We start from the raw sequence: 109997 nt of genomic DNA, 5'->3' as shown, positions 1-109997 counted from the left end.
TCGATGGCAATCTCACTCTCCAAGGGCGGCAACGTCAGCCTGTCGAAGGAATCGCCCGGGCTCGACGAAATCATTGTCGGTCTCGGCTGGGACGTCCGCGCGACCGACGGACAGGATTTCGACCTCGACGCGTCGGCCTTCCTGCTGAAGGGTGACGGCAAGGTGCGTTCGGACGGCGACTTCTGTTTCTATAACAACAAGGATGTCGGCGGCGCCGTGATCCATCAGGGCGACAACCGCACCGGCGAGGGCGACGGCGACGACGAGCAGATCAAGATCGTGCTGTCGAAGACCCCGGCCGAGGTCGAAAAGGTCGCCGTCGCGGTGACCATCCATGATGGCGAGTCGCGCGGGCAGAGCTTTGGCCAGGTGTCGAACGCCTTCATCCGCATCGTCGACGCCAAGACCGGCACCGAAATCGTCCGTTACGACCTGTCCGAAGACGCATCGGTCGAAACCGCGATGATCCTCGGCGAAGTCTATCGCAACGCCGGCGAGTGGAAATTCCGCGCGGTGGGTCAGGGCTTCAAGGGCGGGCTCGGTCCGCTCGCGACTCACTTTGGTGTCAATATCGGTTGATTTGAAAGATAGCAGCTTCGGCCCGGCATCGTCGCCGGAGCCGAAGCCGCAGCATTTGGAAAGGGAGCGGACATGGCAGTGTCATTGAGCAAGGGCGGCAATGTTTCGCTGAGCAAGGAAGCACCCGGCCTGTCGTCGGTGACGGTGGGGCTGGGCTGGGACGTGCGCCAGACCGACGGTGCGGCGTTCGACCTCGACGCGTCGGCGTTCGTCGTCGGCAGCAATGACAAGGTGCTGAGCGACGCGCACTTCATCTTTTACAACAACAAGGCATCGCCCGACGGATCGGTCGTCTATGGCGGCGACAACCGTACCGGCGAGGGCGGCGGCGACGACGAGACGATCAAGGTCGATTTCGGCCGGCTCGGCGCCGATGTGAAGAAGGTCGTCGTCGCGGTCACGATCCACGAGGGGCAGGAACGCCGCCAGAATTTCGGATCGGTTTCGAATGCCTATGCGCGCGTGCTCAATGACGCCGACGGCAAGGAACTGGCGCGCTTCGACCTGTCGGAAGACGGCAGCACCAACACCTCGCTGATCTTCGTCGAACTTTATCGCGGGCCGCAGGGCGACATCAAGGTCAAGGCGATCGGCGAAGGCTGGGCGAGCGGCCTGTCGGGCCTCGCGGGCAGCCTCGGCGTCAACCTCGGTTGATGGCGCGCCGGCTGTCATGATCGTTCGGCGGTGACGCAGCCGGTGCGCATCTGGTTCAATCGCGGATTCTCGCTCGCCCCGATCGCGGGGCTGATGCGCGGCGCCGATCCGTCGCTCGAAGTCTATGTCAGCGTTTCGCCGATGAGCGCGCATTATCCGGGGCCGACCGCGACATGGATCGACGGCGGCGCGGATGATGCGGCGGGCGATCCCGATGCCTATCTGGACTGGGTGCGCGAGACGATCGACCGCCATGCGATCGACATCTTCATCCCCACCCGGCGGCGCAAGCTGATCGCCGCCGCCGACCTGCCGTGCCGCGTTCACCTGCCCGCGGACGTTCCGACGCTCGAACTGCTCGACGACAAATATGCCTTTGCGGCGGCGCTCGCGGGCGAGGATTATCATCTTCCGACCTATCGGGTGGCGACGGGCGACGCGCTTGCGGCGCTGCTCGCCGACTGGCCCGACGCCGATGGCGGTGAAGACGCCGGGCCGTGCGTCAAGCCGCGGCAGGGCGTCAACGGACTCGGCTTCTGGCGCCTGATGGACGTGTCGCCGATGGCGCATCTCCAGGATTCCGAGCGGCGCCGGATTCGCCCCGATCACTATCTGGCGGCGCTGCGCGCGCAGGAACAGAATGGACCGATCGACGAGATTGTCGCGATGGCCTATCTCCCCGGTCCCGAAATCTCGTTCGACATATTGGCCGACGAAGGCCGGTTGTTGAAATATGCCGCGCGGACCAAGCTCGGGACGAGCCGCCAGCATATCGTCACGCGCCACGCGCTCGAACCCGTCGTCGCGGCGATCGTCGAACGCTTCGCGCTGCACGGCCTTGTCAATGCGCAGTTCCGCCGCGCGGTCGACGGGAGTTGGAAGCTGCTCGAAATCAACGCGCGCCCAGCGGGCGGCGTGGTCTACGCCGATCAGGTCGGGTGCCGGCTGGTCGCCGACTGGGCGGGGCTGCTTACCGGACGGCTGTCGGCGGACACCGTCGACCGGTCGGTCATCGATACCGAAGTGGCATTTTCGACCGTTGTCCAGCCGGTCGCGGCATGACGGCGGAGGGGGGATGACGATGAAGAGCACGCAGCCGGGCGAACGTCTTTCCATCGGCAACGACGATGCCTGCACGATACGGATCGGCGGGCGCAACGCCGATCGCATCACCGTCGTCGCGGTCTCGCGCGAAGGGCAGTTCCAGCCGCTCGAACGCGGCAGCGCCGCCGGCGAATGGCGCCTTTCGACGATGGCAGATCTCGGCGAACAGGCCGAGATATTGCTCTATATCTCCGACGACCGGACCGGCGGGTTCGTCAACGATTGCTATCCGGTCACCGTCGATTTCGGCGGCACCAGCTATGAATTCCCCAAGCCGTTCGACCTGCTCGCGGCGGTGATCATCGCCGAAGCCTATATGCGCGACGGCGGACGGCGGGTGAAGGTTGCCAACGAAGGCTATACCTTCGGCATCGAGGCTTTCGCGCGCGCGCGCAATTTCCGCGTCGACGCGATTCCGGGGCGCAGCCAGGCCGACGGCGGCCGCGAACGCTGGGAAGGCGGCGAACGCGGCGAGCGCCGGAGCGCGCCGCCCGGAACCTCGCTCGGTTCGGGCAGCGGCGTCCTCGTCGCGCCCGGCATCGTCGTCACCAACGCCCATGTCATCGAGGGCGGCAACGATTTCCGGATCGGGCGCGGCAAGCAGGCGCTGACGATGCTCGCGGTCGATCCGCTGCACGACCTCGCGATCCTGCAGGGCGAGGTGCAGGGTACCCCGCTGCCGCTGCGCAACAGCGCGGCGATCTGGCTGGGCGAAGCCGTGCTTGCCGCGGGCTATCCGCTGATGGACCTGCTCGGCGCCGACCTCAAGGTGTCGACGGGCAATGTGTCGGGGCTGAAGGGCTGGGAGGGCGATGTCGCCCGCTTCCAGTTCACCGCGCCGATCGGGTCGGGCTCGTCGGGCGGCGCGATCCTCGACGAATATGGCAACCTTGTCGGGATCACCTCCTCGTCGCTCGCGCACGGCAATCTGCGTGACCGTGGGGCGATCAGCGAGAATGTCAATTTCGGCATCAAGGTCAGCCTCGTTCACGAGATGCTGGCGGCGTCGGGAGTCGAAGGAACACCGGTGCCGATGTCGACCGACAACAACCGGCGCAACGTCGTGCAGCGGTTGCGTGATTCGGTTGTCAGCATAATCGTCAGCGCCTAAAAGCGCGCTCGCACACATCGACGTCGCCGCGCAGCGTCCCGCCGTTCGCTGTCCGTCGATCCTCCCTTGGACATGAGTTAGTTTATGCACGTTACGCACGCGGCGCCGGCCATGACGGTGGAACTGTCGACCGGCACGCTGGACCTGTTCGTGGACGGCGACGTCGATATCGACGCCTTTTGCGACGTCGCGGCGCGCGCCAACCCGCGCCGCGGTTTCCTGATCGTGTCGCGCGTGCTCGGCCGCCATTTGCCCGCGCGGCCCGCGGATATGCGCGCTACGATGGACGGGCTCGCTGCGCGGGTGGGGAGCGATTTGCCCGGGCCGATCGTGTTCCTCGGCATGGCCGAAACCGCGACGGCGCTGGGGCAGGGCTGTTTCGCCGCATGGCAGGCACGAAACCCGCACGCCGACGCCGTCTACCTGCAATCGTCGCGGCAGCGCGTGGCGGGCGCGGAGGTCGTCGCGCGCTTCGAGGAAGGGCACAGCCACGCGACCTCGCACCTCGTCCAGATCGCCGATCCGGCGATCCGCGCAAAGGTTGCCGATGCGCGGTCGCTGGTGATCGTCGACGACGAATGTTCGACCGGCGCGACCTTCGTCGCCGCGGCAAGCGCGCTGCTCGATGCGATGCCGCTTCTCGAACGGATCGAGACCTGCTGCATCACCGACTGGAGCGATGGCAGCTATCTGGACGCGATGCCGCGTCCGGCGGCCGCGCGCGCGATCGTCGGCGGCCGGATGCGCTGGTCGGCGGCGGCGTCGGCCCCGCCCGCCGAACTGGCGGCGGGCAGCAACGCGCCGGGCGCCGCGCCCGATGCGGGGATGAGCAGCCGTACCGGCCTGCTGCGTCCTGAAAGCGCGCAGCGTGCAGCGGTCACCGCCACTCCGGACGAACGCATACTCGTACTCGGCGAAGGCGAGCATAGCTATGAGGCCCTGCTCGTCGCCGAGGAAATCGAACGTCACGGTGGCATCGCCGCGGTCCAGTGCATCACGCGCAGCCCGGCAATGCTGGGCGGCGCGATGGCGAGCAAGTCGACCTTCCACGACAGCTATGGCAGCGGCGCGCCCTGTTTCCTCTACAATATGCTCGGCCATGCGCCCGACCGCGTGGTCATCGTCACCGAAGTGCCGGCAGACCAGCAGGCGGAGGCACGGGCCGCGCTGGCGGCGCTCGGATCGTCGGTGCCCGTCGATGTCGTCGCGTGCCGCTATGCGGCGGAGGAAAGCCGGTGAATCCCGTCATCCTCACCGACCTCGACGACACGCTGTTCCAGACCTTGCCCAAATGCCCGCCGGGTCAGCAGGGCCTGCGGCAGATGAGCAGCCTGCTCGACGGCAGCCCCAGCGGCTTTGCGACGCCGATGCAGCAGCATTTCCTGCGCTGGCTCGAAACGGGGACGGTGATCCCGGTGACCGCGCGCGGCCGCGACGTGCTCGCGCGCGTGACGATCGGGCAGGCGCCCGCGATCTGTTCGAACGGCGGCTGCATCCTCGATGCGGACGGTGCGGTCGATCGCGAATGGCACGACTGCCTCGAAGCCGAATCGCGCCGCGCCGCGCCGGTCGGCGAGGTTTATCGCGCGCTGACCGATGCGCTTTGCACCGAACGCTTTCGCCACTGGGCGGTCGAGGAAAACGGCCTGACGCTCTATATCGTCGTCAAGAGCAACGCGCATGACGCGGACGAACTCGCGGTGCTCGAACAGGAACTCGCGCGGCAGGTGCCCACCGGCTGGCGCTGCCATCGCAACGGCAACAACCTCGCCTATCTGCCCCCTTGGCTCAGCAAGCGCCACGCTGTGCGCTACATGATCGACAGCATTCGTGCCGCGCGGCCCGACCAGCCGGTCATCGGGATCGGCGACAGCGTGTCCGACGTCGGTTTCATGGATCTGTGCGATTTCGCCGCGGTGCCCACGCGCACGCAGCTCTGGTCGCATATCGTCCTTGGCAACGGCTGGATCGACTGATGGCGACGGCGGCGCACATGCAAGGTCCATGGCGGGACGGTGACGGCAACTGGACTTTCTCGGGTTCCTACGACCCCGACGATGTCATCTTCCTGCTCAATCCGGCGCGGATCGAACCGACCGACATCGCCGCAAAGGAACGGCTGATCCAGTCGGGTGCGCGCCATTATTCGGAGATGCTGTCGGCGGAGCCGCTGCCCGACGCGCGCTATCTGCGCCTATACGAAACAGCGCTCGCAGCGAATGCGGCGCGCGTCCGCCACGATGTCGAACGGCTGGCGCTTGCGATCGCCGAGCGGCCGCAAACAGCTTCAAGCTGCGTCATCGTCTCGCTCGCGCGCGCCGGGACGCCGATCGGCATCCTGCTCAAGCGTGCGCTGCGCCGGATCGGGATCGAGGCCTGGCATTATTCGGTCAGCATCATCCGCGGCCGCGGTATCGACCAGAATGCGCTCGCCTATATCGCGCGCCGCCACGGTACCGCGAATGCGCTGTTCGTCGACGGCTGGACCGGCAAAGGCGCGATCCGCGGCGAACTCGACCGGGCGCTCGCGTCGGCGACGAGCGGCTTCGCGCCGTTCCTCGCGGTCGTTGCGGACCCCGCCGGATGCGCCGACCTCGCCGCGACATTCGACGATTATGTCATTCCCGGCGGGCTCCTCAACGGCATCGTTTCGGGGCTCGTCAGCCGCTCGGTGCTGAGCGACGCCCTTGTCGGCCCCGACGATTTCCATGCGTGCCTTGCCATGACCGAGCATGCGCCAAGCGACCTCAGCCGCGCCTATATCGACACAATCGACGGCGCGGGCGACTGGCAGCCGACGACGGCGCCATGGTCCGCGGCAAGCGCGGCCGAAATCCGCGTCGCCGCGCAGGAAACGATCGCCGGGATTGCGGCCGAATGCGGAGTAAGCGATCGCAATCGCATCAAGCCGGGGATCGCCGAGGCGACGCGCGCGATCCTGCGCCGCGTTCCCGACCGCGTCTATGTCCAGCGGCGCGGCGATCCCGACATCGCGCATATCGAGTTGCTGGCGAGCGAAGCGGGGGTGCCGGTCGTGGAAAGAAACTTGCGGAGCTATCGGGCGATGACCATTATCAAGGATCTGGGAGGAGACCAGCAATGAACGCAGTCGAGCTGGGCGCCACCCTCTATGTGCCGGCAACAAACCCCGCGGCGCGGACCATGGCCTATGGGGCGATCGACGATCTGCGTTCGATGGTCGTGTGCCTCGAGGATTCGGTCCGCGACGATCAGGTCGACGCCGCGCTCGACGATCTGGCGGCGCTGCTCAAGGCGCTGGTCGCCAAGGCGCCGACGCTGTCGGTCTATGTCCGGCCGCGCGATTTCCGGATGCTGCCGCAGCTCCTGAAGATGAAGGGAATCGATCGCATCGACGGCTTCGTGCTGCCCAAGGTGACGACGCAGTCGCTGCCGGTGTGGCTCACCGCGCTGATGCACGAGGATCACCGGATCATGCCGACGATCGAGGGCGAGGATGCGTTCGACCGGATGGCGCTCGCGCGCCTCTGCGACCAGCTCAAACCCTATGCCGAACGCGTGTCGGCGGTGCGTATCGGCGGCAACGACATTCTCGGGCTGCTCGGCATCCGCCGGTCGCGATACCGCACCGCCTATGACGGGCCGCTCGGCAGCGTCATTCGCGACATCGCCGGCACCTTCATCCCGAACGGCTTTTCGGTCGCGGCGCCGGTCTTCGAGCATTTCAACTCGCCCGACGTGCTGCGCCGCGAGGTCGAGCAGGACATCGAGCATGGCCTGCTGACAAAGACGGCGATCCACCCCGACCAGATCGCGATCATCCATTCGGTCTATCGCCCCGACGTCCAAGAAATGGCCGAGGCGCGCGCGATATTGAGCCATGAGGCGCCCGCGGTGTTCGGACGCAACGGCAGCATGTGCGAACCCGCGACGCACGCCCCCTGGGCGGGGATGGTCGTCAAGCGCGCGCAGACGCACGGCGTCGCCGGGCCCGACCAGCAATCGGGCATCAAGGTCGCATGATCGCAGGGCCGCTTCGATGAACGGGCTGGAACTCGAGCCGCCGGCATCGGGCGGCCCGGCACCGGCAACGGACGAGTTCGCGCTCAGCGAGGCGACTGCCGCGCGGATCAAGGCGGTCGCGCGCGAATATGCGGGCGCCTTCGTCGCGATCGACACGCAAAGCCCCGAATTCGACCGGATGGCGGGCCGGATTTCGACGATCGGCGCCGACGAGGTGCGGGCGCTGTCCGATCAGGCGCGGCTGGCGATGGCGCGCGGCGGCAGCCGCGAAGGTGCGGTGTCGGCGGTCCATGCGCAGCTCGCGCGCCTCCGCGCGGTGCTCGAACGGCTTAACCCCGGCGCGGGCGATGAACTGCTGAAACCGCGCAAATTCCTCGGGCTGTTCGCGCGCGGCGATGCGCTGGCGAGCTATTTCGACCGCTATCGCGACGCCGAGGGCGAAATCGAAACCGCGCTTTCGACGATGGCGACGAGCCGCGACACGCTGCTTCGGGACAATATTGCGGTCACCGCCTATCGCAAGGCGGTCTGGCCGATGCTGGCGAGCCTTGCCGAGGCGATCGGCATGTGCGCGAGCCTCGACGAGCGTTTCGAGCGGCTCGCGGGACAACTCGACGCGAGCGACCCGGCGAAGGCGCGGCGCCTCCGCGAGACCGCGCTGTTCGAGGTGCGCCAGCGGCACGGCGACCTGCTCACCCAGATGGCGGTGTCGCAGCAGAGCTATGCGATGCTCGGCATCGTCCTCGCCAACAATCTCGAGCTGGTGAAGGGCATCGACCGGGCTTCGGCGACCACGATCGCCGCGCTCCAGACCGCCATCGTCGCCGCGCAGACGCTCGCCAACCAGCGCATCGTGCTCGACCGCATCGGCGGGGTAACGACCGCGGCGGCGGCGCTCGGCGAGAGCGCGAGCGGCGCATCGGCGCGCGGCAATGCACGCATCGCGCTCGACAGCGCCGAGGCGTCGCAGCAGGTCGCGGCGCTGCGGTCGGCGATCGCCGACGTCACAGCGTCGGTCGATGCGCTCGACAGCCAGCAACAGTCGGCGCTCGGTTCGCTTTAGGTCCGGCCGTCCTTGGAAAGCCCGCGGTGCAAGGCTATGGAAGGAACGGCGATCATGGAAGAGGTGGGAACAGGAACGGTATGAGCATGCTTCGACGGCTCGGCCGCCTTTTCGGCGGGGAGGGGGCAGCGCAGGAGAATGAGCGCGCCGCGCCGCCGCCGGCCGCGCCGCCGCCACCGAAGGTCTTCGATTATAAGGACGACCGGATTCCCGACAGTGCGCAGGCCAAGATCGCCCATATCCTCGAATCGATCGAGGCGGTCGAAAAGGCGATGGAGCGCGAGCAGGTGCCGAGCTTCAGCCGGGTCGACACCGGCCAGATGCGCGACGTCCACCTGCCGCAGCTCGTCCAGAGCTATATTGACGTCCCCGCCAGCCACCGCGGCGAGATTTTTCGCAAGACGGGGAAATCGGCGAGCTTCCTGCTCGGCGCGAGCCTCGACCGGCTCCAGGAGCGCGTCGACGCGATGCTGCGCGACCTTGCCCAGCACGACATCAACGCCTTCACCAACAATATGCAATTCATCAACGAACGCTATTCGGACGACGATAATCCGTTCAGGTGACAGGCCGTTCAGCTAACAGGACAGGGGTTTTTTGGATGAGCGAGTTTCGCAGGCTGGAAGAAAGCGTCGAGGCGGTCGGGGTGCGAATCGAAAAATACCGCTTCGTCGAAAAGCGGCTGGTCACCCGCGGCATCCCGACCGCCGAAGGCGGTTTCCACTATATCGCCGAAGCCACCGACATCTTCCAGCTCTGCATCACGCTGACCGGCGGCGCGATCCTGCTCGAACCCGGCGCACTCCAATATATGCACGGCAAGATCGAATCGACCGTCCAGCAGCATGAGGATCGCGGATTCCTGAGCCGCGCGCTCGCGTCGGCGGGCACGGGCGAATCGGCCTTTGCGACGAAATTTTCGGGGCATGGGACGATCTGGACCGAGCCCGGACGGCGCAACTTCATCATCGGTGCGATCGACGGCGACGCGCTGCTGCTCGACGACAAGGCCTTTTACGCCTGTTCGTCGGGGATCGCGCTGACCACGCACCGCCACAACACGGTGGCCGGGGTGCTCGGCGGCAACGGCCTTGTGCAGCCGAAGATGGCGGGCGCGGGCGTTTTTGCGGTCGAGGCGCCGGTCCCGGTCGAGGAGATCGATATTGTCGAGCTCGACGGCAGCAAGGAACTGACCGTCGACGGCGATTATATGCTGATGTTCTCGGCCGAACTGAACGTGTCGATCGGCCCGCTGGTGAAGGGGCTGCGCAATGCGCTGCGCAGCGGCGAAGGTTTTGTGTATAAGCTGAACGGCAGAGGGTCGGCATGGCTCATGCCGACCGCAAAGGTCAGCTAGCCGAAGCACGATGGCGAACACCAAACCCCGGTACCGGACCTACAACAGCCCCGCGGGCGGCTGGGGGGCGGCCGCCGCGACCGCGAAGGTGCTGCTCGAACAGAGCGTCGTCACCAAGGGTTCGCGCGCGCTCCTGTCGATGAACCAGCCGGGCGGCTTCAAATGCCCGAGCTGCGCCTTTCCCGACGCGACCTGTACCAAGAAGCTCGAATTCTGTGAAAATGGGGCGAAGGCGCTCGCGCACGAGGCGACGAAGTTCCGCGTCACGCGCGAATTTTTTGCGCAGCATAGCGTCACCGACCTGATGGCGCAGTCGGACTACTGGCTCGAAATGCAGGGGCGGCTGACCGAGCCGATGCGTTACGACGCCGCGACCGACCATTATGTGCCGGTGAGCTGGGACGACGCTTTCGCGCTGATCGGCACGCACCTGCGTGCGCTCGAAAGCCCGGACCAGGCCGAATTCTACACCTCGGGCCGCACGGCGAACGAGACGGCGTTCCTCTATTCGATCTTCGTGCGCGAATATGGCACGAACAATTTTCCCGATTGTTCGAACATGTGCCACGAGCCGACGAGCCGCGGGCTGCCGCCGTCGATCGGGGTCGGCAAGGGCACGGTGATCCTCGACGATTTCGAACATGCCGAGGCGATCTTCCTGATCGGGCACAATGCCGGGACCAACGCGCCGCGGATGATGACCCCGCTCGTCGAGGCGCGAAAGCGCGGGGTGCCGATCGTCGCGGTCAACCCGATGCCCGAACGCGCACTGATCCAGTTCACCGAACCGCAGGACATCGTCCAGATGGCGACCTTCGGCTCGACCGATATCACCAGCGAGTTCGTGCATATCAAGGTCGGCGGTGACCTCGCGTTGCTCAAGGGCATGATGAAGGTACTGTTCGAGCGCGAAGCGGCGGGTGAGCTGCTACTCGACCATGCGTTCATCGCCGAACATACGTCGGGTTTCGACGCGCTGAAGGCCGATATCGAGGCACAGAACTGGGCCGACCTCGTCGCCGCGGCGGGGATCAACGAGGCGCAGATCCGCCGCTGCGCCGAAATCTACATCCGCTCGAACGCGACGATCATCTGCTACGGCATGGGCGTCACCCAGCATCAGCAGGGATCGCAGCTCGTCCAGCAGATCGCGAACCTGCTGCTTCTCAAGGGCAATTACGGCAAGCCGGGCGCGGGCATCTCGCCGATCCGCGGCCATTCGAACGTGCAGGGCGACCGCACCGTCGGCATCGACGAGAAGCCGACACAGGCCTATCTCGACCGGGTGCGCGACGTTTTCGGTTTCGAACCGCCGCGCGGCCACGGGCATCATGCGGTTGAATCGGTCGAGGCGATGCTGGCGGGTACCGCGAAAGTCTTCATTGGCCTCGGCGGCAATTTCGTCCGCGCGGTGCCCGACACCGATCGCTCCTACGCCGCGATGCGAAAGCTCGACCTGACCGTCGGCATCGCGACCAAGCTCAATCGCGGCCATCTCGTCCACGGCAAGGATGCGCTGATCCTGCCGGTCGTCGCGCGTTCCGAACGCATCGAAACCGCGAAGGGCGAACAGTTCGTAACGATCGAGGATTCGATGTCGAACGTCACCGCCTCGCGCGGCGTGCTCGACCCCGCGAGCCCGCACCTGCTGCCCGAGACCGAGATCGTCTGCCGCATGGCGATGGCGACACTGCCCGAAAGCAAGGTCGACTGGGCGCGCTACATCGACGATTACGGTCTGATCCGCGACAAGATCGCCGAGGTCTATCCCGCGCTCTACGAAGGCTTTGCCGAGCGCATCAAGGCGCCGCTCGGCTTCCACCTCGACATCCCGCCGCGCCGCCGCGCCTGGGCGACCCCGAACGGCAAGGCCAATTTCCTCGTCCTCCCCGGGCTCGCGGTCAACGCGCCGGTCGACGATCCCGACATGCTGCGCCTCGCCACGGTGCGCTCGCACGACCAGTTCAACACGACGATCTACAGCTACAACGACCGCTATCGCGGCGTGTATAACGACCGCATGATCCTGTTCATGAACGCCGACGACATTGCGGCGCGCGGGCTGGAGGCGGGGGCGAAGGTCGCGCTCGAAACGATCGGCGCCGACGGCATTGCGCGGCGCGTCGACGGGCTCACGATCCTCGACTATCCGATGTCACGCGGTTCGGTCGCGGGCTATTATCCCGAACTCAATCCGCTGCTGCCGCTCGCTTTCTACGACAAGACGAGCGGCTGTCCGGCGGCGAAGTCGATCCCGGTGCGTGTCGTCGGGGCCGCGGTTTGACGCCGCCGATGGCCGTCGGCAGGCATATCGCGCCCGTGCGTTTCCTGATCTTTCCGCTCGTTCTGGTCGCGGCGGCGGGAGCGATGCTGGCATCGGGAATCGATCCGCGCACGGCGTTTCTTTCCGGTTTCGACGTCGCCGCCTTCGTCTTTCTCTGCTCGCTCGCGCCGCTCCTGCGTGCCGACGCCGTGCAGATGCGCCGCCGCGCCGCGGACAATGACGCGAACCGTCTCGGCCTGCTCGCGATTTCGGTATTGCTGTCGCTGGTGATCCTATTTGCGGTGGGGACGCTGATCGCCAGTCCGGCCAAGCTGGATCGCTGCGACGTCATATTGATCATCGCGACGCTCGCGTTCGCCTGGCTGTTCGCGAACATGGTGTTCACGCTCCACTATGCGCATCTCTATTATTTGCAGAAGGACGGGCGCGACCGGCGCGGGATCGAGGTGCCGGGGGTGCACGAGCCCGGTTACTGGGACTTTCTCTATTTCGCCTTCACGCTCGGCATGACCTTCCAGACGTCGGACGTCACCATATCGGGCGCGCATATGCGCCGCGTCGTGCTCGGCCATTGCATGGCGGCGTTTATCTTCAACATGGGCATTTTGGCGTTCACCGTGAACGCCATCGGCGGGTCATAGCCGCGTCAGCCGGTCGAGGTCTGCGGCGCTGTTGACGTTCGGCGGCACGAAGTCGCTCGCCACAGCGCGGGCTCCGATCCGGCGGGCATAGGCCCGGACAGCGAGGTCGCTTCCGTCCTCCAATATGGCCCGCAGGTCGCTGATCGATCCAACCGGCCACAGCCCGATCACCGGCTGCGTTTCCAGAAACGCCGGCGCGGGTTCGAGCAGCGCCCGCAAATCATCGGGCAGGCGCACGCAATCGACCGGTGCGGTCAGCAACCGATCATATCCTCGCTCCGCCGCATGGATCAGCGCCCCCGCAATCCCGCCGAGCGGCCCCATGCCGGGCCGCGGCCAGTCGGCAATCTCGCCCCGCCCGACCACGATCACCGCATCGCAATGCGGGCCGAGCGCTGTCGTCGCATGATCGAGCAGCGTCCGTCCATCGAGCATCGCGAGCGCCTTGTCCGACCCGAAGCGGCTCGACCGCCCGCCCGCGAGCACCGCGCCGAGCGTCTTCATGCGATCATCCCGTGCGGGTCGCTGATCACCAGCGCCGAGTCCGTCCGCGCCAGCGCGACAAGCGTCAGCCCCGCCGCCGCAGCGCGCTCCGCCGCAAGGCTCGTGGGCGCCGAGATGGTGACGAGCATCGGACAGCCCGCACGCACGGTCTTTTCGACCAGTTCGTAACTGCACCGCGCCGACAGCAGGACAAAGCCGGTCGTAGGGTCGATCCCCGCACGCGCCAGCGCGCCGATCAATTTGTCGAGCGCATTGTGCCGCCCGACATCCTCGCGCACCAGCCGGATTTCGCCGCCGGGCGAACAGAAGGCCGCGGCATGCACCGCGCCGGTTGCGCGCCCGAGCGGCTGATGCGCGCCGAGCGCCGCCAGTGCCGCCGCGATAGCATCCCGATCGGTGGCGATACGCGCGGTGACCGCGGGCAGGGGACGCAGCACCTCCTCGATATTCTCGATCCCGCAGAGGCCGCAGCTGCTCTCGCTCACCCGCTTGCGCGCGCGTTCGAGCGCGATCGCATTGCGTTCGGGCGGTAACCAGATGCGCAGCGCCCAGCCGCCCTCGATCGCCTGCACATCGACGCGCCCGATCTGGCCCGTCGTCTCGACCAGCCCCTCGCCCAACGCAAAGCCGAAGGCATAATCCTCCAGGTCGGTGGGGGTCGCCATCATTACCGCATAAGCGATGCCGCCGACTTCGACCGACACCGGCGCCTCGATCGGCACGCTGCGGATTCCCATGCCGTCGCCCGTTTCGCCAAGGCCCAGTCGCCGGACCGGAAGGTCGATCATTTCCCTAGTCATGGCCGCACCCTAAACCATCGGTGCCCGGCTGTCTCACCCCCCACGCCCCAACCGCTCGACAAGGAAATCGACGAACACCCGCACCCGCGCAGGGGTGTTCGCGCCGCCCGCGAATACCGCGTGGATCGCCTCGATGTCGCCCGGGTTATAATCCTCCAGGATCGGCACCAACGCTCCGGAATCTATCTGGTCGGCGATGCTGAAGGCGCCGACGCGCGCAATGCCGACCCCCGCCGCGGCAAGCTGTCCCAGCGTCTCGCCATTGTTCGCCTCGATGTTGCCCTGCACCGACAGCGCATAGTCGCGCGTCCCGTCGCGGAACGGCCACACCGGCTCGGCGCGGCGGAAGTTGAAGTTGAGGCAGTTATGATCGTGCAGATCCTCAGGGGTGCGCGGCGTTCCGTGCGCCGTCAGATAGGCAGGGGAGGCGACGATGACGCGGCGGCTTTCGCCGAGCTTGCGCGCGGTCAGCGGGCTGTCGGCAAGCGGGCCGAACCGGATCGCGACGTCGGCCTGCCCCGCCGCGATATCGACGAGCCGGTCGGCAAGGCTGATGTCGACGAGGATATGCGGATAGAGCGCGACGAACTCGCCGATTAGCGGCACGATCGTCAGCCGCCCGTGCGCCTGCGCTGCGCTGACGCGCAGCCGCCCTCGCGGCGCGCCCTGATCGGCGATCGCCTGTTCGGCATCGCCCAGATCGGCGAGGATGCGCCGCGCCGCGCGCAGATAGGCCTCGCCCTCGGGGGTGAGCGTCAGAGCGCGGGTTGAACGCAGGAGTAGCCGCACGCCCAGCCGCGCCTCGATCCGGTCGATCGTGCGGCTGACCGCCGACGGGGTCAGTCCGAGGCAGCGCCCGGCCGCCGAAAAGCTGCCTTCCGCGACCGTCGCCGCGAACACTTCCATCGATCGCGCGCGATCGCCGCCGCCATCCATCTTTGCGTTCATTTCAAAAATCCTTCGCCTGTGCTGGCGCTACTCCGGCTGGGGCACGGAGTCCATCTATGCTTCCAACGCAACCGAAAGGGTGGATCATGGACTATCGTCAATTGGGATCGTCGGGGCTCCGTGTCCCGGCTTTGAGCTTCGGAACCGGCACCTTCGGCGGGCAGGGGCCTTTGTTCAGCGCCTGGGGCACGAGCGACGCGGCGGAAGCGCGGCGTCTCATCGACATCAGCCTCGACGCCGGGGTGACGCTATTCGACAGCGCCGACGTCTATTCGAACGGCGCGTCGGAGGCGATTTTGGGCGAGGCGATCAAGGGCCGCCGCGATGCGGTGCTGATTTCGACCAAGACCGGGCTGCCGATGGGCGACGGGCCGCAGGATTGGGGCGCCTCGCGCAGCCGGCTGATCGGCGCGGTCGAGGCTTCGCTGCGGCGGCTCGGCACCGACCATATCGACCTGCTCCAGCTCCACGCCTTCGACGCCTCGACCCCGGTCGACGAATTGATGGACACGCTCGCCACGCTGATCGCGGCGGGCAAGCTGCGTTATGCCGGCGTCTCCAACTATCCCGGCTGGCAGCTCATGAAGGCACAGGCGGCCGCCGACCGTCGCGGCACGCCGCGCTTCGTCGCGCATCAGGTCTATTATTCGCTCATCGGGCGTGCCTATGAAGCCGACCTGATGCCGCTCGCCGCCGATCAGGGGATCGGCGCGCTCGTCTGGAGCCCGCTCGGCTGGGGGCGTCTCACCGGCAAGATCGGCCGCGACCGCCCGGTTCCGGCGGGCAGCCGCCTGCACGAGACCGAACAGTTCGCGCCGCCGGTGACCGAGGACCTGCTCTACCGCGTGATCGATGCGCTGGAGGCCGTCGCTGCCGAAACCGGCAAGACGGTGCCGCAGGTCGCGATCAACTGGCTGCTCCGGCGCCCCACCGTGTCGTCGGTAATCATCGGCGCGCGCAACGAGGAGCAGCTCCGGCAGAATCTCGGCGCGGTCGGCTGGGAACTGACCGCCGAACAGGTCGCGGCGCTCGACGCCGCGAGCGACGTCCTACCGCCCTATCCGCATACACCCTACCGGCAACAGGCGGGCTTCGCGCGCCTCAATCCGCCGCTCGTCTGATCGGAAGAACCGACATGAAAATCAACTTTCCCCTCCTTGCGCTCGCGACGGGTGCCTTCGGTATCGGCATCACCGAATTTGCCCCGATGGGGCTGCTCCCCGACATGGCCGAGGGGCTGGGGGTTTCGATCCCCGCCGCCGGGCTGCTCGTGTCGGCCTATGCGCTCGGCGTCATGCTCGGTGCGCCGCTGATGACGCTCACCACCGCGCGGATGAATCGCCGCACTTTGCTGATCGGCCTGATGGCGATCTTCACGCTCGGCAATTTCCTCTCCGCCATCGCGGGCGATTACACGACGCTGATGGTCGCGCGCGTGATCACCTCGCTGAACCACGGCGCCTTTTTCGGTGTCGGCTCGGTCGTCGCGGCGAGCCTCGTTCCGCCCGAAAAGCGTGCGAGCGCGGTCGCGGCGATGTTCATGGGGCTGACGCTCGCCAATGTCATCGGGGTACCGCTCGCGCCCTGGGTCGGCGAAACCTTCGGCTGGCGTACCGCCTTCGGCGCGATCGCCGTCTGGGGCCTGATCACCATGGCGGCGCTGCGTTTCGCGCTGCCCGATATCGGTCGCGATACGGGCGGCAACATGCTCGCCGAACTCGGCGTGCTGAAACGCCGCGAGGTGCTGATCGCGCTCGCTTTGACCGCGATTGGCTCGTCGGCGATGTTCACGGTCTTCACTTACATCGCGCCGATCCTGACCGAGGCGACGCACGCAGGGACGCTGTTCGTGACCGCGATGCTGGTGATCTACGGGCTCGGCCTCACTGCCGGCAACTGGCTCGGCGGCGTCTTTGCCGACAAGTCGATCGACCGCACATTGATCGTCTCGCTCGCCGGGCTCGCCGCGACGCTCGTCATCTTCGCGGGCGCGATGTTTCAGCCGCTCGCGGCGGCGGTCACCATCTTCGTGTGGGGCGTCGCGACCTTTGCCATCGTCCCGCCGCTCCAGATGCGCGTGATGGAGGCGGCGTCCGATGCGCCCAATCTGGCCTCGGCGGTCAATATCGGAGCCTTCAATCTCGGCAACGCCGTCGGCGCTGCGGTCGGGGGCGGGGTGATCGGCCTCGGGCTCGGCTATCCGGCGGTCTCGTTCGCGGGGGCGGCAATGGCGCTTGGCGGTTTGGCGATCGTGCTCGCGACACGCGGACAAAAGTCTCCGGTGCTAGCCGAAGCCTGAAGATTGCCATTTGCGCGGCCGGGCCTATGCAATCGGCGGCATGAAGACCTCGATTCTCGCTGTCCTGACGGGCAAGGCGCGCCCCTTTCGCGGCGATGAGCCGAGCGCGATCGGCAAATTGCCGGTCGCCGATGCGGTCACGGTCGATGCGATGGGGCTCGTCGGCGACGAACAGGCCGACCGCAGCGTTCACGGCGGCATCGACAAGGCGATCCACCATTATCCCGCCGACCATTATGACTGGTGGCGCGGCCAGCTCGGCGCCGCGCCGCTGCTCGATGCGGCGGGCGCGTTCGGGGAGAATATCTCGACCATCGGCCTCGACGAAAACAGCGTCTTCCTCGGCGACCGCTTCCGCCTCGGCAGTGCGCTGGTCGAAGTGACGCAGGCGCGCCAGCCGTGCTGGAAGCTCGACCATCGGTTCGAAACCAAGGGCGTGATGGCGGGGGTGGTGAAGACGCGGCGCTCGGGCTGGTATTACCGCGTCCTCGAACCCGGCACCGTGCGCGCGGGCGACGATCTGGAGCTGGTCGACCGGCCGTATCCCGAATGGCCGCTCGCCTCGCTCTTCGGCCTGCTCATCGGCGGCGAGGCGAAGGATCGCGTCGCCGACCTCCGCGCGCTCCGCGACGTGCCCGTGCTCGCCGAAACATGGAAGGTCCGCCGCGCCAAGCTCGCCGACCAGTTCGGCGCGGATTAGGCGGTCATCGCAAAGCGCTTCGGCGGCAGGCCGACGTGGCGGGTGAAGGCGGTGCTGAACGCGCTCGCCGATCCATAGCCGACGCGCGCCGCAATCTCGTCGAGCTTGCCCGCGCGGCGGCGCAGCAGATCCTTGGCGATACTCATCCGCCAGCCCTGCAGATATTCCATCGGCGGCACGCCAACGGTGCGCGCGAACCGCTCGAAGAAAGCCGAGCGCGACAATGCCGCTTCCTTCGCGAGCGCCGCGACCGTCCATGGCCGCGCGGGCGCCCCGTGGATCTGCCGGATTGCCGCCGCCAGCCGCGGATCGCTTAAGCCGCGCAGTAGTCCCGGCGGTGCATCGTCGCCCTCGACCGATCGCAGCGCCTCGACGATCAGCACCTCGACCAGCCGCGACAGGATCAGGTCGCATCCGGGCCGCTCTTCGCCCGCCTCCTCGCGCACCAGCCGCACCAGCGTCGCCAGCCGCTCGGCACCGCGGAGGTGAATGAGCGCGGGAAGCTGCGACACCAGCAGCGCGGCGTCGGGCGATTCAAAGACGAAATAGCCGCCGAGCATCGTCACATCGGGCGCGCCCTCCTGCCGGCCGTGACGCACTTCGCCGGTCAGGTCCGCCGCCGCGTGCGGATCGATCTCGACCGGCTCGGCGGGCTCGAACCCGCCCATGGTGAAGCCCGGCGTCGCGGGCAGGAAGATGAAATCGCCCGCCTCGATCGTCACCGGATCGGCGCCGCCCACTGACAGGCGGCAGGTTCCCTCGATCACCGTGCAGAACCCCGGATGCCCGAAATCGCCATAGCGCACCGCCCAGCCTCCGGCGCCGCTGATCGCTTTCGCAAACACCGTCCGCGGGCGCAGCAGAGCGATCAGGTCGGACAAGGGATCGGTCATATGGACTATCTCGAATGAAATATGGATTTCAGATTATAGATAGTCCGGAAGGCGTCGTCTAGCGTCCTTTCATCACCCCGAGAAAGGAACATATATGAAAACCATCCTCATCACCGGCTGCTCGTCGGGTTATGGCCTTGAAACCGCGCGTCACTTCCATGCGCTTGGCTGGAATGTCATCGCCACGATGCGCAATCCCGCCGCGGCACCTTTGACCCCTGCCGACCGCCTCCACCTCCTCTCGCTCGACGTCACCGACCCCGACAGCATCGCGCTCGCGCTCGAACGCGCCGGACCGGTCGATGTCCTCGTGAACAACGCCGGTATCGGCCTGTTCGGCGCGCTCGAACATTCGCCGATGCAGAAGATCCGCGACGTTTATGCCACCAATACGCTCGGCACGATCGCCATGACGCAGGCGGTAATCCCGCAGATGCGCCGGCGCGGTTCGGGGACGATCGTCAACGTCACTTCGTCGGCAACGCTGGCCTCCTTCCCGTTGGCCGCCGCCTATACGGGCAGCAAGACCGCGATCCAGGGCTTCACCGGCAGCCTCGCGCACGAACTCGCGCCGCTCGGCATCGCGGTGAAGCTCGTCGAACCCGGCTATGGTCCGACGACCGCCTTTGCGAGCAACACCGACATCCGCCTCGAAGATGTGCTGCCCGAACCCTATGCGGCTTATGCCGCCCCGATTCTCGCCGGCATGGCCGAACCCGCGCTGTTCACCACCGAGGCCGACGTCGCGGCCGCGGTTTGGCAGGCGGTGCACGACCGGAGCGGCCGGTCCCATTTCCCTGCCGGGGCCGATGCGCTGGCGCTCGCTGCCTGACCTGGTCAGGCGCGGGTGAAGTGCATCACCCAATTGACCTCCCACGTCGCACCGCCGTCGGTCGAAAAGGCTTGTTCCCATTTCGCCGACCGCGGCGTGATATCCGACCAGCGGAAGCGCACGGTCACCGGCGTCCCCTTCCAGCTGTCTTCGGCAAGGAAGGCGCCGACGCCGCTCTCGAACGTCCCGCGCACCGGCACGTCGAGCCGGTCGGTCGCGCGCGAATCGAGCCACCAGATCGCCCATTGCCTTGTCGCGGGATCATAGGCGCGGAGGCCAACGCCGCGATAGGTCTCGTCCGGCGTGTGGAAGATATTGTCGTCGACATTCGCCGCGCCGCCGAGGATCGGCCAGTTTTCGCAGCTACCGTCGAACTCCATCCAGTCGTTGCTGCCGACGAGCCGCTCGCGAAGCTTGCGGTGTCGGACGTGCCAGCGGCCGACGAGGAATTGCCAGTCGCCGCCGGCGGCCGGCGGGCCTGCCGCGTTCGCCGCCGATCCCGCCAGTGCGGCGGCGCCGCCGGCGAGGGCGATCTCCAGCGCGCTGCGGCGCGTCATATTCATGTCGATCATCATTAGTCTCCTTTGCGTAGGAGACCGGTCTAACGGGGCCTACCTGACAATCTTTGTCAGTTATTTATCCGGCCTTCGAAAAATTCCGGATCGGCCAGCCGCGCTTCGGCAACCAGCCGCTCGATGTGTTCGGCGAGGCGGGCAGCCTCGTCGGGGGTGAAATGGAGCCCCAGCTTGCTTCGCCGCCAGAGGATGTCGTCGGGTTGGCGCGCCCATTCGTGCGTCACCATCCAGCGCAGTTCGGCGACGCTCAGCCCGTGCGCGATTTCGCCGCCGAGCGCGTCCCATCCGGTCGCGTCGCCCAGCCAGCGCCGCGCATCGGTGCCATAGGCCTGGACGATACGGTCGACCGTCGCGGCGGTCAGGAAAGGGTGGGCGAGCTTATATTCGGCCTTGAGCGCAGCGGCGCCGGTGACCGGGAAATCGCCGCCGGGCAGCGGCGCCTTCGCCGTCCAGTGCTTGCCCGAAAGCGCGGGGATATGGTCCGCCAGCTCGTCGACCGCGGCCTCGGCGACATGGCGGTAGCTGGTGATCTTGCCGCCATAGATGGTGAGCAGGGGCGCCCCTTCTTCCATGTCGAGGTCGATGCGATATCCGCGCGTCGCGGCCTCGGGTTTTCCCGACCCGTCCTCGATCAGCGGCCGGACGCCCGAATAGGTCCACACGACATCGGCGGGGGTGACGGGGGTGCTGAAATAGAGGCTCGCGCCTTCGCACAGATAGGCGATCTCTTCGTCGCTCGCCTTCGCCTCGCTCGCCGGCCCGTCATGATCCTGGTCGGTCGTCCCGATCAGCGTGAAATCGCGTTCGTAGGGGATGGCGAAGAAGATGCGGCCGTCGGGAAGCTGGAAGAAATAGGCATAGTCGTGCTCGAAAAGCCTGCGCACGACGATATGCGATCCGCGCACCAGCCGCATCCGGTGATCGGGTTCGGCATCGGCGCGCTTCAACAGGTCGAGCACCGCCGGTCCCGCCGCATTCACGACGCTGCGCCCGGTGAAACGATAATGCTGGCCCTGATCGTCGCGTGCATCGACGGTCCACAGCCCGTCCTCGCAGCGCAGCATTTCGGCGTGCGTGCGCGTGCGGACCCGCGCGCCGCGATCCGCGGCGTCGCGTGCGTTGAGCGCGACGAGCCGCGCGTCGTCGACCCAGCCGTCCGAATATTCGAAGCTGCGGACATATTGCGGTTGCAGCGGCGCGCCCGCGCTGTGGCGCCTCAGGTCGATCGAGCGCGTCGCGGGCAGCTTCTTGCGCCCGCCGATATGGTCATAGAGGAAGAGGCCGAGCCGCAGCAGCCAGCGCGGGCGCAGCCCGTCGCGATAGGGCAGGACGAAGCGCAGCGGGCGGATGATGTGCGGCGCGATGCCCCACAATATTTCGCGTTCCTTCAGCGCCTCGCGCACGAGGCCGAATTCATAATGTTCGAGGTAACGCAGCCCGCCGTGGATCAGCTTGGTCGACTTCGACGAAGTGCCTTGCGCCAGATCGCCCGCCTCGAGCAGCAGCACCCGCGCGCCGCGTCCGGCGGCGTCGCGTGCGACCCCTGCGCCGTTGACGCCGCCGCCGACGACGATGACATCATAGGGCGGCGGGGCGTCGTTCATCGTGCGGTTTCCTAAGCCAAGTTGGCCACGCTTGCCAATGGCAAGACATCGTATGCGGCTTACGTATGCGCGTTGCATTCGCGCGGCGCATCCTCCACTTCTGACCGCGGATATCCAAGGGGACGAGCGTGAGCGTGAAAGTCGAAACACTGGTGCTGTTCGGCGCAACGGGCGACCTTGCGCAGCGCATGCTCTTTCCCTCGCTTTACAATCTCCATCTCGACGGGCTGCTCGCCGACGCGCTGACGATCATCGGGTCGGGGCGGTCGACGATGGACCGCGCGGCGTTCCAGTCGCAGGTGCGCGCGGCGCTGGCCGAGCATCTGCCCGCCGACCGCATCGACGACGCGGGGGTCGCGGCGTTCCTCGACCGCATCGATTATTGCGCCATCGATGCCGGAGCCGGCGCGGGTTACGACGATCTCGCGGCGTTGCTCGGCGAACGAATGCGGCGCCCGATCGGCGTCTATCTCTCGACCCCGCCGTCGATGTTCGGCCCGATCGCGCAAGGGTTGAAAGCCGCCGGGATCGCATGCGCCGAATGCCGCATCGCGATGGAAAAACCGATCGGCCACGACCTTGCCTCGTCGCGGGACGTCAACGCGCAGGTCGGCGATGCCTTTGCCGAGGACCGCGTTTTCCGCATCGACCATTATCTCGGCAAGGAAACGGTGCAGAACCTGCTCGCGCTGCGCTTTGCCAACATGCTCTTCGAGCCGCTGTGGAATGCGCAGGCGATCGACCATGTCCAGATCACCGTCGCCGAAACTGTGGGGCTCGAGGGACGCGTCTCCTATTATGACGGCGTCGGCGCGCTGAAGGATATGGTGCAGAACCATATGCTGCAATTGCTCGCGATCATCGCGATGGAGCCGCCGTCGAGCGTCTCGTCGACCGCGGTGCGCGACGAAAAGGTAAAGCTGCTGCGCTCGCTGCGCCGCATGACTGCCGAGGATGTGAAGGCGCACAGCGTCAAGGGCCAGTATACCAGCGGCGCGGTGAACGGCGGCGCGGTGGCAGGTTACGCCGACGAGCTCGGCAATCCGTCGAACACCGAAACCTTTGTCGCATTGAAGGCCTATATCGACAATTGGCGGTGGAAGGGCGTGCCCTTCTACCTCCGCACCGGCAAACGGATGCCCGAGCGCAAGTCCGAAGTGCTGATCCAGTTCAAGCCGGTGCCGCACAACATCTTCGCGCGCGTCGGCGCGGGCAAGCTCGATGCGAACAGCATGATCATCAACCTGCAGCCGGAGGAGAATATCCGGGTCAAGGTGATGGCGAAGCAGCCTGGGCTCGACCGCGACGGGGTGAAGCTCAAAGAGGTGACGATGGACGTCTCGCTCTCGCACAGCTTCGCCGGCGAGCGGCGGCGCATCGCTTACGAACGGCTGCTGCTCGATTTCATCGAGGGCGACCAGACGCTGTTCGTGCGCCGCGATGAGGTCGAGGCGCAGTGGCAGTGGATCGATTCGATCCGCGACGCGTGGGCCGAGGTCGACATGGCGCCGCAGAATTACACGGCGGGAAGCTGGGGCCCGTCGAGCGCCATCGCGCTGATCGAGCGCGACGGAGCGAGCTGGCATGACTGATGAAGAAACACGTCGCCCCGCCTTCGCGGAGGTGACGAGGAAGCAATATGACTGATCTGAACCCCACCATCGCAGCCGTCACCGGCCGTATCATCGAACGCAGCGCCCCGCGCCGCGCCGCCTATCTGGGCCTGATGGAGCGCCAGCGCGATGCCGGCACCAACCGCGGCAACCTGTCGTGCGGCAATCTCGCGCACGGCTTTGCGGCGGCAGGCGACGACAAGGCGGTGATCCGCACCGGTGCCGCGATGAACATCGGCATCGTTACCGCGTACAACGATATGCTCTCGGCGCATCAGCCCTATGGCCGCTATCCCGAGCAGATCAAACTCTTCGCGCGCGAAGTCGGCGCGACCGCGCAGGTCGCGGGCGGCGTCCCCGCGATGTGCGACGGGGTGACGCAGGGGCAGGCGGGCATGGACCTGTCATTGTTCAGCCGCGACAATATCGCGCAGGGCACGGCGATCGCGCTCAGCCACGCGATGTTCGAGGGCGCACTGCACCTCGGCATTTGCGACAAGATCGTACCCGGCCTCTTGATCGGCGCGCTGCGCTTCGGCCACCTGCCGCAAATTCTCGTCCCCGCGGGGCCGATGCCTTCGGGCCTCGCGAACAAGGAAAAGCAGCGCGTCCGCCAGCTTTATGCCGAAGGCAAGGCGACCCGCGACGAACTGCTCGAGGCCGAAGCCGCCTCCTATCATGGCGCGGGTACCTGCACCTTCTATGGCACCGCGAACAGCAACCAGATGATGATGGAACTGATGGGGCTGCACGTCCCCGGCAGCGCCTTTGCCAACCCCGGCACGAAGCTGCGGCAGGAACTCACGCGAGCGGCCGCGCACCGCGTCGCCGCGATCGGCTGGGACGGCGACGATTATCGTCCGCTGTCGCGCTGCATCGACGAGAAGGCGATCGTCAACGCCGCGATCGGGCTGCTCGCCACCGGCGGATCGACGAACCATGCGATCCACTTGCCGGCCATTGCACGGGCGGCGGGGATCATCATCGACTGGCAGGATTTCGACGAGCTGAGCCACGCGGTGCCTTTGCTTGCGCGCGTCTATCCGAACGGCGCGGGCGACGTGAACAATTTCCATGCCGCGGGCGGCATCGGTTATGTCGTGCGCGAACTTCTGGGTGCCGGGCTGCTCCACGGCGACGTGCTGACGGTCGGCGGGACGATGGCCGATTATGCGTCGGAACCGGTGCTCGTCGACGACGAGCTCCACTGGCAGGCGGCGCCCGAAACGAGCCGCGACGACGCGATGCTGCGCCCCGTCGCCGCGCCTTTCTCTCCCGACGGCGGGATGCGTTTGCTCGCGGGCAACCTCGGCCGCGCGATCATCAAGACGAGCGCGGTCGCCGAGGATCGCTGGACGATCGAGGCACCGTGCCGGATCTTCGACACGCAGGATGCGGTGCTCGCGGCGTTCAAGGCGGGCGAACTCGAACGCGACGTCATCGTCGTCGTGCGCTTTCAGGGGCCGCGCGCCAACGGCATGCCCGAACTCCACAAGCTGACGCCCGCATTGGGTGTGCTCCAGGATCGCGGCTTCCGCGTCGCGCTACTCACCGACGGCCGCATGTCGGGCGCGAGCGGCAAGGTGCCCGCAGTGATCCACCTGTCGCCCGAGGCCTTGCCCGGCACCGACGGCGTCAGTGGTCCGCTCGCCTTCCTCGTCGATGGCGACATCGTCCGCGTCTGCGCGCGCAAGGGCGAAGTGCTCGCGCTCGTCGACCCCGCGATCTGGGCCGCGCGCACCGCTGCGGTTCCGCCGCCACCCGCGGTCGGCGTCGGCCGCGAACTCTTCGCGCTGTTCCGCCACCATGCCGACGAAGCCGAAAAGGGCGGGTCGGCGGTCCTCGCTGCGATGGAAACAGTTATCTGAACCCGACCCGCTTGCCCCGCGGGCAGGCGACCCAAATTTCGAATGGAGTAGAGAATGTCCGACAGCGGTATCGAGCAGATCATGCGCCTCGCGCCGGTCATCCCGGTGATCGTCATCGACCGTGTCGAGGATGCGGTACCGATGGCCGAGGCGCTCGTCGCCGGCGGGCTCAAGGTGCTCGAAGTGACGATGCGCACCCCCGCCGCGCTCGACGCGATCCGGGCGATGAAAAGCGTGCCCGGCGCGGTCGTCGGCGCAGGCACCGTGCTCAATCCCCGGATGCTCAAGGATGCGCTCGATGCAGGCTCCGAGTTCATCGTCTCGCCCGGTCTGACCGACAGCCTTGGGCAGGCCGCGGTGACGAGCGGCATTCCCTTCCTGCCCGGCGTCGCCAACGCGACGAATATCATGGCGGGTCTCGATATCGGGCTCGACAGCTTCAAATTCTTCCCCGCCGCGACGAGCGGCGGCATCCCCGCGCTGAAGGCGCTCGCGGGGCCGTTCGGCGGGATCAACTTCTGCCCGACCGGCGGGATCAGCGCCGCCACCGCGCGCGAATGGCTCGCGCTCGATCCGGTGCTGTGCGTGGGGGGCAGCTGGGTCGTGCCCTCGGGGCCGCTCGATCCGGCGCGGATCGAAGCGCTGGCGCGCGAGGCGGCCGCGCTCGCGCCCTGACCGGCACGGCGAATTGGGCGCATTGATAAACGTCATCTTTACTGCCATCGTGCAGGGAAAGGCGGCAATATAGCCGCTTGGTGGGGAGATGTGCGTGCCGAGACCGCAGCCGCATTTGGAAGAAGTCCTGGCGTCCGAACCCGGACCGCATATCGCCGCGCTCTTCGATTTCGATGGAACGATCATCTCGGGCTATTCGGCGACCGCGATGCTGCGCGAGAAGTTCCAGCGCCGCGAAATGTCGGTCGAGGAGATCGCCGAGACCGCACAGGTCATCGCGCAGCATAGCCTTGGCACCATCGGTTTTTCGGGGCTGATGTCGGGCGCCGCCAAATTCATGAAGGGCGTCGACGAGGACAGCTTCATCGAATTCGGCGAGGAACTCTACAAGAAGCACATCGCGCGCAAGATTTACCCGGAGGCGCGCGCGATCATCGAGGCGCATCAGGCGAAGGGTCACCGCGTCGCGATCATCTCGTCGGCGACGATCTACCAGATCGAACCGACCGCGCGCGACCTTGGCATCACCGACATCAAATGCTCGGCCTACGAGATCGAGGATGGCGTCTTCACCGGCGAAATCATCCGGCCGCTCTGCTTTGGCGAGGGCAAGGTGCTCGCGGCCGAGGAACTCGCCGAGGAATATGGCCTCGATCTCGACCAGAGCTTTTTCTATTCGGACAGCGACGACGACATCGAACTGCTCGAGCGCGTCGGCAAGCCGCGACCGCTCAACCCGAACCTGAAACTGAAAGCGATCGCCGAGGAAAATGGCTGGCCTGTCCAGCGCTTCGGCAGCCGGGGCACGCCGTCGTGGGTCGATTACACGCGCACCATCTACGCGACCGGTTCGCTCGTTGGCGCCTTCGCCGCAGGCCTGCCGATCTGGGCGTTGACGCGTTCACAGCGCGAGGCGGCGAATTTCTCGATCGGGCTGTTCGGCGACTTCGCGACCGCGATCACCGGCGTCGAGCTGGAGGTCGAGGACGAGAAGAATCTCTGGTCCTCGCGCCCCTGCGTCTTCATCTTCAATCACCAGAGCAAGGCGGATGTGATGATCCTCGCCAAGCTCATCCGCCGCGACATGGGCGGGGTGGGCAAGAAAGAAATCAAGGACATCCCCATCCTCGGCAAGCTGATGGAATGGGGCGGCACCGTCTTCGTCGACCGCGCCGACGGCAAGAGCGCGATCAAGGCGATGGAGCCGCTGGTCGACGCGATCAAGGTCGAAGGCAAGTCGATCTGTATCTCGCCCGAAGGCACGCGCAGCCTGACGCCGAAGCTCGAACCGTTCAAGAAGGGCGCGTTCCACCTCGCGATGCAGGCCGGGGTGCCGATCGTGCCGATCGTGATCCACAATGCGACCGATGTCGCGCCGAAGAACGAGTTTGTGATGCGCCCCGCGACGGTGCGCGTCACCGTCCTGCCGCCGGTCGACACGTCGAAATGGAGCCCGCGGACAATCAATGCGCACGTCCGCGATGTCCGCAACATGTTCCTGCGGACGCTGGGGCAGCCCGAGGAAAGCGTGGCGGAATCGGTAGCGAAAGAGCCAACGCCCGAAGCCGCACCGCCCGCGACCAAGGCCGAAAAGGCCAAGCCGAAAAAGGCGGCCGCGAAGAAACCCGCCGCGAAGAAAAAGGGCCCCGCCAAAAAACCCGCGGCGGCCAAGGGAAAGACTGGCTAGGCGGTGGCCGACGGAACGCCCCGCACCCCGATCGTGGCGGAGGACGCGGCCGACCGGCTCTATATCATCGACGCGCGCAACGGGGTCGAGCGGCGGTTGCTGCTCGACTGGATACATTCGACGAGTGGCGATAACGAGCCGCAATGGGCGAGCCTCGCGATCGAGGACGACGATCATGCGCTGCCGCTCGACATGCTGCGCGCGCGGCTCGACGGATCGCCGTCGCGGCAGGTCGTGCCGCTGCGCGTCGCGTGGCGCATCCCGGGTTTCGAGCGCGACCGCGCGCTCAAATTCCGCCACATCCTTTTCGGCGATCCACGCCATCCCGGGCCGCTCCGCTCGCGGCTGATCCTGCTCCGCGACCGGCGCCGCGCCCAGATACTGGTCGGCGAAGCCGCCACGCTCGACGCGCTGCGCGACCGCTTCTGCCGCCAGACCGGCGGCGGCGATGGCGAGGGGACCGACAGTCCCGAATTCGCGGGCTTTGTTGCGCGGCAGGCGGGGCTCGCGCTCGACGTCGCCGAACGCGGCATCCGGGGAACAAGATACAAGGTGCCGCGCTTCGTCGCCGATGGCTTGCGCACCAGCCCCAAATTCCGCGCTGCGCTCGCCGACCTGTCCGAAACGACCGGCCGGCCTGTCGCCGAGCTTTTTCGTGAAGCCCGGCCGTTGATGAAGGAGGTCATCGCGCGACCGTCGGCGCTCTTCCTCGACCTGCGCGCGCGGCTCGACCGGATGATGTTCGGTGGCTACGCGCCCGAGATGGAGGTCGATGCCGCCGAGCTTGCGAGGCTACGCAACATATTGCGTGAACATCCGACCGCGATCCTGTTCACGCACAAGACCTATATCGACGGCGCGACGCCCAGCCGCCTCACTTACGAAAACGACATGCCGATGCTGCACAGCTTCGGCGGCGCGAACCTCGATTTTGCGGTGATGGGCGAATTCTTCCGCCGCTCGGGGATGATCTTCATCCGGCGCAGCTTCCAGGACCAGCCGGTCTACAAGCTCGTGCTGCGCCACTATATCGCGTGGCTGCTCGCGAAGCGTTTCCCCTTGAGCTGGGCGTTCGAGGGGACCCGCTCGCGGCTCGGCAAGCTGATGCCGCCCAAATATGGGCTGATGAAATATGTCCTCGACGCCGCCCATGCGACGGGGACGAAGGATGTGCATTTCGTCCCCTTCGTCACCAGTTTCGACCTGATCCGCGACGTCGAGGAATATGCCGCCGAACAGACCGGCCGGAACAAAAAGCCCGAAAGCCTTTCGTGGTTTCTCGGTTATATGAAGAGCCTGAAGGCGCCGTCGGGACGCATCCGGCTCGATATCGGCAACCCCGTCGTGATCGGGGAGGCACCCGGTCCCGACGACAAGCGCGCGCTCGAAACGATTGCCTTCGCGGTCGCGGTCGAGGCGAACCGCGTCACCCCGCTGACCGTCACCTCGGTGATGTGCCTGATCCTGCTCGGCATGGCGCCGCGCGGCGCGACCTCGGCCGAGTTGCTCGGCGCGATCGGCGCGGTGACCGATTGGGCCCGGGCGCGCGATATCCGCCTCAGCAGCGAGCTCGAAAGCGGTGACGATATGGCGCTATCGGCGACCGTCGACACGCTCGTCGAAAGCGGGCTGCTGACGCGCTATGAAGCGGGCAGCGAGAATGTCTATTCGATCGACCCCGCCAAGCATCCGATGGCGAGCTATTACCGCAACATCATCGCGCATCATTTCCTCGACCGCGCGATGATCGAACTTGCGCTGTTCGAGCTGCGCGACGGCGACAGCGGCGACGCGACCGCGGCCTTCTGGGCGAAGATCGATCGCCTGCGCGACCTGTTCAAATTCGAATTCTTCTATCCCCCGCGCGACGAGCACCGTGCCGCGATCGAGGCCGAGCTCGCGCGCATCGATCCCTTTTGGGACCGGCGGCTCGCCAGCGGTGACCGCGGCATTGCGCAGCTCCTTCGCCGTTGCCAGCCGGTTGTCGGTCACGCGATCCTGCTGCCCTTTGCTGAGGCCTATTCGGTCGTTGCCGGGCAGCTCGCGCGGGCAAAGCCGGGCGATGCCGTCGACGAACAGGCGCTGCTCGATGCCGCGCTGGCCGAAGGCAGGCAGGCGTATCTGCTCCGCCGGATCAGCAGCGAGGCCGCAATCGGAAAATTGCTCTTCGCCAACGGTCTGTCGCTGATGCGCCACATGGGGCTGACCGACGAGGCGACCCCGGTGAACCTCGCCGCGCGCCGCGCGCTGCTGATGGAACTGCGCGGCCTTGCCAACGTCATGGAAACGATGCGGCTGTCGACGGTCGCGCTTGCCGACCGTTTGCCGGGTTCAGGAGGATAGATGCTCAAACAGCTCAGCGCGCAGGACGCCCAGTTCCTCTACACGCAGACCGCGAACAACCTCACGCACATCATGGGGGTCTATATCTACGACCCTTCGACCGCGCCGGGCGGCTTCGTGCGCTTCAAGGATATCATCCGCCACGTCGAAAGCCGCGTCGACACCTCGCCCCTGTTCAAGCGCCGACTCCACCGCCTGCCGTTCGACATGGACCATCCCTATTGGGTCGAGGACGAGCATTTCGATATCGAGGCGCATATGAGCCACGCGCGCTTGCCCGAACCCGGCGATTGGCGGCAATTCTGTATCGCGGTCGCGCGCTGGTTTTCGAAGCCGATGGATATGAACCGTCCGCTCTGGGACATTTATATTATCGAGGGGCTCGACCGCATTCCGGGCATCCCGAAGGGCAGTTTCGCGATGCTGCACCGCGTCCACCACGCCGCGGTCGACGGTGCGTCGGGGGCGCACGCCTTCATCGCGATGAGCGATATCGATGCAAAGGGGACGCCCGCGATTCCCGAACCGCCGCCGGTCGAGGAACTGGGCAAGGCGCCGTCGAGCGCCGAAACGCTGTCGCGCGCCTGGTCGGCGTCGATGCAATCGCCGGTCAAGTTCATGAACGCGCTGATGAAGATGTCGCCCGCGATCATTTCGTCGGCGCGCAAATCGATTTCCGAAGGCGGCATGACCGCGGGCGTGCCCGAAACGCGCTTCAACGTGCCCGTCGGCCCGCACAAGATGTTCGATGCGACGACGGTCGCGCTGACCGACGTGGCCGAAATCCGCAAGAAGGTGCCCGGTGCGACGGTCAACGACGTCGTGCTGACGACCGTCGGCGGCGCGCTGCGCAAATATCTTCAGAAGCACAAGGAACTGCCGCAGGACAGCCTTGTCGCGGTCGCACCGATCAATCTGCGTGGGAAGGGCGGCAAGGCATCGAAGCCGGGAAATCAGGTATCGGCGATGAGCGTCCCGATCCGCACCGATATCGCCGATCCGCTCGAACGTCTCGCAGCGGTCCGCGATTATACGGTCGAGGCAAAGGAAGCGAAGGCAGGCGTGAGCGCGCGGATCATGACCGACCTGTCGCAGCATATCCCCGGCGCAACGATGGCCGCGGTCGCGCGGCTCGTCACCAGCGAGCGTTTCGCGGTGCGCGGTACCAATCTCTTCATCTCGAACGTGCCGGGCGCGCAGGTGCCGCTCTATCTGGCGGGGGCTCAGCTCGTGCAGCAGCACGGCATGGCGCCGCTCGCGAACAATATGGGGCTGTTCGTCGCAACGCCGAGCTACAACGGCCGCATCGCCTTTTCGATCATCGGCGAGCGCTCGATCATGCCCGACATCGCCTTTTTCCGCGAATGCATCGACGAGAGTTTCGCCGACCTGATGAAGGCCGCGCCGAAGCCCGAAAAGCCGATAGCCGCTACGGCAAAGCCGAAAGCGGCGCCGAAGCCGAAAGCGAAAGCGACGGCCGCGCCGAAACCTGCTGCGAAGGACAGGGTGAAACCGGTTGCCAAAGGCAACGCAACCGGCAAGAATCCGAAAAAATAACGATGCTCTCGCAGGACTACCGAATGCTCTTCACCCCGACGCTCAGCGCCGACCGCAACCTTGTTACCGCGCTCGACTACACCGCCTGGTCGAAAGCCGCGCAGGAGCATGACCGGAAATCGGGATTGCAGGCGTGGCGCGACGCCGACGAAAGCAAGCATTTCGATTATAAGGCGATCCGCGCGCGGCTCGAAAAGCTGCGCAAGCTGTCGGCGGCGGGCGACGTCAAGGGGCTGCTCTTCGTCCTCAACGAAGGCATCCACGGCAATATCGACGGCATGGGACACGAACGGCTGTATCAAAAGGCGCGTTTCGGCACGAAAAAGCTGATCGAGGATTATGTCGCCGAGGTCGTCGCCTCGCTCGACAAGATCGCTGCGGCGCGCAGCATCAGCCGCGAGGAAAAGCGCGACTTCTTCCGCCGTGCGCAGCATTGCTATGGCCGCTCGGCGCTCTTGCTTTCGGGCTCGGGCAGCTTCCTGTTCTTCCACATCGGCGTCGTGAAGGCCTTGTGGGAAGAAGGCGTATTGCCCGCGATCATGTCGGGCGCGAGCGGCGGGTCGATCGTCGCCGCCATCGTCTGCACGCGCAAGAATGCCGACATCGGCGCCTTCCTTGCCAGCAACCGTCTCGCCAATCCCGACCGCAATCCCGACCAAAAACGTCTCGCCGCCGATGAGGTACGCGCACGTCTCGCCGACCTGATTCCCGACCTCACCTTTCAGGAGGCCTATGAGGTCAGCGGCCGGCATCTGAACGTCTCGGTCGCGCCCGCCGAAAAGCATCAGAACGGTCGCCTGCTCAATGCGATCACCGCGCCCAATGTGCTGATCCGCGAAGCTGTGCTCGCGTCGTGCGCGGTGCCCGGCGTTTTTCCTCCGGTGATGTTGATGGCGCGCGACGACAGCGGCGCGCGCGTTCCGTACCAGCCCGACCGGCGCTGGGTCGACGGGTCGGTGACGCACGATATCCCGACCAAGCGGCTCGAACGGCTGTATGGGGTGAACCACCATATCGTCAGCCAGGCAAACCCGATCGCACTGCCCTTCGCCAGCGACACGCGCAAGCAGATGGCGCCGATCGAGGCGATCCAGCATGCGTCGATGGCGACCTTCAAGGCGTGGCTCAACGCCAATATGGTGATTTTCCAGAAACCGCTTGAGTTGATCCCGCCGATCAACAGCCTCGCCAACATGGCGCGCTCGGTGATCAATCAGGAATATACCGGCGACATCAACATCATCCGCCCGCCGAAATTCTGGTCGCCGACGAAGATCCTGTCCGACCTCGCGCAGGAGGATATCGACGAACTGATCGATACCGGCGAGCGCACCGCCTGGCCGAAGGTCGAGATGGTCCGCACCCAGACCGCGATCAGCCGCGCGCTCGAAGCGATCCTCGCGAAGATCGACAAGGCGGGCGACGACGGTCCCGGCCATCGCAGCGCGGCGCTCCAGAAAGCGGTGCGCTGAGCATGGCCGCGGGCGCGGTGATCCTGCCCGCCGAATCCGCGGGTGCGGGGGCAAAGCTGCATGTCACCCACTGGCTACCCGAAGGGCGGCCGCGCGCGGTGGTGCTGCTCGCGCATGGCTATGCCGAACATGCCGGCCGTTATGAATATGTCGCGAAGCGGCTGACCGATGCGGGCTATGCCATCTACGCCGTCGACCATTGGGGCCACGGTGCCTCGGACGGCGAGGGCGGCTATGTGCCGCGTTTTTCGGCTTTCCTCGACGGCATGGCCGAACTGCTCACGCTGGTCGAGATCAACCATGGCGACACGCCGCGGCTGCTGCTCGGCCACAGCATGGGTGGACTGATCGCGACCCTGTTTCTCGTCGAGCGCCAGCAAGCGTTCGTCGCGGCGGCCCTTTCCGGCCCCGCGATCCTGCCCGCCGAACCGCCGTCGCGCTTCACCGTGTGGATCAGCCGCTTCCTCTCGCGCTTCTTCCCGCGCCTCGGCGTGTTGGCGCTCGATTCCACCGGGGTGAGCCGCGATCCTCAGGTCGTCGCCGCCTATCAGGCCGACCCGCTCGTCTATGAAGGCAAGATCGGCGCGCGGCTCGGCAAGGAGTTCATGGACGCGATGGCGGTGGCGCAGGCCGACGCGCCGAAGATCCACCTGCCGATCCTGATCCAGCATGGTGAAGCCGACCGGCTCACCGCGCCCGCGGGGTCGCGTTACCTGTTTGCCAATGTCGCGTCGACCGACAAACGCCTCGAAATCTATCCGGGCCTGTTCCACGAAATCTATAACGAGCCCGAGCGCGATGCGGTGCTCGATGACCTCGTCGGCTGGTTCGACGCGCATGTGAAGGGCCGCGCCGCGACATGAGAATCCTCCTCGTCCTCCTCTTCGCGCCGCTGATCGCACTCGTGCTGATGTATTTCCTCTTCCCCGGCCGTCTCGTCGCGCTTGGACGCGCCTTGCTCCGCCGCCGCGGCCGGACGGTGCAGAAGAAGGTCACGGTCGACGGCCGCATCTGGCCCTATCTCGAAGGCGGCGATCCGTCGAAGCCGCTGCTGCTGCTCGTCCATGGTTTCGCCGGCGACAAGGATAATTGGTCGATGATCGCGCCGTATCTGACGCGCGACTATCATGTCATCGCCCCCGACCTGCCCGGCTTCGGCGAAAATGAGCGCAACCCCGACCTCGCCTATGACCTGCAGGCGCAGACCGCGCGGCTCAAGGCGTTCGCCGATACGCTCGGCCTCCGGCGCCCGCATGTCGCGGGCAACAGCATGGGCGGCTGGATCGCGCTGCGTTACGCGATCGATTATCCCGATGCGCTCGCCAGCCTGATCCTGCTCGACAATGCCGGGGTCAATGGCGCGAACGAGAGCGAGCTTCAGAAACAGGCCGCGAACGAGGATTATAATCCGCTCGTTCTTGCCAATCTGGCGGATGCCGACCGGCTGGTGGCGATGGTCGTCCACAAGCCGCCCTATCTCCCCGCGCGACTGAAGCCGGTCTTTTATGCCGACGCGCTCAAATATCGCGACCAGCTCGACAAAATCTTCTGGGTGATCGCCACCGAAGGCCGCGACCATCCGCTCAACGACCGACTCGGCGAGGTGAAGGTGCCGACGCTGATCATCTGGGGCCGCCACGACCAGCTGCTCGACGTGAGCTGCGTTCCGGTGCTCGAAGCCGGGATTGCAGGAAGCGAGAGCCATATCTTCGAACATGTGGGGCACGTCCCGATGATCGAGGATCCGAAGGCGACCGCCGCGGTGATGAAGGGCTTCCTTGCCAAGCATTGAAACTGCCGCCAGTCTCTTCCGAAAATAGCGGGAGAGGCCAATGCGGTTGAAGGTGGGGCTGCTCGGTGGGGGCAGTTGGGGGACGACGGTCGCCTCGGTGGTGTCGCGCAACGCGCCGATCACATTGTGGGCGCGCGACGCCGAGACCGTGGACGACATCAACACGCACCGCGAGAATCGTAAATATCTGCCCGGCATATCGCTGCCGCCGATCCTCCGTGCCACGAACGACATGGCCGAAGTCGTAGCGGGCGCCGATGTGCTCGTGATGGGCGTGCCGTCGCACAGCTTCCGCGCGGTGCTCGAGGAAGCGCGCAATCATCTGCGTCCGTGGGTGCCGGTGATCAGCCTGACCAAGGGACTCGAACTGGCATCGGGCAAACGCATGACCGAGCTGATCGAGGAGGTGCTTCCGGGTCACCCCGTCGGCGTGCTCACCGGGCCGAACCTCGCGCGCGAGATCATGACCGGGCAGGCGGCCGCAAGCGTCCTGTCGATGGAAGACGAGATTGTCGTGCGCGCGCTCCAGCCGGTGTTCCACTCGGGGCTGTTCCGCGTCTACACCAACACCGACCTGCTTGGCTGCGAGCTCGGCGGGGTGCTCAAGAATATCATCGCGATCGCGGTCGGCATGGGCGACGGGCTTGGGGCCGGCGACAACACGCGTTCGGCGCTGATGACGCGCGGGCTTTCGGAAATCACCCGGCTCGGCGTAGCGATGGGCGGGCGCGCGGAGACCTTCGCGGGCCTCACCGGCATGGGCGACCTCATCGCGACCTGCACCAGTCCCTTGTCGCGCAACCGCCACGTCGGGGTCGAACTCGGCAAGGGGCGCCCGATCGACGAGATCATCGCGGGGATGAACATGGTCGCCGAGGGGGTGAAGAGCGCGCCGGCCGTCATCGCGCTTGCCGAAAAACACGGCCTCGACATGCCGATCGCGCGCGATGTCTATGATGTGACGCAGGGAAAACGCAGCGCGCAGGAGGTGTTTCGCGGCCTGCTTCGCTCCGCCGTTGGCGACGAAGCGCACCCCGGCTGAGCGATTCCGCCGCGACCCGTGTCATTTCGGCGATCAGCCGGGAATAAAAGCGCGATCTGCTTCGTTGACTCCCCTGACCGCCCCCGAACGGGCGGACAATCAGGAGATGGACGATGAAAAAATGGACCACCCTAGCCGCTTGTCTGGCTCTTCCCGCCACCGCCGCCGTGGCCGCCGTTCCCTATGGCGCGATGCCGCCGGGATTCGAGGCGCCGCATATCCGCACGTCGCCGATCGCGGGCGTCGTCAACCAGCATTGGTATAATTACAAGGCCGACATCCTGGAGGCGGAGAAGGAGCTGCGCAGCGACCTTCGCCACGCGACCGACCGCGAGGATCGCTGGGACGCGTGGGATGAATGGGAGACCGAGGTGGTCGATGCCGACAAGGATTATGTGAAGGAAATGCGCAAGAAGGGCTATCGCAGCGGCCGTGTGACGGTCGGCGGATAAGCTCTCCCGAGTTCCCCGGAGCCCTCTCCGGGTCGCAGGGAAGGGCGGGCGTCATGGGGCGCCCGTCCTTTCTTGTTTTCAGGACTTGGCCTCGGCCAGCAGCGCCGTCGCTTCCGCGCCCTGCCAGTCTATCGCCCCGACGACGCGCCAGATTTCGCGGCCATCGGCGTCATAATAGATGCTCGTGGGCAGCGCGCTGCTCGCGGCATCGAGCAGCCCGTTTTCGGGGTCGACATAGGGCTGCAGCGCCTTCAGCCCCGCCTTCTGGAACCACGGGTCGACAATCTCGGCGCCCTGCAGATCCTGCGCGACCGCGATCACCGCCATGCGATCGCCCCTTTTCGCCGCGAGCGCATCGAGCGTCGGCATTTCGGCGACGCACGGCGCGCACCATGTCGCCCACAGGTTGACGAGCAGCGGCCGGCCCCGGAACGCGGCGAGCGTAACCGGCGCATCGTCGGGACCGCGGAAAGCCACGTCAGGCGCCATCTTGCCCTTCTGGCTGCGGTCGACCTGGTGCTGGAAATGGCCGACGCCCTTCGCTTGGCCCGCCGAAACATTTGCTTGGCCTTGCCCCGCTTGCCCGCCCGCCTGCTTTTCCCTATCGCAGCCGGCGATTGATCCGGCCAGAAGCACGGCGAGGATCGCAAGATACGGGCTTGGAACGCGGCGGATGGCGAATACTCCGGATAGCAACAGCATGTGGGGCGGCCGCTTCGGTGGCGGACCCGCGGCGATCATGCAAGAGATTAACGCCTCGATCCCGATCGACAAGCGCCTGTGGGAAGAAGATATCGCGGCGAGCCGCGCGCACGCCGCGATGCTCGGCGCCGCGGGAATCATCGGCGCCGACGACGCCATCGTGATCGACCGCGGGCTGGCCCAGATCGCTGGGGAATTCGCGGCGAACGGCGTGCCCGTCGACCTGAGCCTCGAAGACATCCACATGACGGTCGAATCGCGGCTGAAGGAGCTCGTCGGCGAAGCCGCCGGGCGGCTCCACACCGCGCGATCGCGCAACGATCAGGTCGCGACCGATTTTCGCCTGTGGGTGCGCACCGCATGCGAGCGGATCGATACGGGGCTCGCCGCGATCCAGGCCGCGCTGCTGACGCGTGCCGAAGAACATGCCGACAGCATCATGCCCGGCTTCACGCACCTCCAGGTCGCGCAGCCGGTGACGCTCGGCCACCACCTGCTCGCCTATGTCGAGATGTTCGGCCGCGACCGCTCGCGCTTCGCCGATGCGCGCCGCCGCCTCAACGAATCGCCGCTCGGCGCCGCGGCACTGGCGGGGACGGGTTTCCCCGTTGATCGCCATGCGACCGCCGCGGCGCTCGGCTTCGACCGCCCGATGGCGAACAGCATCGATGCCGTCTCCGACCGCGATTTCGCGCTCGAATTCTGCGCGTCGGCATCGATCTCGGCGATCCATTTGTCGCGCCTTGCCGAAGAAATCGTGATCTGGGCCAGCCAGCCCTTCGGATTCATCAGCCTGCCCGACGCCTGGTCGACGGGCAGTTCGATCATGCCGCAAAAGCGCAACCCCGACGCCGCCGAGCTGGTGCGCGGGCGCGCGGGGCTGCTGCTCGGCGCCTTTCAGCGGCTCGCCGTGATCGTGAAGGGTCTGCCGCTCACTTATTCCAAGGATTTGCAGGACGACAAGGAAACCGTCTTCGGCGCCTTCGACGCGCTCGCGCTGTCGCTCGCGGCGATGACGGGCATGGTCGAAACGCTGACCTTCCGCACCGACCGCATGCGCGCGCTCGCCGCATCGGGCTATTCGACCGCGACCGACCTTGCCGACTGGCTGGTGCGCGAGGCGGGGCTGCCGTTCCGCGACGCGCATCATGTCGTCGGTGCCTGCGTGAAGCGCGCCGAGGAACTGGGTGTCGAACTGTCGGCGCTGCCCGCGGGCGACGCCGCCGCGATCCATGCCGCGGTCACCCCCGACGTGCTCGCGGCGCTGACCGTCGAGGCATCGGTCGCCAGCCGCACGAGCTATGGCGGCACCGCGCCGGAACGGGTAAGGCAGGCCATCGCCGCGGCCCGTGCGGCGCTCGAAGGAACGACTTGATGGCGACGAAGCGCCTCATCATCACAACGCTCGCTGCAACCGCGCTGCTCGGCGCTTGCGGCAGCAAGGAAGATCTGAAGCCCGTGGCAGGTCAGCCTGCCGCGGCAATTCCCGTTGGCGCCAAGCGCGCCCCGACGACGGAGGAGCTTACGACGCCTGACGCGCAGGCCCGGCCAGCGCGCAGCGACGAACTTCTCAAACGGTCCGAACAACGCGAACCCGACGATTTTGATCTGCCGCCCCCGGGCTGAGCTTCAGGACTTAAAAATGAATCATTTTGAAATTCGTGACGGCGTGATGCACGCCGAAGACATTCCCTTGCCGCGCATCGCCGAGGAAATCGGCACCCCCGTCTACGTCTATTCGCGCGCGACGCTCGAACGCCATGCGCAGGCGTTTCGCGACGGGCTGAAGGATGTGCCGAAGAAGCATCTCGCCTTCGCGATCAAGAGCAACCCCAACCTTGGTGTGCTGCGCGTGCTCGCGCGGCAGGGCTATGGCGCCGACGTCGTGTCGGGCGGCGAACTCGAACGCGCATTGGCTGCGGGAATGGCTGCCGAGGACATCGTCTTTTCGGGCGTCGGAAAGACCCGCGCCGAGCTCGCGCTGGGGCTCGACCGCGGCATCGGCCAGTTCAACATCGAGCATGAGCCCGAGGGCGTCGCGCTCGCCGAGATCGCACTCGCCAAGGAAATGACCGCCCCCGCGGTACTCCGCGTCAATCCCGACGTCGATGCGGGCACGCATGCGAAGATTTCGACCGGCAAGGCCGAGAACAAGTTCGGCGTCGGCATCGACGTCGCCCCCGAAATCTTCGCGCGGCTGTCGGCGCTACCGGGGCTCAACATGCGCGGCATCGCGGTCCATATCGGCAGCCAGCTCACCAGCCTCGCCCCGTTCGAAGCAGCGTTCCAGCGCGTGGGCGAACTCGTCGCCGACCTGCGTGCCGCGGGGCACAGCATCACCCATGTCGACCTCGGCGGCGGGCTTGGCGTCCCGTACCGCGCGGGCGACAATATCATTCCGCCGTCGCCCGCCGATTATGGCGCGATGGTCGCGCGTGTGACCAGGGACTGGGACGTCACGCTGATGTTCGAACCCGGCCGCGTCATTGCGGGCAATTCGGGGATCTTGCTGACCGAGACCTTGTGGGTGAAGCCCGGCGCAACGCATCCCTTCGTCATCGTCGACGCGGCGATGAACGACCTTGCCAGGCCCGCGCTCTACGATGCCTGGCACGATTTTGTCGCGGTAAAGCCGTCGGGTGAGACCATGACCGCGTCGATCGTCGGCCCGGTCTGCGAAACCGGCGACACCTTTGCGCGCGACCGGCTGATCGACAAGGTCGAGCCGGGCGATCTCGCGGTTTTCTGCAGCGCGGGCGCCTATGGCGCGACGATGGCGTCGACCTATAACAGCCGCAGCCTCGTTCCCGAGGTGCTCGTCGATGGCGACCGCTACGCCGTCGTCGCCGATCGCATCGCCGCGGGCACGATCATGGCCGCCGAACGCGTGCCCGACTGGATCGACTGACGATGGAACAGCTGCCCCTCTTCCTCAACCTCCGCGGCCGCACGGTCGTGCTGGTCGGGGAAGGGGAGGCGGCCGATGCCAAGGCGCGGCTGATCGCGCGCGCGGGCGGGCGCATCGTTCGGGCGTGGGAGGAAGGCGCGGCAATCGCCTTCGTCGCGCTGGACAATGAGAACGAAGCACGCGCTGCCGCCGAAGCACTCCGCGCGCACGCGCTGCTCGTGAATGTCGTCGATCGTCCCGACCTTTGCGATTTCACCACCCCCGCAATCGTCGACCGCGCCCCCGTCACGATCGCCATCGGCACCGGCGGCGCGTCGGCCGGCCTCGCGAAGGCGGTGCGCCAGCGGATCGAGGCGCTGCTCCCCCCGCGCCTCGGAGCGCTCGCTTCGGCACTTCACGCCGCGCGCGATGCCCTGAAAGCGCGCTGGCCTGCCGCCGCCGACCGCCGCCGCGCCATCGACGCCGCGCTGGCGAGCGGCGCGGTGCTCGACCCGCTCGACAATGACGCGGCGGACAAGCTCGAAATATGGCTCGCTGGCGATACTCCAACCCGGCCTTCGCGCCTCGAAACGATCCACCTGACCAGCCCCGACCCTGACGAACTCACCTTGCGCGCCGCGCGCCTGCTGGGGGAGGCCGATCATATCTATCATCCGGCCGCCATCCCGGCCGCAATCCTCGACCGCGCCCGCGCCGATGCGGTTCGGCACGTCGCGGATGCGCCACCCTCCGCCCCGCAGCCCGGACTTTCGCTATGGCTTGCGCTCTGAGCGCGGCGTAAGATCCGGGAAATGCTTCGGGAGATGAGAATGTTGCGCGCCATTTCATTGGGCTGCCTCCTCGCGGCCGCCGCGAGCACGGCCGCCGCGGCGCAGCTTTCGGAGGGTGATCGCGCTGAGTTCGAAACCGCCACCAACGCCTTCACCGGATGCCTGCGCGCGAGCGTCCAGATGGGCATGACGACGAAGATGGACCCGGCGAAGTTCAAGGAAGGCTTTGCGAAAAGCTGCAAGGAGGAGGAAGCGCGTTTCCGGCGCGTGGCGGTCAAGGTCGCGATGGCGAGCGGCCGTTCGGAAACGGATGCCGCCGCGGAAATCGACGGCAATATCGCGAACGGCCGGCGCGCGTTCGCCGCCGATCAGGAAAGCTATATCAAGACCGGGAAAGTGCCCCGCTAGGGCGCGATCGCCAGCCCGTCGCCATTCTTCCCCGCCGCGATTCGGCGCAGCACCTCGCCGCTCGCGACGTCGATTTCCGCTACCTTGTCGTGCCCCGTTTCGGCGGCATAGAGCCGCTGCGAATCGGCGCTGAACAGCAAGGTGACCTGCCCCTTCGCCTGCTCGCCCGACACCTTGATCGTCTTCACCAGCGCGCGTGTCGCGGCGTCGAACAGGCTGATCGTCCCCGCCGCGATATTGCTCGTCGCGACCAGCTTGCCGTCGGGGCTCGCGAGCACGCGGATCGCGACCGGGTCGACCGGCTGTTCGGCGACCTTCTTGCCCGTCTTCGTATCCCAGACCGACACGCGCGGCGCGTCGAGGTCACCGACCCACAGCTCGCGCCCGCGCTTGGTCAGCGCGATCCCTTCGGGCTTGCCGCCGACGGCGAGGTCGCGCAGCTTCTTCCCCGTCTTCAGGTCGAGCACGCTCACCGTCCCCGATCCGATATTGGCGGTATAGGCGGTGCGATTATCGGGCGCGACGACGATCATATGCGTGCCCTTCTGCCCGGTAGAGATCGAGGTCAGCTTGCCATAGGGAGCGACCACCGCGACCGACTCGCTGCCTTCGGTCGTCGCGACGAGCCGCCCGTCGGACAGCCACAGCAGCCCGTGCGGCCGCTGGTTCGGGCTGAGGTCGATCGTGCGCAGCTTCGTCCGGCGCGCGACGTCGAACACATCGATCGTCGTGCTGCCATAGGCGACGACCGCCGCCTGCTTGCCGTCGGGTGAAATCGCGATTTCGTGCGGCATCTTGCCGGTCGGCAGCCGCGCCAGCTCTTCGCCCGACGCCAGCGCGACGAGGCTCAGCGTGTCTTCGCCCTTGTTGCCGACGAGCAGGGTTTCCGCTGCGGCGGGAGCCGCGAACGACAGGGCGAAAAGGGCGGCGGCGATGGCTTGGCGCATGACAGGTCTCCCGGTTTCGATGCGCATCCTATCCGCGCCGCGCGGCGCGGCAACCGCGCTTCGACCAACGACCGCGCCGTCCATTACGATAAGTTAACTGGGCGCCGCGCCTGCCGCTTCCTAGCCCTGTCATCGGCGGCCGGGTCGCGTCGCCGATGACAGGGGAGGGAAATATGGAATTGCCAACGATCGACATCGAAGCGCTGCCGTTGCTCGACACCGCGGTCGGGCTGTTCGGCTCGCTCGTCGGTGAAAGCGCATCGTCGGGCCCGTCGGTGTTCGAGCTTGCCGTCACCATTGCGTTGATCATCTACGATTGAGCGGCGCGGGAAGCGCGCCGCCGGTAGGTGGCGCGCTTCCCGCTGCGCCTGCGCGATGATGGCATCACGCTCCCGCCACGATCATTTCCCCCGCGCCGACGCGGCGCGCCGCCTTGCGATGCGCCGGGCGGCGGGCGATCTCGATGCGGCGTGGAGGGCCGCCGATATCGCGCCCGACGGGCTGTTTGCCGCGATCGACGCGCTCGCCGACGTGCCGCCCGATGTCGCGATCGCGCGGCTCATGCCCTGGCTGTCGGACAGGCAATGGCTCGACGGCCGGATCGATGCGGCGCTCGCTCTGCTGAGGGCCGATCTCTTCGCCCGTCCGCCGCTGCGGCTCGTCGGGGGCGGCGACGGTGGCGGGGGCGGGCTTGTCCTTGCCGACCGGGGTGCGATCCGCCTGACGCTCCAGTTCCGCCCGCTCGCGGCAGGGGCACCCGCTCCTGCCGCCGTCTTTGTCCCCGGCCGCGCGGCATTCCACATCCTCGCCGACGGCGGTGCGTCGATCCGCCTGCACGAGGTCGCGGTCAGTGCTGCGGAAGAAGGCGGCGGCTTCACCGCGGCCGCGGCCGCATCCTGCCGCAGCGCCGCGCCGCGCCCGCTGCAAAAGGGGGAGGCATTGCTGCTCGACACCGCGCGCCAGAGCTTCACGCTCGAAAATGGGTGTGCGGGCGCCTCAGGCGACGTGCTGCTCCTCGAACTTGCCGTCCAGCCGCCGTCGTGCCTCCCGATCCGCGCCTATGACGTCGCCAGCGGCCGCCTGACGCATGTCAGCGCGTCGCGGCGCGACAGCAGCTTCCGCGCGATGGCGCTCGCGCTGCTGCGCCAGTTTGGTCGCACCGACGCCGCCGCCTTCTTTGTCGCCGAGACGAAAGCCGGGGATTTCGCCGCGCGCTGGAACGCGATGCGCGAACTTGTCGCGCTCGACCCCGCCACGGCGCGTCCGCTGCTCGCTGCGATGGCCGCGTCCGACCCGCATCCCGAGGTGCGCCGCGCCGCCGCCGCGACGTACGCGTTCTTCTCCCTGCCTTCCGGTGAGACGGGGCGGGAGGGGGGTGGAGGGCCGGGGCCTTGCACAAGCCCAGCGCCCTCTACCCCCATATCGGCACCCTGCGACCGCGACCCGCTCGCATGCCGCGCCTGATAGACCCGCCCGCCGGCGCCGCGCTCGACCTCGCCGAGGTCGCCGCGCGGCTTGACGAAAGCGGCGTCGACCTCTCCGACGAGGACGGCATCGCGCACTGCACGGCGATCCTCGCGGGGCTCGCGCGCAACCGCGACTTCCTCGCCGACAGCGTCGTCGCCGCGCTCAAGGCAAGCTACGCCGACCAGCTCACCCTCAACCTTTATTCGGCGCAGGTCTTCCTCCTTCACCGCAGCGCGCGTGGCTTCTATCTTCGTGCCAATTTGTGGCCCTCGGTGCGCGACGCTGCCTATGCGGCCAGCGGCCCCGCCACCTTCGCTTACGGCCTGCCGCACGACCATAATTTCAGTTTCCTCACCGCGGGCTATTTCGGCCCCGGCTATGTCAGCGACTATTATGACTATGACCCCGAAGCCGTCGACGGCCGCCTCGGCGAGCCGCTCGACCTGAAATTCGTCGAGCGCAGCCAGCTCGGCGAAGGCAAGATGATGCTCTACCGCGCGCACCGCGATATCCACAGCCAGCTCCCGCCCGAAACCCTCTCGGTCAGCCTCAATATCATGGACGAGGGCGAGAATATCCCCTGGCGCGACCAATATATCGTCGACATCGAAGCCGGCACGATCGCCAGGCGCCCGACGCTCACCAGCGGCGAAATGCTCCTCCGCTGCGCGGTCCATCTGACCGAAAATGGGCGCGATATCGCCGAACAGTTTGCCAAGGCGCACCCCGTTCCGCGGGTACGCGCGAATGCGATCGCGGCGCTGGCGGCGGCGGCGGAGGGCGACGAACGCGATGCCATATTCGAGCGCGGAATCATGGACGCCGACGCACGGGTACGAGACGATTGCTGGCGCTGGTTGGGGCGCTAGCTTCCCCTGCTGACAGCGCGGCTTTCGCCTGCTAGTGCGCCGCGCATGACCACGCCTTTGTCCCATATCCGCAATTTTTCGATCATCGCGCACATCGATCACGGGAAATCCACGCTCGCCGACCGCCTGATCCAGTTCACCGGGGGGCTCACCGCGCGCGAGATGTCGGCGCAAGTCCTTGATAATATGGATATCGAGAAGGAGCGCGGGATCACGATCAAGGCGCAGACGGTGCGCCTGAAATACAAGGCGCACGACGGCGAGACGTATGAGCTCAACCTGATGGACACGCCAGGTCACGTCGACTTCGCCTATGAAGTGTCGCGGTCGCTTGCCGCGTGCGAGGGCGCTTTGCTCGTCGTCGACGCGGCGCAGGGGGTCGAGGCGCAGACGCTCGCGAACGTGTACCAGTCGATCGAGCATGATCATGAGATCGTGCCGGTGATCAACAAGATCGACCTGCCCGCAGCCGACGTCGACAAGGTGAAGGCCGAGATCGAGGACATCATCGGCTTGCCTGCCGACGACGCGGTGCTCGCGAGCGCCAAGTCGGGCATCGGCATCGAGGAATGCCTCGAGGCGATCGTCACCAAGATCCCGCCGCCGAAGGGCGACGCCGCGGCGCCGCTGCTCGCGATGCTCGTCGACAGCTGGTATGACCCCTATCTGGGCGTCGTCATCCTCGTCCGCGTCGTCGACGGGATCCTGAAAAAAGGCCAGCAGATCAAGTTCATGCAGGCGGGCACAACCCATTTGATCGACCGCGTCGGCTGTTTTACGCCGAAGCGCGAGGAGCTGACCGAGATCGGCCCCGGCGAGATCGGCTTCATCACCGCGCAGATCAAGGACGTCGCGCAGGCGCGCGTCGGCGACACGGTGACCGACGCGAAGAAACCCGCCGCCAACCCGCTGCCGGGGTTCAAGGAAGTCCAGCCGGTCGTCTTTTGCGGCCTGTTCCCGACCGACGCGAACGACTTCGAGAAGCTCCGCGAAAGCATCCAGAAGCTCCGCCTCAACGACGCGAGCTTCTCGTTCGAGATGGAAAGCTCGGCCGCGCTCGGCTTCGGCTTCCGCTGCGGCTTCCTCGGCCTGCTGCACCTAGAGATCATCCAGGAGCGGCTGACGCGCGAATATGACCTCGACCTGATCACGACGGCGCCGTCGGTGGTGTACAAGCTGAAGCTGAGCCACACGAAGAATGAGGCGGCGAAGGAGATCGAGCTCCACAATCCCGCCGACATGCCCGACCCGAACCGCATCGACGAGATCGAGGAGCCGTGGATCGAGGCGGTGATTTACGTGCCCGACGATTATCTCGGCCCGATCCTGAAGCTGTGTCAGGACCGCCGCGGGGTGCAGAAGAACCTCACCTATGTGGGCGGCCGCGCGCAGATCACCTATGAACTGCCGCTCAACGAGGTGGTCTTCGACTTCTACGACCGGCTGAAGAGCATTTCCCGCGGCTATGCGTCGTTCGACTATCACCAGATCGGCCACCGCGCCGGCGACCTCGTCAAGATGAGCATCCTCGTCAACAACGAGCCGGTCGACGCGCTGAGCATGATCGTGCATCGGGGTTCGGCGGAAAGCCGCGGCCGCGGCATGTGCGAGCGGCTGAAGGACCTGATCCCGCGCCACATGTTCAAGATCCCGATCCAGGCCGCGATCGGCGGCAAGGTGATCGCCCGCGAAACCATCGCCGCGCTGCGCAAGGACGTGACCGCCAAATGCTACGGCGGCGACGCGACCCGCAAGAAAAAGCTGCTGGAGAAGCAGAAGGAAGGCAAAAAGCGGATGCGCGAATATGGCAATGTGAACATTCCGCAGGAGGCGTTTATCGCGGCGCTGCGGATGGGGGATGATGCGTAACGAGCGATTTGCGCCTGACGTTGAGAGTAGTCACTGAAAGCGCCTGCAAGCGGGTCATAGCTGAACGACTTCATGACGCCGATAGAGCTGGGTCAGATCGGCGTGCGCAACCCGGAACTGGCTTCGTCGTTTGATCTGCGGCGCGCCGGACGACGCGTTTTCGACCTTCACGGCGGGATCGTAGTAGATTTTCCCGGCCGCAAAGGCTTGCAGGAACAGCAGAAAGTCGGTCTGATCGCAAAGCAACAGCTTCGCGCCATAGCGATATTCGGGGGGCGGGGTCCGGAAAAGAGCGGGCACATAGGCGGCTTGCGCATGCTTGCGGTTCCAATGCGCCATCATGGCTTTGAAGGTCCATGAAGCGGCAACGTCTCCGGTTGCGTCGATGAGCGCGATGCTCCCATCGAGATCGGTGATCCTGCCCGTTGCTTCGTCATATCCGGTCAGCGTCATGCGCAGGCCAGTCAATGCGTGATGTGCCCGCCGACAGTCATACCGGCCGCCAAAGTTGAAGCGGTCGGGCTTGCCCGCCTGATCGGGATAGCCGAAGCGCTTCATGAACGCGGCGACGCCTTCGGTGCGGTAGAGGCCGCCCGTCGGCTCCGGCGTCATCAACGTGACCGGCGACCGGGGCTTGAAGGAGATGAAATCGCGAACGCCATATTTGCTTTACTTCCCATCCCATGAAATCCGGCTCGGCACAGCGGGGAACCGGGAGCGATAGGCTGCTATCTACCGATATCCCAACTCATCCACTTTGCGCCAACGCATCGGTTTTCCAATGGGTCTGTAAACCCGCAATCCATGGCTTTCGCCGAGGCAGAGGTTGCTATTCCAAATATCGGCTGCAAGCGATTCCAAGTCTTTTACGTGAGCGTAGGTCCCGCAAATTTCTTGCACGATCTCTTTTGAGCGCACCGACCTGATTCGGATTGCGAACTTCCGTTCATCTGGGGGCATTGCGCACATTTCCCGAATATTAATTCGTTTTGGCAGTTTAGAAATCAACCTTGCTATTGTGAACTTCTAATAGGTCCAGATCGGGGGCGATGTGGGTAGGGTGCCTAATGGATTGGCCGTCGTACGGCGCAAAGTAGGACCGCGTTTCGTGACTTTTGCTGGCCAATAATTGGGGCGAAATTCTGATCTTAAGTTCTGGCGTCACGGTCATCAGGTAGGCGTCGAATGCCCGGTCAAATGTTGCCGAGAGGCACAATCCATTTCGAGGGTTGTGACGGTTCGGTATGTCCGCGCTCCATGGAGAGATGTGACTGGCGATTAGCAGTCGAGGCTCAAGAATCCCGGTGACGCAGCAAGAGTCATTGAAGTTTGCCAGTACGGCGCGCCGGAAGAAGTTCTGGCCTAGGCGTTGCTCGATTTGCACGCGTCGACTCGTTTTGCCGTCAACGGAAGCGTACTCGAAATTTGGTTCAACCTCTTGGGCGAGATGATTGTCTATTTCCTCCGGCGAGCTTAGGTCTCCGCCGCTCTCCACAATAAGTTTCGTCCAATCGTCGTGAAACTGATTCCAGATTTTGCGATCGAGGGCGCTTGCGCCGGTTAAACCTTTCCGGCCGCTCTCCACGATTTTCGGATCTAAGCTAGCAAAGTTCGCTAGTTTCATTGCTACCGCAGAGGGGGTGCGGCCTAGTTCACCTGCCAACGCAATAATTTCAGGATTCCGTTGGTCCAATTGCCCGAAGGGAAGCTGAAAATAGAGAAACAGAGCCTTCTTAGTCTGCGCTTCGGTCCAAAGAACTACGGCCATAGACCCCCCAAAAATTCGAGCGAGTATTCCTAAGCCTATAATGCAGCATCGGTCCAGTCAGCCTCTTTGTTCCTATGGCCATATATCCGTGCACTTCACGAAGGCGGAAACTCTATGATCCTGCCCAGCGCTAGCCGTTCCTCGTCACCGACGCTCATTATCGTTTCCGTCGGGGGAGCAGGCGGATTGCCCCGCCTTCCACGCCGCCCAGCTTTCTTCGCTGTAGGCGGCGTTCCATTCGCGTTCGAGCTCGGCGATCGTGCGTTCGATGCGGCGGCGGGTGGTGTCGCGTTCGCGGCCGGTGCCGCCGCCGCGAAGGCTGTTGTCGGCGAGGAAGCCGTGGGGGTGCTGGTAGACCGGCTGGCGCGCCGCCTGCCAGGCTTCGGCGTGTTCGCGCAGGCGGTTGGCGGCGGCGCGCATGTCGCCGCGGGTGATCTTGCCCGTGGACAGGTCGCTTTCGCCGGCCTCGCCCTCGATCATATGATCCTCATAGCGCTCGAACCAGATTTCGTCCTCTACGCCACCCTCGGTCCAGGGGACGTGATCGGCGGGGGGCGGGTTCGGGTGCGACAGGTCGCCGCCTTCCTGAGCATCCCAGTCGATATTGCCCGCGCCCGCGGCGAGGGGGACGATCATGTCGGGGTGGTGCATGTGCCACTCATGCTTTTGGGGATTGCGATAGGCGTCCTCGCGGCGCACCGCGTCCCAGTCGGTGCCGGGGCCGGTGAGCATGTCCCATGCGGCGCGCTTGACGGGATCGTGCGAAATCCTGCGCTGGTAGGCGGTGCGGATGATGCGGAGGCGGTCGTCGAGGTCGGTCTCCTGCCGGTTCGCGCGGGCATTGTGCTCGGACATTTCGGCCTGCCGCTCGGCCTCCCACTCGGTGCGCCATTTCTCGCGCAGGCGGCGGATGCTGTGCGGGATTGCGCTGGCGGGGCGGCCGTCGACGGGGGCGATGCCGCCGAAATTCTCGGGGAAGCGGCTGGCGGCGATATGCTGCATCGCGCGGATGTTCGGGCGGCGGCGCTCGAGGATGACCTGCCCGCGCTTCGAAATCGTTTCGGGGACGCCATAGATGGCATATTCCATCAAGAGGTCGGCGACGCGGCGCGCGCCCGCCTCGACCGCCTTGTCCCACGCCGCGGCGAAAGAAGCGGCGTCATCGCGTTTGCGGAGCTGGTAGAAGGCCGAGGTCGAATGGCCCGCGACCTTCGCCGCCATGCTCACCGCGCCGGTCGCGGCGAGCTGCGCGATGAACATACGCTGTTTCTGCGCCGTGATGCCCGTCCAGCGTTTGGCGCGCTGCTCGACGGGGGCGAAGGCGAGCTCCTCGGGGAGGTCGTCGGGATCGATTGCCGGGTCGACCTCCGCGTCGATGACGGCGGGGAGGGGCGGGAGGATTTCCTGTTTCATGCAGTTGCTCCTATGGTTCGTCGATAACCGCAAACGAACCATATGGGAACAATGTAGGAAAGCCGGAAATTGGAGAAGCGCACCCAACGCCGCCCCGTGTCAGGGTCGGGGCGACGAGGGGGGAGGGGGCGGCGCGGCGCGCGCCTATATTTCGATGACGATCCGCACCTTCGACGGGGTGGTGCCCGCCGCGCGCGCGATTTCGGCGCGCATCCGCGCGACGAGGTCGGCGAGATGGTCGCCGCCGGCCGCGCTGTCCGGTGCCAGCAGCTCGGCGGGCGAGGCGTCGAGGAGCTGCGACAATTGCTGCAGGCGTGCGAGCCGCGGCCGCGAGCGGCCCTGTTCCCAATAGCAGATCGAGGTCGCGGTAACCCCGAGCCGTTCGGCGAGATCGGTCTTGCTGAGCCCCCGCGCGCGGCGGAGGCGCGCGAGCTTGTCGCCAAGGGTTTCGAAGCCGGGGGTGCCGTCGAATGGAGCGTGGATCATCGATCTGCAACCTTTCAGACTTGGACGTGCAACAAATAGCAAGTTAAGCCGCACCCGGCTTTCAACATTTCACCGATATCGCCGCGGGGAAAATGCGTAGTCGGGCGGCGCGCGCGACGGATTGCGGGACCCGCGCGGCTTGCCTATCGTGGACGAACCGGGAGGCCAGACGATGATCGGGACGACAGGCAGGTGACGCGGATCGACGCGATCGAAGTGCACAGCGCATTGAACGACGGCACCGCGGTCGTCCTGCGCACGATTACCCCCGACGACGAAGCGCTGATCCGCGAGGGGATCGCGAAACTGTCGGCCGAGTCGCGTTATTTGCGGTTCTTTTCCGCCGCCCCGGTGCTGCCGCAGGCGGTGGTGCACCGGCTCGCCGAGGTCGACGGGCACGATCATATCGCATGGGGCGCGATCTGCGACGAATGCCCCGACCGTCCGGCGATCGGCGCGGTGCACGCGGTGCGCTATCGCCACGACGGGCCGGTGGGCGAATTTTCGGTCGCGGTGCTCGACGCCTTTCACGGGCGGGGGCTGGCGCGGATGATGACCGCGGCGCTGCTCGTCCAGTGCCGGGCCGAGGGACTCGCGACGCTCGACGTCCATATGCTCTGCGAGAACACAGCACCGCGAAACCTGGTGAAGTCGATGGGCGCCGAATGGGTCAGCGAGTCGGCGGGGGTCGCCGAATATCGGCTGGACGTCGCGATGGCGATCGAAGCGCTACGCGCCGATACCGATGCGCAAGGGGTGCAGGATGTGCTGCGCGCGCTCGAAGGGCGGGGTGGGGGCGCCGGGGACGGACGGGATCAGGTCCCGGCCTAGCCCCTCCCGCCGCCTTGGGTCGCAGGTGGCGACGGGAGGGGTGGTCCGTGAAGCGGTTCGCTGAAAGCGTGTTCCCGTCCCGAATGCGGGATTAACCCTGTTCGCGCGGTGTGGCGGTGATCGCGATCACAGGCGGGCGAAAATGTGGCGGGCGAACCGGACGGGCGCGCACGATAAAGGGCGCCGGAATCGATCCGGCGCCCTTCACCCTGCCCTTTAGGGGAGGCAGCCCTTATTTCTTGGCGGGATCGGCCGGTGCCGTGGCCGGCGCGGTTTCCGACGGGGCGATTTCGCCCTTGTCGTCCATCGCGTTGGCCTTTTCCTCGCCAGCAGCTTCGACCGCGTCGGCCTTCGCCTCGGTCGCTTCCTTCGCCGGACCTTCGGGCATCGCGTCAGCCTGAGCGTCGATGGCGTCGGCCTGGGCTTCCGCCTGATCCTCGACCTTGTCGGCGGCCGGGCTCTGGCAGGCGCCGAGCGCGAGGGCCGACGTGGCGGCGAGGGTGATGAACATCTTACGCATATCGAGTGACTCCCAAAGTTGACTCCGGAGCTTAACGCGGGGTGAACGCGAGGGTTGCAACAAAATCGTCAAAATGCGGAAATCGCGGCGAAATTTTGAAGGGAAACGGCCGGTTGACGCGCGCCGAGGGCAAAAAAAGAGGGCGCCCGAAGCGCCCTCTCTCGTGCCTGGTCCGGTCCCGCGGCCCTTCAGAAGCGCTGTTGGCGCTCGTAGAGGTCGCGATAGTGCTGGATGCGCGTTACGCGCAGTCCGGGCATGCCGCTGCGATCGATCGACCGCTGCCAGCCGGCAAATTCCTCGAGGGTCAGCCCATAGCGTTCGCACGCTTCGTCGACGGACAGCAGCCCGCCGTTGACGGCCGCGACAACCTCTGCCTTGCGGCGCACGACCCAGCGGGTCGTCGACGGCGGCGGCAGCGAGTCCAGCGTCAGCGGTTCACCCAAAGGGCCGATGACCTGTGCGGGCCGGATTTTCTGATTCTCGATCATATTCATTCCATATTTTCTACGTCGGCTGGGGGTAGGTCCGACGCGTTTCGTTCTAAATCCGAGGGACTCAACATCGGCTGAAATCCTCTGGTAAACAGGCTGTTCATAGTTTCGGGCAAGGCGTTCACATCGTCGGACAGGTCGAGGAACCGAACGGCTCGCGGCGTTTTTTGTTCCGTCGCGCGAACGGTCCCGCACAAGATTTTGCGCAGCGCGTTAAGCGTTGCCGCATGCGATTCGCGGTGCGCCTGCGTCCGCACCAGCCGCACGGTCGGCAGCGACGCCTGGCGCACGCCCGAAACGGCCATGATGATGTCGAAGTCGGGCTTCGACAGCCGGGCCGCACCGGCAATGCGTGGAAGTTCTGACGGGACGAAGTTCATGGGACTCGTCTAGCGAAGACCGCCTAAGGTCCAGTAAATGCCCATTTCATGGCTTGTTAGCGAAGCTTAACCCCTGTCAATATCTTGACGCTTTGCGCGGAAAAGCTGGCATTTCGGGGTCCGCATCCCTAGATGGCCGGGCATATGGCAACTTTGCTTTCCTCCCCTGCCGGGCTCGCCCAGGCCGACTTCCAGCTCGCTTCGCCGCTCAAGGACCGGCGAATCGTCGTCGCGATGTCGGGCGGAGTCGACTCGAGCGTCGTCGCCGCGCTCGCCGCGCGGTCGGGCGCCGAGGTGATCGGGGTGACGCTCCAGCTTTATGACCATGGTGCGAAAGCGAAGCGTGTCGGCGCGTGCTGCGCCGGGCAGGATATCCGCGACGCGCGCGCGGTCGCCGACCGGCTGGGCTTCGCGCATCATGTCTATGATCATGAAAGCCGTTTCCGCGACACGGTGATAGACCAGTTCGCCGACGAATATCTCGCCGGCCGGACGCCGATCCCGTGCGTGCGCTGCAACATGGGGGTGAAGTTCACCGACCTGTTCCGGCTCGCGAAGGAACTCGGCGCCGATTGCCTTGCGACCGGCCATTATGTCCGCCGTGTCGCGGGCCCCGAAGGCGCTGAACTGCACCGCGCGGTCGATCCGGCGCGCGACCAGAGCTATTTCCTCTTTGCGACGACGCAGGACCAACTCGACTTCCTCCGCTTCCCGCTGGGCGGGCTGGAGAAGAGCGTGGTTCGCGAGATCGCGCGCGACCTCGGGCTCGGCGTCGCGGGCAAGCCCGACAGCCAGGACATCTGCTTCGTTCCCGACGGCGACTATGCGACGCTGGTGCGCAAGCTGCGCCCCGAGGCCGACGATCGGGGCGAGATCGTCCATGTCGACGGCACCGTGCTCGGCGCGCACAAGGGCCTCATTCATTATACCGTCGGCCAGCGGCGCGGGATCGAGATCGGCGGGCAGGCCGAACCGCTTTATGTCGTGCGCCTCGATGCGGACGCGAAGCGGGTGGTCGTCGGACCGCGGCGCGCGCTCGCGGTGTCGGGCGCGCGGCTCGGCGAAGCCAATTGGCTCGCCGCGGTCGAGGGCCGCGACGTGCTCGCGAAGGTGCGCAGCATGGCGAAGCCCGTTCCGGCGCGGGTCGACGGCGCGCGGCTGATCTTTGCGGTGCCCGAATATGGCGTCGCGCCCGGGCAGGCGGCGGTGCTGTACGATGCGGCCGACAATTCACGCGTGCTCGGCGGCGGCTGGATCGAAGAAACCTTTGCCGCGGAATAGATTGCACTTTCTGCCCCGATGCCGCAGCCTGCCGGCAATCTAGGGGAGACAGATAATGGTCAATTGGGTCTTGCGCGGCGCTGTCCTGCTGTGGGCGCTTTTCTTCTTCATCGTCGGTGCACGGGGGCTGTTCGATCCCGCCAGCTATACCGAAACCTTCGGCATCCTCGTCGAGGGGGTGGCGACCAATACGATCCGCGCCGACCTGTCGGCTTTCTTCCTCGTCGCGGCGGGCGCCGCAGCGATCGGGGCGCTGGTGCCGGGCTGGCTGCGCGCGCTGCTCGTCCCCGCCGCGCTGTACGGGACCGCGCTTGCCGGCCGCCTGTTCGGCGTGGCGAACGGCGACCTTGTCAATTCGGGGATCGTGCAGGCCATGATCATCGAAGCGCTGACCGTGCTGTTGATGGTCGGCAGCTGGTGGGTGCTGTCGCGGCCGGCGGTGGCGGCCGACGCCGCGGCCGTTCCCATCGAATAGCGGCCTGACGTCCGGTCGCTCAGCGCGCCGGGGATGCCGCGAGCTTCAGCGCGAAACCAACGAAGACGACGCCCGTTAGCCTATCCATGATGGTGACGGCTTTGGGGCGGCGGAGGAGGCGGCCCAGCGGCACCGTCGCGGCGATCAGCGCCGCGAACCATGCGAAGGTCAGCAGGACGTGGAGGCAGGCGAGGAAGAAGGAATAGCCCGCGACCCCCGCGCCCTTCGGCACGAACAGCGGCAGGAAGGTGATGTAAAATACCCCGATCTTGGGGTTGAGCAGGTTCGTCAGCAAGCCGCGCCAAAAGGCGTCGCGGTCATTGCGTGCCGCGACCTGCCCGGACGCATCGCCCATCGCCGTGCGCGGTTTCAGCAGCAGCTGAACCCCCAGCCACAAGAGATAGGCGGCGCCGGCAAGCTTGACGATCGTGTAGGCGAATTCGGACGCATGCAGCAGGGCGCCGAGGCCAAGCGAGACCGCCGCGCCCCAGACGAGGCACCCGAGCCCGATGCCGAAGGATGCGAGGACCGCCGATCGCCGGCCCTCGACCGTCGCTGAGCGGAGCACCATCGCGGTATCGACGCCGGGCGTGATCGTGAGGATCGTGGCGGCGGCGAGAAAGGCGACAAGCAGGGACGGATCGGACATGCGGCCGCCCTATCAGCCGGCGGCCCGCTCTCCAACCCCGCGGCGTCCGCGGCGGCCCGTCCGAAGCCGGGCAAAACTTGTCTTTTTAACCATAATGTGAATTATTGCGCCCCGGGTCGCTGTTTCCTTTTGTGGTGGAAGGGGGGGCGTATGGCATCCGATGAGGATAAACGGGCGAGTCCGGACAGGCGGTCGGCCGACCGGCGGGTCGTGGACGATCCGGACTACAAGGGACCGGATCGCCGCAAGGGCGACCGGCGAACGGGCAAGGATCGCCGCTCTCCCGATTGAGCGGCGAGACGCGCCGGCAGGAGACAGGCTTTGACCGAACCGCGCGTGCCGCGCCTCAGCGTCGACATCGTGTCCGACGTGATGTGCCCTTGGTGCATCATCGGCTGGCTGAAATTCCGGCAGGTCATCGCCCATTTCGAAGGGCGACTGGATTTTCGCGTCCAATGGCATCCGTTCGAGCTGAATCCCGACATGCCGGCGGAGGGCGAGGATGCGGCGGCGCATGTCATGCGCAAATATGGCATCAGCGCCGAGCAAAGCCGAGCCAACACGGGGCGGCTGGCCGGGGTGGCCGCCGATCTTGGCTTCACCTTCAATCGCGGGCCGGGTTTCCGGATGCGCAACAGCTTCGACGCGCACCGCCTGCTGACATGGGCGGGCGCGCTCGAAGAGGCCGAGCAGGAGGGGCCGACGGGCGTGCAGACCGCGCTGAAGCTGGCGTTGTTCGCCGCGCATTTCACCGACAATCGCGATGTCAGCGATCATGCGGTGCTCGCCGACGTCGCCGCGTCGGTCGGACTCGATGCCGCCCGCGCCGCGGCGATCCTCGCGTCGGGCGAGTTCGGCGAGATGGTGCGTACCGAAGAGGCCTATTGGGCCGACCAGAATATCACCGGGGTGCCGGCCTTCATCCTCGGCGGGCGGATGCTCGTTCCCGGCGCGCAGGATCCCGAGGTCTTCATTCGGGTGATCGAGAATAAGATACTCGCCGCGGCGGCCTGAGGAACGACGATCTGTCGCCGTGCGTTTTCCGGCTACCCCCTTGAAGGAGCCGGTCATGATCGACGATCCCCGCAAGCCCGAAGCAGACGCCCCCGAAGCGCGCAACCGCGAACAGGATGACGAAGAGGCGCAGGCGCAGACCGTCGCCGAGGCGGCGCGACGCGACCGGCGGCAGGAGGATAGCGACAAGGTGAGCAGCGGCGACGACAGCGACGACGTGCAGGACCTGGTCGATCATATGCGCCAGATGGAGAGGTCGGGGGTCATCGACATGGACGCCTATCGCGGCGAACGCAGCGACGATGACGAGGATGACGAACTCGGCCCGGGCGGGATCGAGGGTGATGAGCCGCGCGGCGCACCGTAAGAGACCGTTCGCTTGTTCGGAAACGGCGCCGTACCGGGTGCGGTTGACGGTTTTTGCGTGCCATAGCGGAGCCGCCTCGTTGGGATTTTGCTAAGGCTCCGAAGCTAGGGTTGCCGGCATGGCCGGACCCGATTTTCACTACCCGCACCGCCGTGGTGTGCGTCGCCGCCGGAAACCCGCGCGTTCGCGGCGGATGGTCGGATCGAACCTGTGGCTGAACCCGGTGATGGCGGTCGCGTTCGTCGCAGCGCTGGCGGGGTTCCAGAAAATGCCCGCCACCCTGGCCGCCGACGCACCGGGCGCGATCGCTATGCCCTTCCTGCGCGGCGATGCCGCAGGCGATGTGCTCTCCGCGCGCTTCGGTCTCTGCCATAGCGGCGGCGGGACCAACTGTGTCGTCGATGGCGACACCTTCTGGTTTCAGGGCGAGAAATACCGGATCGCAGACATCGACACCCCCGAAACGCACCCCGCGCGCTGCGCCGAAGAGGCCGCGCTGGGCGAAGCCGCCACCGACCGGCTTCAGCAATGGTTGAACGACGGCGCCTTCACGCTCGAAAGTGCGGGACGCGATGCCGATCGCTATGGGCGCAAGCTGCGCGTCCCGACGCGTGGCGGCGAAAGCGTCGGGACGGTGCTCGTCGACGAAGGACTGGCGCGGCCGTGGGAAGGGCGCCGCCGCCCCTGGTGCTAATCGTTCGAGGTGGACCGGGGCCCGGTTTCGGTCGCGGCGCGCGCGGCTTCGGCTGCTTTCATGACATCGTCGGCCATTGCCTCCACCGCCTCGGCGCTGGCGTCTTCGCCTGTCGCCTCCGGTTCGGCCGCCGGCAATTCATCGCGCAGCGGCGGGTTGGGGCCAGCAAGCTGGCGGCCGATGTCGGCCGCGATCAGCTGGGCGACCGGATCGTCGCCGAGCGCCGCCAGTTCGTCGCGGCGTGCAGTGAGCGCAGCGGCGCGATCCTCCTCGGGCAGTTTTGCGACCTCGATATAGAAGCGCACCGTCTGCAGCCAGGGCGCGTCGTCGGTCAGCACATCCTCGGCCCAGCGGCTGAAGGGGCCGCCGGCTTCGCGCCATGCGCCGTCCTGCCGATCGAGAAAGAAGAGGACGCGCGATCCGCGCGGAAAGACATAGCGGGTGCACGCGCCCGCAAAGCTCTGCGGATGCGCTTCGTGCAATTCATACGGATTGCTGAGCTGCATCTCGCCATCGGCCGCGATCATCGCAGGCAGGGCGACGGGGCCGAAGGGCATGGTGCCCTTCAATGCCGCGACGGGCTCGACCGCGATCATCTGCTCCGGCGCGCCATCGGGTTCGAAATCGCCGCTGGTGACGGTGCCGAGCAGGATGAGGTCGGCGCGCTCGACGAGCTCGATATTGGTCGGCACGCGATATCCCGGCGCGACCGAGCAGGCGAGTGCGGGAAGCGGCGCGGCGAGCAGCGCGAGGCCGATGAGCGGAAGAAGCGAGCGCATGGGCGAAAGGTAACGCCGCGCGCGCCGATTGCAAAGCGGACGCGGCTTTGGGGCGGCTCGTCGGGCGCTATGGAGCCGACTCGCCGCCTGTGCGTATGATGGCGAAGCTCCCCCTTCCGGAGCGGCAAGGAGAATGACGATGGCTGAGCATGACCATAGCGCGATCAAGGAAGATATGAATGTCATCGGCGCCGACGGCGTCCACATCGGCACCGTCGACCATCTCGACGGCGAACGCATCAAGCTGACGAAGGCCGACAGCGTCGACGGCAAGCATCATTATCTGCCCGCGGGCCTTGTCGCGGCGGTCGAGGGCGACACGGTTCGCCTGTCGGCGAACGCGGCGAACGCGGTCGACCTGTTCGAGGAAGCCGAATAGCCGCACGAGATAAGAGAGGGCCGGCGGCGCAATCGGGCGCGCCGGCACCGAAACTGGCCCGCACCCACCCCCCGGGGGCGGGCCATTTTCATATGTGATTCTTCAACGTCTTGCCGTTAGGGCAGGACCCGATGCGACAGGGCGAACAAAAGAGCGAGCCGCGCGGGGGACGTTTGGGGCTTTGGCGACTGGCGGCCGCCACGCTGGTTTTCGGCGCGGGCTACGCGATCGCGAACCGGTTCCAGCTGACCCATGCGGTCGCTTATCGTTTTGCCGCGGGCGACACGCAAAGCGCCGCCATCGCCTTCCTGTTCATGGCGTTTCAGGCCGCGGTATTCATGGCGGCGCTGTTCCTGTTTCCGCGGCGCTGGGCCGCGCTGCTGCTGACGCTTGCGGGCGCGTCGATCCTCGTCAACATCGGCTACAGCCAGATTGTCGGCGAGCTTGTCGATGGCGGATCGCTCGCGTGGATGGTCGCCGAGGCGGGGCAGGCGGGAAATGCCGCGGGCGAGTTCGGCGGCGATTTCCTGTGGGTCGCGGCGCAGGCGATCGCCGCGCTGGGGCTGTTCGTGCTCGCGCGGCGGCTGGCGCGCAGCGCCGCGCCGATGCCATGGGGCCGGGCGATTGCCGCGGCGATGCTCGTGCTGCTTGTCCTGCCGGCGCCGATCTATCGCTACACCAGCGCCTGGCCCGAGGCGGCCGAACGCAGCCTTTATGCGCTTGGCTGGGATCTTGCGACCGCGCCGCCGCCGCCGGCGCGCGCCGCGGTCGCGCTGAAGCCCGGCGCCGCCGCTGTGACGCCGCAGCATATCGTGTGGGTGATCGACGAAAGCGTCGCCGAGGCGCCGTTCCGGCGGCTGATCGTGCCGAAGCTGGCTGGGGTGCCGCACAATGATTTCGGCGTCGCCGCGGCGCTCGGCCATTGCAGCGCGCCGGCGCAGGTGGCGTTGCGATCGGGCGTCGACGTGCGCCGCGTCTCGCCCGCCACCGACCTCCGGACGACGCCGTCGATCTGGGCCTATGCGAAGGCCGCGGGTTATACGACGACGCTGATCGACGGGCAGACGTCGGGCGCGCCGCAAAACCTGATGCTGCCGCCCGAGCGTGCGTTGATCGACGATTACCGCCCGATGGTCGGCGGGATCGACACCGACCTGAAGATCGCCGACGCGCTCAATGCGCGGATGAAGGGTGCTGGGCGGAGCTTTACCTATGCGGTGCTGCGCGGCGTGCATTTCCAGTATCGCGACCATTATCCGAAGGGGGCGATCCCCGCGGACAGCCCGGTCGCGCTGCAATATGACACCGCGCTCGGCTGGTCGAAGCGCGCCTTTTTCGAGCGCCTGCTCGCGGGGGTCGACCGCGGCGCGGTGGCGATCGTCTACACCTCCGACCATGGGCAGAACCTGAACCCCGGCGCGCTGCCGCATTGCAGCCGCGAGGCGGTCGCCGACGAGTTCCGCGTGCCGCTGCTCGCCTTCCTGCCCGAAGCCGCAACCGCGCGCTACGCCGCCGCGCCGCGCGCGGGGCATTCGACGAGCCAGGTCTTTCCCGCGATATTGATCTGGATGGGATATGACCCCGCGGCGGTCGAGGCGCGTTATGACCGCGACCTGACGCAGCCCACCGCGCGCTTCGTCTGGTTCGGGCGCACGGTGATCCCGACCGGCACCGATGCGGCGATCGACGTCACCGCGGGCGCGACATTTCCGGGACGTTGACGGCGCCCCGACCCGTCCGGGTTGGAGGACGGGCCGGGGAACAGCCTAGGACCGATCGACATTCAGCCCTGACGGCCTGCAAATGACGGCCTTCCGCGCTTCCGGTGCTCACGTGCCATTTGCACGCTGCGCTCCGGTTCACGGAAAACCACCGTTTTCGGCACGTCATCATCTGAATGTCGATCGGCCCTAGCGCGTTTCGACCTCGGCGGTCGTGCGCGCGGTGATCTCGGCGCGCGACAGCTTGGTGACGAGGCCGTGGCTGGCGCCGACCGCGCCATGATAGATTGCTGACACCGGCACATTGTAGAGCTTGCCGTCGCGGATCACGACCGCAGTGTCGCCCTCGACGCTCTGCACCGTGCCGACGCTGTTGCCGCTCGTATCGTAGAGTTCGGCGCCCGCGCGCACCTGTTCGCGCGTCGCGAGGATCAGGCTGGCGGTGTCGACCGCGCCGTTCACGGTGCTGTCGATGCGTCCCACGGTGCTGCCGACGGGGTCGGTGAGGTTGCCGGCAGCGGCGCCCGTGCCGATCCCTACCTGGCCGACCAGATTGACGTTGGCGCCGCCATCGGGCGCGGGCTGGGAAGAGGCGGGGGCTGCGATGAAGAGGGCGGGCGCGGCGGTCAGCAGGACAGCCGCGATCGAGGCGGGGGCGTTGCGCATGTCTGTCTCCATGGTCGGACACCGGCGCGTGCTCCCGGGGGGGATGGGGCGCGGCCGATGCCTTGGTGGAGGAAACCTGTGCAAAGTCCGATCGTTGCGCCGCGCCGCGCGCCGATGCGACGGAACGCCGCGCGCGGGCGACGAGCGGCTGGCTCCCTCAGTGCTGCGGCTGTCGGGGCGGCCCGGCGATCAGCTTGTTCAGCGTTGCGAGGCGCCGGCGCTCGGCGCTCCAGTCGCGTTCGGGATGCGCCTGGATCTGGCCGAGGAGGACGCGAACCTCCTTGCGGCGGTCGCCTTCGGTTACGGCCTGCATGGGCTTTCTCCTTTCGCCGCCATCATAGCATCGTGCACGCGGCCGCGCGATCGCCCCGCCGCACCCACGGGGCGGCAGGCCGCAACCGCCGCGGTCAGGAATCGAGCGCCTTCTCCTCGAGGCGCGCCAGCTCGCGCTCGCGCTCGCGGTGGATGCGGCGGTGGAGGCTGTTGTGCCGCAGATAAGCGATGCCGCCGACCAGCGCCGCGACCAGCAGCACGATCAGCACATAGGCGATCAGGGTTCTCGTTTCGATGTTCGTCACTCCGTATGGACGGCGACCCTCTCCACGCACCAATACCGCTTGCGGGCGGGAAGGTTCCGCCGCGCGCCGCGCGCACGGGGCGGCATGGCGCAGCGGGGCCGGGAGGCGCCGGGTGGACCGCGGCCCTTTTCGCGCGGATACGAAGGCTCTGGCTGGCATGATGCGGCCGCCATGCCTATCTAGGCCGCGATGACGAACGGGGACCGGAATATGGTGGTGATCGCGCGGCTGCGCGCCGCGCCCTTGGTGGGGTGGCAGTTCGCCTGCGCGGTGCTGCTCGGCGTGCTCGCGGCGCGGCTCGACTGGAGCGGCGATCCGCTCGATGCCTTCTGGAACATGGTGTTCGGACAGCCTTTGCTGCTGCTCGGCATTGCCGCGGTGCTGACGGTGTGGGCCTATATCATCGGCATGTGGCGGCGGCGCGGCGATTATCTCCGCCACGACGGGAAGACGCTCTATCGCGGCGCGAGCGCGCAGTGGCCGCTCGCGCTGGTGCGCGATGTCGTGGTGGCGCGCGGCAATCTGGGACTGGAATCGCTGCGGCTGGTCGTCGACGACGACAGCGAGGTCACGCGCGAGCTGGTGAAGCTCTATATGCTCGAAGGCCCGCCCGAGGCGGTGCGCGACGGGGTGATGTTCGCGGCGGCGCGCGTCGGCGGCCGGCTGGAGGCGGTGACGGTGCATTGAGGGTTCGGAAAGCTGTGCGCGGTCTGCCGCGGCTTTCCATCGGCAAGTTTTCAGGCCGCCATGTTCGCGGCGCGGGCATCTTCCTCGATACAGAACAGCGCGCGCGATTTGCCGCCGGCCTTGGCGCGGTACAGCGCGGCGTCGGCACAGGCGATCAGCCGTTCGAGTTCGACGCCGAGCTTCGGCGCGGTCGCGATCCCGACGCTCACCGATACCGTCATGCTGATGTCGTCGACCAGATAAGGTTTGCTGATCTCGCGAATGATCCGGCGCGCGAGGAGTTCGGCTTCGCTCTCGTCGCGAAGGCCGGCCTGCAGCACGATGAACTCATCGCCGCCGAGCCGCGCGACCACATCGTCGGCGCGCACCATCGATTCGAGCCGGCGCGCGACCTGTTCGAGCAGCGCGTCGCCGGCGGGATGGCCGTGGCGATCGTTGATCGCCTTGAACCCGTCGAGATCGAGGAAATGGAGCGCGACGAGGTTGCGCGCCCGCATCGCGCGTTCGGCGCGTTCCTGAAACAGCTCGCGGAGCACGAGGCGGTTCGACAGACCCGTCAACGCGTCGGTGCGCGCGAGCTGCGCCATGTCGTGCCGCGCCGTATGATGCGCGACCGCCGAGCGATGCAGATGCGCGACGGTCTGGAGGCTGAGGCCGGTGATCGACGCGACGATGAACGCCTCGATCAGGAAAAGTTCGCCGTGCAGCGCGATGCTGTTCGCCTCGGTCGCGTGCCAGGCGAGCGCGGCGACCGTCGGCACGGTGGCGATGAGCAGGCTGGTCACGCAGATCGCGGGGCGCACCGACGTGCGCGACACGATGCCGGCGCCGAAGCTGAAGACCAGGCTGACCGTGATCAGGTGCAGCAGTGGATAGTGGACCGATATGGCGGTGACGTTGAGCGCGGCGAGCAGCACGGCGGTCGCATAATTGCCCGCGGCGTACCGGCGTTCCCATCGCCTGAGGTCGTCATAGGAGGCGACGGGCTTCACACGCTCATAGGCCCGGAAGGACGCGACACGCAGGCCGGTCACCACCGCGCCGACGGCGGCGAGCGCGAAGAGAAAATCGCTGTCGAGTTCGCGTCCGACGAGCAGGCAGATGCCGACGAAGACCGCCCCGAGCCCGAACACCGGGATCCACATGGAGAAGAGCATGTCGACGAAGTCGCGATAGACCGGCAGCGGAAGCGTTGCGGCGCTTCCGAACAGGTGCCAGCGCGATGGACCCTCGATCGGCGGTGGGGATTCCGATCCGTTCATGATCCCGACCCTGCGCCGATAAGGTTAACGTCGGGTATGCCCTGCGGCGGATCTTTTTCGGGCCGGCGTGCTGCGCGGGCGGGACATCGCGAAACGGCGCAATGACCGGGCAGGGGCGTGAGTGCGCGCAGGGCAATTGGCGCGGGGTTATGCAGCGGGTTAGGGGGCATTGAGCGGGCTTCGCTCTCCCTCTTCGTCATCCCGGACTTGATCCGGGATCCATTCTACGCCCGCCGCATGGACCCCGGATCAAGTCCGGGGTGACGATGGAGGGGCAGGGCGGCGTCACCCGCCCAGCGGCGGCAATCCCAATTCCTCCGCCAAATCACGCCACTCCGGGTTCGCCGCCTCGATCAGTTCGATCTTCCACTGGCGCTGCCAGTTCTTGATCTGCTTCTCGCGCGTGATCGCGGCGTGCATCGTCCCGGCGGGTTCGAACCAGACGAGCTTTTTCACGCCATAGCGGTCGGCGAAGCCGCCGAAACTGCCATCGCGGTGCTGGCAGATGCGCTGGATCAGGTGCGAGGTGACGCCGGTGTAGAGCGTGCCCTGCCGCGCGCTGGCCATGATATAGGCACAGGGCTGGAAGTCGGTGTGCATGGGCGGAGGCTAGGGTGGCGATGGACCCCGGATCAAGTCCGGGGTGACGAAGTCTAGGCCGGATTGGACGCTTCTCTTCGGATCGTCATGCCGGACTTGATCCGGGGTCCATGCTGTAGAGGGCTGATCTGTATTTTTGCCTTTGTTATCGTAATGCTCGATTTTCTCGGCTTCTTTCTACCATTTTAGGCAGGGTGTAGATGTATCTGAGATAGGCATCCACGAAAAAGCGAAGGGACTCTGCCTGTTCTCTGGTAAATGGGTCGTCCTCATGTGCCGCGTTGTTGCCATCGAGCCGAATTTCGTGCGCCCAAGCTTTGATGTCTGCTGTCAGCTTTCCCGACTTTTCCAAATCGTCGATGCGGAACGCAAGCGCCTTCTTTGCGAGGGATGGATCGAGCAGCTTCGTCGATACATCTATCACTTTTCTGAACGTCATCCCTGCTGCATCCCAGGCACCTTGTCGAAGGCACTTAATTGCTTGCAATAGAAGGGTACGCAATTGCTCAGGTATATCTTCAGGTATGTCGTCATTCGTAGTTTGAGGCCATGAATGCATAATATGTAGGCCATTGGAGGTTAGGTTGCCATTGGCTTTGTTGAAATCATAATCGGATGTGTGGTTGTTTAGGCGGAAAAGAAAAATCACTCCTGCGTGACACCCATTGCAGGTAGATAGAACGAATTTCTGGCTTCCAACTCCCGGTATTGGCCAATTGTATCGACCAGTGAAGCCGATACTATTCGATCTGCAATAGGGGCAATCGTGAGAAAACTCTAGCGCCATCTATTTTCTAGTATCCCCTATACGCGCAAGCAGAAACGGAAATAGCTTACCTCAAACCGAAAACCCGCCTGAGTTGCGGCGGTTCGAGCTGGCCGCCAGCACCTTCTTGCCCGTCGGGGTCAGCGCCCATTTGGCGCCCTGTTTCACGACCAGGCCCAGCGTGACGAGTTCGTCGCGGACGGGGTCGGTGGGGAGTTGGGGGCGGCGGTTCGAGAGGCCTTCGAGGGTCGCGCGCTGCGGCTGGCTGAGGATGAGGAGTTTCTGTTTTTGTTTGTCGGTCATTTTGGGCCTCGGACTCTTCATGGTTGTGCCGGGGGCTGGCGTGGCCCTCCCCGCGGCGACTAGGGAGCTTTGCTCCCAAGTCTTGCTGCCCCTCCCGCAGGCGGGAGGGGTTTTAGCGTATTATTCGGCGGCGATGCCGGCTTTGGCGAACATGTCCTCGCCGTCGGCGTCGGCTTCACCGGTCGTCGCGGTGTCGTCGTTCGCTTTGGCCTTCTTGCGGTTGTCGAAGCTCGACCACACGGTGTTCCAGTCGCCGCGCGTTGCGCCCTTGCTGTACTCGGTCGCGCGCGTTTCGAAGAAGTTGGCGTGCTCGACGCCGTTCAAGAGCGGGGCGAGCCAGGGGAGCGGATGCTCGTCGATCATGTAGATCGGCTGGAAACCGAGCTGCCCGAGGCGCCAGTCGGCGATGTAGCGGATGTAGCGCTTGATCTCCTTCGGCGTCATGCCGGGGACGGGGCCCTGTTCGAACGCGAGGTCGATGAACGCATCCTCGAGCCGCACCGTCTTCTGGCAGGTGTCGATGATGTCTTCCTTCACCGCCTTGGTCAGGCAGTCGCGTTCCTTCACGAAGGTGTGGAACAGCTTGATGATGCCTTCGCAGTGGAGGCTTTCGTCGCGGATCGACCAGCTGACGATCTGGCCCATGCCCTTCATCTTGTTGAAGCGCGGGAAGTTCATCAGCATCGCGAAGCTGGCGAAAAGCTGAAGCCCCTCGGTAAAGCCACCGAACATCGCGAGCGTGCGCGCGATATCCTCGTCGCTGTCGACGCCGAAGGTGCCCATATAGTCGTGCTTGGCGCGCATCTCGTCATATTCGAGGAACATGCCGTACTCGCTTTCGGGCATGCCGATCGTGTCGAGCAGGTGGCTGTACGCCGCGATATGCACCGTCTCCATGTTGCTGAACGCGGTCAGCATCATCTTGATTTCGGTCGGCTTGAACACGCGGCCATATTTGTCGTGGTAGCAATCCTGCACCTCGATATCGGCCTGCGTGAAGAAGCGGAAAATCTGCGTGAGCAGGTTGCGCTCGTGATCGCTGATCTTCTGCGCCCAGTCGCGGCAATCCTCGCCCAGCGGCACTTCCTCGGGAACCCAGTGGATCTGCTGCTGGCGTTTCCAGAAATCATAGGCCCACGGATATTCGAAGGGCTTGTAGGTCTTGCGGGCTTCGAGAAGGGACATGCGGTTTATCCTCGATCTTCTTGCTTCGTCATCCCCGCGAAAGCGGGGACCCAGTGTTGCGTAACCCCGCCCTGGGTTCCCGCTTTCGCGGGAATGACAGGAAGGGGGAGTGCGGCCTTATTGGCAGGCCAGACACTCGTCGTAATCGGTGCTCTCGGCCGAAAGCTCGAACTTCGCGGCCTCGGGCGTGTTGTCGGCTTCGACCCCGCCCGCGAAGCCGGCGCGCTGCACCGATTTCGAGCGGAGATAATAGAGCGATTTGATGCCGAGTTCCCATGCGCGATAGTGGAGCATGAGCAGGTCCCATTTCTCGACGTCCGCCGGGATGAACAGGTTCAGCGACTGCGCCTGGTCGATATAGGGCGTGCGGTCGGCCGAGAGTTCGAGCAGCCAGCGCTGGTCGATCTCGAAGCTCGTCTTGTAGCAGTCCTTTTCGTCCTGCGACAGGAAGTCGAGGTGCTGGACGCTGCCGCCGCGTTCGAGGATCGAGTTCCACACCGCGTCGCTGTTCTTCGCCTTGTCGACGAGGAGGGCTTCGAGGTGCGGGTTGCGGATCGAGAAGCTGCCCGAGAGCGTCTTGTGCGTGTAGATGTTCGCGGGGATCGGTTCGATGCACGCGCTGGTGCCGCCGCAGATGATGCTGATCGACGCGGTCGGCGCGATCGCCATCTTGCAGCTGAAGCGCTCCATCACGCCCTGATCGGCGGCGTCGGGGCAGGGGCCGCGCTCGTTCGCGAGCAGCATCGATGCCGCGTCGACCTGCGCGCGGATATGCTTGAAGACGCGAAGGTTCGACGATTTCGCCATCGCGCCCTCGAACGGCAGGCCGCGCGCCTGCAGGAAGCTGTGGAAGCCCATGACGCCGAGGCCGACCGAGCGTTCGCGGCTCGCGCTATATTTGGCGCGCGCCATTTCGGGCGGGGCGCGGTCGATATAGTCCTGAAGGACGTTGTCGAGCATCCGCATCACGTCTTCGATGAAGCGCTTGTCGCCGTTCCACTCGTCCCAGGTTTCGAGGTTCAGGGACGAGAGGCAGCAGACCGCGGTGCGATCCTGCCCGAGATGGTCGCGGCCCGTCGGCAGCGTGATTTCCGAGCAGAGGTTCGAGGTGGTGACCTTGAGCCCGAGGTCGCGATGATGCTTCGGCATCATGCGGTTCACCTGGTCGATGAAGATGATGTAGGGCTCGCCGGTCGCGAGGCGCGTTTCGACGAGCTTCTGGAACAGCCCGCGCGCGTCGACGGTGCCGCGGACGCTCTGGTCCTTCGGCGAGCGCAGGTTGAATTCGGCGCCGTCGCGGACGGCTTCCATGAACTCGTCGGTGATGAGCACGCCGTGGTGGAGGTTCAATGCCTTGCGGTTGAAGTCGCCCGAGGGTTTGCGGACCTCGAGGAACTCCTCGATCTCGGGGTGCGATATGTCGAGGTAGCAGGCGGCCGAACCGCGGCGCAGCGAGCCCTGCGAAATCGCGAGGGTGAGGCTGTCCATCACGCGGACGAAGGGGATGATGCCGCTGGTCTTGCCGTTGAGGCCGACGGGTTCGCCGATGCCGCGCACCGCGCCCCAATAGGTGCCGATGCCGCCGCCGCGCGAGGCGAGCCAGACATTCTCGTTCCACGTGCCGACGATGCCCTCGAGGCTGTCGTCGACCGAATTGAGGTAGCAGCTGATCGGCAGGCCGCGGCCGGTGCCGCCGTTCGACAGGACGGGGGTCGCGGGCATGAACCACAGCTTCGAGATATAGTCGTAGAGGCGCTGCGCATGATCCTGATCGTCGGCATAGGCCGACGCGACGCGCGCGAAGAGATCCTGGTACGATTCGCCGGGCAGCAGGTAGCGATCCTCGAGCGTTTCCTTGCCGAAGTCGGTGAGCAGCGCGTCGCGGCTCTTGTCAGTCACGACCTCGAACCGGCGCGCGTGGACCTTCGGCTCGCTGCTGTCGTTGAGCTTTGCCGGCGCGGGCGAATCATCCTTCGATTCGCCTTTCGATTCGGGCGCTGCCGGAGCATCGTTCTTCGCCAGTTCCATCGTCGCCACGTCGCTTGTCTCCACCCGTTCCGTTTCCCGAAAATCCATCTTATTCGCCCCCGATCTGAACGCGCACATGATGCGCTTTGTTCCTGTCTTGTTCGACTCAGGGCGAAGCCCCGATCCTAGCATCTAAACCTGTCCGCGTGGGCACTTTTTTGAGCGCAGGAAGGGTTTTCCCGTGTCCATATGGGATGGACGACGGAAATCCGCCACTTGCAGCCTGATACAATTTATTGGGGTGCCCCCGTGGTTGACCCACCACCTATAGTGCCACGTCGGCGCTGCGATGCAAGAGAGTAAATGACAGATTGACGACTCAACTCGTCGATAATTTGATTCGTCTCGTCGCTGCTGATGGACGCTTCGCACGCGGCGGGCAAGGCATTCCGCGGGTTTTCGCGGCGATCGCCGAAATGCCTCTGGCGACGCAGAAATTTTGCTTGTCCGGCGGCTGTGACGGATTGGTGCCGGTCACTCTGACGGAGGAGACCCCGAACGGGTTGGACGGTCCGCACCGCCGACGTGTGCGGCGGGCAAAAAGAAAGGGCCCCGGCGATGCCGGAGCCCCTCCTGAAACTGTTTCCTGCTTAGGCCTGACCGCCACCGCTATCGGTGCCGCCGCCGCCCAGGAATCGCCAAAACCAACCCATGACTTGTCTCCTGTTCACACTGCCCACGAGGAACAGTTAACGGAGCGTATACCTTAATTAGTAAGGTAAATCGAGTCTTAACTATAAGCATTGCTGCCAGATTGGCAGTTACGCGGTGCGGTTCCGGGGCGGGGCGGTGAGCGTGCTGGCGAGTTCGGAAAACAGTTGAGGTTTCCCAAGATGATAGCCCTGTCCGACGTCGCAGCCGAGGCCGCCGAGCAGCGCCATGGTTTCGGCATCCTCGATGCCTTCGGCGACCGCGACGGCGCCGAGACGGTGGGCGAGGTCGATCGTCGATTTGACGACTTCGAGGCTCCGCTGCGAATCGCGCATCGTCATCACGAATCGCTTGTCGATCTTGATTTCGTCGGCCTCGATTTCGGTCAGATATTCGAGGTTTGACTGGCCCGTGCCATAGTCGTCGATCGACAGGCGGATGCCGGTGCGCCGCAGCTGCGCGAGTGTCTGGCGCGCCTGGCGGCTGTTTTCGATCTGCGCGGTTTCGGTGATCTCGATCGTCAATGTTTCGGGCGGCAGATGGTGTGCGGTGAGCATCACGCGGATCGTGCCGACAAGGTCGCTGTGGTCGAGCAGCGTTGCCGACAGGTTGACCGACATGTTGATGTGAATGCCGCGCTCGCGCAGCTGCGCCGCCGAGCGGATCGCCTGGTCCATCACGAAGAGGGTAAGGCGATAGATGTCCTGGCTCTTTTCGGCCTGGACGATGAATTCGTCGGGGGGGATCGGGCCGCGTGTCGGGTGCGTCCAGCGCGCGAGCGCCTCGACCCCGACGAGCGTCTTCGTCGCGATTTCATATTGCGGCTGGAACGCGACCCAGATGTCGCCGCCGGTCAGCGCATCCTCGAGCTGCGAATGGAAGCTCAATTGCCAGCCGGCGTCTTCTTTCTGGCGCGACGTATATTTGGTCCACAGCGAGCGTGTGCGGATCGCGCGTTCGGCGGCGACGAGCGCGGCGGCGAGGCGCTGCGCGTTCGACCCCTCGAATTCATCGTTCACCCCGAAGGCGATCGCGACGTCGACGCGAAGATCGCCGATCGTGAGCGGCGCGTTGAACAGCGCGGCGAGACCCGCGAGCTGCCCCTCGATCTGGCTGTGCTGATAATAGGGGACGAGCCAGGCGAAGGTGCCGTCGAGATCATGGTGGAGCGTCGTGCCCTGCGACGCGAGCTGGAGACGGCGGGTCACCTGTTCGACAAGCTTGCCGATTCCGTCGCCGGGAATGAAGGCGGCAAGATCCTCGAAATTGACGACCTTCGCGGCGACGACGGTCGCGCTGCCGAATGCTGCCTGCGTGCGCAGCGCTTCGAAATTGGGCAGGCCCGATACCGGGTTCTCGCGCTGGGCCGAGGCGCGGCGGCGGGTGCGCGATACGTTGGTGCCGATCGCTGCGATAAAGACCAGCGCCGCACCGATCCACACGGTGACCAGCATGAAGCTGAGCAGCACCTTGCCGGCGACCAGCAGCGCCGCCGTTGCCAGCGCGAGCGACATGAAGCCGCGTTTCACCTGCGCGAAAAGCGCCGCCATCATCACCGCGACGGCGAGCAGGAAGGCGGGGAGCCATCCGACATCGACGGGGTTGCCGCGCTTCAGCGTCTCGGCAGCGATCAGGTGGACGTAGCCACCCGGCAGGCGGTTGTGGCCGGGAAGGAAGAAGCTGTCCTGGAAATTGGGGGCGGTCGGCGCGAAGATGACGTCCTTGCCGGCGAGTTCGCGTGCACCGACCTTGCCGCTGACGACGTCGGCGGCGCTATAGTTCGGGATCGTTGCCGGGTCATAGGAGAAGTCGAGGCGGAAGGTTGCCGGCTCGGTGCTATATTTGCCCGCGATGATCGATGCAAAGCTCGGCAGTACGCGCCCGTCGGCGGCATAGCTGATCGGGACGCGCCAAAGCTGCCAGAATTCGGTTTCCCATGCGATGCTGGCGATCGGCACATTATTGCCGAAGGCGGGGCTGGGGAAGGTCGAGATATTTTCGCCGCTTCCAGGCGCAGTGCGCGTCGGCACGGCGAGGACGACACGGTCGCCCATCCGCTTCACGGCATCGACGAGCAGCGGGAAATCGCGATCCTTTTCACGGCGGTCGAAATAGAAATCGATGAGCAGGCGCTTGGCACCCGCCGCATTCACCGCGTCGACGACCTGCGCATAATGGCGCGGCGCATAATCGCGGTTGGGCGCGGCATCGAGCGTCTTCGCGTCGAGTTCGACCATGACGATATCGCCCGTCACGGGCCGCCAGGCGACGCTGCCGACGAAGGCTTCGAGCACGCGGTCGATCGGTTCGGCGATCGAAGTCAGCCCTGCCGCGAGCGCCAGCAGCAGCGACAGCGCGATCGTTCGCCAGCTGATGATCAGACTTTTGACCGGGATGGGCACGCACGTCTCCAGCAATTGCCGGCCCGTGCCTAGTGTCAGATGGTTATCATCGCGTTAATCATGAAGGAAATCCTGCGCCGTGCGATGGCGCGCGGGGCGCAGGATTCCAAGCGTTTCAGGCGATTGCCGGCAGCGGTTCCAGCGCTGCGTCGCCCGCGAGTGCCGAGGCGGCGAGGCCGGTCGCCGCGGGGACGATTTGCTGCAGGTAGAAACGCGTCGAGGCGATCTTCGCTTCGAGGAAGGCGCGGTCGCCGCTGCCTTCGTCGAGTCCGGCGCGCGCCGCCTTGTGCTGGATCGCCATCAGCCACCCGCATGTCGCCGTCGAGAGCATGGTCAGATAGGGGTAGCTGCCCGCGAGCCGATCGGCGGTATTGGCCGTCGCCATCCAGTCGGTGACCGCGCGGCACGCGTCGACCAGCCGTTGCAGTTCGGGGGATTCCGCCGAGCCCGCCGCAATATCGTCGACCAGCGCGCGGACGAGGTCGCCGCCCGCCATGCCGAGCTTGCGCCCGACGAGGTCGGCGGCCTGGATGCCGTTGGTGCCTTCGTAGATCGGGGCGATGCGCGCGTCGCGATAATGCTGCGCGGCGCCGGTTTCCTCGATGAAGCCCATGCCGCCATGCACCTGCACGCCGAGGCTCGCGACCTCGCAGCCGATGTCGGTAGCGTGCGCCTTGACCAGCGGAATCAGCACCTCGGCGCGCATCGCGGCGGCTTCGTCGCCCAATTTGCCGAAGTCGATTTGCGCGGCGGCATAATAGGTCAGCGCGCGCGCGGCCTCGGTCTGCGCGCGCATCCGCCACAGCATGCGGCGCACGTCGGGATGCTGGTCGATCGTGACGGGCGTGCGGTCGGGCGACCCCGCGAGCGCCGACTGGACGCGCTCGGCGGCATAGCGCTGCGCCTGCTGCGTCGCGCGCTCGGCGATCTGGACGCCCTGGCAACCGACCATCAGGCGTGCGTTGTTCATCATCACGAACATCGCGCGCATGCCGCCCATCTCGTCGCCGACGATCTCGCCAAGGCAATCCTCGCCCTCGCCATAGACCATGACGGCGGTCGGCGAACCGTGGATGCCGAGCTTATGCTCGATCGAGGCGCAATGGACGCCGTTCGAGATCGTCGGATTGCCGGCGTCGTCGAGGCGATATTTGGGGACGAGGAAGAGCGAGATGCCGCGCGTTCCCTCGGGCGCGCCAGCCGTGCGCGCGAGCACGAGGTGGACGATATTGTCGGTGAGGTCATGCTCGCCGAAGGTGATGAAGATCTTTTGTCCCTTGATCTTGTAAAGGCCCGCGTTCGGCCCTTCGGTAACCTTTTCGGCGGTCGAGCGCAGCGCGCCGACATCGCTGCCCGCCGACGGCTCGGTCAGGTTCATCGTGCCGTTCCATTCGCCGTTGACCAGCTTCGGCAGCCAAGTCTGCCGCTGTTCCTCGGTACCATAAGCCATCAGCGCGTGGATCGCGCCCGCGGTCAGGATGGGGCAAAGGGTGAAGCCCATGTTCGCGCTGCCGAGCGCCTCGATCACCACCGCCGCGAGGGTGAAGGGCAGGTCCTGCCCGCCATATTCGCCGGGGCCGTCGATGCTGCCCCAGCCCGCCTCGACGAACTGTTTGTACGCATCCCTGAAGCCCGGGGGCATCGTGACCTTGCCATTGTCCCATTTGGGATTGGTGACGTCGCCGACGCGGTTGAGCGGGGCGTAGACGTCGGCAGCGAACTCGCCGATGCCGGTGACGATCGCCTCGACCATGTCGGGGGTCGCGGCGGCGAATTTGTCGTGGACGGCCATCGCATCAATGCGCGCGATGTGGTCGAGGACGAAAAGCTGTTCGGTGGTGGGCGGCGTGTAAGTCATGGGCTGGGCACTTTGCTGGTGAATATCGTTGCGCGGGCGCTATAGCGCGGCATGGCCGATGCCTCAAAGTCCACAATTGCACGTCCGTTCGATAGCGCAGCTATCGCCGAGGCGGCGGCGCTGATCGCGGCAGGGCAGCCGGTCGCGGTGCCGACCGAGACGGTCTATGGCCTCGCCGCCGATGCGCGCAATCCACAGGCGGTAGCGCGGATTTATGCCGCAAAAGGGCGGCCCGATTTCAATCCGCTGATCGTGCATGTGCCGGACCTCGACGCCGCCGGGCGGCTGGGCGTGTTCGGTGCGGTCGAGCGACAGCTTGCTGCGCGCTTCTGGCCGGGGCCGCTGACTTTGGTCGTGCCGCGCACCCCCGACTGCCCGGTGGCGAGTATCGCGACGGCGGGGCTCGATACGATCGCGATCCGGGTGCCGGGCCACCGTGCGATGCAGGCGTTGCTGGCGGAAAGCGGGGCGCCGCTCGCGGCGCCGAGCGCCAATGCGAGCGGGCGGGTGAGCCCGACGAAGGCCGAACATGTGCTTGGAAGTCTCGACGGGCGGATCGCGCTGGTGATCGACGACGGGCCGACGACGGCGGGGGTCGAATCGACGATCGCGCGGGTGAAGGACGGCGCGGTCGAGGTCTTGCGGCCGGGGCCGGTGACGGCGGAGCTGCTGGCGGCGGCGAGCGGGCTGTCGGTGACCGGCGTCGAGGGATCGGAGATCGTCGCGCCGGGAATGCTCGCGAGCCATTATGCGCCGGGCAAGCCGGTGCGGTTGGGGGCGGTCGATTTCGCGGACGATGAGTTTGCGATCGGGTTCGGCGACGTGGCGGGCGATTATGATTTGAGCGCGAGCGGCGACCTGACGGAGGCGGCGGCGCGCCTGTTCGACGCGCTTCACGCCGGGGCCGCGAGCGCGAAGGCGAAGATCGCGGTGGCGGCGATCCCGATGGACGGGTTGGGTGCCGCGATCAACGACCGGCTGGCAAGGGCGGCGGTTTAGGCGGCCGCGGGCTCGACCGGATCGCTGTGCGGCACCTTGCGCGCGACGATCAGGCACGCGGCAACGATCAGCACCGCGCCCGCGATGGTCGGCAGTGTCACCGCCTCATCATAGAAATACCAGCCGAACAGCATCGCCCAGAGGAAGCCGGTATATTCGGTGGTGGCGAGGATCTGCGTCTCGGCGCGGGCATAGGCCCAACTCAATAGGAGGAGCGAGGTGGTCGCCAGCACGGCGGCGCCGAGGATGTGCGGCGCATGGCTGGCGGCGGGCACCGCGAGGAACCAGGGCGCGCCAAGCGCGAGGATCGCTGCGACGAAGAAATTCTGGAAGAAGGCGATCTCCATCGGCTCGGCCATCTTCGCCTGCCGCCGCGCGAGGATGAGGTTGTAGGCGTAGAAGATCGCCGACAGGAAGACCGCGCCGACCGCAAGCAAAGCCTCGTCCGAATAGTCGCTGCCGCCGAGTTTGCCCGCGACGATGACGATCACCCCCGCAAGCCCCAGCACGGACGCTGCGATCGAGCGCGGGCCGATCTTCTCGCCAAGGAAGATTGCCGCCATGTAGAGCGCCATCAGCGGCGCGACGAAAGCGAGCGCGATCGCCTCGGCCATCGGCAGGCGTGCGAGCGCCCAGAAGAAGCAGAGCGCCATGCCCGCGACGAAGACCGATCGCCAGGCGTGGATCCGCATCGTCGGGCCGTCGGGCCATTTCGGGCGGCTCGCGAACCAGAGGAGCCCGGCGAAGATCGTCCCGGTCCCGGTGCGCCAGAGCACGGCGTTGTAGGCGCCGATGTCGATCGACAGCCCCTTCATCAGCACGTCCATCGCCGAAAAGGTCGCGATCCCTGCGCAGGCGATCAGGAAGGGGATGACGGGAGAGGGCGAATCGGGGCGCATGGAGGCGCCTTAGCGGAAGGTCGCCTGTCCCGCGCCGTCGATGTTGAGTTTCTGGCCCGAACAATAGCTGTTCGCATCGCTGACGAACCACACCACTGCTGCAGCGACGTCGGCGGGGACGGCGACGCGGCCGAAGGGCATTTTGGTGTCGAGGTGGTGGATATCCTCGTTACCCGTGATCGCGCGCGAGAGTTTTTCGCCCATGTCGCTGACGGTAAGCGCGGGGGCGACGATATTGACGCGGACGCCGTTCGCGAGTTCCTCCTTGGCGAGAGCGTAGGCGAGGGCTTCGCCCGCCGCTTTCGCCATCGTGTAGGGCGCGCCGTTCGGCGAGTGGGTGTAGGTGGCGATGCTCGAGATGACGATGATGTCGCTGCGCTTGTGCGTGCGCAGCTGCGGTAGCGCGAGGCGGCTGAGACGGTGCGGGCCGGCGGCATGGACGGCGAAGAGCTTGTCGACCTCTTCGGGGCTGGTGTCGGCGACCGATTGCCCGCGGCTCGCGATGCCGGCGTTATTGACGAGGATCGACATCGGACCGAAATCGGCCTCGACTGCGGCGACCATTGCGGCGCAGGCGGCTTCGTCGGTGACCGAGGCCTGATAGGCTTTCGCCTTGCGGCCGAGCGCCTCGATCGCGGCGACAGTTTCGGCGGCGGCGTCCTCGCCGCGCGTGTAATTGACCGCGACGTCGGCGCCCGCTTCGGCGAGGCCGATCGCGATGCCGCGGCCGATTCCGCGCGAGGCGCCGGTGACGAGCGCGACGCGCCCCGCAAGAATCCCGTCGGCCATGTGTCTCTCCCTAATCCATCAGTTCATTATAGATGTCGTCGTCGCTGCGGCTCGCGGCGTTGCGCCATTTGGGAGCGGCCTTGCGGTTGAGCACGGTGCCGTTCGCGTCGAGGACCGCGACGGTCGGCGTACCCCTGATCCTGAACCGGAAGCGCTTCGCTACCTCTGGATTGCGGCCGAGGCCGCGGATGTGCGGCATGCCGATGTCGGCGTAGACGATTTCGTAGCGCGCGCGGACGGGGGCGAAGCGATCGGTGGCGATGAGGTTCGCGAGCCAGGCGCTGTCGTGGCAGCCGCCGGTGCCCATCACGAGCAGGACGGGCTTGCCCGACTGTTTCGCGCGCGCCAGCGCGGCGTCGATCGCGGGCATCGGATCGGCGACGAAGGCATCGCTCTTATACGCATCCTCGACGCCCGGGAGGGTGCGTGTTTCGGCGGCGGCGGGGGGCGCCATCGCGATCAGCGCGGCGGTGAAGGCAAGGGCGATCGGGCGCATCATCTGGCGACGATAGGTTTTGCATGACGTTTCCGTCAACGTAAGATAGCCTTCGCCGCATGAGCTGGAAAAAAGAGATCGACGAACTCGGCCAACGCCGCGCGATGGCCGAGAAGATGGGCGGCGAAGAAAAGGTCGCGCGCCAGCATGGTCGCGGCAAGATGGACGCGCGGGCGCGGCTTGCGGGGATCGTCGATCCGGGCAGCTTTCGCGAGATCGGCAAGATCGCGGGGCGTGGGCGCTATGGCGCCGACGGTGAACTCGAAGATTTGGCTGCGAGCAATTTCATTTTCGGGCGCGCGAATGTGGACGGGCGGCCGGTTGTCGCCTCCGCCGACGATTTCACGGTGCGCGGCGGCGCCGCCGATGCGGCGCTGCACCGCAAGTTCGTCCAGTGCGAGGCGATGGCGCATGAATATCGCCTGCCGCTGATCCGCATGATCGACGGCACCGGCGGCGGCGGGTCGGTCAAGACGCTGGAGGATATGGGCTATACCTATATCCCGCACGTGCCCGGCTGGGACGAGATCATCGCCAATCTCGACACGGTGCCGGTGGTCGCGCTGGCATTGGGGCCGACCGCGGGACTCGGCGCGGCGCGGGTGGTGGCGAGCCATTACAGCGTGATGGTGCGCGGATTGTCGCAGCTGTTCGCGGCGGGGCCGGCGGTCGCGGCGGCGATCGGTGACACGCTCGATCGCGAGGAACTGGGCGGGGTCGATGTGCACACACGTAACGGCGTCGTCGACGACGAGGTCGGATCCGAGGCCGAAGCCTTTGCGGCGGCGCGGCGCTTTTTGTCGTACCTGCCGTCGTCGATCCACGACCGGGCCTTGCGCACCGAATGCAGCGATCCGGTGGGTCGTCGTGACGAAAGCCTGCTGTCGGTCGTCCCGCGGGAGGCGAAGCAGGTCTATTCGATGCGGCGCATCGCGAATGCGGTGTTCGATCAGGGCAGCTTTTTCGAGATGGGCGCGCGCTGGGGGCGGGCGGTGATCACGGCCTTCGCGCGGCTCGACGGCTATCCGGTCGCGGTGCTCGCGAGCGATCCGTCGTACCTCGGCGGATCGTGGGACGCGAAGACGAGCGAGAAGGCCGAGCGCTTCGTGAAGCTCGCCGACCAGTTCCGGCTGCCGATCGTCCACCTCGTCGACAATCCGGGCTTCATGATCGGCGGCGAGGCCGAGCGGACGGGGACGATCCGTTACGGGGTGCAGGCGATGAACGCGATCTACCGCGCGACGGTGCCGCTCGCGTCGGTCGTGGTGCGGCGCGCGTACGGGATCGCGGGAAGCGCGATGTCGAACGCCGAGCGGTTCCAGTATCGTTTCGCCTGGCCGTCGGGCGACTGGGGCAGCCTGCCGATCGAGGGCGGGGTCGAGGTCGCGTACAAGAGCGAGCTGGAGGCGGCCGAGGACCCGGTCGCGCATCTGGAGGCGATCCGCGAGCGATTGAACCGCGTGCGCTCGCCGTTCCGGACGGCGGAGAAATATGGGGTCGAGGATATCATCGACCCGAGGGATACGCGGCCTTTGCTGTGCGAGTTTGCCGATCTGGCGTGGCGGGTGCTGAAATAGCCTATCCCCCATCGTCATCCCGGACTTGATCCGGGATCCATTTGCGCGATGGTATATGGATCCCGGATCAAGTCCGGGACGACGAAAGTGGGGAAGGAAACCGGTATGACCGGCGTACGCCATCTTGGCATGGACTGGCTGCGGATCGGGGCGTTCGGGCTGCTGATCCTCTATCATATCGGCATGTATTTCGTGCCGTGGGGCTGGCATGTGAAGATCGCCGCGCCGCTCGATTGGGTGCAGCTGCCGATGCTCGCGACGAACAGCTGGCGGCTCGCGCTGCTGTTCCTCGTGTCGGGCTATGCGAGCGCGGCGCTGTTCGCGAAACTGGGTGGCAGCGGCGCCTTTGCCCGCTCGCGCAGCGCGCGGCTGCTGATCCCGCTCGTCTTTGGTATCATCCTCATCATCCCGCCGCAGCCGTGGATCGAGCTGGTGACGCAGCATGGCTATGGAAAGAGCCTCGGCGCCTTCTGGACCAGCGACTATTTCCGCTTCGGGACGCTGGACGGGATTGTGCTGCCGACATGGCAACATCTGTGGTTCGTCGTCTATCTGTGGGTCTATACGATGCTCGCCGCGGCCTTGCTGGTGGTCGTGCCGGGCGCGATGCGGATGCGGATTGCCGATGGCGCGGCGCGGTGGCTCGGCGGCGCGGGGCTGCTCGCCTGGCCGCTCGCGGCGTGGCTGCTCATCTATGCCGCCTTTCCGGGTCATGACGAGACGCATGCGCTGTTCGACGACGGGCCGTCGCACCTTCACTATCTGATCCCCTTCTTTGTCGGCTGGTTGCTTCGTGTGCGACCGCAGCTGTTCGGCGCGGTGGCGCGCTGGTGGCGCGTCGCGCTGGCCATCGCGGTCGTCGCGTTCGGGGTGGTCGCGCGGATATTGTGCCTCTGGCTGACGGGCGCGCAGCCCGCCGAATGGGGCAAGCTGCCGTTCAATATCGCGCATCTGGTGCAGGGCTGGGCGACGATCGTCGCGCTGGTCGGGATCGCCGATCATTATTGGAACCGCGATCATCGCTCGCGCGCGACGCTCGCCGAGGCGGTGTTTCCCTTTTACATCATCCACCAGACGATCATCGTCGTCGTCGGCTGGTACCTGCTTCAGGCCGGCGTTGCGGCGCTGCCCTCCTTCCTTGTCCTGCTCGCCGCGACGATGCTCGGCTGCTGGCTTTTCTACTGGATCGGGCGCAACATCGGCTGGCTGCGACCGCTGATCGGACTGCAGCGCCAATAGAGGAGAGCGTCATGGGGGCTTTAAGGGGAATGCTGACAATCGTCGGCGTCGCGGCGATCCTCGTCGGCGGGTTGTGGGCGCTGCAAGGGCTCGACATCATACGCTGGCCGGCGAGCAGCTTCATGCTCGGCGATACGGTCTGGACGCGCAATGGCGTGCTTTTGTCGATCTTCGGTATCGTCCTGCTGTTTCTGGCCCGCAAAAGACCGCAGCCGTGATGAGGCGACTACAAATGTAGTTGTTCTGTATTGCCTATGTGATACACCATGGCCAATCCGGGGTTGGATTGGAGATGAAAATGACAATTTCCCTACGCCTCTTGCCCGGCGTGCTGATGGCCGCCACGATAATTGCCGCTCCGTTGATCGGAGCGCCAGCCGCGCTTGCCGCCGACGAAGCGAAGGGCGACGCGGTCGCCGAAAAATATGCCGCACTGCTCGAACGCGACTATGTCTATCCCGAAACCGGCAGGAAATATGCGGCGGCGATCCGCGCGGGGATCGCGGCGGGCCGCTATGCGACGCTGACCGGCGAGGCGCTGGGGCAGGCGATCGACCGCGATGTCCATGCCGTGTCGCCCGATGGCCATTTGCGCCTGCGTACGCCCGACGCGGCGGCGGCGCCGGGTGTCGCGCCGCCGGGCGGCGCTGCGCCGGTCCGCCGTCCGCCGAAGGTGCCGGTCGAACAGGCGGAGTGGATCGCGCCGGGAATAGCCTTCGTCCGCTTCAATCTTTTTCCGCAGGACGCTGCCGTGACGTCGGCAGCCGCGAAATTCATGGCCGACCATGCCGATGCGAAGGCGATCATCTTCGATATCCGGACGCACAACGGCGGCGGGCTCGACCAGATGGATGTCATCTTTCCGTGGTTGTTCGCCGAGCCGACGCGGCTGGTGACGATGGCGACGCGCGCCTCGGTCGATGCACGCGGTGGTTCGCCGATCGATGGCTTACCCTCGATGCGCGTCGTGAACGGTGACGCCGGCATGGTGACGCGCGAGCATTGGGCGACGCCGAATGCCGACGCGCGGCTGCGCGATGCAAAGGTCTATGTGCTGACATCGGGCGCGAGCGCGTCGGCGGCCGAGCATTTCGCGCTCGCGATGAAGCATACGGGTCGCGGCACGCTGTTCGGCGCGCCGACTGCGGGCGCCAATCATTTCGGCACTGGTGAGGATCTCGGTGGCGGTTATGGCGCCTTCATTCCCGTCGGCCGCACCTATGACCCCGCGACGGGCAAGGATTGGGAAGGCGACGGGGTGCAGCCCGACATCGCCGTGGCGCCCGCCGACGCGCTGGTCCGCGCATTGACCGAACTCGGTGTGGCACCGGCCGAAGCGAAGACGCTGTCCGACGCGCATATGCCGAGCTGGCCGATGGAACGGCGTAAACCGCGCGGGGCGAAGCCTGCGGGCTAGCCTAACGCTATTCCACTCTCGTCATGCCGGACTTGATCCGGCATCCATCCCGCCAGCGCGGCTTGGACCCCGGATCAACGGGGTGACGAGATTCTAGGAAGCGGCGAGACTGGTGAGCGCGTCGCCGTCGACGCGCATCACCGTCCATTCGTCCATCAGCCTCGCGCCGAGGCTTTGGTAGAAGCCAATGGCGGGGGCGTTCCAGTCGAGCACGCTCCATTCGAGCCGCGCGCAGTCGCGTTCGGTGCAGAGCGCCGCGAGGTGGCTGAGCAGCGCCTTGCCGAGCCCTGATCCGCGCGCTTCGGGGCGCACGAAAAGGTCTTCGAGATAGATGCCGGGACGCCCCTCGAAGGTCGAGAAATTGTGGAAGAAGAGCGCGAAGCCCTGCGGTGCCCCGTCCAGCTCGCCGATCACCACTTCGGCATAGGGGCGGGCGCCGAACAGCTTCTCGCCGAGCTTCGCCTCGTCGAAGCGGACCTCGTGCGCGAGCTTTTCATAGTCGGCGAGGTCGCGGATGAACTGCGCGATCAGCGGCAGGTCGGCGGGCGTGGCGGAGCGGATGGCGAGAGTCATGCCGTCTCCTGTCGCGTGCCGCCGCGGCTGTCAAATCCGCTTTCGCGCCTTCAATAGTGCGAGCGCGGCGATCACGAGCGCGGGTTGGCCGAGCACCGCGGGGGCGTCGGCCCAGAAGGTCGCGGGACCGCAGATGCCCGCTGCGACTTCATAGATATGGAGCAGCCCGTGGAAGGTCAGCCAGAGCCCGCCGACGATCGCGGCGCGCCAGCGGCGAACGGGGTCCGCGGCGGCATAAAGGAGGATGAGGCCCGACCCGATGTAAGCGAGGCCAATGTCGCGGATGAAATGCGCGTTGGGCGGGCCGGTGGTGACGACGGTCGGGACGAACACATACCAGTCGAGCGGCTTCACCAGCATGAAGGCGCCGTTGGCGATCGTCGTGACGGCGGCGATCAACAGCAGGAGCTGGACGAGGCGGTCGAGCGCATCATGTTTTGCAGGCATCGGTCAATCCCCCGGCGGTGGCGTATCGCGCGACGCTAGCCGTTGCCGGCCGGGATGTAAAAGCGCCGGTCAGCGGGGCACGGGCGCCCCATATCCGCGCGCAAGTCCGACGCCCATGCCGGTCGCCATCAGGCCGATCAGCGCCGAATCCCAGATCATCAGCAGCCATATGCGCAGCGGCTCGGCCCCGATGGCCCAATCATGATTGAGCCGGTGGACGGGACTGATTGGCAGGAAGACGATCGCTGCGAACAGGAACATAGGGATGATCCGTGGCCATCCGCGCACGAAGCCATGTTTCAGCGTCATACCCGCATCGGCAAACAGCGCGCCGAAGAAATAGACGAGAAGGGGCAGCGACAGCAGCGTGAGCAGGACGTAGGCGACGTCGAATGCGGCTTCGGACAAGAGCTTGTCGAGCGGCCATGCCAGCAATGCGACGACAAGATTGATCAGGAATGCGACGAGCAGCCGCCCCCACAAGGGTCTTGATGCCGCAGCGGGATTGGCTTGGCGAAAGGCGTATACGGCCGCGACGAATATCGTCAGCCACATCCCGGCGACCTTGAAGCCGCCGGGGATCAAGCGCGCGAGGTCCATCGAATGCGCCTTGAAGGCCGTCATGCTGGCGAACATGCCGATCTGGATCTCGACGATATGCTGGACCATCTCGGGCAGCGCCGCGATCAGCGGAATCCACCAGGCGGAGCGGATCAGGCGGAGGGCGTCGACATAGGTGCCGGGAATGCCCTTGAGCAGGTCAACCAGCCAGCGCCCCGCCGAAACCGCAACACTCATGCAGGCGTGGCCTCGCCAATCCCGACGATCCCGCTTTTGATCGTCACGCCGCCTTGCCGTGCAGGCTGTCCATGCTCACCGCGCTGCCCGCGTCGATCTCGGCCGCCTTCGCTTCAACGAGCTTGACGATGTGCTGGATCATGTCGGCGTCCTCGACATGATGGTCGGTAACCCCCGACAGGAAGACCATATGCTTGCCGTTGCCGCCGCCGGTGATGCCGATGTCGGTTTCGCGCGCCTCACCGGGGCCGTTGACCACGCAGCCCAATACCGAGAGCGACATCGGGGTCTTGATGTGGCTGAGCGCATCCTCGAGTGCCTGCACGGTGCGGATGACGTCGAAGCCCTGCCGTGCGCAGCTGGGGCAGGAGACGACGCGGACGCCGCGGGTGCGCAGGCCGAGCGATTTCAGGATTTCATAGCCGACCCGCACTTCCTCTTCGGGTTCGGCCGACAGGCTGACGCGGATCGTGTCGCCGATGCCCGCCCAGAGGAGGTTGCCGATGCCGAGGGCCGACTTCACCGTGCCGCCGATCAGTCCGCCGGCTTCGGTGATGCCGAGGTGGAGCGGGCAGTCGACCGCGTCGGCGAGCTGCGCATAGGCGGCGACCGCGAGGAAGACGTCGCTCGCCTTCACCGCGACCTTATATTCGTGGAAGTCGTGATCCTGGAGCAACTTGATATGGTCGAGCGCGCTTTCGACGAGCGCCTCGGGGCAGGGCTCGCCATATTTTTCGAGCAGGTCCTTCTCGAGGCTGCCGGCGTTGACCCCGATGCGGATCGCGCAGCCGTTGGCCTTCGCGGCGCGGACGACCTCGCCGACGCGCTCCGACGAGCCGATGTTGCCGGGGTTGATGCGCAGGCACGCGGCGCCGGCGTCGGCGGCTTCGAGCGCGCGCTTATAGTGGAAGTGGATGTCGGCGATGATCGGGATGCGCGACGCGCGGACGATCTGGCCCAGCGCCGCGGTCGAATCGGTGTCGGGGCACGAGACGCGGATCAGGTCGGCGCCGGCTTCCTCGCAGCGGCGGATCTGGTCGATCGTCGCGACCGGGTCGCTGGTCAGCGTGTTGGTCATCGTCTGCACGCTGATCGGCGCGCCGCCGCCAACGGGGACATTGCCGACCATGATCTGGCGGCATTCGCGGCGCGCGATGTCGCGCCAGGGGCGCAGGCCGGGGTTATGATCGCTCATGGTGCGGGCTCGATAAGAAAGGGAGATAAGCCTGCTCTTTAGCCGCCCGGTGGCGGCTTGGCAAAGCCCGCGATGCGCCATTGCGGCTGTTGCGCGAAAGACACAGTCTGACGCTGATTCGACATCTGGCGCAATTTTCGTTTGTGCATCGCAACAAAATCGGCAACTTCGAACGCGTTCGTCGTCACAAGCCCGTACGAAGAGGCGTGGACGCGCACGGCAGGCCGGGACGATCCGTTTTTTCGATTAGGGGGATCACCCATGAAGTTTCTTACCAAAGCCTGCTTCGGCATGCTGCTCGCCGCGTCGGCCATGTCGACGCCCGCCTTCGCCCAGGAAGAAGAAGCACCCAGCGGCCCGTTCACGCTTTCGGGCGGCATCGCGGTTACGTCGGACTATCGCTTCCGCGGCATTTCGCTGTCGAACGAAAAGGTCGCCGTGCAGCCGACGCTGACCGTCAGCCACGAAAGCGGCCTCTATGCCGGCGTCTGGGGCTCGACGCTTCCCGACAGCCCCGCCTATGGCAAGTTCGAACTCGACATTTATGGCGGTTTCGCGACCGAAATCGCCTCGGGTACGACGGTCGACATCGGCGTCACCTATTATACCTACCCCGGCAGCGAGGATGGCGGCGCCCCGACCGACTATTTCGAAGGCATCGGCAAGCTGTCGCACGACATCGGCCCGGTCTCGATCACCGGCATGGTCGCCTATGCGCCGAAGCAGAATTCGCTTGGCGACGACGACAATATCTACCTGAACCTCGGTGCCGGCTTCGGCATTCCCAACACGCCCGTCACGCTGACGGCGGGGATCGGCTATAACGACGGTTCGCTCGGCCTCGTGTCGCCCGACGGCAAATATGTCGACTGGTCGCTCGGCGCGTCCTTCGCCGCCGGCCCACTGACCTTCTCGGCGCAATATATCGATACCGACGTCAAAAAATCGGGCATCAAGGCGCTCGACACGCTTTACGATCCAACCGTGGTCTTTACGCTGGGCGCATCTTTCTGATCGCCTAGCGGGTCAGCGACCACGCGCTAAGGGGGCGGCTTCGGGGGAGGCCGCCCCCTTTTTCGCGCGCAAAAGCGGCGCGATGACGCTTCGCCGCAACGCGCTTGACCGTATCGGTGAAGCGTGCAATTTCATCGACGAGTTGAAGCAGCGGAGTTTGATCCCCCATGACCGAGGCCTCTCAAAGCGTTTCCGTTCCTCCCGTCCCGCCCGCTCGCGGCGAGCGAAGTCCCGGCGTCAAGCTGGTCATCGCGGTGCTGATCGCGGTCGCGCTGATGGTTCCCCTGTTGATGATCTATGGCCTGCTCTGGGACCGCCAGCAGCAGGCTGAAACCGCGCAGGCGTCGATCGGGCAGGGCTGGGGCGGGCAACAGACGATCGGCGGACCCGTGATCGTCATCCCCTACCGCGCCACCGAAACGACGACGGTGCAGGAAAATGGCAAGGATGTCACGCGGACGGTGAACACGATCCGCAACCTCTATCTCTCGCCGCAATCGAACCGCGCCGATGTCGTCATCAAGCCCGAAAAGCGGAAGAAGGCGATCTATGAGACCGTCGTCTATGAAAGCCAGATCGCGGGGAGCGCCGAGTTCGTGCTGCCCGCCGATATCGCGCGCTATGGCGTGACGCGCGAGGCGCTGATGCTCGACCGCGCCGAAGTGCGGCTCGGCATCAGCGACGCGCGCGGGCTGGTCGACGGCAACAGCCTGTCGGTCGACGGCACGCCGCTCGCGCTCCAGCCGGGCAAGGGCCTGCTCTCGACGGGCAATTCGGGCACCTTCGCCTTCGTCGACTGGAGCGCTGCTGCGCCGATGAAGGTCGATTACAGGATCGGCGTGCGCGGACTCGGCGACTTCAAGCTGATCCCGCGCGGGGTCGATACGCGCTGGACGGTGAAGTCGAGCTGGCCGAACCCGAGCTTCGGCGGCGATTTCCTGCCCGCAAAGCGCGAGGTCAAGGGCAGCGGCTTCACCGCGACCTATGCGATCCCGAACCTCGCATTGGGGCAGGCGCAGGTGCTCACCGGCGACCTGTCGCCGCCGGTCGCGACCAACTATGGCCGGCGCGACGCTTATGCCGACGTGGCTGTCGAGGTCGCGGCGGCGGCCGACGGCAGCACGGGCGAGGCGTCGGGCGGCACCGCAAAGGCGGTCGCGATCAGCCTGATCGAGCCCGTCGACCTTTACAGCCAGGTGGATCGCAGTATCAAATATGGCTTCCTGTTCATCGGCTTCACCTTCGTCGCCTTCCTGATGTTCGACATCATCGCGGGCGCACGCGTGGCACCGGCCGAATATCTGCTGACCGGCATCGCGCTGGTGCTGTTCTTCGTGCTGTTGCTCGCGTTCGCCGAGGTGATCGGTTCATGCCCGCCTATATGGTCGCATCGGCGGCGATCATCGGCCTGCTCACCTTCTACAGCGCGGCGGTGCTGAAGAGCTGGAAGCGCGCGCGCTTCCTCGCGGCGATGCTGATCGGGCTGTACGCCTTGCTCTACACGCTGCTCAACCTTGAAGCCTATGCGCTGCTCATCGGGTCGGTGCTGATGTTCTTCGCCCTCGCCGGGGTGATGTACATGACGCGCAACATCGACTGGGGCGGGATCGGCAAGAAGGATGAGGTGGCGGTGGCCGCATAACAAAGCAGGTGTGTCCCCGCGAAGGCGGGGACCCATCTCCGGTCGGCTCGAAATCGCACCCGCAGGTGATGGGCCCCCGCCTTCGCGGGGGCACACGGCTTTTTGGGCGCGTGTTACCGCCAGCGCAAATTATGGGGGCCGAGATTCGCGAGGGTCTTGGCCCCCATCAATTTCATGCCGCGCTCCATCTCGGCGCGGAGCAAAGCTATCGCACGTGCGACGCCATCCTCGCCCGCCGCGGCGAGCGCGTAGAGATAGAGGCGGCCGCCCGAGCAGGCCTTGGCGCCGACCGACAGCGCTTTGAGCACATGCGTGCCGCGCGTGATGCCGCCGTCGCAGATCACCTCGACCCTGTCGCCGACCGCGTCGACGATGTCGGCGAGCGCGTCGAAGGGGGAGATGCTGCCGTCGAGCTGGCGCCCGCCATGGTTCGACACCATGATCGCGGTCGCGCCGATGTCGGCGGCGCGCTTCGCATCCTCGACCGCGACGATGCCCTTCAGGCAGAAGGGGCCGTCCCATTTCTTGCGGATCGCCTCGGCGCGCTTCCAGTCGAGGCTCTGGTCGAGCATCGAGGTGAAATATTCGGCGACCGATTTGGGGACGCTCGACCCTTCGGAGACATGCGTCGCGAGATTGGGCAGGCTGAATTTTTCGCGGAGCACATAGTTGAGCCCCCAGCCGGGCTTCGCGGCGTAGCTCAGCATGTTCGACGCGGTGAAGCGCGGCGGCGAGGTGAAACCCGAGCGGAGGCAGCGCTCGCGATTGCCGCCGACAATTGTGTCGACGGTGAGCGCGACGGCGTCGAACTTCGCGTCGCGCGCGGCGTCGAGCATCGCCTGATTGAGTCCCTCGTCGTGGTGGACATAGAGCTGGAACAGCTTGGGGGCGCCCGTCAGCGCGCCCGCCTCGGCGAGGCTGATCGTCGCGAGGCTCGATATGCCCGCGACAGTGCCCGCGTTCGCGGCGGCGCGGAGCACCGCGCGCTCACCCTGCCAGTGGAAGAGGCGTTGGAGCGCGGTCGGCGAGAGGAAGAGCGGCATCGCGATCTCGCGGCCGAAGAGCGTCGTCTTCATGTCGACGCTTTCGACCCCGGCGAGCACGCGCGGGATCAGGTCGCAGTCGTCGAACGCCGCGCGGTTGCGGCGGCGCGTGACCTCGTCATCGGCGGCTCCGTCGATATAGTCGAACACCGGCCAAGGCAGGCGGCGCTTCGCGAGCGCGCGGAAGTCGTCGATATTGTGGCAGTCGGTCAGGCGCACTTTAATCCCCGTTGTACCCCTGCGAAGGCAGGGGTCCATCACCTGCCGCCGCATAAAATTCCAGCATCGGAGATGTGCCCCTGCCTTCGCAGGGGCACAGACTCCTTAAAACACCGTCCGCGCCGCCACCGTGCCCTTGGTCGCGAAGCTGAAGCGCGGTTCGACGGCGAGATTCGCGTCAAGGATATGCGCGGCGACGCGCTTGCCGACTGCGGGGCCGTTCTTGAACCCGTGCCCCGATCCGCCGCCGACGAGCCAGACATGCTGCTGTCCGGGGAAGCGGTCGATCAGATAGTCGCCGTTCGAGCTATTCTCATATTGGCAGACGCGCCCGCCGATCAGCGGCGCCGAGGCGAGCGCGGGGAAGCGGCGGGCGAGATAGGCGCGCGCTTCGGCGATGCCGGTGGGGGAAAGCTGGCGTTCCATCGTGTCGGGATCGACCGTGGGGCCATGGACGTCGATCGCGATCTTGAACCCCGCGCCTTCGAGGTCGGGGATGCCATAGACGATGCGGCCGCTGTTGAAGTCCGCCCAGACGGGCAGTTCGGGTGGTGCGAAGCGGCTGTCGCCCTGCGGCGCGCCGAAATGATAGACTTCCTGCCGCGTCGCGACGATCTTGTTCATCAATTGCTGCGGGAAAAGCTCGGCGATCCACGGACCCGCAGCATAGACGAGATGATCGGCGGTGCCGCCGTCGGGCAGCGTGTGGCGCTTGGTTTTTTTCGAGAAGAGCGGCGCGGGCATGACAACGCGTTCGACCTCGATCTGCGCGTCGGCGATCAGTTCCTGCACGCCGCGCGCGGCGATCAGCGCGCCCGCCTCGGTTTCGAGGATGCCGGTCTCGCCCTGATAGAATTGGATCTGGCGATATTTGTCCTGCAGCCAGCTGACGTCGCCATGTTCGTGGCGCACGCGGTTCGCTTGCAGCCAGGCGAGCGACTGCGCGGTATAGGTATCGCCCTGCGGCGCGAACCAGAGAACGCCGGTGTTGTGGAAAATCGGTGCGCTCGCCGTGTCGGAGAGGTCTTTCCAATATTTGAGCGAATCGCGCGCCATCTCCGAATAGATGGTGTCGGCGCCATAGCCCATGCGGATGACGCGGCTTTCGCCCCCCGACGAGGCGCGGGCGTTGCCCGCGCCATAGGCGTCGAACAGGCGCACCGACTTGCCCGCCCGCAGCAGATGCCATGCGGTCCACGCGCCGAACACGCCCGCGCCGATGATCGCGACGTCGACATGCTGGACTTTCGGTTTGGCGGGTTTGCGCTTCTTTGGCTTGCGTTCCTTGCGCTCGGCCGCAGTCGCGGCTGCCGCGACGGGCAGCGCGGCGAGGCCGGTGAGAAGCGCGCGACGGGTCGGCGTGTCAGCGGCCAACGGTCGCGCCCTCCTTCTTTTTGTAATAGCGATAGCCGCCGATCCATGTTTCGAGCGGGGTCATGCGGCGGATCTCGTCGGGGCTCGCGAGCATCGGGTCGGCGTCGACGATCAGGAAGTCGGCGCGCATCCCGGGCATCAAGGTACCGATGCGGTCCTCGGCGAAGCCGGCGAAGGCAGCGGTGCGCGTGAAGCCGTCGAGCGCGGTTTCGCGGCTCACCGCTTCCTCGGGACGCCAGCCGCCGAAGGGTTCGCCCTTCGCATCGGTGCGCGAGATCGCCGCGGCGATGCCGGGGAAGGGATTCGCGCTTTCGACCGGCACGTCGGAGCCGAAGGCGAGGCGGGCGCCCGCCTTTTCGAGGCTGCGCCACGCATAGGCGCCCTTGAGGCGATCGGGGCCGAGACGCGCTTCGGCCATCACGCGGTCGCTCGTCTGGTGGACGGGTTGCATCGAGGCGATGACCTTGAGCGTCGCAAAGCGCGGAATGTCGACAGGGTCGATGATCTGCGCATGTTCGATCCGCCAGCGGCGCTCGCCGGGGAGGTCGGCGGTGAGGTCGGTGATCGCGTCGAGTGCTTCGGCGTTCGCGGCGTCGCCGATCGCGTGGATCGCGACCTGGAACTTGTCCATCGACGCGCGCACCATCTTGTTGCGGAGCTGCGCGGGGGTGAGCAGCGGCAAGCCCTTCTGTCCCGGTGCGTCGCTATACGGCGCTTTCAGCCACGCGCCGCGCGAGCCCAATGCGCCGTCGAGATAAAGCTTCACCCCGACCATGCGCAGGCGGTCGTCGTAGAGCCACGGCGTCGGCTCGGACCCGGCGATAATCGCCATATTGTCGATGTCGCCGCCATAGCTGAGAATGCGCACCGAAAGCTGCTTCTTGTCGCCGGCGCGGCGATAGGCCTGCCAGTCGGCGATGCTCGTCCCCATGTCGGCGATCGTCGTGATCCCCTGTTCGAGCAATTTCTGCTGCGCGAGATAAAGCGCGCGGTCGAGGTCGCGCGCGAGCGGCTTGGGCTTGGCGCTGTCGATCAGGCTCATCGCGGCGTCGACGAAGACCCCGCTCGGCTTGCCGCCTTCCATTTCGATGCGGCCGCCCTCGGGCGACTTGCTTGCGGGCGTGATCTTCGCGGCCGCCATCGCGGCGCTGTTCGCCCAGCCCGCATGGCCGTCGACGCGTTCGAGCCAGACGGGGCGGTTCGGCACCGCGGCGTCGAGATCGGCGGCGGTCGGGAAGCGGCCGAGCCCCCATTTCTCCTGATTCCACCCCGATCCGATAATCCACGGCATTTCGGGATTGTCGGCGGCATATTTGCGGATCGCCGCCTGCGCCTCGGCAAGGCTGTTGGTTTCGCTGAGGTCGAGCAGCATCAGCTGGAAGCCCAGACCCATGACATGGCCGTGCGCGTCGATCAGGCCGGGGATGAGCGTGCGGCCCTTGCCGTCTTCCTTGAAGTCGGGGCGTTCGGGGCGCTTGTCCTTGCGGTCGAGCAGTTGCTTCACCTTGCCCTGCGTATCGATGACGAGGCCGGTGAAGCGGACGAGCTTGCCGTCCTTGTCGAGCGTGATGCCGTTGACATTGTCGACGAGCGTGTCGGCGTGCGCAGGGGCGGCGAGGGTCAGGGCGAGGGCGGTGAGGAGCAGGCGCTTCATTTCGGCAGCCTCGTCACGAGCGAGCTCGTATCCTTTCGCCCGCCGCCCGCCTTTTGCACATCGGCGTAGAATTGGTCGACGAGGCTCGCGACCGGCAAGGTCGCGCCATTGACGCGCGCTTCGTCGAGTGCGAGGCCCAAATCCTTGCGCATCCAGTCGACCGCGAAGCCGAAGTCGAACTCGTCCTTGGCCATCGTCCCCCAGCGGTTGAGCATCTGCCAGCTTGCCGCGGCGCCGCCCGAGACCGCCTCGAACACCTTGTCGGTGTCGAGCTTCGACGCCTGCGCGAAGCGCAGCGCTTCGGAGAGGCCCTGGACGACCCCGGCGATCGCGATCTGGTTGACCATCTTGGTCGTCTGCCCCGCACCGGGGCCGCCGATATGCACCATGCGCGCGGCATAAGCGTCCATCACGGGCGCCGCGGCGTCGAACGCGGCCTTGGTGCCGCCGCACATGATCGAGAGCGTGCCGTTCTGCGCGCCCGCTTCGCCGCCCGAGACGGGGGCGTCGAGGCAGAGGAGGCCGAGCCCCTCGGCCTCGACCGAGAGCTGGCGCGCGATGCGGGCGGAGACCGTGGTGTGGTCGACGAACAACGCGCCCTTGCGCATCGCCTTGAACGCGCCGTCGCGGCCCAGGGTGACTTGTGCGAGATCGTCGTCGTTGCCGACGCAGGTAAGGACGACATCGGCATCCCTCGCAGCCTCGGCGGGCGTCGATGCCGCCGACCCGCCGTGCTGGCGGGCCCAGGCATCGGCCTTGGCGCGGGTGCGATTGTAGACGGTGAGGGCGTGCCCCGCCTTGACGAGGTGGCCCGCCATCGGTCCGCCCATGACGCCGGTACCGATGAAGCTGATGCGCAATTTTTGTTCGCTCATGCGCGGTCCATAGCATTGTTTGCTTCGCGCGCCAGATGGGCTAGGGCGCCAGACATCATGACAGAGCAACTCACCCTGACCTCCGCTGCCGATCTTCCGGCGATCAGATTGGACGATGTGCGCGCGGCGGCCGGGCGAATTAACGGCGCGGTCGTGCGGACGCCGACCTTGCACTCGCAGACGCTCTCCGAGCTGGTCGGCGCCGAGGTGTGGCTGAAGTTCGAGAATCTGCAATTTACCGCCGCGTACAAGGAGCGCGGCGCGCTCAACGCACTGCTGCTGCTCAGCGACGAGGCGAAGGCGCGCGGGGCGATCGCGGCGTCGGCGGGCAATCATGCGCAGGGCCTCGCCTATCATGGCAAGCGCCTCGGCGTTCCGGTCACGATCGTGATGCCGAGCACGACGCCGCAGGTGAAGGTATCGCAGACCGCGAGCCACGGCGCGACGATCGTGCTGCACGGCGAGACCTTCGACGATGCCTATGCGCACGCACGCGTGCTCGAAAAGGAACGCGGGCTGACCTTCGTCCATCCCTTCGACCATCCGCATGTCGCGGCGGGGCAGGGGACGGTCGCGCTCGAAATGCTCGAGGATGTACCCGAACTCGATACGCTGATCGTGCCGATCGGCGGCGGCGGGCTGCTCGCGGGCATGGGCACCGCGGCGCGCGGGATCAAGAACGACATGCGGCTGATCGGCGTGCAGGCCGAGCTGTATCCGTCGATGTACGCCGAGCTCAACGGCGTCGACATGGCGTGCGAAGGCGACACGCTGGCCGAGGGTATCGCGGTGAAGGAGCCGGGGGCCTATACGCGCAAGCTCGTCTCCGAACTCAACGACGATATCGTGCTGGTGGCCGAGCGTCATCTGGAACGCGCGGTCAGCCTGCTGCTCCAGATCGAAAAGACCGTGGTCGAGGGCGCGGGCGCTGCGGGACTCGCGGCGATGCTCGCGCATCCCGAGGAGTTTGCCGGGCGCAAGGTCGGGCTGGTGCTCACCGGCGGCAATATCGATACGCGCCTGCTCGCCAACGTACTGCTGCGTGATCTTGCGCGTTCGGGGCGTATCGCGCGGCTGCGCATTCGCCTGCAGGACCGCCCCGGTGCGCTGTTCAAGGTGATGAAGCTGTTCGACGAGAAGCAGGTCAATATCATCGAAATCTATCACCAGCGCATCTTCACAACGCTGCCCGCCAAGGGGCTGATCACCGACATCGAGTGCGAAGCACGCGACCGCGAGCATCTCGACAGCCTCGTCGCCTCGCTGCGCGATGCGGGTTATATGGTGACCACCGTCGAGCTGGCATGAGGGAGTTCACGCTCGAACTCACCGCGACGCCCGGGAGCATCGACGAGCTCGGTCACGTGAACAATGCCGTCTGGGTCCAGTGGATCCAGCAGGTTGCGACCGGGCATTGGGATGCCGCGGCGCCGCAGGCGCACAAGGACGCCTATATCTGGGTCGTGGTGCGGCACGAGATCGATTACCTCCGCGCGCTCGGCCCCGGCGAGACGGTGACCGCGCGGACGTGGGTCGCCGACAAGCCGCAGGGTGCGAAGTTCGACCGCTTCATGGAGTTCACCGGCGCGGACGGCAAAGTGCATGTCCGCGCGCGGACGGTGTGGGCGCTGCTCGACAAGGCGAGCGGGCGGCCGCTGCGCGTGACGGCCGAGGTGGTCGCGCCGTTCGCCGGCGATGCGCCATGAGCGGCGCGGCGGGGTGGCGGCCGATGGACGCCGCCGACCTGCCGATGGTCGTTCGCATTTCGGACGTGGTGCACGGCGATTTTACCGAGCCGCTGGAAACCTTCGCCGATCGCCTCGCGCATTATCCGGCCGGCTGTGCGATCCTCGAACGCGATGGCGAGGCTTTGGGCTATCTGATCAGCCATCCCTGGCCGCGCGACGCCGATCCGCCGAAACTCGGCGCTTTGCTGGGGCCGATTCGGGCGTCGGACAGCTATTATCTCCACGACATCGCGCTGCTCCCCGCGGCGCGCAGAACCGGCGCTGGGGCGACGGCCACCGCCTTCGTCATGCGACAGGCCGGCGCCGAAGGCTGCCGCGACGTGCGGCTGGTCGCGATTCAGGGCGCCGACAGCTATTGGCACGCGCAGGGGTTCGCCTATGTCGGGTCCGCGATCGAAGGCCCCTATGGACCGGGGTCGCACCTGATGCAGCGCGCGATCGACGCGATATGACCGCGCTGTTGATCCGTCCGGCAAGTCCCGACGACGCCGCCGCGATCTGGGCGATCCTCGAACCGGTGATCCGTGCCGGCGAAACCTACACGCTCGATCGCGACATGACCGAGGCCGAGGCGCTCGCTTACTGGTTCGGCGCGGACAAGGAGACATTCGTGGCCGAGGAGGGCGGCGTCGTCCTCGGCACCTATTATCTGCGCGCCAATCAGGCGGGCGGCGGCCGCCACGTCTGCAACGCCGGCTATATGACCGGCGCCGCAGCGACCGGACGCGGCGTCGCGCGGGCGATGTGCCTCCATTCGCTCGACCATGCGAAGGCGCAGGGATTTCGCGCCCTGCAGTTCAATTTTGTCGTCAGCAGCAACGTCCGCGCGGTCGGGCTGTGGCAGTCGCTGGGGTTCGAGGTCGTCGGCCGCTTGCCGGGCGCGTTCGACCATCCGGCGGAGGGATTTGTCGACGCGCTGGTGATGGTCCGGACGCTCTGACTATTCCTTGATCCGTTCGGCCAGCGGCTTGTCGGCGAGCGCGTTCAGCGCTTTCAGTATCGCGCCATGAACGTCGCCGACCTCCTCGAAGAGTGTGCGATAAACGTCGCTTATCTTCGCGCTATAGTCGTCGATGCGGCGAAGCTGGTCGCGGCCGGCGTCGGTCAGCCGTAAAATCTTGCGCCGCGCGTCGGCGGGGTCGGGGTGCTGCGTGATGACGCCGAGGCGAAGCAGCGCCGGGCATTTCTGAACCACCAGCTGATGCGACTGGCCGAGCGCGCGCGCGAGCTCGGCGGCCGACGCTTCGCCCGCCGCGTCCAACGCGGTGAGCAGCGAGCAGGAGCGGACGGGGACGGTGATGCCGGCGTCGTCGAACAGCGGCCGCGTCTGTTCCTCGATCCGCTGGCTCAGTGCTTCGCTGAGGCGGCCGAGGAACGAGATGTCGTCGAGGTCGGTGAAATCAGTCGAGGCGGGCATAGGTTCGGGTTGTTCCGTCGCGGTCGATACGTTCGAGCGCGACGACCTTGCCGCCTTTGCGGACAATACGGAAGCGGAAGTCGCGCACCCCCTCGATCGCCAGCAGGTCGCCGCCGAGCGGTTCGAGCGCCAGGCGGAGGCGTTCGCGCCACGTATAGAGCAATTTGCCGCCGACGAGGTTGATGCGCCGCCCTTCGTAGCGGCCGGCAAGCGCCTTGAGCGCGGCGGCGGACAGCTGCGGGCGTGCCGCGAGTTCGGGCGCGAGCCAGTCGGCCTCGGCGCGTTTGGCCGGATCGGCCTTGGCGAGGTCGGCGAGCGCGAGGCGATGCGCGACGGCCAGCGCATCGACGGAAGCGACGGGATGGTCGGGCGTGACGCCCTGACCCTCGAAATCGCCGCGGTCGATCGGGTCGCGAATCTGGCCGATCGGTACCTGCAGGAAGAAGTCGGTGCCGACGGGCTTGCGGTCGACCGGATGCGCGCCGCCCGCGGTGCGTTCACCGACCAGCGTCGCGCGGCCCAGTTTCTTCAGCGTGTAGGCAAACCATTCGGCCGCCGAGAAGCTGGTCGACCCGGTGAGGACATAGACGGGTTTTCCGGTCAGGCGTTTTGCGGGCAGCGCGGGGAGCACCCACTGGCCGCGTTCGACGCGGCGGCCGTCGAGATTATAATCATAGTCGAAGAGTTCCTGGTCCTTGTCGCCGCGGAAGAGTTGGCTCGCGAGCAACTGCGCCATCTCGAGGTGCCCGCCATTATTGTAGCGCATGTCATAAATCACCGCGTCGCCATTCTCGATAAAGCGCATCGCCGCTGCGGCCGCGTCATAGGCGAGTTCGGGGTCGGCGAAATGCGTGAGGTCGAGATAGGCGATATTGCCGTCGAGATAGCGGAGGCCGGCAAAGCCGAAATTCTGTCGCGCCTCGCCCTGCCGATCACTTTCGCGCAGCGCGGCGACACGCGCGGGGTCCTGTCGCGCGGCATAGTCGGCGACCCACGCCGGATCGACTCCGACGGCGAAATGCAGGTCGTTGCTCGCCTCGACCAGATCGTCGGTCAGCTCGCTTGCGAGTTTGTGCCGGTCGGTGGCGGCATCATAATCGCCGGCATCGAGGTGGCGGCGCAGCGTTGCTGCGATGGTCTTTGCCTTGTCGGGAAAGACGTAGTTCGCTTCCAGCGTCTGGCCGAGCTGCTCGACCACGGCGCGTTTTTCGGCGGCGGTGAACGGGACTTCGTCCGTCGCCGCTACAGATGCCAACCACGCGGTCGTGGCGGTCAGAAGGGCGGTCCAGCGCTTGTTGTTCATCGATTTTCCTGCCTGTAATGCGAATCGTACAATATATTGCGCAATATGTTGTATTTATCGATGATGCAAGCGATTGCGCCGGATCGGGGGAACGCGAATGGCGGAACCATCTCTGCGCCGTACGGGTTTTCGGGGGCGGCAGGCGGGGCGTGAGAGAGGAGTGAAGCGCATGGAAACGCAATTGCTGCACCGCGGCCGCCTGATCGACCATATCCAGCTCGTCGTCGCCGACCTGAAGGCGAGCCGCGCATTCTACGGCGCGATCTTCGAAGTGCTCGATGTACCGATCGGCGGGGAGGAAGCGGATTATTTCTGGGCGGACGAATTGTTCGTGTCGACCGCCGACAGCGCGGCGGCGCTCGGCAAGCTCACCGGCCGGCATCACTTGGCCTTCCAGGCGGCGGACCGCGCGATGGTCGAGGCCTTTTACAAGGCGGGCCTCGCGGCGGGCGGACGCGACAATGGCGCGCCCGGCGAGCGCCCCTATCATCCGGGCTATTACGCCGCCTTCCTGCTCGATCCTGACGGCAACAATATCGAGGCGGTCTATCATGGCGCGCATGAACGCAGCGCGCCGTCGGTGGAGATCCGCTTTTAGGGGCGCGGGCGCCGCGGGTCAGCTGTCGAGAAAAGCGGCGACCGCGTCGAGGCCATAGGCTTCGGTGACGAAGCTTTGCCCGATACCGCGCGTCAGGATCAGCGGCAGCTTGCCGCCGCGTACCTTCTTGTCGTGCGCCATATGGCCGGCCAGCGTCGTACCGTCGCTGTTGACGCCCGCACTGGCGAGGCTGTGCGGCAGGTCGACGCTCGCGAGATGATCGCGCACGCGCGCGGCGTCGGCGGCGGGACACAGCCCGTTCGCCGCCGAAAATTGATGCGCGAGCACCATGCCCGCGGCGACCGCTTCGCCGTGGAGCAGGCGGTCCGAATAGCCGGTCTCGGCCTCTAGCGCATGGCCGAAGCTGTGGCCGAGGTTGAGCAGCGCGCGGATATCCTGCGTCTCGCGTTCGTCGGCGGCGACGATGCGCGCCTTCGCGGCGACGCTGTGCGCGATCGCGCGATGCCGAGCTTCGCTGTCGCCGGCGAGCAGCGCCGCGCCATTCGCCTCGCACCAGCTGAAAAAGCCGGCGTCGTCGATCAGGCCATATTTGACGACCTCGGCATAGCCCGCGCCGAGTTCGCGGCGCGGCAGCGTTTCGAGCGTCGTCGGGTCGATTACGACGAGCGCGGGTTGGTGGAAGGCGCCGATCAGATTCTTGCCCGCGGGCACGTTGATCGCGGTCTTGCCGCCGACGCTGCTGTCGACTTGTGCGAGGAGGGTCGTCGGCACCTGGATGAAGTGGCAGCCGCGCTTGACGATGCTGCAAGCGAAACCGACGAGGTCGCCGATCACCCCGCCGCCGAGTGCGATGACATGGTCGCCGCGCTCGACGCCTTCGCCGATCAGCCACTCGGTCAGGCGCGCGAGGCCAGCCCAGCTCTTCGTGCCTTCGCCGGGTTCGAGCACGAAGGAAGAGAAGGAGATATTCTCCATCGCGAGCGAGGTGCCGAGCGGGATCAGATAATGGTCGGCGACATGGGTGTCGGTGACGATCATCGTGCGCGGACGCTTCAGCAACGGTGCGACATGCTCGCCGATGTCGCGGATCAGCCCGTCGCCGATCAATATCGGATAGCTGCGGCTGCCGAGGTCAACGGTCAGCTTTTCCATGTTGCTAATGCCTCCAGGATCGCGCGCACCGTGTGGTCGTGCGGCGTGCTTGCCGAACTGACGCGCAGATGCGCTTCGGCATAGATGGGATTGCGGACCGCCGCCAGTTCGCGAAGCACTTCGCCGGGGTCGCGGTTCTTGAGCAGCGGGCGGTGGCTGCGGCGGCCGACGCGCTCGACCAGCGTCGGAATATCGGCGTCGAGCCAGATGCAGAGGCTGTCCTGCAGGATCAGCGCGCGCGTCTCTTCATTGACGAAGGCGCCGCCGCCGGTCGCGAGCACCATCGGCCTGCCCGCGAGAAGGCGGGAGATCACCCGGCGTTCGCCATCGCGGAAATGCGCTTCGCCGAAGCGCGCGAAAATGTCGGAGATCGTCATGCCGGCGGCGCGTTCGATTTCGTCGTCGGCGTCGGCGAACCGCATCCCCAGCCGCTGTGCAAGGCGGCGGCCGATCGTCGATTTTCCCGAGCCCATCAACCCGACGAGCACGATCGACCGGTCGCGGATCGACGCGGGGATGGCCGGAAGGGGGCTTTTCGGGTTTCGCGACATGGTGCGCGCGGCTATACCGACCATCCCGCGCGGGACAATGGTTTTGCGCGATACGGGACGAACGGTGGGCATGGGATATTGCGCGCGCGGAATAGTTCGGGAAAAGGCCGTCGGATCATGCGATGGCCGATCGGACCCGAGATGATTGAGGTGGACGTGACCGACAGGATGGCCGAAAGCGCGACGCAATGAGGAAAATGACGTTATCGCTCGTGCTGGGCCTGTCGGGAACGGCGATGGCCGCCGCGCTGGTGTTGCCCGCGCTCGCGCAGGAATCGCTGCTGCCCGAAGGATTCGGCAATCCCGCCGAGACGCCTGCCCCGAAGTCCTCGCCGGCGCCTTCGCCGACCCCGCCGCCCGCACCGGGTTCCGCGCCGAAAAACGGCGCGGCCCCGCCGCCCGTCGCCCCGACGCTTGGCACCACGACGACCGCGGCTGCGGCCGAAGAGGGCGAAGAGGCCGAGGAAGGCGAAGAGATCGCATCGGGCGGGCTCAAATATGACCTGCCGCCCGGCGCGCGCCGCCTGCTCACCCGCATCGGGCCGCTGACGCCCGAAACCGGCGGGCTCGCGCCCGACGCCTTTGGCGTGCGCGGCCAATATGCCGCCGCGATCATGCGCAAGACAAACGGCCAGCTCGCATCGCGCTGGGGCCAGATATTGCTCCGCCGCGCGCTCGCGTCGGCGATCGATACGCCGGACACGATCAACGGCGCCGACCTCGCCGCCGACCGCGCGTCGCTGCTGCTGCGCATGGGCGAATCGACGACCGCGCGCCGGATCGTCCAGTCGGTCGATTACGACCGCGCGAGCCCGCGCCTCGTGAATGCGGCGCAGCAGGTCTATCTGGCCAACGCCGATCCGGCGGGCATGTGCCCCTATGTTCCCGCCGGCCTTGCGCACGGCGACGAACAGAGCTGGCGCCTGTCGGCGGCGATCTGTTCGGGCCTGTCGGGTGAAGCGGGGCCTGCGGGCTGGGCGATCGGCCGCGTTCGCTCGAGCGGAAAAATCTCGAATTTCGACATCTTGCTGGCCGAACGCGTGCTCGGTGCGACGGGAGCGGGTCGCCGTTCGACGACGGTCGAGTGGACGAATATCGGCCGGCTGACGAGCTGGCGCTTCGGCATGGCGACCGCGACCGCGATCCCGGTACCCGAGGCACTGCGGACGTCGGCTCCCTTCTATATGAAGGGCTGGACCGTGCTCGCGCCGATGACCGACATGGCGAACCGCGTCGCCGCCGCGCCCGAGGCCGCGGCGCGCGGCGTGCTGTCGAGCGAGGCCTATGTCTCGCTGCTGAGCGCCGCGGCGAGCGAGGAAGAGCCCGCCGAAGCGCTGGCGGCGCAGACCGAACAGCTTCGCGGCGCGTTCCGCCTCGCGACCGGCGCCAATCGCTATGCCGCGATGGAGCGGCTGTGGGGGGCAGGGGGTACGCCGACGCAAAGCTATGCCGCGATGGTCGCAACCGCGCGCGCCGCCGCGGCGCTGCCGCCGAGCACCGAGGTCGGCGACGATCCGTGGCAGCTTTTGGGATCGATGCTGGCGGCGGGTTATGACGAGAATGCGATGGCCTGGGTGCCGACGGTCTCGGTCGGAAGCCGCGCGTGGGGCGTGCTCGCGGTCGGCTCGCCGCGGCCGCTGACGGGCATGAATGCGGGCGCGGTCGGACAGTTCGCGGGCGACGACGACAGCGCCGACGCGCTGCGCTCGAAATTCCTGCTCGCGGGACTTGCCGGCCTCGGCCGCCTCGATGCGGGTGCCGCGTCGTCGGCGGCGAGCGACCTCGAAGTCGACCTCGGCAAGCAGACGCGCTGGTCGCGTGCGATCATGGCGGCGGCCGAGCGGCGCGAGCCGGGCATGGTCGCGTTGCTTGCCGCGGCGGGGATGCAGGGCGAATGGTCGAAGGTGCCGCCCTATCATCTCTATTATATCGTGCGCGCGCTGCGCGAGGTCGGCCTGTCGTCCGAGGCGCGGATGATCGCCGCCGAAGCGCTGGTGCGTGTCTGAGGGTTTGATGTTGCGGTCAGACCATGTCTGACGGAGCCCTGATCGACCGTTTTCTGGAGATGATGGCGGCCGAGCGTGGCGCCTCGCGTAACACGCTCGTCGCCTATCGCCGCGATCTCGAACAGGCGGCCGAGGGGGTGAAAGGCGCGCTCGGCGATGCCGATGCGGCCGCGTTGCGAAAATTGATGGCCGATTACCGGTCGCTCGCCGCCAGCAGTGCGGCGCGTAAATTGTCGGCGCTGCGGCAGTTTTTCGCCTTCTTGCTCGATGAGGGCGAGCGCGCCGACAATCCGGCGCTCGATATCGCGCGGCCTGCGACGCAGCGGCCGCTGCCGCGTATCCTGACCCATGCCGACGTCGAGCGATTGTTCGAACGGGCGAGCGAGGAGGCGTCGGGCGAGGTGCCCCCTGCCGCCGCGGTGCGGATGCTGCTGCTGCTCGAATTGCTCTATGGTTCGGGGCTGCGCGCGAGCGAGCTCGTGTCGCTGCCGCGCCGCGCGATCGCGGGGACAAGCGAATATCTGATCGTGCGCGGCAAGGGCGACAAGGAACGGCTGGTGCCGCTGTCGCAGCGCGCGCGCGACGCGTTCGACCGCTGGCTGCCGTTGCTTGCGGACGGATCGCCCTGGCTGTTCCCGTCGGGCAAGGCGCATGTGTCGCGCGTGCGGCTGTTCCAGATGCTGCGCGACCTTGCCGCCCGCGCCGGCGTCGATCCGACCGCGGTCAGCCCGCACGTGCTGCGCCATGCCTTTGCCACCCACCTGCTCGAAGGCGGGGCGGATTTGCGCGCGCTGCAACTGATGCTGGGCCACGCCGACATCGCGACCACCGAAATCTACACGCATGTCGACAGCCGCCGCCTCGTCGAACTCGTCAACCGCCGCCACCCGCTCGCGGCTATGGATGGCGTTGACGGCAAGGCGCCTTCGGCCTAGCGCTCTCCGCCATGACAGCCTTTCTGGACTTCGAAAAACAGGTCGCGGCGCTCGATCGGCAGATTGCCGAACTGCGCGAAATGGGTGACGATCCGTCGCTCAACATCGACAATGATATCGCGCGGCTCGAGGACAAGTCCTCGAAATTGCTGCGTGAAATCTATGGCAAGCTGACGCCATGGCAAAAGACGCAGGTCGCGCGCCATCCCGACCGCCCGCATTTCAAACATTATGTCGCCGGCCTGTTCGACGACTGGATGCCGCTCGCCGGCGACCGCAATTTCGCCGATGATCAGGCGATATTGGGCGGGCTTGCGCGTTTTCGCGGCCGCCGCGTGATGGTGATCGGCCATGAAAAGGGCGACGATATCCCGTCGCGCATGAAGCATAATTTCGGGATGGCGAAGCCCGAAGGTTATCGCAAGGCGATCCGCCTGATGCAGCTTGCCGACCGGTTCGGCTTGCCGGTCGTCACGCTCGTCGACACTTCGGGTGCCTTTCCCGGTATCCAGGCCGAGGAGCGCGGGCAGGCCGAAGCGATCGCGCGCTCGACCGAGCAATGCCTCGCGCTCGGCGTGCCGATGGTTGCCGCAGTCGTCGGCGAAGGCGGTTCGGGGGGCGCGATCGCGCTCGCTGCCGCGAACCGCGTGCTGATGTTCGAACATGCGGTCTATTCGGTGATTTCGCCCGAGGGCTGCGCGTCGATCCTGTGGCGTACGTCGGACAAGGCGGCCGATGCCGCCGCGGCGATGAAGATGTCGGCACAGGACCTGCTCGGCCTCAAGGTCATCGACCGGATCGTCCCCGAACCCGTCGGCGGCGCACACCGCGCGCCCGACGTCGCGATCGCGTCGCTGGGCGATGCGATCGAGCAGGAGCTGGGCGCGCTGTCGGGCTTGCCGCGTGACACATTGCTCGCCGCGCGCGAAGAAAAATTCCTTGCGATGGGACGCGCTTAGGCGCGGTCCGGCCGGAACCCGATTGCGGGTTATGGCGTTCCTTTTTCGAAATCGACAGGCTGCGGTCCATCAGGCGGCTTGTCTTGTCGCGCGAGGGGAATATTCCTGAGCGAAGTATCGAGTGGGAGGCATAGATGAGCTGGAAGACCGGAAAAACCCTGGCGGCAGCCCTGGCGATGGGCGGCATCGCTTTCACCGGCGCCGCCGACGCGCAGCTGAAGGCGATCAAGACCCAGACCAATATCTCGCCCGCCGAACGCAAGCAGGGCAACGAGGCGCACCCGCAGCTCCTCCAGGAATTCGGCGGTGCCTATGCCGGTCCGCAGGCCTCCTATGTGAACCGCATCGGGCAGAATATCGCGGTCCAGTCGGGGCTGTCGCGGAGTCCGAGCGATTTCACCGTGACGCTGCTCAACTCGCCGGTGAACAACGCGTTCGCGATCCCCGGGGGCTATGTCTATGTCACGCGGCAGTTGATGGCGCTGATGAACGACGAGGCCGAACTGGCGGGCGTGCTGGGGCACGAGGTCGGCCATGTCGCCGCGCAGCACAGCAAGAAGCGCCAGTCGGCGGCGACGCGCAACCAGATCCTTGGCGTGCTCGGCGCGGTGCTGGGCGGCGCGATCGGCGACAATGGCGGCCTGCTCGGCGGTCTCGGCGGGCTGCTCCAGAATAATTCGATGCGCGTCGCGCAGCTCGCGACCCTGGGCTTTTCGCGCAGCCAGGAATTGCAGGCCGACCAGCTCGGCGTCCAATATCTGCGAAGCGCGGGCTATGACCCGCTTGCGCTGTCGACGATGCTGACGAGCCTTGCGAACCAGACGACGCTCGACGCGCGCCTTGCGGGCGGCGATGCGCGCTCGCTTCCCGAATGGGCGAGTACCCACCCCGATCCCGCCTCGCGCGTGCGCAATGCGCAGACGCTGGCGAGCCGCGTCGGCGGGAGCGGCGGCAACCGCAATGCCGACGCCTTCCTCGCCTCGATCGACGGCGTGCTCTATGGCGACGATCCGGCGCAGGGCGTCGTCGAGGGGCGCGATTTCCTGCACCCCGACCTCCGGCTGCGCTTCACGGTGCCGAACGGTTACGGGATGCAGAACGGGTCCGACGCGGTGCTGGTCAGCGGCAATGGCGGGCAGGCGCAGTTTTCGACCGGGCCGTATAGCGGCGACATGAACGCCTATATCGCCGCGGCGTTCAAGTCGGTGGCGGGCAACGCGTCGATCAGCCCGGGCGCGATCCAGCGCACGACGGTGAACGGCATTCCGGCGTCCTACTCGACCGCGCGTGTGAACACCCAGTCGGGGCAGGTCGACGTCACGGTCTTTGCCTATGAATTCTCGCGCAGCAGCGCCTTCCATTTCATCACACTCACGCAGGCAGGCGGCGGGAGCGTGTTCAATTCGATGTTCAACAGCGTCCGGCGCCTGAGCACGGCGGAGGCGGCGGCGATCAAGCCGCGGCGGATCGATGTCGTGACCGTCGGCCGCGGCGACACCGTGGCGACGCTGGCGCGGCGGATGGCGTACAGCAACTACCAGGCCGAGCGGTTCCAGGTTCTCAACCGCCTGACCGCGTCGAGCCGGCTGACTCCCGGGCAGAAGGTGAAGATCGTCGTCTATGCCAGCCGGTAAAATGTGACGGGCAAGCAAAAAGGGCGGTGGATCGCTCCACCGCCCTTCCTGTTTCGGTTACGCCCGAAGGCGAAGCCGTGACCTTACTTGTTCAGTTCGGTCGAGACTTCGTTGAACGTGTTGCTGACACCGTTGCCGACGGCGCCCATCGCGGTGATGCCGGCGACGGCGATCAGAGCGGCGATCAGGCCGTATTCGATGGCGGTGGCGGCTTTGGTGTCGCGAGCGAATTTCTTGATGAACTTCATGACTGGTCTCCTGATTTCACTTACCCTGTTGACGGTCTGGTCTGGGTCAACATCCGGGGGTTTAGGATGAATAGGTTTTGAAAATCTTAATGGGCACCGGTGATTGCCGGTCCGGCGGCGGTCCCGAAAAGGGACAGCCGCCGCAGGATTACATGTGTGTTTCGGCGGCTGTTGAGACCTTGTTCCACATGGTGTTCGTGGAATTGGCCACATTGCCCACCGCGACGACGGCGGCCAGAAATACCAAGGCCAGTATCAGCCCGTATTCGACGGCTGTGGCGGCCCTGGTCGACCGCATCAGCCTGTAAAAGCTTCGCATTGTTCCACCCCTGACTAAAGCTATAGTTCCCGAGGGGTCCTCTATTCGCACAGGAAGGTTAACAATTTGTCCGTCTCCAGCCCCGGAAAACTGCCGAAAACGCCGCTTATCGTCGTCGCTGCGGCGCTTGTCGATCGCGACGGGCGGCTGCTTGTCCAGCAGCGTCCCGAGGGCCTGTCGATGGCGGGGTTGTGGGAGTTCCCGGGCGGCAAGCTCGAGCCGGGCGAAACCCCCGAAGCGGCACTGATCCGCGAGCTTGACGAGGAGCTGGCGATCGACGTCGATCATGCCTGCCTCGCGCCCGCCTGTTTTGCCAGCGACACGCTGGGCGACAAACATCTGCTGCTGCTGCTTTACGTCTGCCGCAAATGGCGCGGGACACCGGTCGCGCAGCACGCGAGCGCGCTGCGCTGGGTGCGCCCCGTCGAACTGCACGGACTCGCCATGCCGCCCGCCGACAAGCCGTTGATCGGCCTGATCGAGGCGCTGATCTAGCCCTTCGGCTTCAGCGCGTCGGCGAGCGAGGCGGTTCCGCTGCCGCGCCGCGCCGGTTTGGGCTGGTCGGGATGCGGCGCCCATCCGCTGAAATAGACGATGCGGAAAGCCTCGCCGATGCGACCGTCGGGATCGCCCTGTGCGGCGAAGGAAGCGGCGATTCGTGCTGCCTCCTCACGCGTCAGCGGCGGCGGGGCGGGGGTGAGCCGGCTCGACAGGCCCGCGGCGCGCAGGTCGCGAACGAGCGCGAACCAGTCGCCATAGCGCACGGTCAGCGCCTCTACGTCGACGACGGGCAGGGTAAAGCCGACGCGCTGGAGCAAATTGCCCATCGCCGCGAGATCGATCTGCGGATGCAGCCGCGCGATCGAGCGCACCCCGTCGGCCATCACCGCGCGGCGCAGCCGCGGCAGGCTGCCGTCGCCGACAAAGGCGCCGAGGAGCAGCCCGTCGGGCGCGAGCAATGCGCGAAGGCGGACGAGCGCCCCCGGCACGTCGTTGACGCTGTCGAGCCCGCCGGGCCAGAGGATGAGGTCGAAACTGCCGAAGGGCAGGTCGATCGCGTCGGCTTCGACCGCGATGGCGCCGGTTTCGACCGCGAGGGCGGGCGCCGCTTCGGCGATGGTGAGCGCGGTGCCGATCGAACGCAGATGGACGGCGAGCGCGGCGTCATGCGCGCCGATGAGCAAGGTGCGCGGAAAGTCGCGGGTCACCATTTCGAGTCGGTCGAGCAGCGTTTCGGCGATGATCGGCGCAAGGAAATTGGCCGATGCGGGGAGGCGCGCCATGCGGTCGCGCTGGGCGCGGTGGCGGGCGGAGGAGAAGAGCGGGCGGGGAGGCTGCGACATGCGCCGCTTGTGCCGTCCCCGGCGATGCTTCACAAGTCGCTGATGGCGAGCGCGACGGGGGATGTCGAAGAAGCAGGCGCAGCAACCGGCAAATTGTCCGGCGGACTGCGTGCGGCGGTGCGTGCGATCGTCGATTATGCGCTGCCCCCGCGCTGCCCCGGCTGTGGCATCATCGTTGGCGAAGATCGCCAATTCTGCCTCGGCTGCTGGTCGTCGCTCCATTTTCTCGACGGGTCATGCTGTTCGCGCTGTTCGATCCCATTACCCGCGGCCTTGCCCGGCGGCCCGATCGCCTGCGGGGCGTGTCTGGCCAATCCCCCGCCGTTCGAGGGTGCCCCCGCCGCGGTCGCTTATGGCCGGGTTGCGCGCACCGTTGCGTTGCGGCTCAAATATGGGCGGCGGACCGGGCATGCGCGGCTGATGGCGCGGTTGATGGCACGGCAGCTCGCGGCGCTGGGCGAAACCGGACAGATGCTGCTGGTGCCGGTACCGCTGCACCGCTGGCGGCTCTGGTCGCGCGGGTTCAATCAGGCGGCGCTGGTCGCCGACGAGCTCGCGCGGCTGACCGGCGCGGCGCGCGATCATCATCTGTTGTTGCGGATCAAGGCGACGGCAGCGCTGCGCGGCAAGGCGCGGCGCGAGCGCGAGCGGATCGTCGCCGGCGCCTTCGCGCTGGCCCCCGATGCGAGAGTGCGCACGGCGGGGCGGCACCTCGTGCTGGTCGACGATGTCCATGCCAGCGGCGCGACGCTGCGCGCGGCGGCACGGGCGCTGGGGCGGAGCGGCGCGGCGCGCGTGTCGGCGATCAGCTGGGCGCGCGTGGTCCCGGATGCGCTGATGACCGGCAACATATTTGACTTTGCGACGTTGGATTCCGATATGACGAGTGAAGAGATGACAGGATAGCCGCATGGCCAAGATCGAAGTGTTTACCAAATTCTTCTGCCCCTATTGCACGCGCGCGAAGGCGCTGCTCGATCGCAAGGGCGTCGAGTATCAGGAGATCGACCTGACGACGGATCGCGCCGGGTTCGACGCGATGGTCGCGCGCGCCGGCGGTGCGCGTACCGTCCCGCAGATTTTCATCGACGGCAAGCATGTCGGCGGCAGCGATGACCTCGCGGCGCTCGATGCGCGCGGCGGGCTCGATCCCATGCTGGGGCTTGGCTGACCTTGATCGTTTTCGACCTTTGTTGTGCCGCCGGTGACCACCGTTTCGAAGCCTGGTTTGCGAGCAGCGACAGCTTTGCCGAGCAGCAGGCGCGCGGGCTGATCAACTGTCCCGTGTGCGGTGACGATGCGGTTACGAAAGCGGTGATGGCGCCGCGCGTGGGCGCCAAGTCGAACCAGCAACCCGCCGTTCAGGCGCCGGCGAAACCCGCGGCGGGCGACGAACCGTCGCCCGAACTGGTGCGCCGGGTGCTGGCCGATATTGCCGCCAAACAGGCCGAAATGCTGCCGCAGTCGCGCTGGGTGGGGCGCGATTTTGCCGACGCGGCGCGGGCGATGCACGAAGGACGCGCCGCCGAGGACCTGATCCACGGCCAGGCCTCGCCCGACGAGGCGCAGGCGCTGCGCGACGACGGGATTGCCGCGATGCCGCTGCTCGTGCCGGTCGTTCCGCCCGAAACGGCGAATTGATCCCCGCCGATTGACGTTCGGCCCCCCGCGCCGCTACACGAACCGCGGCGCACCCGTAGCTCAGCAGGATAGAGCATCAGATTCCTAATCTGGGGGCCACTGGTTCGAATCCAGTCGGGTGCACCATTTCCGTTCAGCTTTGGGCACCAAGTGGGGCGGGACGCCCATTGCAGCTCGCGACAGAGCGGCTTTCGATCCGGAGATACGGATTTCCCTATGTCCGACTTCGACACGGTCAACGAGCAGACGGATATAATCCCTTCGCGCTGCCGAAGCTTGGCCGCGCAGCTTATTCCGCATCAAAGAGCCGAATTTCTCGACGATCTCGGGCGTGATGCGACGCTCACCATCATCAATTTGCCGTTCCAAGGCTTTGATGTCTACGGTGATCGCCCGCTTCTGCGCCGCGATGTTGGCAATTTCCGCGGCGATTTGCGGATCGTCGGGGGCGTAAAGGCCGGAGCGAACCAGCTTGATCACGTTGGCGCTTTCGCCATCTAGCAGTGTCAGGCGAGCACGAAGCTGCTTCAGGCCTTCACGGCGACCGACCTGAACTTCTTCGCTGCGATCGATCCAAGCGGATAACAGCGCTTTGAGCCGGTCGGGGCCGAGAACATGTTCAGCAACAGCGTCCACGACCAGATCGTCGAGCGTATCCATTCGAATGCGCCGACCGGGACATTGAGATACACCGCTCGCGGCGCGTCGATGACAAGCATAGTAGCGGTATCGTCCACCCTTGCCAGTCGACGTCGTCATGCCGCCCCCGCAGCCGTCGCCCCCGCACCCGCAGATGACGGAGCCTGTCAGAAGGTTGCCGTTGGTCTTAACCGCAGCAACTCCCATCTTTGGATCGCGCGCAGTCATCTGCGCCTTGGCGGCATAGAACAGCTCTTCGCTGATCAGCGGAGGAACGGGGATTGGCACCCATTCGTTCTCGGGGCGCGCTTCTCCCGTGCGGGAGTCGCGCTGATTGTAGAATGCGACGCCGATGTAGGCGGTGTTGGACAGAATGGCGTGGACGTTGGACACGTTAAACGGCTTGCCCCGAAGACGCTCACCCCATTCATTCAAGAGCTGGGCGAGCTTCGTGATGCCAATCGGTCGGCCCCTGTATCCCTGCAAGTAAGTTACGAAGACAAGGGGAGGGAGATGCTGAGTCTCGGGATCAATCACGAGCTTTCTACGGTCTTTGCCCTTGGCTTGAGGGACAGCGACAGTTTTGTAGCCGATTGGCGGTGTCTGACCGTTCCAAAAGCCATTCACAGCATTAGCCAGCATCGTGCGCTTCACGTGCTTAGAATTTTCTGCGCTATGATATTCGTCGAACAGCGCCAGCATGCCGACCGACAAATCCGCAGCGGGGTCATCGCCGAAGGCCTGGGTGATGGAAATGATCCGCACTTTGTGTCGCCGAAGCTTCTCTTTGTATTGCATGAAGTGAAGCGCGTTACGGAACAGCCGCGATAAGGAGTGAACGAGGATGATATCGACGGGTCTGTCGTCACCCATCGCGAGGGCTATCATCGCCTGAAACTCGGTTCGCCCATCCTTGGTGGCGCTTGCGCCCGCGTCGATGAAGGTTGCGGCTTTGCAGGCACCATGTTCGGCGATCCAGCGTTCGGCCCAATCGATCTGATCTGTGATCGACAGCTCATTGTCCGCCTGCTTGCGCGTGGAAACACGGGCATAGATAGCCACCCGCTTTCCCTGATGATCTTTACTCATGCGGGCTTACTCCAAACAGCTCTGCGATCGCGATGCCGAACCATCGATCAATGAGTTCGGCCTCGGCCGGAATCGACGACCATGAATCATCGAAGTGGTAACTGACAAGAGGAAGGACCGCGTCGTTCGTCTTGATGTGCTGTCGCGTTCTGGGACGCGCTCGGGATGGCTTTGTCTGCATCCCCAGTTTTTGGCCCGGCCCGAAATGAGGACGGCGGAGGGTCACTCGCGCAAGCTGCGCGGCATTAATTGTGTGGGATCAGCGACGCATTTCGTGGTCGATGAACGACAGGGGCCGTGCCAGGAATTCATGCATGGGATCGGTAGGATGAGCCGTGACCATCATGGCGTGATCGCGGCTGCAATAGGCAGCCTCAACGTCCAGTGTCATCGAACAGCTTTTTTGCTTGCTGCCGGGGCTGCGATTCGGGTGCCGCGAGAAATGCGACGTCCATGCACTGCGCTCGCCTCCGAGCCCCCAATGCTCGACAACCGCCTGCAACTGAAGTTTCCGATACTGACCGACGTCATCACCATCGTCCCTACACCATAGATGCGGATGCCCTTGGGCCGAGAACCCGCGCTGTCCGGGGCTTCGGCGCTTGTCGGCCTTTTCCTGTCCAGTTTTGCAAGCGCGCCGCCCGAAGTCCTTGCGCCTCCAAATATCGTCCAACATGTCGTCGTCGAAGACCGTCTTGAGGCCATTTCGATCCTTAAGCCCCGTCAGAAGTTCCTCGGTGATCGGGACCGCTGCTGCAGGTCTGGCGTCAACCAGCCACATCAGGGCCAAAGCTCTAATAAGGTTTGCGAGATCCTTTTTCGAAGTTCTGTAGCTAAAGGACGTATTTCGTGCGCCGGAGAGCGGAAGCGACGCAGCTTCGCAGAAGCGGCTTATTTCGATGAGATTGACGGCCACATTTTGTTGCCGGTCGAGCGACCAGAGCGTCACGGCAGGTCGTTTTTGGGCCCATGCCGCCTCGCTACCATGCTTCTCGATCCATGCCGCTGGATGGGCTCGCAGATTATCTTGTGTCAGTCGGGTCTCGAATTCACTCGTCCCCCGAAATATATCTGGCAGCTCATTTCCACATTCGAGGAGGATTTGAGGCAGGTGCGACGCCGCGGCGAGCGACCAGGCCCCGCCCATGAGGGAATCTCGCTCTGCGAAGACGCGAGTCGGCGGAAGCAGGACCGTTGTCTGTAGAGGCATCATTTCGAGCAATCGGTCAGTCTGAACATCGTTTGCCGTGAAGGCCTCCGAATTTGGTCCAACCGTGATGCTGTCGATGCCCTGATGCATGGTCATAAAAGTGCCGTCGTCGCGATAGGACATCGCACACATCGCTCTGTCGTTCATCGACAGTCGGGCGAGTTCGGCATGAGCCGAGAGTGCGTTGGCTGGCGCCAGAACATGACGCATGTCGCGCTTCCGCCAGAAGTGGTGACACGCCTCGAAGAGGAGACCCGGATCGGCAAAGGCGGGACCCTGGCGGCGCAGCTGTCGCGGCTCGACCTGATCGTGCTCGACGAGCTCGGTTATCTGCCGTTCGCCCGCTCGGGAGGGCAGTTGCTGTTCCAC

115 protein-coding genes, 1 tRNA gene and 3 pseudogenes are annotated in these 109997 nt (G+C 66.1%); 71 read left to right on the top strand and 48 right to left on the bottom strand.

Features of this window, described 5'->3' with window-relative positions:
- The first annotated feature begins 3 nt into the window (after positions 1-3).
- From VGN62_RS04410 to VGN62_RS04350, 13 genes are all read left to right on the top strand, one after another.
- Complete coding sequence (locus VGN62_RS04410; protein WP_327451531.1) at positions 4-579, top strand: TerD family protein; 576 nt, start codon at positions 4-6, stop codon at positions 577-579.
- Between the two features lie 72 nt (positions 580-651).
- Positions 652-1233 carry a TerD family protein gene (locus VGN62_RS04405; protein ID WP_327451530.1) on the top strand — a complete coding sequence of 194 codons (582 nt, stop codon included), beginning with the start codon at positions 652-654 and terminating at the stop codon, positions 1231-1233.
- A gap of 30 nt (positions 1234-1263) precedes the next feature.
- Positions 1264-2295, top strand: coding sequence for an ATP-grasp domain-containing protein (locus VGN62_RS04400; protein ID WP_327451529.1), 1032 nt, complete (start codon positions 1264-1266; stop codon positions 2293-2295).
- 19 nt (positions 2296-2314) lie between these two features.
- Positions 2315-3448, top strand: a complete 1134-nt coding sequence (locus VGN62_RS04395) for a serine protease (RefSeq protein WP_327451528.1) — start codon at positions 2315-2317, stop codon at positions 3446-3448.
- Positions 3449-3559: 111 nt separating this feature from the next.
- Positions 3560-4687 carry a phosphoribosyltransferase domain-containing protein gene (locus VGN62_RS04390; RefSeq protein WP_327451527.1) on the top strand — a complete coding sequence of 376 codons (1128 nt, stop codon included), beginning with the start codon at positions 3560-3562 and terminating at the stop codon, positions 4685-4687.
- Entirely contained in the window at positions 4684-5424 is a 741-nt protein-coding gene (locus tag VGN62_RS04385) for a sucrose-6-phosphate hydrolase (RefSeq protein WP_327451526.1), read from the top strand. Before VGN62_RS04390 ends, VGN62_RS04385 begins: the two co-directional genes overlap by 4 nt.
- A 17-nt stretch (positions 5425-5441) precedes the next feature.
- On the top strand, positions 5442-6551 hold the full coding sequence (locus VGN62_RS04380; RefSeq protein ID WP_327451525.1) for a cysteine protease StiP family protein: 1110 nt from the start codon (positions 5442-5444) through the stop codon (positions 6549-6551).
- Positions 6548-7450, top strand: a complete 903-nt coding sequence (locus tag VGN62_RS04375; RefSeq protein ID WP_327451524.1) for an HpcH/HpaI aldolase/citrate lyase family protein — start codon at positions 6548-6550, stop codon at positions 7448-7450. Before VGN62_RS04380 ends, VGN62_RS04375 begins: the two co-directional genes overlap by 4 nt.
- A 16-nt stretch (positions 7451-7466) precedes the next feature.
- The gene (locus VGN62_RS04370) at positions 7467-8513 is read left to right on the top strand and encodes a toxic anion resistance protein (RefSeq protein ID WP_327451523.1); all 1047 of its coding nucleotides are present in this window, start codon (positions 7467-7469) and stop codon (positions 8511-8513) included.
- A gap of 80 nt (positions 8514-8593) precedes the next feature.
- Positions 8594-9079 (top strand): hypothetical protein, encoded by a 486-nt coding sequence (locus tag VGN62_RS04365; protein WP_327451522.1) that lies wholly within the window; start codon positions 8594-8596, stop codon positions 9077-9079.
- Between the two features lie 35 nt (positions 9080-9114).
- On the top strand, positions 9115-9870 hold the full coding sequence (locus VGN62_RS04360) for an AIM24 family protein (protein WP_327451521.1): 756 nt from the start codon (positions 9115-9117) through the stop codon (positions 9868-9870).
- 10 nt (positions 9871-9880) lie between these two features.
- On the top strand, positions 9881-12154 hold the full coding sequence (locus tag VGN62_RS04355) for an FdhF/YdeP family oxidoreductase (RefSeq protein WP_327451520.1): 2274 nt from the start codon (positions 9881-9883) through the stop codon (positions 12152-12154).
- Between the two features lie 8 nt (positions 12155-12162).
- Positions 12163-12795 (top strand): DUF1345 domain-containing protein, encoded by a 633-nt coding sequence (locus VGN62_RS04350; protein WP_327451519.1) that lies wholly within the window; start codon positions 12163-12165, stop codon positions 12793-12795.
- On the opposite strand, the gene mobA is transcribed toward VGN62_RS04350, so the two are convergent.
- The 3 genes from mobA to VGN62_RS04335 are packed head-to-tail and all read right to left on the bottom strand — an operon-like array spanning position 12790 to position 15047.
- Positions 12790-13299, bottom strand: coding sequence for a molybdenum cofactor guanylyltransferase (gene mobA, locus VGN62_RS04345; RefSeq protein ID WP_327451518.1), 510 nt, complete (start codon positions 13297-13299; stop codon positions 12790-12792). The genes VGN62_RS04350 and mobA overlap by 6 nt on opposite strands.
- Positions 13296-14099, bottom strand: a complete 804-nt coding sequence (gene fdhD, locus VGN62_RS04340; RefSeq protein WP_327451517.1) for a formate dehydrogenase accessory sulfurtransferase FdhD — start codon at positions 14097-14099, stop codon at positions 13296-13298. Before fdhD ends, mobA begins: the two co-directional genes overlap by 4 nt.
- Before the next feature lie 33 nt (positions 14100-14132).
- Complete coding sequence (locus VGN62_RS04335; protein ID WP_327451516.1) at positions 14133-15047, bottom strand: LysR family transcriptional regulator; 915 nt, start codon at positions 15045-15047, stop codon at positions 14133-14135.
- Positions 15048-15133: 86 nt separating this feature from the next.
- Here VGN62_RS04335 and VGN62_RS04330 point away from each other — a divergent pair, with 86 nt between their 5' ends.
- Genes VGN62_RS04330 through VGN62_RS04320 form a run of 3 tightly spaced genes read left to right on the top strand, consistent with a single transcriptional unit; the run spans position 15134 to position 18046 of the window.
- On the top strand, positions 15134-16168 hold the full coding sequence (locus VGN62_RS04330; RefSeq protein ID WP_327451515.1) for an aldo/keto reductase: 1035 nt from the start codon (positions 15134-15136) through the stop codon (positions 16166-16168).
- 14 nt (positions 16169-16182) lie between these two features.
- Positions 16183-17346, top strand: coding sequence for an MFS transporter (locus VGN62_RS04325; protein ID WP_327451514.1), 1164 nt, complete (start codon positions 16183-16185; stop codon positions 17344-17346).
- A gap of 40 nt (positions 17347-17386) precedes the next feature.
- Positions 17387-18046 (top strand): MOSC domain-containing protein, encoded by a 660-nt coding sequence (locus tag VGN62_RS04320; RefSeq protein WP_327451513.1) that lies wholly within the window; start codon positions 17387-17389, stop codon positions 18044-18046.
- Here the strand turns inward: VGN62_RS04320 and VGN62_RS04315 are convergent.
- Positions 18043-18939 carry an AraC family transcriptional regulator gene (locus VGN62_RS04315; protein ID WP_327451512.1) on the bottom strand — a complete coding sequence of 299 codons (897 nt, stop codon included), beginning with the start codon at positions 18937-18939 and terminating at the stop codon, positions 18043-18045. The two genes, VGN62_RS04320 and VGN62_RS04315, sit on opposite strands and share 4 nt — an antisense overlap.
- Positions 18940-19033: 94 nt before the next feature.
- On the opposite strand from VGN62_RS04315, the gene VGN62_RS04310 reads away from it, so the two are divergent.
- Positions 19034-19771, top strand: a complete 738-nt coding sequence (locus VGN62_RS04310) for an SDR family oxidoreductase (protein ID WP_327451511.1) — start codon at positions 19034-19036, stop codon at positions 19769-19771.
- A 5-nt stretch (positions 19772-19776) separates the two neighbouring features.
- On the opposite strand, the gene VGN62_RS04305 is transcribed toward VGN62_RS04310, so the two are convergent.
- Complete coding sequence (locus VGN62_RS04305) at positions 19777-20343, bottom strand: DUF1579 domain-containing protein (protein ID WP_327451510.1); 567 nt, start codon at positions 20341-20343, stop codon at positions 19777-19779.
- Positions 20344-20399: 56 nt separating this feature from the next.
- Positions 20400-21950: a glycerol-3-phosphate dehydrogenase gene (glpD, locus tag VGN62_RS04300; RefSeq protein WP_327451509.1), complete on the bottom strand. Its 1551-nt coding sequence runs from the start codon at positions 21948-21950 to the stop codon at positions 20400-20402.
- A 188-nt stretch (positions 21951-22138) separates the two neighbouring features.
- Here glpD and zwf point away from each other — a divergent pair, with 188 nt between their 5' ends.
- The 11 genes from zwf (at position 22139) to VGN62_RS04245 (ending at position 36451) form a co-directional block, all read left to right on the top strand.
- A complete protein-coding gene (gene zwf, locus VGN62_RS04295; RefSeq protein ID WP_327451662.1) occupies positions 22139-23542 on the top strand; it encodes a glucose-6-phosphate dehydrogenase in 1404 nt (467 codons plus the stop codon).
- Positions 23543-23589: 47 nt separating this feature from the next.
- A complete protein-coding gene (gene edd / locus VGN62_RS04290; protein WP_327451508.1) occupies positions 23590-25431 on the top strand; it encodes a phosphogluconate dehydratase in 1842 nt (613 codons plus the stop codon).
- A 54-nt stretch (positions 25432-25485) separates the two neighbouring features.
- Positions 25486-26106, top strand: a complete 621-nt coding sequence (gene eda / locus VGN62_RS04285) for a bifunctional 4-hydroxy-2-oxoglutarate aldolase/2-dehydro-3-deoxy-phosphogluconate aldolase (RefSeq protein ID WP_327451507.1) — start codon at positions 25486-25488, stop codon at positions 26104-26106.
- An 88-nt stretch (positions 26107-26194) separates the two neighbouring features.
- Positions 26195-27793 (top strand): HAD-IB family hydrolase, encoded by a 1599-nt coding sequence (locus VGN62_RS04280; RefSeq protein WP_327451506.1) that lies wholly within the window; start codon positions 26195-26197, stop codon positions 27791-27793.
- Positions 27794-27796: 3 nt separating this feature from the next.
- Positions 27797-30136 (top strand): glycerol-3-phosphate 1-O-acyltransferase, encoded by a 2340-nt coding sequence (locus tag VGN62_RS04275; protein ID WP_327451505.1) that lies wholly within the window; start codon positions 27797-27799, stop codon positions 30134-30136.
- Positions 30137-31693 (top strand): wax ester/triacylglycerol synthase family O-acyltransferase, encoded by a 1557-nt coding sequence (locus VGN62_RS04270; protein WP_327451504.1) that lies wholly within the window; start codon positions 30137-30139, stop codon positions 31691-31693.
- Between the two features lie 23 nt (positions 31694-31716).
- The gene (locus tag VGN62_RS04265; RefSeq protein ID WP_327451503.1) at positions 31717-33165 is read left to right on the top strand and encodes a DUF3336 domain-containing protein; all 1449 of its coding nucleotides are present in this window, start codon (positions 31717-31719) and stop codon (positions 33163-33165) included.
- Positions 33166-33167: 2 nt separating this feature from the next.
- Positions 33168-34028 carry an alpha/beta hydrolase gene (locus VGN62_RS04260; protein ID WP_327451502.1) on the top strand — a complete coding sequence of 287 codons (861 nt, stop codon included), beginning with the start codon at positions 33168-33170 and terminating at the stop codon, positions 34026-34028.
- Positions 34025-34957, top strand: coding sequence for an alpha/beta fold hydrolase (locus VGN62_RS04255; RefSeq protein WP_327451501.1), 933 nt, complete (start codon positions 34025-34027; stop codon positions 34955-34957). The genes VGN62_RS04260 and VGN62_RS04255 overlap by 4 nt, the downstream gene beginning before the upstream one ends.
- Positions 34958-34997: 40 nt before the next feature.
- Positions 34998-35999: an NAD(P)H-dependent glycerol-3-phosphate dehydrogenase gene (locus VGN62_RS04250; RefSeq protein ID WP_327451500.1), complete on the top strand. Its 1002-nt coding sequence runs from the start codon at positions 34998-35000 to the stop codon at positions 35997-35999.
- Between the two features lie 113 nt (positions 36000-36112).
- Positions 36113-36451, top strand: coding sequence for a hypothetical protein (locus VGN62_RS04245; RefSeq protein WP_327451499.1), 339 nt, complete (start codon positions 36113-36115; stop codon positions 36449-36451).
- Between the two features lie 78 nt (positions 36452-36529).
- Here VGN62_RS04245 and VGN62_RS04240 read toward each other — a convergent pair whose 3' ends face one another.
- On the bottom strand, positions 36530-37153 hold the full coding sequence (locus tag VGN62_RS04240) for a TlpA disulfide reductase family protein (protein ID WP_327451498.1): 624 nt from the start codon (positions 37151-37153) through the stop codon (positions 36530-36532).
- Here VGN62_RS04240 and argH point away from each other — a divergent pair.
- The 5 genes from argH to VGN62_RS04215 are packed head-to-tail and all read left to right on the top strand — an operon-like array spanning position 37152 to position 41239.
- Positions 37152-38528 (top strand): argininosuccinate lyase, encoded by a 1377-nt coding sequence (argH, locus tag VGN62_RS04235; RefSeq protein WP_327451661.1) that lies wholly within the window; start codon positions 37152-37154, stop codon positions 38526-38528. The genes VGN62_RS04240 and argH overlap by 2 nt on opposite strands.
- On the top strand, positions 38528-38779 hold the full coding sequence (locus VGN62_RS04230; protein WP_327451497.1) for a hypothetical protein: 252 nt from the start codon (positions 38528-38530) through the stop codon (positions 38777-38779). Before argH ends, VGN62_RS04230 begins: the two co-directional genes overlap by 1 nt.
- A gap of 16 nt (positions 38780-38795) precedes the next feature.
- Positions 38796-40061: a diaminopimelate decarboxylase gene (gene lysA, locus VGN62_RS04225; RefSeq protein WP_327451496.1), complete on the top strand. Its 1266-nt coding sequence runs from the start codon at positions 38796-38798 to the stop codon at positions 40059-40061.
- Positions 40062-40063: 2 nt separating this feature from the next.
- On the top strand, positions 40064-40831 hold the full coding sequence (locus tag VGN62_RS04220; RefSeq protein WP_327451495.1) for a siroheme synthase: 768 nt from the start codon (positions 40064-40066) through the stop codon (positions 40829-40831).
- Between the two features lie 39 nt (positions 40832-40870).
- Positions 40871-41239: a hypothetical protein gene (locus tag VGN62_RS04215; protein WP_327451494.1), complete on the top strand. Its 369-nt coding sequence runs from the start codon at positions 40871-40873 to the stop codon at positions 41237-41239.
- Here VGN62_RS04215 and VGN62_RS04210 read toward each other — a convergent pair.
- A complete protein-coding gene (locus VGN62_RS04210) occupies positions 41236-42186 on the bottom strand; it encodes a beta-propeller fold lactonase family protein (RefSeq protein ID WP_327451493.1) in 951 nt (316 codons plus the stop codon). The two genes, VGN62_RS04215 and VGN62_RS04210, sit on opposite strands and share 4 nt — an antisense overlap.
- A gap of 173 nt (positions 42187-42359) precedes the next feature.
- On the opposite strand from VGN62_RS04210, the gene VGN62_RS04205 reads away from it, so the two are divergent.
- The 4 genes from VGN62_RS04205 to lepA are packed head-to-tail and all read left to right on the top strand — an operon-like array spanning position 42360 to position 46391.
- The gene (locus VGN62_RS04205) at positions 42360-42506 is read left to right on the top strand and encodes a hypothetical protein (RefSeq protein ID WP_327451492.1); all 147 of its coding nucleotides are present in this window, start codon (positions 42360-42362) and stop codon (positions 42504-42506) included.
- 58 nt (positions 42507-42564) lie between these two features.
- Positions 42565-43650 (top strand): HEAT repeat domain-containing protein, encoded by a 1086-nt coding sequence (locus VGN62_RS04200; RefSeq protein WP_327451491.1) that lies wholly within the window; start codon positions 42565-42567, stop codon positions 43648-43650.
- A complete protein-coding gene (locus tag VGN62_RS04195) occupies positions 43638-44522 on the top strand; it encodes a transposase (RefSeq protein ID WP_327451490.1) in 885 nt (294 codons plus the stop codon). Before VGN62_RS04200 ends, VGN62_RS04195 begins: the two co-directional genes overlap by 13 nt.
- Before the next feature lie 45 nt (positions 44523-44567).
- Positions 44568-46391: a translation elongation factor 4 gene (gene lepA / locus VGN62_RS04190; RefSeq protein ID WP_192646945.1), complete on the top strand. Its 1824-nt coding sequence runs from the start codon at positions 44568-44570 to the stop codon at positions 46389-46391.
- Between the two features lie 54 nt (positions 46392-46445).
- Here lepA and VGN62_RS04185 read toward each other — a convergent pair whose 3' ends face one another.
- The 4 genes from VGN62_RS04185 to VGN62_RS04170 all read right to left on the bottom strand — a co-directional run bounded on the left by VGN62_RS04185 (position 46446) and on the right by VGN62_RS04170 (position 50058).
- Positions 46446-47006 (bottom strand): MvaI/BcnI family restriction endonuclease, encoded by a 561-nt coding sequence (locus tag VGN62_RS04185; protein ID WP_327451489.1) that lies wholly within the window; start codon positions 47004-47006, stop codon positions 46446-46448.
- 382 nt (positions 47007-47388) lie between these two features.
- Complete coding sequence (locus VGN62_RS04180; protein ID WP_327451488.1) at positions 47389-48159, bottom strand: HNH endonuclease; 771 nt, start codon at positions 48157-48159, stop codon at positions 47389-47391.
- A 144-nt stretch (positions 48160-48303) separates the two neighbouring features.
- Positions 48304-49572 (bottom strand): hypothetical protein, encoded by a 1269-nt coding sequence (locus tag VGN62_RS04175; protein ID WP_327451487.1) that lies wholly within the window; start codon positions 49570-49572, stop codon positions 48304-48306.
- 144 nt (positions 49573-49716) lie between these two features.
- Positions 49717-50058, bottom strand: a complete 342-nt coding sequence (locus tag VGN62_RS04170; RefSeq protein WP_327451486.1) for a helix-turn-helix transcriptional regulator — start codon at positions 50056-50058, stop codon at positions 49717-49719.
- Between the two features lie 192 nt (positions 50059-50250).
- On the opposite strand from VGN62_RS04170, the gene VGN62_RS04165 reads away from it, so the two are divergent.
- Entirely contained in the window at positions 50251-50889 is a 639-nt protein-coding gene (locus tag VGN62_RS04165) for a GNAT family N-acetyltransferase (RefSeq protein WP_327451485.1), read from the top strand.
- 232 nt (positions 50890-51121) lie between these two features.
- On the opposite strand, the gene VGN62_RS04160 is transcribed toward VGN62_RS04165, so the two are convergent.
- From VGN62_RS04160 to VGN62_RS04150, 3 genes are all read right to left on the bottom strand, one after another.
- Positions 51122-51409, bottom strand: a complete 288-nt coding sequence (locus tag VGN62_RS04160) for a hypothetical protein (RefSeq protein WP_327451484.1) — start codon at positions 51407-51409, stop codon at positions 51122-51124.
- 188 nt (positions 51410-51597) lie between these two features.
- Positions 51598-51897, bottom strand: coding sequence for a DUF1153 domain-containing protein (locus VGN62_RS04155; RefSeq protein WP_037518529.1), 300 nt, complete (start codon positions 51895-51897; stop codon positions 51598-51600).
- A gap of 2 nt (positions 51898-51899) precedes the next feature.
- Positions 51900-52280: a hypothetical protein gene (locus tag VGN62_RS04150; RefSeq protein WP_327451483.1), complete on the bottom strand. Its 381-nt coding sequence runs from the start codon at positions 52278-52280 to the stop codon at positions 51900-51902.
- Positions 52281-52424: 144 nt separating this feature from the next.
- Between VGN62_RS04150 and mnmA the strand changes: the two genes are divergently transcribed.
- Both mnmA and VGN62_RS04140 read left to right on the top strand, forming a co-directional pair.
- Positions 52425-53561 (top strand): tRNA 2-thiouridine(34) synthase MnmA, encoded by a 1137-nt coding sequence (gene mnmA, locus VGN62_RS04145; protein ID WP_327451482.1) that lies wholly within the window; start codon positions 52425-52427, stop codon positions 53559-53561.
- Positions 53562-53616: 55 nt separating this feature from the next.
- Complete coding sequence (locus VGN62_RS04140) at positions 53617-54036, top strand: hypothetical protein (RefSeq protein WP_327451481.1); 420 nt, start codon at positions 53617-53619, stop codon at positions 54034-54036.
- A 19-nt stretch (positions 54037-54055) separates the two neighbouring features.
- On the opposite strand, the gene VGN62_RS04135 is transcribed toward VGN62_RS04140, so the two are convergent.
- The gene (locus VGN62_RS04135; RefSeq protein ID WP_327451480.1) at positions 54056-54685 is read right to left on the bottom strand and encodes a LysE family translocator; all 630 of its coding nucleotides are present in this window, start codon (positions 54683-54685) and stop codon (positions 54056-54058) included.
- A 321-nt stretch (positions 54686-55006) separates the two neighbouring features.
- Between VGN62_RS04135 and VGN62_RS04130 the strand changes: the two genes are divergently transcribed.
- The 3 genes from VGN62_RS04130 (at position 55007) to VGN62_RS04120 (ending at position 56760) form a co-directional block, all read left to right on the top strand.
- A complete protein-coding gene (locus tag VGN62_RS04130) occupies positions 55007-55699 on the top strand; it encodes a DsbA family oxidoreductase (RefSeq protein ID WP_327451479.1) in 693 nt (230 codons plus the stop codon).
- 55 nt (positions 55700-55754) lie between these two features.
- A complete protein-coding gene (locus VGN62_RS04125) occupies positions 55755-56066 on the top strand; it encodes a hypothetical protein (protein ID WP_327451478.1) in 312 nt (103 codons plus the stop codon).
- Between the two features lie 118 nt (positions 56067-56184).
- Positions 56185-56760, top strand: a complete 576-nt coding sequence (locus tag VGN62_RS04120; RefSeq protein WP_327451476.1) for a thermonuclease family protein — start codon at positions 56185-56187, stop codon at positions 56758-56760.
- On the opposite strand, the gene VGN62_RS04115 is transcribed toward VGN62_RS04120, so the two are convergent.
- Entirely contained in the window at positions 56757-57539 is a 783-nt protein-coding gene (locus VGN62_RS04115) for a hypothetical protein (RefSeq protein ID WP_327451474.1), read from the bottom strand. The genes VGN62_RS04120 and VGN62_RS04115 overlap by 4 nt on opposite strands.
- 139 nt (positions 57540-57678) lie before the next feature.
- On the opposite strand from VGN62_RS04115, the gene VGN62_RS04110 reads away from it, so the two are divergent.
- Entirely contained in the window at positions 57679-57918 is a 240-nt protein-coding gene (locus VGN62_RS04110; protein WP_327451472.1) for a DUF2171 domain-containing protein, read from the top strand.
- 131 nt (positions 57919-58049) lie between these two features.
- Positions 58050-59639, top strand: a complete 1590-nt coding sequence (locus VGN62_RS04105; protein ID WP_327451470.1) for a sulfatase-like hydrolase/transferase — start codon at positions 58050-58052, stop codon at positions 59637-59639.
- Positions 59640-59828: 189 nt separating this feature from the next.
- Here VGN62_RS04105 and VGN62_RS04100 read toward each other — a convergent pair whose 3' ends face one another.
- From VGN62_RS04100 to VGN62_RS04090, 3 genes are all read right to left on the bottom strand, one after another.
- Positions 59829-60305 carry a hypothetical protein gene (locus VGN62_RS04100; RefSeq protein WP_327451468.1) on the bottom strand — a complete coding sequence of 159 codons (477 nt, stop codon included), beginning with the start codon at positions 60303-60305 and terminating at the stop codon, positions 59829-59831.
- Between the two features lie 157 nt (positions 60306-60462).
- Positions 60463-60618, bottom strand: coding sequence for a hypothetical protein (locus tag VGN62_RS04095; protein WP_327451466.1), 156 nt, complete (start codon positions 60616-60618; stop codon positions 60463-60465).
- Between the two features lie 94 nt (positions 60619-60712).
- The gene (locus VGN62_RS04090; protein ID WP_327451464.1) at positions 60713-60883 is read right to left on the bottom strand and encodes a hypothetical protein; all 171 of its coding nucleotides are present in this window, start codon (positions 60881-60883) and stop codon (positions 60713-60715) included.
- Positions 60884-61072: 189 nt separating this feature from the next.
- On the opposite strand from VGN62_RS04090, the gene VGN62_RS04085 reads away from it, so the two are divergent.
- A complete protein-coding gene (locus VGN62_RS04085; protein WP_327451462.1) occupies positions 61073-61570 on the top strand; it encodes a hypothetical protein in 498 nt (165 codons plus the stop codon).
- 50 nt (positions 61571-61620) lie between these two features.
- Here the strand turns inward: VGN62_RS04085 and VGN62_RS04080 are convergent, their stop codons facing one another.
- The 6 genes from VGN62_RS04080 to VGN62_RS04055 all read right to left on the bottom strand — a co-directional run bounded on the left by VGN62_RS04080 (position 61621) and on the right by VGN62_RS04055 (position 67762).
- Positions 61621-62832, bottom strand: coding sequence for a GGDEF domain-containing protein (locus VGN62_RS04080; protein WP_327451460.1), 1212 nt, complete (start codon positions 62830-62832; stop codon positions 61621-61623).
- Positions 62833-63117: 285 nt separating this feature from the next.
- Positions 63118-63432 carry a GIY-YIG nuclease family protein gene (locus VGN62_RS04075; RefSeq protein WP_327451458.1) on the bottom strand — a complete coding sequence of 105 codons (315 nt, stop codon included), beginning with the start codon at positions 63430-63432 and terminating at the stop codon, positions 63118-63120.
- Positions 63433-63577: 145 nt separating this feature from the next.
- Positions 63578-64081, bottom strand: coding sequence for a DUF4145 domain-containing protein (locus VGN62_RS04070; protein WP_327451456.1), 504 nt, complete (start codon positions 64079-64081; stop codon positions 63578-63580).
- A gap of 189 nt (positions 64082-64270) precedes the next feature.
- Entirely contained in the window at positions 64271-64501 is a 231-nt protein-coding gene (locus tag VGN62_RS04065; RefSeq protein WP_192646927.1) for a hypothetical protein, read from the bottom strand.
- A 120-nt stretch (positions 64502-64621) separates the two neighbouring features.
- Complete coding sequence (locus tag VGN62_RS04060) at positions 64622-65686, bottom strand: ribonucleotide-diphosphate reductase subunit beta (RefSeq protein WP_327451451.1); 1065 nt, start codon at positions 65684-65686, stop codon at positions 64622-64624.
- A gap of 117 nt (positions 65687-65803) precedes the next feature.
- Positions 65804-67762, bottom strand: a complete 1959-nt coding sequence (locus VGN62_RS04055) for a ribonucleoside-diphosphate reductase subunit alpha (RefSeq protein WP_327451450.1) — start codon at positions 67760-67762, stop codon at positions 65804-65806.
- Positions 67763-68025: 263 nt separating this feature from the next.
- Between VGN62_RS04055 and VGN62_RS04050 the strand changes: the two genes are divergently transcribed.
- On the top strand, positions 68026-68424 hold the full coding sequence (locus tag VGN62_RS04050; RefSeq protein ID WP_327451449.1) for a hypothetical protein: 399 nt from the start codon (positions 68026-68028) through the stop codon (positions 68422-68424).
- A gap of 51 nt (positions 68425-68475) precedes the next feature.
- On the opposite strand, the gene VGN62_RS04045 is transcribed toward VGN62_RS04050, so the two are convergent.
- A complete protein-coding gene (locus VGN62_RS04045; RefSeq protein ID WP_327451448.1) occupies positions 68476-70767 on the bottom strand; it encodes an EAL domain-containing protein in 2292 nt (763 codons plus the stop codon).
- Positions 70768-70882: 115 nt separating this feature from the next.
- Positions 70883-72625, bottom strand: a complete 1743-nt coding sequence (locus VGN62_RS04040; RefSeq protein ID WP_327451446.1) for an acyl-CoA dehydrogenase — start codon at positions 72623-72625, stop codon at positions 70883-70885.
- A 51-nt stretch (positions 72626-72676) separates the two neighbouring features.
- On the opposite strand from VGN62_RS04040, the gene VGN62_RS04035 reads away from it, so the two are divergent.
- Entirely contained in the window at positions 72677-73624 is a 948-nt protein-coding gene (locus VGN62_RS04035; RefSeq protein ID WP_327451444.1) for an L-threonylcarbamoyladenylate synthase, read from the top strand.
- Here VGN62_RS04035 and VGN62_RS04030 read toward each other — a convergent pair.
- Genes VGN62_RS04030 through VGN62_RS04020 form a run of 3 tightly spaced genes read right to left on the bottom strand, consistent with a single transcriptional unit; the run spans position 73621 to position 75847 of the window.
- Positions 73621-74523 (bottom strand): DMT family transporter, encoded by a 903-nt coding sequence (locus VGN62_RS04030; RefSeq protein WP_327451442.1) that lies wholly within the window; start codon positions 74521-74523, stop codon positions 73621-73623. The two genes, VGN62_RS04035 and VGN62_RS04030, sit on opposite strands and share 4 nt — an antisense overlap.
- Before the next feature lie 9 nt (positions 74524-74532).
- Positions 74533-75312, bottom strand: a complete 780-nt coding sequence (locus VGN62_RS04025; RefSeq protein ID WP_327451440.1) for an SDR family NAD(P)-dependent oxidoreductase — start codon at positions 75310-75312, stop codon at positions 74533-74535.
- A 10-nt stretch (positions 75313-75322) separates the two neighbouring features.
- Positions 75323-75847, bottom strand: a complete 525-nt coding sequence (locus VGN62_RS04020) for a thioredoxin family protein (RefSeq protein ID WP_327451438.1) — start codon at positions 75845-75847, stop codon at positions 75323-75325.
- A gap of 20 nt (positions 75848-75867) precedes the next feature.
- Here VGN62_RS04020 and VGN62_RS04015 point away from each other — a divergent pair, with 20 nt between their 5' ends.
- The 4 genes from VGN62_RS04015 to VGN62_RS04000 all read left to right on the top strand — a co-directional run bounded on the left by VGN62_RS04015 (position 75868) and on the right by VGN62_RS04000 (position 80041).
- Positions 75868-77385 (top strand): acyl-CoA carboxylase subunit beta, encoded by a 1518-nt coding sequence (locus VGN62_RS04015; RefSeq protein ID WP_327451436.1) that lies wholly within the window; start codon positions 75868-75870, stop codon positions 77383-77385.
- 105 nt (positions 77386-77490) lie between these two features.
- Entirely contained in the window at positions 77491-78624 is a 1134-nt protein-coding gene (locus VGN62_RS04010) for an acyltransferase family protein (protein ID WP_327451434.1), read from the top strand.
- 11 nt (positions 78625-78635) lie between these two features.
- Positions 78636-78842: a hypothetical protein gene (locus VGN62_RS04005; protein ID WP_327451432.1), complete on the top strand. Its 207-nt coding sequence runs from the start codon at positions 78636-78638 to the stop codon at positions 78840-78842.
- Positions 78843-78922: 80 nt separating this feature from the next.
- Positions 78923-80041: a S41 family peptidase gene (locus tag VGN62_RS04000; protein ID WP_327451430.1), complete on the top strand. Its 1119-nt coding sequence runs from the start codon at positions 78923-78925 to the stop codon at positions 80039-80041.
- Positions 80042-80134: 93 nt separating this feature from the next.
- On the opposite strand, the gene VGN62_RS03995 is transcribed toward VGN62_RS04000, so the two are convergent.
- From VGN62_RS03995 to VGN62_RS03975, 5 genes are all read right to left on the bottom strand, one after another.
- Positions 80135-80614, bottom strand: coding sequence for a GNAT family N-acetyltransferase (locus tag VGN62_RS03995; RefSeq protein ID WP_327451428.1), 480 nt, complete (start codon positions 80612-80614; stop codon positions 80135-80137).
- Positions 80615-80644: 30 nt separating this feature from the next.
- Positions 80645-81061 carry a hypothetical protein gene (locus tag VGN62_RS03990; RefSeq protein WP_327451426.1) on the bottom strand — a complete coding sequence of 139 codons (417 nt, stop codon included), beginning with the start codon at positions 81059-81061 and terminating at the stop codon, positions 80645-80647.
- 69 nt (positions 81062-81130) lie between these two features.
- The gene (locus tag VGN62_RS03985; RefSeq protein ID WP_327451424.1) at positions 81131-81859 is read right to left on the bottom strand and encodes a hypothetical protein; all 729 of its coding nucleotides are present in this window, start codon (positions 81857-81859) and stop codon (positions 81131-81133) included.
- A gap of 43 nt (positions 81860-81902) precedes the next feature.
- Positions 81903-83054, bottom strand: a complete 1152-nt coding sequence (gene ispG, locus VGN62_RS03980) for a flavodoxin-dependent (E)-4-hydroxy-3-methylbut-2-enyl-diphosphate synthase (RefSeq protein ID WP_327451422.1) — start codon at positions 83052-83054, stop codon at positions 81903-81905.
- Between the two features lie 38 nt (positions 83055-83092).
- Positions 83093-83317: a hypothetical protein gene (locus tag VGN62_RS03975; protein ID WP_327451420.1), complete on the bottom strand. Its 225-nt coding sequence runs from the start codon at positions 83315-83317 to the stop codon at positions 83093-83095.
- On the opposite strand from VGN62_RS03975, the gene VGN62_RS03970 reads away from it, so the two are divergent.
- Together VGN62_RS03970 and creD are read left to right on the top strand one after the other, a co-directional pair.
- Complete coding sequence (locus tag VGN62_RS03970; protein WP_327451418.1) at positions 83316-84068, top strand: TorF family putative porin; 753 nt, start codon at positions 83316-83318, stop codon at positions 84066-84068. The two genes, VGN62_RS03975 and VGN62_RS03970, sit on opposite strands and share 2 nt — an antisense overlap.
- Positions 84069-84235: 167 nt before the next feature.
- Positions 84236-85710, top strand: a pseudogene (creD, locus tag VGN62_RS03965) (cell envelope integrity protein CreD).
- Between the two features lie 113 nt (positions 85711-85823).
- Here the strand turns inward: creD and VGN62_RS03960 are convergent.
- The 4 genes from VGN62_RS03960 to VGN62_RS03945 all read right to left on the bottom strand — a co-directional run bounded on the left by VGN62_RS03960 (position 85824) and on the right by VGN62_RS03945 (position 90875).
- On the bottom strand, positions 85824-86972 hold the full coding sequence (locus tag VGN62_RS03960) for an alpha-hydroxy acid oxidase (protein WP_327451416.1): 1149 nt from the start codon (positions 86970-86972) through the stop codon (positions 85824-85826).
- A 105-nt stretch (positions 86973-87077) separates the two neighbouring features.
- The gene (locus VGN62_RS03955) at positions 87078-88346 is read right to left on the bottom strand and encodes an FAD-dependent oxidoreductase (RefSeq protein WP_327451414.1); all 1269 of its coding nucleotides are present in this window, start codon (positions 88344-88346) and stop codon (positions 87078-87080) included.
- Positions 88336-90000, bottom strand: coding sequence for an amidohydrolase (locus VGN62_RS03950; protein WP_327451412.1), 1665 nt, complete (start codon positions 89998-90000; stop codon positions 88336-88338). The genes VGN62_RS03955 and VGN62_RS03950 overlap by 11 nt, the downstream gene beginning before the upstream one ends.
- Positions 89997-90875, bottom strand: coding sequence for an NAD(P)-dependent oxidoreductase (locus VGN62_RS03945; RefSeq protein WP_327451410.1), 879 nt, complete (start codon positions 90873-90875; stop codon positions 89997-89999). Before VGN62_RS03945 ends, VGN62_RS03950 begins: the two co-directional genes overlap by 4 nt.
- A 57-nt stretch (positions 90876-90932) precedes the next feature.
- Between VGN62_RS03945 and VGN62_RS03940 the strand changes: the two genes are divergently transcribed.
- Genes VGN62_RS03940 through VGN62_RS03925 form a run of 4 tightly spaced genes read left to right on the top strand, consistent with a single transcriptional unit; the run spans position 90933 to position 93563 of the window.
- On the top strand, positions 90933-92183 hold the full coding sequence (locus tag VGN62_RS03940; protein WP_327451408.1) for a threonine ammonia-lyase: 1251 nt from the start codon (positions 90933-90935) through the stop codon (positions 92181-92183).
- Complete coding sequence (locus VGN62_RS03935; protein WP_327451405.1) at positions 92180-92581, top strand: acyl-CoA thioesterase; 402 nt, start codon at positions 92180-92182, stop codon at positions 92579-92581. Before VGN62_RS03940 ends, VGN62_RS03935 begins: the two co-directional genes overlap by 4 nt.
- Entirely contained in the window at positions 92578-93075 is a 498-nt protein-coding gene (locus VGN62_RS03930; RefSeq protein WP_327451403.1) for a GNAT family N-acetyltransferase, read from the top strand. Before VGN62_RS03935 ends, VGN62_RS03930 begins: the two co-directional genes overlap by 4 nt.
- Positions 93072-93563, top strand: coding sequence for a GNAT family N-acetyltransferase (locus VGN62_RS03925; protein WP_327451401.1), 492 nt, complete (start codon positions 93072-93074; stop codon positions 93561-93563). The genes VGN62_RS03930 and VGN62_RS03925 overlap by 4 nt, the downstream gene beginning before the upstream one ends.
- Here VGN62_RS03925 and VGN62_RS03920 read toward each other — a convergent pair whose 3' ends face one another.
- Positions 93564-94040 (bottom strand): MarR family winged helix-turn-helix transcriptional regulator, encoded by a 477-nt coding sequence (locus VGN62_RS03920; RefSeq protein WP_327451399.1) that lies wholly within the window; start codon positions 94038-94040, stop codon positions 93564-93566.
- Positions 94024-95343 carry a S41 family peptidase gene (locus VGN62_RS03915; protein WP_327451397.1) on the bottom strand — a complete coding sequence of 440 codons (1320 nt, stop codon included), beginning with the start codon at positions 95341-95343 and terminating at the stop codon, positions 94024-94026. The genes VGN62_RS03920 and VGN62_RS03915 overlap by 17 nt, the downstream gene beginning before the upstream one ends.
- A 169-nt stretch (positions 95344-95512) precedes the next feature.
- Here VGN62_RS03915 and VGN62_RS03910 point away from each other — a divergent pair, with 169 nt between their 5' ends.
- On the top strand, positions 95513-95941 hold the full coding sequence (locus VGN62_RS03910; protein ID WP_327451395.1) for a VOC family protein: 429 nt from the start codon (positions 95513-95515) through the stop codon (positions 95939-95941).
- 18 nt (positions 95942-95959) lie between these two features.
- Here the strand turns inward: VGN62_RS03910 and aroB are convergent, their stop codons facing one another.
- Complete coding sequence (aroB, locus tag VGN62_RS03905) at positions 95960-97054, bottom strand: 3-dehydroquinate synthase (protein ID WP_327451393.1); 1095 nt, start codon at positions 97052-97054, stop codon at positions 95960-95962.
- Positions 97042-97605 carry a shikimate kinase gene (locus VGN62_RS03900; RefSeq protein ID WP_327451660.1) on the bottom strand — a complete coding sequence of 188 codons (564 nt, stop codon included), beginning with the start codon at positions 97603-97605 and terminating at the stop codon, positions 97042-97044. The genes aroB and VGN62_RS03900 overlap by 13 nt, the downstream gene beginning before the upstream one ends.
- A gap of 197 nt (positions 97606-97802) precedes the next feature.
- Here VGN62_RS03900 and VGN62_RS03895 point away from each other — a divergent pair, with 197 nt between their 5' ends.
- From VGN62_RS03895 to VGN62_RS03880, 4 genes are all read left to right on the top strand, one after another.
- A complete protein-coding gene (locus tag VGN62_RS03895; protein ID WP_327451391.1) occupies positions 97803-99611 on the top strand; it encodes a hypothetical protein in 1809 nt (602 codons plus the stop codon).
- Between the two features lie 23 nt (positions 99612-99634).
- Entirely contained in the window at positions 99635-100546 is a 912-nt protein-coding gene (locus tag VGN62_RS03890) for a tyrosine recombinase (protein ID WP_327451389.1), read from the top strand.
- 11 nt (positions 100547-100557) lie between these two features.
- A complete protein-coding gene (locus VGN62_RS03885; protein WP_327451387.1) occupies positions 100558-101505 on the top strand; it encodes an acetyl-CoA carboxylase carboxyltransferase subunit alpha in 948 nt (315 codons plus the stop codon).
- Between the two features lie 134 nt (positions 101506-101639).
- A complete protein-coding gene (locus tag VGN62_RS03880; protein WP_414713244.1) occupies positions 101640-103139 on the top strand; it encodes a M48 family metalloprotease in 1500 nt (499 codons plus the stop codon).
- Between the two features lie 83 nt (positions 103140-103222).
- Here VGN62_RS03880 and VGN62_RS03875 read toward each other — a convergent pair whose 3' ends face one another.
- Positions 103223-103387, bottom strand: a complete 165-nt coding sequence (locus VGN62_RS03875) for a Flp family type IVb pilin (RefSeq protein ID WP_327451385.1) — start codon at positions 103385-103387, stop codon at positions 103223-103225.
- A 77-nt stretch (positions 103388-103464) separates the two neighbouring features.
- Between VGN62_RS03875 and VGN62_RS21350 the strand changes: the two genes are divergently transcribed.
- Together VGN62_RS21350 and VGN62_RS03865 are read left to right on the top strand one after the other, a co-directional pair.
- Entirely contained in the window at positions 103465-103695 is a 231-nt protein-coding gene (locus VGN62_RS21350; protein WP_414713243.1) for a hypothetical protein, read from the top strand.
- A gap of 77 nt (positions 103696-103772) precedes the next feature.
- The gene (locus VGN62_RS03865; protein ID WP_327451381.1) at positions 103773-104201 is read left to right on the top strand and encodes a (deoxy)nucleoside triphosphate pyrophosphohydrolase; all 429 of its coding nucleotides are present in this window, start codon (positions 103773-103775) and stop codon (positions 104199-104201) included.
- Here VGN62_RS03865 and VGN62_RS03860 read toward each other — a convergent pair.
- Positions 104198-105049 carry a methyltransferase type 12 gene (locus VGN62_RS03860; protein WP_327451379.1) on the bottom strand — a complete coding sequence of 284 codons (852 nt, stop codon included), beginning with the start codon at positions 105047-105049 and terminating at the stop codon, positions 104198-104200. The genes VGN62_RS03865 and VGN62_RS03860 overlap by 4 nt on opposite strands.
- Before the next feature lie 24 nt (positions 105050-105073).
- Here VGN62_RS03860 and VGN62_RS03855 point away from each other — a divergent pair, with 24 nt between their 5' ends.
- From VGN62_RS03855 to VGN62_RS03835, 5 genes are all read left to right on the top strand, one after another.
- Positions 105074-105955: a ComF family protein gene (locus tag VGN62_RS03855; RefSeq protein ID WP_327451377.1), complete on the top strand. Its 882-nt coding sequence runs from the start codon at positions 105074-105076 to the stop codon at positions 105953-105955.
- A 4-nt stretch (positions 105956-105959) separates the two neighbouring features.
- On the top strand, positions 105960-106220 hold the full coding sequence (gene grxC, locus VGN62_RS03850) for a glutaredoxin 3 (RefSeq protein WP_327451375.1): 261 nt from the start codon (positions 105960-105962) through the stop codon (positions 106218-106220).
- Positions 106221-106222: 2 nt separating this feature from the next.
- A complete protein-coding gene (locus VGN62_RS03845) occupies positions 106223-106690 on the top strand; it encodes a DUF1178 family protein (RefSeq protein ID WP_327451373.1) in 468 nt (155 codons plus the stop codon).
- A 49-nt stretch (positions 106691-106739) separates the two neighbouring features.
- A tRNA-Arg gene (locus tag VGN62_RS03840) sits at positions 106740-106816 on the top strand.
- Positions 106817-106906: 90 nt separating this feature from the next.
- Positions 106907-107191 carry a hypothetical protein gene (locus tag VGN62_RS03835; RefSeq protein WP_327451371.1) on the top strand — a complete coding sequence of 95 codons (285 nt, stop codon included), beginning with the start codon at positions 106907-106909 and terminating at the stop codon, positions 107189-107191.
- A gap of 183 nt (positions 107192-107374) precedes the next feature.
- Here VGN62_RS03835 and VGN62_RS21345 read toward each other — a convergent pair.
- Both VGN62_RS21345 and VGN62_RS03820 read right to left on the bottom strand, forming a co-directional pair.
- Positions 107375-108418: pseudogene (locus tag VGN62_RS21345) on the bottom strand (recombinase family protein); the annotation flags it as partial.
- Positions 108419-108677: 259 nt separating this feature from the next.
- On the bottom strand, positions 108678-109838 hold the full coding sequence (locus VGN62_RS03820) for a hypothetical protein (protein ID WP_327451367.1): 1161 nt from the start codon (positions 109836-109838) through the stop codon (positions 108678-108680).
- Positions 109839-109853: 15 nt separating this feature from the next.
- On the opposite strand from VGN62_RS03820, the pseudogene VGN62_RS03815 reads away from it, so the two are divergent.
- Positions 109854-109997, top strand: a pseudogene (locus VGN62_RS03815) (ATP-binding protein); the annotation flags it as partial.

Source organism: Sphingopyxis sp., from assembly GCF_035998905.1.
Classification (GTDB): domain Bacteria; phylum Pseudomonadota; class Alphaproteobacteria; order Sphingomonadales; family Sphingomonadaceae; genus Sphingopyxis.
This window is presented reverse-complemented; position numbering and strand designations above follow the sequence as displayed.

Bases quoted from the DNA above. Each gene is read 5' to 3' on its own strand.
- VGN62_RS04000 (WP_327451430.1), top strand. From the start codon at position 78,923: ATGACAATTTCCCTACGCCTCTTGCCCGGCGTGCTGATGGCCGCCACG.
- VGN62_RS03995 (WP_327451428.1), bottom strand. From the start codon at position 80,614: ATGACTCTCGCCATCCGCTCCGCCACGCCCGCCGACCTGCCGCTGATC.
- VGN62_RS03910 (WP_327451395.1), top strand. From the start codon at position 95,513: ATGGAAACGCAATTGCTGCACCGCGGCCGCCTGATCGACCATATCCAG.
- lysA (WP_327451496.1), top strand. From the start codon at position 38,796: ATGAATCATTTTGAAATTCGTGACGGCGTGATGCACGCCGAAGACATT.
- VGN62_RS04215 (WP_327451494.1), top strand. From the start codon at position 40,871: ATGTTGCGCGCCATTTCATTGGGCTGCCTCCTCGCGGCCGCCGCGAGC.
- glpD (WP_327451509.1), bottom strand. From the start codon at position 21,950: ATGAACGACGCCCCGCCGCCCTATGATGTCATCGTCGTCGGCGGCGGC.
- VGN62_RS03940 (WP_327451408.1), top strand. From the start codon at position 90,933: ATGACAGAGCAACTCACCCTGACCTCCGCTGCCGATCTTCCGGCGATC.
- VGN62_RS04370 (WP_327451523.1), top strand. From the start codon at position 7,467: ATGAACGGGCTGGAACTCGAGCCGCCGGCATCGGGCGGCCCGGCACCG.
- VGN62_RS03835 (WP_327451371.1), top strand. From the start codon at position 106,907: ATGTCCGACTTCGACACGGTCAACGAGCAGACGGATATAATCCCTTCG.
- VGN62_RS04230 (WP_327451497.1), top strand. From the start codon at position 38,528: ATGGCGACGAAGCGCCTCATCATCACAACGCTCGCTGCAACCGCGCTG.
- VGN62_RS04115 (WP_327451474.1), bottom strand. From the start codon at position 57,539: ATGCGCTCGCTTCTTCCGCTCATCGGCCTCGCGCTGCTCGCCGCGCCG.
- VGN62_RS04360 (WP_327451521.1), top strand. From the start codon at position 9,115: ATGAGCGAGTTTCGCAGGCTGGAAGAAAGCGTCGAGGCGGTCGGGGTG.
- eda (WP_327451507.1), top strand. From the start codon at position 25,486: ATGTCCGACAGCGGTATCGAGCAGATCATGCGCCTCGCGCCGGTCATC.
- VGN62_RS04375 (WP_327451524.1), top strand. From the start codon at position 6,548: ATGAACGCAGTCGAGCTGGGCGCCACCCTCTATGTGCCGGCAACAAAC.
- VGN62_RS04320 (WP_327451513.1), top strand. From the start codon at position 17,387: ATGAAGACCTCGATTCTCGCTGTCCTGACGGGCAAGGCGCGCCCCTTT.
- VGN62_RS03900 (WP_327451660.1), bottom strand. From the start codon at position 97,605: ATGTCGCGAAACCCGAAAAGCCCCCTTCCGGCCATCCCCGCGTCGATC.
- mnmA (WP_327451482.1), top strand. From the start codon at position 52,425: ATGGCAACTTTGCTTTCCTCCCCTGCCGGGCTCGCCCAGGCCGACTTC.
- lepA (WP_192646945.1), top strand. From the start codon at position 44,568: ATGACCACGCCTTTGTCCCATATCCGCAATTTTTCGATCATCGCGCAC.
- VGN62_RS04135 (WP_327451480.1), bottom strand. From the start codon at position 54,685: ATGTCCGATCCGTCCCTGCTTGTCGCCTTTCTCGCCGCCGCCACGATC.
- VGN62_RS04270 (WP_327451504.1), top strand. From the start codon at position 30,137: ATGCTCAAACAGCTCAGCGCGCAGGACGCCCAGTTCCTCTACACGCAG.
- VGN62_RS03875 (WP_327451385.1), bottom strand. From the start codon at position 103,387: ATGAAGTTCATCAAGAAATTCGCTCGCGACACCAAAGCCGCCACCGCC.
- edd (WP_327451508.1), top strand. From the start codon at position 23,590: ATGACTGATCTGAACCCCACCATCGCAGCCGTCACCGGCCGTATCATC.
- VGN62_RS04065 (WP_192646927.1), bottom strand. From the start codon at position 64,501: ATGACCGACAAACAAAAACAGAAACTCCTCATCCTCAGCCAGCCGCAG.
- VGN62_RS04255 (WP_327451501.1), top strand. From the start codon at position 34,025: ATGAGAATCCTCCTCGTCCTCCTCTTCGCGCCGCTGATCGCACTCGTG.
- VGN62_RS04210 (WP_327451493.1), bottom strand. From the start codon at position 42,186: ATGCGCCAAGCCATCGCCGCCGCCCTTTTCGCCCTGTCGTTCGCGGCT.
- VGN62_RS04085 (WP_327451462.1), top strand. From the start codon at position 61,073: ATGACGAACGGGGACCGGAATATGGTGGTGATCGCGCGGCTGCGCGCC.
- VGN62_RS04315 (WP_327451512.1), bottom strand. From the start codon at position 18,939: ATGACCGATCCCTTGTCCGACCTGATCGCTCTGCTGCGCCCGCGGACG.
- VGN62_RS03925 (WP_327451401.1), top strand. From the start codon at position 93,072: ATGACCGCGCTGTTGATCCGTCCGGCAAGTCCCGACGACGCCGCCGCG.
- VGN62_RS04335 (WP_327451516.1), bottom strand. From the start codon at position 15,047: ATGAACGCAAAGATGGATGGCGGCGGCGATCGCGCGCGATCGATGGAA.
- VGN62_RS04265 (WP_327451503.1), top strand. From the start codon at position 31,717: ATGCTCTTCACCCCGACGCTCAGCGCCGACCGCAACCTTGTTACCGCG.
- VGN62_RS04095 (WP_327451466.1), bottom strand. From the start codon at position 60,618: ATGCAGGCCGTAACCGAAGGCGACCGCCGCAAGGAGGTTCGCGTCCTC.
- VGN62_RS04060 (WP_327451451.1), bottom strand. From the start codon at position 65,686: ATGTCCCTTCTCGAAGCCCGCAAGACCTACAAGCCCTTCGAATATCCG.
- VGN62_RS03915 (WP_327451397.1), bottom strand. From the start codon at position 95,343: ATGAACAACAAGCGCTGGACCGCCCTTCTGACCGCCACGACCGCGTGG.
- VGN62_RS03935 (WP_327451405.1), top strand. From the start codon at position 92,180: ATGAGGGAGTTCACGCTCGAACTCACCGCGACGCCCGGGAGCATCGAC.
- VGN62_RS04200 (WP_327451491.1), top strand. From the start codon at position 42,565: ATGGCATCACGCTCCCGCCACGATCATTTCCCCCGCGCCGACGCGGCG.
- VGN62_RS04240 (WP_327451498.1), bottom strand. From the start codon at position 37,153: ATGCTGTTGCTATCCGGAGTATTCGCCATCCGCCGCGTTCCAAGCCCG.
- VGN62_RS03950 (WP_327451412.1), bottom strand. From the start codon at position 90,000: ATGAAGCGCCTGCTCCTCACCGCCCTCGCCCTGACCCTCGCCGCCCCT.
- VGN62_RS03890 (WP_327451389.1), top strand. From the start codon at position 99,635: ATGTCTGACGGAGCCCTGATCGACCGTTTTCTGGAGATGATGGCGGCC.
- VGN62_RS03930 (WP_327451403.1), top strand. From the start codon at position 92,578: ATGAGCGGCGCGGCGGGGTGGCGGCCGATGGACGCCGCCGACCTGCCG.
- VGN62_RS04195 (WP_327451490.1), top strand. From the start codon at position 43,638: ATGCCGCGCCTGATAGACCCGCCCGCCGGCGCCGCGCTCGACCTCGCC.
- VGN62_RS04220 (WP_327451495.1), top strand. From the start codon at position 40,064: ATGGAACAGCTGCCCCTCTTCCTCAACCTCCGCGGCCGCACGGTCGTG.
- VGN62_RS04080 (WP_327451460.1), bottom strand. From the start codon at position 62,832: ATGAACGGATCGGAATCCCCACCGCCGATCGAGGGTCCATCGCGCTGG.
- VGN62_RS04205 (WP_327451492.1), top strand. From the start codon at position 42,360: ATGGAATTGCCAACGATCGACATCGAAGCGCTGCCGTTGCTCGACACC.
- VGN62_RS04015 (WP_327451436.1), top strand. From the start codon at position 75,868: ATGAGCTGGAAAAAAGAGATCGACGAACTCGGCCAACGCCGCGCGATG.
- aroB (WP_327451393.1), bottom strand. From the start codon at position 97,054: ATGGAAAAGCTGACCGTTGACCTCGGCAGCCGCAGCTATCCGATATTG.
- VGN62_RS04250 (WP_327451500.1), top strand. From the start codon at position 34,998: ATGCGGTTGAAGGTGGGGCTGCTCGGTGGGGGCAGTTGGGGGACGACG.
- VGN62_RS04030 (WP_327451442.1), bottom strand. From the start codon at position 74,523: ATGCGCCCCGATTCGCCCTCTCCCGTCATCCCCTTCCTGATCGCCTGC.
- ispG (WP_327451422.1), bottom strand. From the start codon at position 83,054: ATGAGCGATCATAACCCCGGCCTGCGCCCCTGGCGCGACATCGCGCGC.
- VGN62_RS04410 (WP_327451531.1), top strand. From the start codon at position 4: ATGGCAATCTCACTCTCCAAGGGCGGCAACGTCAGCCTGTCGAAGGAA.
- VGN62_RS04305 (WP_327451510.1), bottom strand. From the start codon at position 20,343: ATGATCGACATGAATATGACGCGCCGCAGCGCGCTGGAGATCGCCCTC.
- VGN62_RS04395 (WP_327451528.1), top strand. From the start codon at position 2,315: ATGAAGAGCACGCAGCCGGGCGAACGTCTTTCCATCGGCAACGACGAT.
- VGN62_RS04075 (WP_327451458.1), bottom strand. From the start codon at position 63,432: ATGCACACCGACTTCCAGCCCTGTGCCTATATCATGGCCAGCGCGCGG.
- VGN62_RS04150 (WP_327451483.1), bottom strand. From the start codon at position 52,280: ATGAACTTCGTCCCGTCAGAACTTCCACGCATTGCCGGTGCGGCCCGG.
- VGN62_RS04040 (WP_327451446.1), bottom strand. From the start codon at position 72,625: ATGACTTACACGCCGCCCACCACCGAACAGCTTTTCGTCCTCGACCAC.
- VGN62_RS03985 (WP_327451424.1), bottom strand. From the start codon at position 81,859: ATGAGTGTTGCGGTTTCGGCGGGGCGCTGGCTGGTTGACCTGCTCAAG.
- VGN62_RS04350 (WP_327451519.1), top strand. From the start codon at position 12,163: ATGGCCGTCGGCAGGCATATCGCGCCCGTGCGTTTCCTGATCTTTCCG.
- VGN62_RS04105 (WP_327451470.1), top strand. From the start codon at position 58,050: ATGCGACAGGGCGAACAAAAGAGCGAGCCGCGCGGGGGACGTTTGGGG.
- VGN62_RS04365 (WP_327451522.1), top strand. From the start codon at position 8,594: ATGAGCATGCTTCGACGGCTCGGCCGCCTTTTCGGCGGGGAGGGGGCA.
- VGN62_RS04310 (WP_327451511.1), top strand. From the start codon at position 19,034: ATGAAAACCATCCTCATCACCGGCTGCTCGTCGGGTTATGGCCTTGAA.
- VGN62_RS04100 (WP_327451468.1), bottom strand. From the start codon at position 60,305: ATGCGCAACGCCCCCGCCTCGATCGCGGCTGTCCTGCTGACCGCCGCG.
- VGN62_RS04110 (WP_327451472.1), top strand. From the start codon at position 57,679: ATGGCTGAGCATGACCATAGCGCGATCAAGGAAGATATGAATGTCATC.
- VGN62_RS04330 (WP_327451515.1), top strand. From the start codon at position 15,134: ATGGACTATCGTCAATTGGGATCGTCGGGGCTCCGTGTCCCGGCTTTG.
- VGN62_RS04155 (WP_037518529.1), bottom strand. From the start codon at position 51,897: ATGATCGAGAATCAGAAAATCCGGCCCGCACAGGTCATCGGCCCTTTG.
- VGN62_RS04160 (WP_327451484.1), bottom strand. From the start codon at position 51,409: ATGCGTAAGATGTTCATCACCCTCGCCGCCACGTCGGCCCTCGCGCTC.
- argH (WP_327451661.1), top strand. From the start codon at position 37,152: ATGTGGGGCGGCCGCTTCGGTGGCGGACCCGCGGCGATCATGCAAGAG.
- VGN62_RS04355 (WP_327451520.1), top strand. From the start codon at position 9,881: ATGGCGAACACCAAACCCCGGTACCGGACCTACAACAGCCCCGCGGGC.
- VGN62_RS04010 (WP_327451434.1), top strand. From the start codon at position 77,491: ATGACCGGCGTACGCCATCTTGGCATGGACTGGCTGCGGATCGGGGCG.
- VGN62_RS04280 (WP_327451506.1), top strand. From the start codon at position 26,195: ATGTGCGTGCCGAGACCGCAGCCGCATTTGGAAGAAGTCCTGGCGTCC.
- VGN62_RS04035 (WP_327451444.1), top strand. From the start codon at position 72,677: ATGGCCGATGCCTCAAAGTCCACAATTGCACGTCCGTTCGATAGCGCA.
- VGN62_RS03860 (WP_327451379.1), bottom strand. From the start codon at position 105,049: ATGTCGCAGCCTCCCCGCCCGCTCTTCTCCTCCGCCCGCCACCGCGCC.
- VGN62_RS04125 (WP_327451478.1), top strand. From the start codon at position 55,755: ATGATCGACGATCCCCGCAAGCCCGAAGCAGACGCCCCCGAAGCGCGC.
- VGN62_RS04170 (WP_327451486.1), bottom strand. From the start codon at position 50,058: ATGATCCACGCTCCATTCGACGGCACCCCCGGCTTCGAAACCCTTGGC.
- VGN62_RS03945 (WP_327451410.1), bottom strand. From the start codon at position 90,875: ATGAGCGAACAAAAATTGCGCATCAGCTTCATCGGTACCGGCGTCATG.
- VGN62_RS03975 (WP_327451420.1), bottom strand. From the start codon at position 83,317: ATGGGTGATCCCCCTAATCGAAAAAACGGATCGTCCCGGCCTGCCGTG.
- VGN62_RS03990 (WP_327451426.1), bottom strand. From the start codon at position 81,061: ATGCCTGCAAAACATGATGCGCTCGACCGCCTCGTCCAGCTCCTGCTG.
- VGN62_RS04405 (WP_327451530.1), top strand. From the start codon at position 652: ATGGCAGTGTCATTGAGCAAGGGCGGCAATGTTTCGCTGAGCAAGGAA.
- VGN62_RS04025 (WP_327451440.1), bottom strand. From the start codon at position 75,312: ATGGCCGACGGGATTCTTGCGGGGCGCGTCGCGCTCGTCACCGGCGCC.
- grxC (WP_327451375.1), top strand. From the start codon at position 105,960: ATGGCCAAGATCGAAGTGTTTACCAAATTCTTCTGCCCCTATTGCACG.
- VGN62_RS03880 (WP_414713244.1), top strand. From the start codon at position 101,640: ATGAGCTGGAAGACCGGAAAAACCCTGGCGGCAGCCCTGGCGATGGGC.
- VGN62_RS04180 (WP_327451488.1), bottom strand. From the start codon at position 48,159: ATGGCCGTAGTTCTTTGGACCGAAGCGCAGACTAAGAAGGCTCTGTTT.
- VGN62_RS04005 (WP_327451432.1), top strand. From the start codon at position 78,636: ATGGGGGCTTTAAGGGGAATGCTGACAATCGTCGGCGTCGCGGCGATC.
- VGN62_RS03885 (WP_327451387.1), top strand. From the start codon at position 100,558: ATGACAGCCTTTCTGGACTTCGAAAAACAGGTCGCGGCGCTCGATCGG.
- VGN62_RS04260 (WP_327451502.1), top strand. From the start codon at position 33,168: ATGGCCGCGGGCGCGGTGATCCTGCCCGCCGAATCCGCGGGTGCGGGG.
- VGN62_RS03970 (WP_327451418.1), top strand. From the start codon at position 83,316: ATGAAGTTTCTTACCAAAGCCTGCTTCGGCATGCTGCTCGCCGCGTCG.
- VGN62_RS04175 (WP_327451487.1), bottom strand. From the start codon at position 49,572: ATGAAACAGGAAATCCTCCCGCCCCTCCCCGCCGTCATCGACGCGGAG.
- VGN62_RS03920 (WP_327451399.1), bottom strand. From the start codon at position 94,040: ATGCCCGCCTCGACTGATTTCACCGACCTCGACGACATCTCGTTCCTC.
- VGN62_RS04245 (WP_327451499.1), top strand. From the start codon at position 36,113: ATGAAAAAATGGACCACCCTAGCCGCTTGTCTGGCTCTTCCCGCCACC.
- VGN62_RS04380 (WP_327451525.1), top strand. From the start codon at position 5,442: ATGCAAGGTCCATGGCGGGACGGTGACGGCAACTGGACTTTCTCGGGT.
- VGN62_RS04140 (WP_327451481.1), top strand. From the start codon at position 53,617: ATGGTCAATTGGGTCTTGCGCGGCGCTGTCCTGCTGTGGGCGCTTTTC.
- VGN62_RS04325 (WP_327451514.1), top strand. From the start codon at position 16,183: ATGAAAATCAACTTTCCCCTCCTTGCGCTCGCGACGGGTGCCTTCGGT.
- VGN62_RS04390 (WP_327451527.1), top strand. From the start codon at position 3,560: ATGACGGTGGAACTGTCGACCGGCACGCTGGACCTGTTCGTGGACGGC.
- mobA (WP_327451518.1), bottom strand. From the start codon at position 13,299: ATGAAGACGCTCGGCGCGGTGCTCGCGGGCGGGCGGTCGAGCCGCTTC.
- VGN62_RS04055 (WP_327451450.1), bottom strand. From the start codon at position 67,762: ATGGATTTTCGGGAAACGGAACGGGTGGAGACAAGCGACGTGGCGACG.
- VGN62_RS03820 (WP_327451367.1), bottom strand. From the start codon at position 109,838: ATGCGTCATGTTCTGGCGCCAGCCAACGCACTCTCGGCTCATGCCGAA.
- fdhD (WP_327451517.1), bottom strand. From the start codon at position 14,099: ATGACTAGGGAAATGATCGACCTTCCGGTCCGGCGACTGGGCCTTGGC.
- zwf (WP_327451662.1), top strand. From the start codon at position 22,139: ATGCTCTTTCCCTCGCTTTACAATCTCCATCTCGACGGGCTGCTCGCC.
- VGN62_RS03895 (WP_327451391.1), top strand. From the start codon at position 97,803: ATGACGTTATCGCTCGTGCTGGGCCTGTCGGGAACGGCGATGGCCGCC.
- VGN62_RS04120 (WP_327451476.1), top strand. From the start codon at position 56,185: ATGGCCGGACCCGATTTTCACTACCCGCACCGCCGTGGTGTGCGTCGC.
- VGN62_RS03855 (WP_327451377.1), top strand. From the start codon at position 105,074: ATGCTTCACAAGTCGCTGATGGCGAGCGCGACGGGGGATGTCGAAGAA.